The organism is Asticcacaulis aquihabitans, from assembly GCF_032490435.1.
In the GTDB taxonomy this organism is placed as follows: Bacteria; Pseudomonadota; Alphaproteobacteria; order Caulobacterales; family Caulobacteraceae; genus Asticcacaulis.
Window position 1 is genome coordinate 344,671 of record NZ_JAVGWM010000001.1, and the last position, 113,570, is coordinate 458,240.

Sequence of the window (113,570 nt, forward strand, 5' to 3'; positions counted from 1 at the left end):
GGTCTACCCGATATGGGGAGTCGGTGCGCAACTCGACGACATCCCATTTGCCGTTACGGTGCAAAAGGGTCTGCGCTGCCGTCCATGGCACATAGACGTAGGTGGCATCCACCCTGCCCGCATTTGATCGAAAGATGCCGGAAACAATATATGTCGCGCTGCTGGACGTCAGGTCGAGCCCGCTGCCGACAGGGACGGTCACGGAAAGGGTGTCGCCTACCCCAAGCCCCATATTATCGGCCAGATCGCCGCCGATCAATACACCATCGCCGCGTTTGTAAGCCTCAAAGGAACCGGCCACCAGGTAATGATCTATTCCCGCCTTTTGCAAGGCGTCATCCTTGCCGCTACGGACATAGATGTTGGCATTGCCCGCCGTCGCCGCGGCAATGCCCGCCATTTGCACGTAGGGCTCCACACTCGTAACGCCGTCTACACGCAATAGCCGGGCGGCCAAGCCGTCACGCGTTCGATCATCGTTGATGGCCGCGCCGGTAATATCGACATGACTGTTGAAGATCAGGTGATTTCCGAGCAATTGCCCTTGCAGCCCATGAACAACAGACATTATCGCGATAAGCGCCGTCACCGCCAGCGTAACCCCGACGTACGAAATTATGGCGATAACGGTTATGCCGCCATTGGCACGCCGGTTACGCAAATAGCGAACCGCGAGGTCGAATTCCCAGCGCCGGAAGGGCAAATTACCGGATCGCAACCAGTTTGGCGTCGTCTGTCACCACGAACAACTTGTCTCCGACGACAATCGGCGTGATGAAGGCAGCACCGCCCAGCTTGATCGTTTCCTTGCGCTCGCCGCTCTTCGGATCGAAAGCGACTGCTTCGCCTTCCGAATTGACGATCACCAGCCGGTTTGACGCAAGCACAGGACCGGACCACAACGGAATCTTGCCAACCTTCTTTTCGCGCCCCAGGCCGAAGAAGCCCTTCTTGGTCTTCTGTATCCCCTCATTAAGGTCCTTGATCCAATAGACCTGGCCGCTTTCACGGCTGATGCACACCAATTCGCCTTGCAGGCTGATAATGAAGACAACGTCTCCGGCAACCCACGGTGTGTTGATGCTATCGACGTCTACCTTCCATTTGGGATTGCCCGTCCGTACATCCATGGCCTGGAAGACACCGGAATGGCTGGCCGCGAATACGACGCCGCCGGCCAGAACGGGGCGGCCGGATATATCGCGGATCTGCGACATGGCGTTGGTACGCGTGGATTGCGCCAGTGTCTGAGACCACACAGGATCACCGGTCGCGGCGCTTAAGGCCACCAGTTCACCCGAAGAAAACGGCGCATATACGACGTCGTTGGCTACGATGGGCGCCGAGGTTTTCAAAAGACGGGCAGGCTCCGCCATGGCCTGATAGGTCCACACCATTTCACCGGTAGACTTATCGAAAGCGAAAATCTGATTGTCGACATCGCTGGCGAAAACATGCGTTGCGTCAACGGTCGGCGCGGCGTGAAGTTGTGTATCGACAGCCTTTTCCCACAGTTGTGCGCCTGTGGAAGCGTCGAGCGCCTTGATAAAGCGGTAACCGGACGTGACGTAAAGCTTGCCGTCCGACAGGGCGAGGCCGCCGCCGAAACCGGTCTTGTCACGCTTCAGACGCGGGTTGAGATCCACGCTCCAAACCTGGGCGCCGCTGTTCACGTCAAACGCCGAAACACGCGCTTCGCCGTCCATCACATAGATGGTCTTTCCATCGGAAACGGGCTGAGCCAGGACTTCGGTGACGCCCTTGCTGCGCGCCCCAATGCCCTTGCTCCACGCGACGCGGAAGTCACTGGCGGCCGCGGCATTTTCAACCACGACGCCTGGGCCACCGGCCACAGGCCAATTATCGACCGCGGCTGGTGCCGGCAAATAATAGCCAACGCCTTTTAAGCTCTTTGACGGCTGCAACTGCTGATCAAAGGCGACGATGGAAATACGCTTGCCTTGGGACGCCACAGCCGAGTCTTCGGCGTTCTTGCCCTTAAGCGGGTTCAGGCGGCTGACTGTCGAGCAGCCGCTCAGGCTGAGCGCAACCGCTACCCCCAGAACGAGAAGGCTCGGGGCTTTGGATTTAACCTTCGACAAGTTCATAAGCGCGTTTTCCATGACAAGAATTCTGAATTTAGCCGGCGGATTTATTGGGCAGGCATTTGTTGCATTTGCGCGCCCGGCTGCATCTGCGGCATGACAGGCATAGGCGCTTCGGGCAGCTTGACCAGCGCCTGGGCCGTCGTTACGGCGCCCGAATCGATAGCGGCTACGAAGGCCGAGGCGCGTTGCTTGACACCGTCGGGCGTACCGAGCGTCACCGACAGAACCTGCAGATCGGATCGCGCCCCTTTGACGTCACCCTTCTGCAACTTGGCCATGGCCAAGGCTTCCTTTGCGAGCGCTGCATAGGGACGTCCCTCCTTGGTCAGCGGCGTCAGGCGCTTTTCGATATCGGCGTAGGGCGTCGTGTCCATGGCCAGCATGGCGGACTTGAGGGCCGCGCCGTCGCTGATCATAGGAATGCTGGTAGCCTTGGCGGCAAGATCGAGATCCTTGATGGCCTCAGGCGTGTTTTTATCGTCGAGCGCAATACCCGCCAGATGTTGATAAGCCATGGCGGTGTAGGTCTTGTTGCCCGCCTTGGCCGCTTCTTCGAACTTCGTCTTAGCGACAGCCTTGTCGCCCTTGGCCAGCGACTCGATCCCGGCGGCATAGACTTCAGACGCCTTCGCCGACGCATTATTTTGCCATGCGCTATAGCCAGCGATGGCCAGGGTGATCACCAGGGCAGCGACCAGTACACCGATAACCCACGGCAATGCCCGCTTGACGATGGACACCCATTTGTCGGCGCGCAGGTTCTCTTCGGTTTCGTCAAAAATATCGCTCACGGCGAATCCTTATCATCTCGTCTTCGGAGGAAGCGGAAGTGCTTCAATTCGGCGCGAAACTAGCCGTTGGCTATCGTTAACGCAACCGTATACAGCGGCGCAGGATACGCGCTTCCCCCAAAATCAGTTCAAGCCCTACTTATTTAGCAAAATATGTCTCTTCTGGGGCGGGAAAGCTACGATCCCTGACATCTTTCGCATAGGATTCAACGGCAGCGCCGATCTGGGTGCGCAGGTCGGCATAATGACGGACAAACTTTGGCGTCCAGTCGAACAATCCCAGCATATCGTCGGTCACCAGCACCTGGCCGTCGCAGGCATTTGACGCACCTATTCCGATCGTCGGCACCGACACGAGGCGCGTAACCTCCCCCGCCAGATCCGCGGCCACGCCTTCCACAACAATCGCGAAAGCACCAGCATCGGCGCTGTCCTGCGCTTCCTTGATGACCTTGGCGCGCTCATCTTCCGTGCGGCCCTTGGCCTTGAAGCCCCCCTCGACGTTTAGGGCCTGCGGCCGCAAGCCCACATGTCCCATGACGGCGATGCCGCGCAGGGTCAGGTAGCGGATGGTTTCGGCGACGGTCGGACCGCTTTCCAGCTTGACGGCCTGCGCCCCCGTTTCCTTTAACAACCGGACCGCGTTGGTGAACGCCTGCTCAAGGCTGGCCTCATATGAGCCAAAGGGCATGTCAATGACAACAAAGGCGGTTTTGGCCCCGCGCATCACCGCTTGTCCGTGCAGGATCATCATGTCCATGGTCACACCAATCGTGTTGGGCAGACCATGGACCACCATGCCGAGGCTGTCCCCAACCAGCAGGATGTCGCAGTGCGGATCCATGATCTCCGCCATGGGCGTGGTATAGGCGGTCAGCGTAACAAGCGGGATCTGCCCCTTGCGCTTTTGGATTTCAGGCGCCGTCAGGCGTTTGGCGCGCGTCGGCGCGGCTTGGCTACTCAAGTCGGTCTCTCCGTCTGGTGCGATTGCCGAACGGCAGATGCCGACCTCAGATCGCTTCCTCTTGGCTATAGGCGTAATACAGCGCCAAACAGACTAAACATAGGGAAAAACTGACCCAAAAGAAGAACGGCGTTTGCATGAGGTTCAGCGTATGCGCCGACGAATCAAACAGGTTCATCGCTCGCAGGCGGAGCACGTCGAGAAACTCCACGCCGGCGCGCAGCGTTTGGTCCGTTTCGACACGCGCCATGTGTGCCCCGGCCACGGCCCGATCGCCGATCGTCCAGTTCGGCAGACGAACAAATTGTGCCAGTGCGTACAGCCCACCGATAAAGCCCGCCAAAACCACGAAACCTTGGCGCAGCCACAGATTGATCCTCAGCTTGCGCATCACGCGCATCTGAAATGCCGGTGCGTCTTCATAGGACGGCACGCTGCTGAACAGGTCTTTGATATCGTTATCGTTCATGTTCCGGTCTCCATCACTGGATTCGGGTTTGGGTCTGAATTGGGTGACAGGATAACCTTCAGTTGATCCAGCGCCCGTTTGATATGACTTTTGACCGTGCCGAGGGGAATTTTCAACTCGTCGGCGATATCCTGATGAGACAGGTCGCCACTAAAATTCAGCGTCAGGCACAGCCGTTCGGCGGGTTTGAGACGATTAAGAGCGGCATCGAGATTATGAGCGCGGAAATCATCGCTCCCGGTCGCTTCCGGCGCGTACAGCGTCATATCGTCGGTGAGCACGTACTTCTGATTGGCGCGCACTTTTTTTAGATACCGTCGCGACGCAATTCGCTTGATCCATCCCGCAAACGGCCCATCGAAGCGAAATTCCGCCAGATGCTCATAGGCACTAATAAATGCCTCCTGAGCCATGTCGTCGGCATCAGCCCCTTGAGCCCCCATCCGGCGCAGATGTGTGCGTACGCCCGAACTATGCCGGCGCACCAGTTCGGCGAAGGCCGATTTATCGCCGCCCAGACATAGGCGTACGAGATCGACATCCGATTGCCGCGTCAGATCAAGCTTTTCGCTTGTCAGGCCCATCTGCGTTCGTCTCCGGGTTGCCGCAGGCGGGCTTAGTTTTTACGGCTGCCGACGATCCCAAGGATCAGCAGAGCTACGCCAACAAAGCCAGGGATGGCGGCAACACCGGACAAGGTACCAAACGTCCAGCCGTGGCCGGCCGCATCCAGAACAACCAGCCCCGCAGCGACCGCCATAAGAATCAGCCCCGCCCGAAGATCGTTTGCCGGCGTCTTCGGCTTTTTCTGCAATGTCTTCAGACTTTCCAGAAACTCAGGCGGCAGGGTGTCGCTCTTTTCGATCGCCATGCGTAATGTCTTTTGCTTCTCCGCATTGCTGCGGGCCATAAAGAAGAAAATGATGCCGACGATAAATACCGGCATCCCCAAGGCCAAGATGACGGCCACTATACCTGTGATGCTATCCAAATCCATGTGAACTCCTGTGTCGAATTGCCCGACGGTCGATTTACGAGAGCGGTCGCAACCGCACCCTTGCAGATAAGAGGCATCAGACCGGCATTTCGGATGCACGGATTCGGATTAAGTTTTCGTAATGCAAATTATTTATCCGCCCACTTGAAATCGATGCAATTTCGATATATCTAGATCGTACCGAAACCAGGCTGGTTGCAATTCGCACGCATGTCAAATTTCGATATATCTGGTTACACACTAATTATATATGGAGACTCTTATGAGAGGCTTTTTTCATCATCGCGGACAGGGTGCTGGCTCTGACCGCAATTTCAGCCATCGCGACGGCTTTGGTCGCGGCTTCGGAGGTTTCGGCGGCGGGCGCGAGGCTTTTATGGAACGCTTCCGCGGTATGCGCGGCGGCCGCGATGGTCGTGGCTTTGGCCACGGCGGTCTTCGTCTGGTTTTGCTCAAGCTCATCGAAGAAAAGCCAAGCCACGGCTACGAACTGATAAAGGCTGTCGAAGAACGTTTTAACGGCGCCTACAGCCCCTCCCCCGGCGTCATCTATCCGACTCTCAGCTGGCTGGAAGATGAAGGTTTTATCACCATTTCGCCCGGCGAAGATGGCCGCAAGTCGGCCCAAATTACCGATGCGGGCAAGGCCTTCCTGACGGAAAAGGCGGACCAGGTCGCCGAACTGTTTACGATGATGGACGGTCAGAGCGGTGAACACGGCGACTACGCCCCGCTGTACCGCGCTATGGGAAATCTTAAGGCATCGCTCAAGGCGCGGGGCATGAAACCGATGGGTAAGACGGAAATCGAAGCCGTTGTCGACCTGCTCGATGACCTCGCCAAGAAAATCGAAAGGCTCTGACATGGATACGGTGATTGCTAAGGAAGCGGCGGGCCGTTCGATCACGCGTGTACGCTACGAAACCCGATTGCGTGAATTGACGGTGACGGCGGTACAATCCGTCACGCCTCACCTCATCCGCATCACCCTCGGCGGCGATGTCGAAGGGTTTCAAAGCCTGAGTTTCGATGACCACATCAAATTGTTCTTCCCGGATCCCGTGACCGGCGTATTGACCTTGCCGGTGATCGGGTCGCCTTCGCAAGACGGTCCGAAGCCCGTAGCCCGCGACTACACCCCGCGCCGCTTCGACGACAAAAGCCTGGATATCGAGTTTGCGGTTCACGAAGCCGGACCCGCGACACAGTGGGCAATAAATGCGGGCATTGGCGATACACTGCATATCGGCGGGCCGCGGGGTTCAAACCTGATATCGCCCCTATACGACAGCTACGTGCTGATAGGCGACGACACCGCCCTCCCCGCCATCGGGCGTCGCCTGGCCGAACTGCCCGCCGGCAAAAAGGTGTGCGTCCTGGCGGAAGTGGACAGCCAGGATGATCGCCTGACCTTCGAAACCCAGGCGGACGCGACGATCCACTGGGTCTACCGTCAGGCGGCCTATCCAAACTGCCTGAACGACGCTCTGAAGGGCTTGCATCTACGCCAAGGTGATGTCCACGTTTGGGTGGCTTGCGAAAGCGCGCAGGCGAAACTGATACGCCAGCAACTGATCGAGGATCACGGCGTAGCGCCTCATGCCATAAAAGCTTCGGGGTATTGGCGCCGGGGCGACGCGGCCACGCACGACCGCATAGATGCCTAGCGGAGGCGATCGAGCAGAGTCGCATCCGGCTTGAAGCCCGCAACAATCGTGTTGCCGCGTTCGAAAATCGGTCGTTTGATCATCGAAGGCTGGCGGATCATCAGGCTTATGGCCTTGTCTTCGGTCAGGTCCTGTTTATCGCTATCGGGCAAGGCCTTGAAGGTGGCACTGGCCCGGTTCAGCACCTTTTCCCAACCGATTTTGCCCGACCAGCGCTTGAGTGTGTCGGCATCCACAGCGTCTGTTTTGTAATTGTGAAATGTATAGGCAACGCCATTGCCTGCCAGCCAGTCGCGCGCCTTCTTCACCGTGTCACAATTTGGAATACCGTAGAGGGTCAGGGTCATGATTAAGTCTTCGATTTAGGCGAATGGCATTTTTATGGAAGCGGATGTCTAATGGCTGTGGGGCTAAACTTCAAGGAGCATAGACATGCAAAAGGAAACACCCGCCCAGAAGAAAAAGGTCGAAAAAGTCATGCACGAATACAAGTCAGGAGACTTGAAAAGTGGCAGCGGCGATAGGGTTAAGTCACGTCACCAAGCTATAGCGATTGCCATGCATGAAGCGGACATTCCGAAAGAGACTGGTAAGAAAAAAGCCACCAAGACTAAACATTAAGATAAGGCGCCCCGGCGGCGCCTTTTTCTTCGCCTCTTATTTGACGCGGCGATATTTCGACAGGAAGGCCCACATCGCATCGTTATCCACCACCCATTTATGTTCGCCGCCCACCGTAATACGGCCAACGACATCGGCATTGTCCCGGCACACGGAATAGCGCTCTTCATACACCTTCGGTGTAATCCATGTCGTCACAGGCGCCGCCTTGCAGCCGTTCAATGCCGCCCAGCGTTGCTCAGCGGCATCCATGGTATATTGCCAATAGCCCGAGCCGCCGCCCTGGATCGGATTGGTCGTGTCGGCGTCGCCGGCAAATGCGATGACTGGAACCGGTTTAGAAGGGCGGCAGGTGGCCGGGTCTGGTCGTTTGGGATCCGATTTTGACGGATTGCCGGCCCGCAGACCGACCACCGGTGCTATGGCAGCAAAGCGATCGGCGGCAACGCAGCCCAGCCACGAGGTCATACGTCCGCCGCCGGATAAGCCAGACGCATAGACTTGGGCGCGGTCGACGCACCCTTGTTCGGCAAGCCAGTCTATCGACGCCTTGATAAAGGCGACATCGTCCGCATCCTTCGGGCCCGGAATGACGCCCGTCACGGTTGGCACACCTGGAATATTCCACACAAATCCCTTGTCGACGGGAATGCCACCGTCCGGCGCCGCCACGATAAAGCCTTTGCGGTCGGCGGTTTCCGTCAGATGAGAGAGTTCGAGAATTCGCGCGCCGTCGCCACCGCTGCCGTGAAACACAAAGATGACCGGTGCCGGCACCGATGGGTTGAACCCGCTTGGCAAATGCACCAGCATCGTCCGCCCCGTCTGTCCGATCGCGATCCGGCCGGTTGTCCCCGGCGAGGCTATGCCGCAACTCGCCGCCTGAACCGCGGAACTCCATCCCAAAAGCAGGATCAGGCCCAAAAGCAGGATTAGGGAAGCAATCCAAAGCCTTAAACGGTAAAGCGAGCGACTGTCAGTCATGATTATCCGGCCTCATTGATTATTGGAGTTGATTATATCCACCGTACAAAACAAATCACCACCTTAAAGCGGCCGCTTCAGCACTTGGAGGTTCGTCGGGCCCGCATGTCTCGCCCAGTTCAACATAGGTGGAAGAGTTGATTGCCAGCCTTTTTAAAGGTATGCCATTGTCATGAATATAAAGACAAAAGACGCAATGGACACATCCACACAGGAAGCCTCCGCCAAGGCTCATACCTACTCCGCGCCCGCCCTTGAAAAGGGCTTCAACGTTATCGAGCTTCTCGCGGAACATCCTCAGGGCCTGACCATTTCGGAAATAGCCGCCGGGCTTGGGCTTTCCATGAGCGAGATTTTCCGCGTCATTATGGTTATGGAGCGGCGGGGCTGGCTAAAGCGTAAGGCGGGGGACCGTCTGAGAGTCGCCACAAAGGTCCTAAATCTGGCCTTCAAGGCCACGCCGGCGGAAGAATTGATTCAAGCCGCCGCGCCTCTCATGCGTGAACTCGTCCAGCGTGTAGAACAGTCCTGCCATCTCGTCATTGGCAACGGTGATCGAGGTTTGGTGGTTTTCCGACAACAGACGCCGGGGCCGACTGTTTTCGCTGTTCGCGTCGGTGCGGAAATTACGCTCGAAGGCAGTTGTTCCGGCCACGTCCTCCTGGCTTTCAATGCGATTGACCTGGACCCGGATCTGGCTGCTGCCACGCAAAACGGTCCTTTGAGCGCGACACTGCAACGCGTTCGGGCACGCGGCTATGAGATGATGAAAAGCACCCGGACACTGGGCGTCACGGACTTAAGTTATCCCATATTCGACGGTCAGGGTCATGCATTGGCCGCCCTTACCATTCCCTTCTTGCAGCTTGTCGATGGCACGCAAACGGTCGACAGCAAAGAAGCGCGTATTTGCCTTCAGGAAATCGCCTCGCGAATATCCGAAGAACTCAGCGGGGCGCGATAAGGGGGGACCGCTTTGCCGCATGTGGCAAAGAAAGTACACGGCGATAAAGCAACGGATTTCACCAAATTAACTTTGCCGACCGCGTTTTGTCACATGGCGATGATATGGTGGATACATAGTCGCTTTCCAGGTGTCACCGTGACCTTCCCCTCCCCGCAATCCTCACCCTCTTCCCGGGCAGCGAAGCCATTTCGCGTCCTTGTCGTGGACGACAACGTGGATGCGGCAGAAAGTATCAAATCCGTTATTGAGGATTTTGGCTATGTGGTGCAATCCTGCTGGAACGGCCGCGATGCGCTGACCACGGCGCGAACATTTTTGCCGGATGTCTTGTTACTCGATCTATCGATGCCAGGTATGGATGGGTTTGAAGTGGCGCAGGTCCTGCGGCGGGACAAAGCGCTTTCTCGTATGAAAATCATCGCGCAAACCGGTTTTAGTGACGATGACAGCAAACGCCGCACAGCCACATCGGGCTTCGATCTTTGCCTAAGCAAGCCATTGAGCGTCGACCGTCTGGACAATATGCTGATGATGTTGCGCGCGGCCGCGTGATCGAAAGCCAGCCAGTTTATGCCGTTTCGGACAATGACGCCCGTCGTAGCGCTGTCGGCAGGGACAGCTCAAGTTGTCGCTTCCGCTGAACGGCAAGCTCAATAAGCGGACGGATGCCCGGCTTTAAGGCGATTGTTACAGGCGCCAGATCTGCGGTCAGGTAGTAGGCACTGTCGAGCTCATCATTCAGAACGACTGACCAAACGTCGTCCGGTAATCCAAGTACCCGCTTCAACGGCTCCGTAATGTATTTTCTCTCAAACACGAATTCAGGATTGAGGGCCATGTTCGTTTTCCAGTCTGATGAAGAAGACTTCACACTACCAGAAATCTAACAATGCGGCCATCGCAATTCCGAATCAGTCGAAGGCGACCTCATTATGATCGTCCTGTCGCCGCCAAGGCCCCTGGTGCGTAATGGATTTTTGCCGCCGACGATCCGGACCGAAATAGCTCGCGCATTTGATAAATGGACGTGGGCGCATAATGACCGCATTTATTCGTCCCAAAAGCGCCTTTGCTGTCATGGGCTTGGTCACATATTCCGTAATACCAGCGTCACGCGCCCGCTCAATCTGCCCCTTGCTGGAATGTCCTGAAATCATGATAATTGGTACGTACGGATTGCCGCCGGCGGTGTTACGCGTGTGTCGTGTAAACTCAGCGCCGTCAATTGGGGTCATCGCTGCATCGAGAAAGATGATATCGGGCGAAAACGTCTGAAGGATTTCAAACGCCGATGCCCCATCGGGCGCCTCCTTAACGTCACGAAATCCGACACTCTGCACGATCGTCTTGATGATAGTGCGCATGTGATGATTGTCCTCGACGATCAACACCTTAAGTGACGCATAACCAACAGAACCGACCGGACCGGCTGTTGGGGCGAATTGCCGATCAGGCCGCCCCTGACGTGTAAGCGTAGCAAGCATAGGAACTCATTTTACGGGGGAATTTCGCCCCTAATACGCCCTGTGTTGCGCCAAGAAAAATGAATATATATGCGACAAACTATTCACAAGGTGAATAATGAATTGGCGTGCGCAAATGGATAAAGTCTAGTCATTTCCCGCCCCGTACCTGGTAACGGGCGCAGGCGGAAATGCCGCCGATCAAGTAAAAGTCAAGGCAAAACCGCGACGCTTGCGATGATGTCTCTAAGCCATTGGCTGGCCGGGTCTGCGTGGGTCCGTTCGTGCCATATCAGGAGATAGGGGTATTCCGGCATAGGAAACGGCAGTTCAAAAGTCACCAGGTTGAAAAAGGGTGTGATATTCGTCAGCTTTAAGGGGGCTGAAGCAATGATGTCCGTGCCGGACAAGCAGGCGAGGTTGTTGGCAAAGCTTGGCGCGCTTACGATAACTTTGCGTTCGTATCCTAAATCTGCCAGGGCCTGATCCACGGGACCAGGGCCCACATTCATAAAATGAACGCCGGAATGGGGATAGGCGAGATAATCTTCAAGTCTGACAGCGCCCGCCCGGGCCTTATCCGCCAACGGATGTGCCGAGCAGATAACGCCAACAAACCGTTCCATGGCGAGCGTGCGCACATGTAGCTTTGGGCCCGGCGGCGTGATGCCCCAAAAGCCGCAATCCATTTCACCGGTCTCAAGCTTGGCCGGTGCCTCTGCGTCAAGCATTACGAGCTTAAGTCGGACCCCTCCAGCCACGGCGCGAAGTCGCGAAACCAGGGCGGGAATTATCGTGAACAAGGCATAGTCCGTTACACCAATGGTAAAGGATCTTTCGCTGGTCTCGGGGGAAAACGGCGTCGTGGAAAAAATGCCAAGCGCTGCGTCTACGGCAGACCTGACAGGCTCGACCAAGGTTTCTCCGAAAGGCGTTAACTGCATCGCTCCGCGCCCCCGCACGAACAACGGGTCGTGCAGAATGCCACGCAAGCGGTTAAGCGCGTGACTGACCGCGGGCTGGCTCATCGACAGCTCTTGGGCTGCACGCGTTATCGAGCGGTGGGTCGCAACAGCTCTGAACACCTGGAGAAGGTTTAGGTCGTAACGGCTAATATCGGGTCCATGAATCATAGCCGCAATATTTGGTCCATAACGGCGCAAATATCTATTGCGTCATGTCTAATGTGCGAAATTAGTGGACTGAAAAGAGCTGCCTCAGCCAAAACCCAGTTGAATGGGATCCAGCGGATCGTGTCGTAGGTGCTGAGGGAATCGCTATCTTTTTCAAGGCTCGCGTACAATCGCAGGGCCAAATACATACCGAACGCGATAATGTGTGCCCTAAATTTCACATGAAGGCCACACACGCCCTGCGGGCATTAACGTTTTTTTTATTCACAGACGTGCAGGGTCAGTATCCAAATGCAACTATCTTCGCGGCTGGGAACGACAATGAAATTTCAGGACTTTCGCATAAAGACAAAGCTACTACTCCTTATCGCCATGATGAGCTTAGTGACGGCCGGAATAGCCGGGTTTGGTGTCACGAAGATCACCTTTCTCAACCAGAGCCTGAAGACCGTCGATACGGTTGACAGCGCGGCGACCCTTGGCGCCCGCATGAACCAGAATACCATCATTATGAACCGGTCTGAATATCGTGTGGCTGCCGACCCATCTCCCGAAACCATTAAAGCAGCGCGCGAAGTTGCCGACAAAAACATCAAGCAGTTCAAGGAGCGCCTGGCAAAATCCGCCGAAACGGCGGACGCAGATGAAAAGGCGCAATTGGGTAATATTGAAGCTGAGTACACCCGTTATTTGACTGAGCTCAACAAGACCTATCAGTTGGCTGAGCGGGCAAGCGGCCAGGTTTCATTGACAGACGCCCAACGCGCGGTCGTCGATCAGGTGAAAGCCAGCCGAGCACGTGCGGACAAACTGCAGGCCGCGGTTAAGGCTTATGTCGATCATGTTGATGACAGGGGCACGAAAACCGCAAATGATGCAAAGGCGCAAGGCAATGCGGCAATCATGATTATGATCGCGGTAGCCATAAGCGGCATTGTTTTTGGCATCATAACCGGCATGTTGCTGGCCAATTTCGGCATCTCCATCCCGCTGAACCGATCCGTAGACGAGTTGCGCAAACTCGCGGACGGACGTTTGGACACTTTGGTGACCGGTGCCGATCGGGGTGACGAATGCGGAGATATCGCCAAGGGACTGGCCGTATTCAGGGACAACGCCGTGAGGGCCCGTGATCTTGAGGCCGAAGCCGTCAACCAAAAGCAATTGGCCGAGGTCAATCGCAAGAAAATGATGCTGCAGCTAGCTGATGACTTCGAAAAGTCCGTTGGGGCCATTGTCAGCCTCGTCTCCTCAGCAGCCACAGAAATGCAGGCGTCGGCGACCCAACTCAGTGCGACGGCACAGGAAGCTTCCGCGCAGTCGGTCGCCGTTTCAGCCGCTGCTGAGGAAGCCGGCGCGAATGTCACCTCCGTCGCCAGTTCGGCGGAGGAACTCGGGGCATCCGTCTCTGAAATCGGACGCCAGGTCGAACGGTCATCGCAAATATCGAATGAAGCCGTCAAGGAAGCCAGCCGGGTCGCCAGTGTGGTCACCGAATTGAACACAGTTGCCTCCAGCATCGGTAGCGTGGTCGAAATGATCAATACCATTGCCGGTCAGACCAACCTGCTCGCTCTCAACGCGACCATAGAATCGGCCCGGGCAGGTGAAGCCGGCAAGGGGTTCGCCGTCGTGGCCTCGGAGGTCAAGCAACTTGCGGGACAGACCAGCAAGGCGACCACGGACATTTCAGAGAAAATTGCCCTTATCCAGGACGCAACGACACGGGCGGTTAGCGCCATCGAAGGCATCAGCAACACGATTGCCGACATCAACAACACCAGTACGGTTATCGCTTCTGCGGTCGAACAACAGGGAGCTGCCACGCGTGAAATCGTCCAGGCCGTTACCCAGGCGTCGATTGGGACGTCTGAAGTGACATCAAACATCACGGGCGTTGCGCAGGCCGCCGAAGAAACGGGTGATGCCGCTTCACAAGTGCTGAGCGCCTCCAGCGAACTCGCAGGCCAGGCTGAACGGCTACATAGGGAAATGGATAAGTTCCTGACAACCGTCAGAGCAGCGTAATGTCTCGCGCCAAAGGTAAGTCGAAGGCCGACCGTAAGCTGAGCGCCAACCTGACGATACTTCCTCTAGATATGGAGGCCGTACGGAGGCTGGCACTCACCCTTAGCCCTGGGGAGTTAAAGGAAACCCGCCTGACTACCCTCACCGCCTTGATAACGGAGCTTGAACCTCTGCTTATAGAGATCGATAGGATGGAAGCATTGGCTTCCGCAATTGTCTCCCCCCACTCGCCAGATCTCGTTAGACTGATCGTCGGATTGCGGCGAGATGCGGAGCGACTTTACGGCTGTCTGGCAGACAGCTTTAAGTGGGTATGATAAGCCTGCATGCTTAGCTATCACAATGCTGTGAAAGCACAGGGTGCACTCCGCTTCGGTCCAAAAAACGTCGCAGTCTGGTCGCTAGCTTGGTCTACATGACTTAGCTGAAAGCCGCGTGATGCTTCACTTAAAAGGTCTCATCGCATCCACCGTTTGTGCGTCTCTTTGCACAGTGATGGCAACCGGGCCTGCCGCCGCTCGACACACGGCGAGCGCCAGCGACATAGCGGTGGCCAATCGCATCGGCTTCGGTGTGACGCCGTCCGAGATAGCGGACATCAACGAAATAGGCCTGAATACCTGGCTGAGTGAACAGCTTCATCCGGCCAGCGACGATGCCGGTCTTCCGCCCGACATTGCCGCTATAATTGACGCCATGCCCCACCTTAAGAAGTCGGGTGATGACCAGGTCGCTGAGATCGCCTCTCTGCGCAAAAAAGCCGACGACGCCACCAAGGCTTTCAATGCGGCACAGCAAACCAGCGCGGTAGCGTCGACATCAAACACCCCTGCCCCGGCCGGCGGCATGACCCTGACGACAGTTGCCGCGCCCGCTGCCAGCCCCCCGCCCTCCGGAAACCAGGTCTTCAACACCTATCGCGGCGAAACCTTGACCGAGATCCAAGCCCGCCGCGTGCTGCGTGAAATTTATGGCCGCGACCAGCTGCGCGAACAGATGGCCTGGTTCTGGTTCAACCACTTCAATGTCTTATGGGACAAGGGCGACACCAGCTACCGCATCGCCGATTACGAAGACCGAGCCTTACGTCCTCATGCGCTGGGAAAGTTCCGCGACTTGCTTGAAGCCGATCTTCGCCATCCGGCCATGTTGCAGTATCTCGATAACGTCCAAAATGCCTCCGGCCATATTAACGAAAACTATGCCCGAGAGATCATGGAGTTGCACTCCATGGGGGTCGGTTCTGGCTACAGCCAGGCCGATGTCGAAGCCCTGGCCCATATTCTGACCGGTGTCGGTTACGCCCCCGTGAGTCAGACCATCGAGGTTTCCCAAGCTCAGCAGGCACTTCTGATTCGTGACGGGGATTTCGTCTTCAACCCGGCCAAGCATGACTTTAGCGACAAGGTTTTTCTGGGGCATACCATCAAGGGCAGCGGCTACGACGAAGTGAAACAGGCCCTGGACCTTATCTGCCAAAATCCGGCGACCGCCCGATTTATTTCGACCAAGCTTGCGCGGCTGTTTGTTGCCGACGATCCGCCGCCGTCGCTGATTAATGCGATGGCCGACCGTTTCCGGTCGAGCAATGGCGACATCTCTGAGATTCTGTCGGTTATGTTCCATTCAACGGAGTTCCGGCAGTCGCTAAAGACGCCGCTGCTCAAGGATCCGGAGCATTATGTTATCTCCGCCATGCGGATCGCCTATGACGGACGCACGATTATGAATGCCAAGCCGGTGGTTAATTGGATCAGTCAGCTGGGTGAACCGGTCTATGCCCACGTTACGCCCGATGGCTACCCGATGACCCGCACCTTCTGGAATGGACCGGGCCAGATCGAGCAGCGTTTCGAAATCGCCCGTAATATTGGCTACGGCTACAATAGCCTTTTTAAGCCTGACGGGGTTACTGCACCGATAGAGACGACCATGCCGCAGTTGCAAAGCGTGGTTAGCCAGGCGGGCATCGACCAGACCTTGACGCCACCAACCCGGACGGCCCTTGCCCAGGCCAATTCCACCGGCGAATGGAACACATTGTTCCTGGCATCGCCCGACTTTATGGGAAGATAAGCCATGATCTCACGTCGCGCCATGTTGCTGGGGGGCGGCCTGTCGGTCGCGACCCTTAGCGGTCTTCATATTTCGGGCCGCGCCTTGGCGGCGCCCGATACGGGCACAAAGGTCATGGTGGTGTTTCTGCGCGGCGCCTATGACGCTACGTCGATCGTCATTCCGACAAGCAGTGATTTCTATTACCAGTCGCGACCAACCATCGCCATTGCAAGGCCCGATCCGGGCAATGCCAAGGCGGCGCTGCCATTGGACGCCGATTGGAGTTTACACCCAGCTCTGAGCGACAGCCTCTATCCGCTCTGGCAGGCCGGCCAACTGGCCTTCGTCCCCTTCGCCGGTACGGACGATACGAGCCGCAGCCATTTCGAAACCCAAGATAGTATCGAAATGGGCCAGCCCCTGACCGGCGCACGCGATTATAAGTCCGGTTTTCTCGGACGCATTGCAACAGCGCTCGGCAACCATGTTCAGCCCATTGCCTTCAGCCAGGATGTCCCTATCATCTTCCGGGGCGGCGACACGCCCGTCCCCAATCTCGCTGTCAATTCGATCGGCAAACCTGCCTTCGATCAACGCCAGCAAGGTCTGATCGAGGCGATGTACAACACGCCGCAGGCGGCACAAATCGCGCCCTTGGCGGGTGTGCATACCGGATTTTCCGTCCGGCAGCAGGCCTATACGGCGATGCAGCAGGAAATGACGGCGGCCAGTCGCGGTGCCGTGGACGCGACAGGCTTTTCTCTGCAGGCCCAGCGTATCGCGGAGTTGATGCGTAGCGGCTATAACCTTGCCTTCCTCGACGTCGGTGGCTGGGACACGCACGTCAACCAAGGCAATGCGGACGGTCAGCTGGCAGCAAAGATAACAGACCTCGGTCGCGGGCTCGCCAGCTTCGTCAAATCCAGCGGATCTGATTGGGACCACACCACGGTCATCGTCATTTCCGAATTCGGCCGCACCTTCCGCGAAAACGGAGACAAGGGCACGGACCACGGCCACGGCAGCGTATATTGGGTGATGGGTGGTTCGGTGCGTGGCGGGCGAATAGTGGGACCGCAAGTCAAGATTGCCGCCGATACCTTGTTCCAGAAGCGCGATCTGCCGGTCTTGACGGACTACCGCGCCCTAATCGGTGGGATGATACAGCCCCTGTACGGATTCAATGCGACAACAATGGACACCATATTCGCGGGGGTAAAGCCCGTGAATTTAAATCTGTTGTAAACGCCGGATTGGCCTAGTCATGCGGCCGCCTTCGAAATTGGACCATTTCCCGTCTGACGACACGCAAAAACCTAGACACGGTCGATACGTCTGCTTTCAGGTAATGACGGTCCCTTGGTGAAAAACGATCTGCCAAGTCTCACCCGATTTCCGCCAAAGCGTCGTTCTGCGGGTGCGCCGGTCTGGTTGCAACAAAACATAGTTGAGTTGGTAAAGGCCTTCGCTTAGTTGACGGATAGAAAAATCTGAACACGACCAATTATCAGGTTCCGGCGTTTTATATCGCTCCAGCAGAGTTTCGATGACAAAGCTGCGATCGTAACTCTTGCCGCTGGCGCCAATTTCCCAGAAGTCGTCTGCCGTCATGTCGAGAAGAGCTTCGCGACTTATGCCAAACTCCCGACGATGGAAGATCGGCTCGCGAGAACTGAGTTCAGCGAGCACTTGATCAAGGTCGAATTTCAGCATTCGTCCGTCTCACCGTTTGGTTTCAAGATGCTCGCGGTTATTCCCACTCGATGGTGCCGGGCGGCTTGGAGGTCACGTCATAGACGACGCGGTTGACGCCCCTCACCTCATTGACGATTCGGGTGGCGCAGCGGCCAAGGACCGGCCAGGGGAATTCGTAGAAATCGGCCGTCATTCCATCCGAGGATGTCACTGCGCGCAAGGCCAGCACATCTTCGTAGGTGCGCGCATCGCCCATAACGCCGACCGTCTTGACCGGCAGCAGGACAGCGAATGCCTGCCAGATGTCGTTGTACAGGCCTGCCTTGCGGATCTCATCGAGATAGATGGCGTCGGCGTCCTGCAAGGTCTTCACCTTTTCCGGCGTCACTTCGCCGGGAATGCGAATGGCCAGACCTGGCCCTGGGAAGGGATGGCGGCCGACAAATTGCTCGCTGAGCCCCAGTTCGCGGCCAAGTGCACGCACTTCATCCTTGAACAGCTCGCGCAACGGCTCGACCAGTTTCAGCTTCATGTAGTCCGGTAGACCACCGACATTGTGGTGCGACTTGATGACTGTGGACGGTCCGCCATGCGGCGATACGCTTTCGACGACGTCCGGATAAAGCGTCCCTTGGGCCAGGAATTCGGCGCCATCGATCTTGGCGGCTTCTTCGTCAAATACGTCGATGAACAGCTTGCCAATCGTCTTGCGCTTGACCTCCGGGTCAGCGACGCCAGCCAGCGCGCCCAGGAACTTATCCTGAGCCTGAACGTGGACCAGCGGAATATTGTAATGGTCGCGGAACAGGGAGACGACCTGCTCGCCTTCATTCTTGCGCAACAAACCGGTGTCAACGAAGACACAGGTCAGTTGTTCGCCAATGGCTTCATGAATAAGAACGGCCGCAACCGACGAATCGACACCGCCGGACAGGCCGCAAATGACTTTGCCAGTCCCCACCTGCGCCTTGATGCGCGCCACCATCTCCTCGCGGAAGGCGGCCATCGACCAGTCGCCGCTAAAGCCGGCGATTTCGAACAGGAAGTTACGGATCATGTCGGTGCCGCGCCGGGTGTGCACCACTTCCGGGTGGAACTGCACGGCGTAAAACCGACGTTCTTCGTCGGCTATGGCGGCGAACGGCGCGCCTTCGGAGGTGGCGATAACATCGAAGCCGTCCGGAATGGCCGTCACGCGATCGCCGTGGCTCATCCACACGGTTTCCTTGGCTTCCAGCCCCTTAAAGATCGGAGATGCCTTGACGACGTCGATTTCAGCCCGGCCGAATTCCCGGTCGTGGCCGCTTTCGACCTTGCCGCCCAGCAGTTCACACATCAGTTGTTCGCCATAGCAGATGCCGAAGACGGGTATCCCCAACGTGAACAGTTTGGCATCGATGCGCGGACCGGCGTCAATGACGCTGTGCGGCGATCCCGACAGGATAACCGCCTTGGGCCGAAGGCTGTCGATTTTATCGGCGGCCTTCGTGAAGGGATGAATCTCGCAATAGACGCCGCATTCGCGGACGCGGCGGGCGATCAACTGGGTGACCTGCGAGCCGAAATCAATGATCAGGAGCGTTTCGTGGTGCGGCAAAGCCATGTCTTACTGGGTCCGTGTATAGGCGGCGATAAAGAAGCCGTCGGTCTGGGTGGTATGTGGTGTCAGGGAAAGGCGGTGGCCGGTTCGGGCCAGTTTGGTGAGACGCGCGGTGTGATCGATGTATAACCCGCCGTGTTCAAGCAGGGTATGGATCGGCAGGGCATCGAAGAAGGGATGCGCGGCTTCGAAAGCATCGGCCGTGCGGGCATTTTCATCGTCCAGCACCGAGCAGGTGACATAGACCAATCGCCCGCCGATTTTGACGCATTGCGCGGCCCGGTCGAGAATCTGGGTTTGGAGCGTATGCAAGGCAGCGACCTTGTCTTCGCTTAGGCGGTGCGCCTCTTCCGGATGCCGTCGCCAGGTGCCCGAGCCCGAACACGGCGCATCGACCAGGAGCAGGTCGGCCCCTTTCAGAACTTCAAGCTGCGCCGTATCGTCCGGGTCGAAGAAGTGCATAAAATGTGCCGATGCACCCGCCCGCAGCAGGCGCGGCTCAATCGCTTTCAGGCGCTTTTCAACCACGTCGCAGGCATAGATGTCGCCGTTACCGTCCATCATCTGGGCCAAGGCCAGGGTCTTGCCACCGCCGCCGGCGCAAAAGTCGACCACCTTCGCCGCCCCAGGCAGAAGTCCCGCCCCGGCGATAAAGGCCGCCAGTTGCGACCCTTCGTCCTGAATTTCTATCTGGCCGCTTTGATAGATGTCGAGCTTGACCAGATTGGGCGGCGGCTCGGCGCTCAGACGAATGCCATATTTCGAAAACGGCGTCGGTTCCGGCGATAAACCGTCGGCTTCCAGAGCTTCGATCATCGCTTCGCGCGTCGTCTTGTTGCCATTGACGCGCAGGTCTATGGGCGCGCGCGGCATCATCAGGGCTGTCGCTTCCGCCGGCCAATCCGCACCGAACTGGGTTTCGAAACGCGATACGACGAATTGCGGCAAACCGGTCGTCACCCAGGCCGGGGCTTCGCCCTCGCCGCCCTCCAAACGCTCGCGTTCGGCCTGGCTTAAGGCCTTGGGCCCATACCCTTCACCGCTGAACAAGACTTCGATCTCAGGAATGGACAGCCCATCGACCAGCGACAGCGACGCCAGCACAAGCGCGCGTCCTGCTCCGCGCTCATCGGCCTGCATGGCCCATAGCAGACGTTGCTTGCCGCGAAGGCAGCGATAGACGCGATCGGCGATGGCGCGTCGGTCTTTTGATCCCGCGTAACGATTGGCCTGCCCCCATTGCTTAAGCACGGCTTCGGCAGTCGCACGCGTTCCCGACAACTGATCGAGGATCTCAATAGCGGCTTGCAGGCGGGCGGCAGGGGTCAAGTCAGGTCCTTAGGTAAAAAGCGTGTACAGGCACATGAGGATGCCAATCAGGGAAATAATCCAAACCAGCGATCGCACACCGGTTACGCCGAAGGCATAGAGCGGGATATAGACGACACGCGCGGCCAAATACATACGCGCCCCCCACATCGATATGTCGGATGACTTTCCGGCGAACGCCAGGGCGATGACAACAACCGCAAAGAACGCAAAGGTTTCCATGAAATTGCTGAACGCCCGATTGAGGCGTCCGGCCATCGGTCCGGTGTCAAAGGGCGTATCCCGCGGGCCGGCATTCCATTGGGCGTAGCCCTTGCGCGACATGGCCGCTATCGGTGGCAATCCGACCTGAATGATGCCCAGCACAGCGGCAAGGACCAGTATCCAAAGCTCATGAGTCATATCTGTGTCTCCCTTCAGCGACTGGCCCACGCACGCTTTATTGACGGTAATTCGGCGCTTCCCGCGTGATCATGACGTCGTGGACATGGCTTTCACGCAACCCGGCGCCGGTGATCTTGACGAAACGCGCACGCGCTTGGAATTCATCGATCGTATGCGCGCCGACATAGCCCATGGACGCTCGCAAGCCGCCCACCAACTGATGGATAACCGGCGAAATCGGTCCCTTGAACGGCACTTGGCCTTCGATGCCTTCGGGCACCAGCTTCATGGTGTCGCGCACTTCCTTTTGGAAATAGCGGTCCGCCGATCCCGACGCCATGGCGCCGACCGAGCCCATACCACGATAGGATTTGTATGAACGCCCCTGATACAGGATGACTTCGCCCGGCGCTTCTTCAGTCCCGGCAAACATCGACCCTAGCATGGCCGATGAGGCACCGGCCGCGATTGCCTTGGCCAGATCGCCGGACAGCTTGATGCCGCCATCAGCGATGATCGGCACGCCGGTCCCTTCGGCAGCGCGGGCACTGTCGATGATGGCAGTCAATTGCGGCACGCCAACACCGGCGACCATGCGCGTGGTGCAGATGGACCCAGGACCAATGCCGACCTTAACCGCGTCAGCGCCTGCGTCGATCAGGGCACGCGTGGCGTCATAGGTCGCGACATTGCCTGCAATGATCTGAACCTTGTTGGTTTCCTTGCGCAGGCGTGACACAGCCTGAGACACCAGGATCGAATGGCCGTGGGCGGTGTCGATAACCACCACGTCGGCACCGGCCTCAACCAGCGCCATCGAGCGCTCAAAGCCGGCGTCGCCGACCGTCGATGCGCCCCCGACCAGCAGGCGACCTGCGCCGTCCTTGGCCGCCAGCGGGTAGGCCTGGCTCTTTTCCATGTCTTTGACCGTGATCAGGCCGACCGCATGATAGGCCTCATCAACGACAATAATGCGTTCGATCCGGTGCTTGGCCATCAGGCCGCGCGCCTTGTCTTGGTCGATGCCTTCGCGAACGGTGATCAGGTTTTCCGTCGTCATCACTTCGGCGGCGATTTTGGAACCGTCGCTTTCAAAGCGGATGTCACGGTTGGTCAGGATACCGACCAACTTGTTGGTCTCACGCTCGACAACCGGAAAGCCAGAAATATGCTTGCGCGCGATGATATCCCTCACCTCCGCCAGCTTGGTGTCTGGATGGATGACAATCGGATTGATGACCATGCCCGACTCGAAACGCTTGACCGAGCGAATTTCGTCGGCCTGTTCTTCAACCGTCAGATTGCGGTGGACAATACCCATTCCCCCGGCCTGCGCCATGGCGACGGCTAAGCGCGCTTCGGTGACCGTATCCATGGCCGAAGAGACCAGCGGGATATTGAGCGTCAATTCGCGGGTGAATTTGGTTTTCGTATCGACCTGAGTGGGCACCACGTCCGAGGGACCGGGCTCCAGCAAAACGTCGTCGAAGGTTAAGCCTTCGCGTATTTCCATAAGGAACTCTCCATTTTGCGGGTTGTTCCTATGGGAATCGAACGGCTACGTAAAGACCTTCAAGGAAAATATTTGTTTCAAAGGTCACGGCGCGATCACGCAGAACCGCCCGACGTCGCCTTCAAGCCAACAATTGCGCATAAAAGCATGGCAAGAAAAACCACACGCAGTGGCGTGACGGCCTCATGAAACACAAATATGCCGAGGATGGCCGCCCCCAAGGCGCCTATACCGACCCAGATCGCATAGGCGGTACCGATCGGCAGGGTTTCCACAGCCTTGGCGAGCAGAAACATGCTCAGTGCTAAGGTAACGACGGTGAATATGGAGGCTGCGGGCTTGGTAAAGCCCTGGCTGTACTTAAGACCTATAGCCCAGCAGACTTCGAACAGCCCGGCAGTGATAAGGCATACCCATGGCAAGGGAAGAAATGACGACATTGCAATCACGCTCTTTTGTCAAAAACAAACAGGCGTCGTCTTGTCTTAACCGGGTACGGCGCGTCTCGTCCGGGCAGGACCGAAATAACAGGTCCCTATCGTAAAGCCAAGAAGATACCGCCCTGCCACCGCATAGGAGCCGAAAAGCTAAGAAATTTTTTCGGCCTTGGTGATATTCTTATACATGGAAAACACCGGAATCCGGAAACCGTAATAGCTGATGCGGAAACGCCCCGTCTGGATCAGCTTCCCCTGGATATCGGAAGAATTGAACTTCAGGTAAGCCGGGCTGTCGACATTCTTGTAGGTTTCGTCGGTAGTGAAGACGAGATAGACGTCTTTCACCTGCCCGTGGTCCTTCATGACTTTATGATCGACGCCGGTCACTACAACATCCTTAGAGCCATGCGTCCAGTAGGGAACGGTCCAGATCGCCAGAAAAACCAGCACAACGACAATAAAGGCAGCAAGCAGCTTTTTCATGGCCCCTCCAGGTTGGTGGCAATCCTAATCCTGCCGGTACATTGCGACAACCAAATTATCAGCCCCCGAAATTATGAGCCCCCAAAGATTATGAACCTCTGTAATTTTGGGCGACAATATAGATTTCCGTCGAACCGGCGCGGCTAGATTTCGGCTTGAAATGCTTCACCGTGTCGAAGGTGTGCTTTAGCTTAAGAAGCAGTTGCTCGGTTTCGCCCCCCTGAAACGCCTTGGCGACAAACGTGCCGCCAGGTTTCAGATTATCAAGCGCAAAATCCCCGGCCATTTCAAGAAGGCCCATAATCTTCAGGTGGTCGGTCTGCTTATGCCCGACCGTGTTGTGAGCCAGGTCCGACAGGACGACATCCGGCTTCCCCCCCATCATTTCCATCAGACGTGGGCCGATGGCGGGGTCGGTGAAATCCGCTTCGATCATTTCCGCGCCTGCGATCGGGTCAACCGGCAACAGATCGACGCCGACGACATGGGAGGCGCCGCGTTTGATAGCAACCTGCACCCAACCACCCGGCGCACAGCCCAGATCGACCACGCGAACCCCTTTGCGCAGGAAATGGAATCGCTCGTCCAATTCGATCAGCTTGAAGGCAGCGCGCGAACGCCATCCTTCGGCCTTGGCCTTCTGGACGTATGGATCATTCAGTTGCCGCTCCAGCCACTTCGCCGAAGACTGGGTGCGAAAGCGCGCTGTCTTGACCGCCGTGTGCCCCTTGGCTCGGCCAGACAGATTGCCGCCTTCCGGCGGCTTGACCATGCGGCGGCGGGGTTCATCTTGGGTATCGTCATTCATGACCGGCTCTATACTTGGTTTTACCGGATTTGCGGAAACTATTTTTTCCTTACGCGCGTCACTGCTATGAACCGGTGAACAGAAAGGACCTGTCATGCGCAAAGCCATCCTCCTCTCCGCCCTCGCCCTATTGGCCGCCTGTTCCCCACGCGAAAAGCCGGCGGACGTAGCCACCCCGGCGGAGGCCTCGCAGATGAACGAAAAGGCATCCGTCAACGCCGTTGCTATGAGCGCCATCCCGCAGAGATTGGCGCCCGACAGCACCTGCCTAGCTCAAATCGGCAAGGCCGCGGCCGACCACCTCGTCAAACGGTGCATCCAGGTCTCACCGGCCACTCATCCGCCCTGTAATGTTCAAAACCGTTGCGAAATGATCCAGGACGAAATCGACCGGTCCTGCGCCATGTATGGTCCGGGCGAGAAAAAGCCGGACGAATGCGCCGGATAAGTACCGCGCACAACACCAACCAGTTTTATTTTGCAATTCCGCGACCGAGCCCCTATGTCAGGCGCATCCAAACCAAAGGAGACATCCATGTCCGACGATCCCGAAAACACCCTGATCCTGACGCTGGACACCGGTCCGGTCACCATCCGCCTGCGCCCGGACCTGGCGCCGAACCATGTCGCCCGCATCAAGGAATTGGCGCGTGAAGGCTTTTACGACGGCATCGTCTTCCATCGCGTCATCCCGGGCTTCATGGCTCAGGGTGGTGACCCTCAAGGCCAAGGCTTCGGCGGCTCCGGCAAGAAGCTGAAGGCGGAATTCAACAGCGAACCGCACGTCCGCGGTGTCTGCTCGATGGCCCGTTCGCAAAACCCGGACTCCGCCGACAGCCAGTTCTTCATCTGCTTCGATGACGCCCGTTTCCTCGACAACCAATATACCGTCTGGGGACAAGTCACCGACGGCATGGAAAATGTCGATGCCCTGCCCAAGGGCGAGCCGCCCCGCACACCGGGAAAGATCGTTTCGATGAAAGTTGCCGCCGACGCCTAATTCGGTGCGCCTATAAAGCCTTCGTTAAACTCATTTACGCTACGGTCAAATCTATCAGAGGTAGTACCCGCTGTAGCGTAAATGAGTATATCATGAGTACCAGTAGCCGGCCCCATCTTCGCCTGACCGTCGATGTTGATAATCTGATTTTGGTCATACGCCTGTATCGCTGGCGCGAAGAGTGCGATGAAGCGCCCGACTTAATTGGGCACCTGCGCCGGGTACCTCAACCCTGGAACTATAATGTCCTGCTCGACTTTCGTCGCTTCACTGGCGAGATAAACGAGTCGGATATCTCGACCATTCTGGCGCGTTGGCAAAAACTCGACTGTCCTGAAACCCCATATCCGCCCCTGAGCAGGCAGTTGGCCGTGGTTAGCTCCGACCTGTCCTTACGGTCCCTACTGCTGCCGCATGTCGATGCGCTCGCACATCGTCGCATCGGTTTTTTCGATACATTCGACGAAGGTCTAGACTGGCTTAAGGCGCCGCCGCTACCGCTACGTCTGTCGGCCTGAAAACGCCACCCCACCATTGCCGCCACGTCAACTAAACCTTAAGGGGGACTCTGGTAGGTCACGACTGTACAGACGTCTATTAAAGCGTCAGTCTGCTGGGAACTTGCTATGGCCCGCTCACGCGTCACCTTGTCGATAGACAACACGACGAAGATCATGACGATCCGCTACATCGGCGAATTAGGCGGTGAAGACGTAAACAACACCATGATGTTGCAACTCCTCGACATACCGGATGCGTGGACCTACGACAGCATAATTGACATGCGCCGTTTCGACGGCACCATCATGACGACGGAAATTGAAGACCTAGCCACGCGGTGGAACGGACTGGCACAAGGCCGCGATGCCGGCACCTTTACTGCCATTATCAGCGATGATGCGTTGGTTCGCGCCCGTTTATCTATAACGCAGGGCTTGTTTCCAACGCGCACCCTGGCGAATTTCAATACGCTTGACGAAGGGCTGGCGTGGCTTCGTGCCTGCCGTGATGAAGTCGCGCGCACGCCCGATAGCGATTTGACGGTTTAGTTTAAGTATTGACCTGATCGCCATTTCCGCGTTTGAGACGCGGCATGCTAATTTCAGATTTCGATTTCGACCTCCCCGAAGACCGCATAGCCTTGCGGCCGGCTGAACCACGCGAGGCGGCAAAACTGCTTCGCGTCGACGGCAGCCGCCTGACTGACAGTCATGTCGGGGATATTGCCGACTTTTTGCTGCCTGGCGACGTTCTGGTCGTCAATGACACCCGCGTCCTCCCGACCCAGCTTGACGGCGTTCGCCTCCGCGACGACAGCACGGTCAGCATCGAGGCTACCCTCGTCAAATCTACGGGACCGGCGCAGTGGCAGGCTTTCCTGAAACCAGGTCGAAAGGTCAAGCCGGGCGATAACTTGCTTTTCAAAAGCGATGATGCGGAGTTGCGCGCCCTCGTGTCGGCAAAGGACGATAACGGACTATATACGCTCGATTTTTATCATAGTCCGCAGGAACTTTTGGAACGCCTGCACGTCGTCGGCGGCATGCCCCTCCCCCCCTATATCCGTTCCAAGCGGCACGAGGACGAACAGGATAAACGCGACTATCAGACGATATTCGCCACCGACGAAGGGTCGGTCGCGGCGCCTACGGCCGGCCTGCACTTCACACCAGCACTCTTGGAAAAGCTGGATGCCAAGGGCGTGTCCTTCGTCCGTGTAACCCTGCATGTCGGTGCCGGCACCTTTCTGCCGGTAAAGGTCGAGGATACCCGTGACCACGTCATGCATGCCGAGTTTGGCGTTGTGAGCGAAGACGCCGCTACGCGCATCAATGCTGCCCGCGCCGCCGGAAGTCGGATTATCTGCGTTGGCACGACCTCCCTGCGCCTTCTGGAATCGGCTTGCGATGCGCAAGGCACCATTCGCCCATTCAGCGCCGAGACGGCCATATTCATAACGCCCGGCGTTGTTGTTCGATCCTGCGACCTGCTGATCACCAATTTCCACCTGCCCAAATCAACGCTCTTCATGCTTGTTTGCGCCCTTGCCGGCACCGAGAACATGAAAAAAGCCTATCGCCATGCCATCGATACAGGCTACCGCTTCTTTTCCTATGGCGACGCGTCGCTGCTGACCAATATATCCAAATGACCGCTTTTCCGTTTCAAATTATCGCTTCCCAAGGCCAGGCCAGGACGGGTGTGCTTAAGACACCGCGAGGCGATATTCCGACACCGATTTTCATGCCGGTGGGGACCGCCGCCACGGTCAAGGCTCTGACGCTCGATATGGTGAAACAGGCGCATGCCAAGATCATTCTGGGCAACACCTATCATCTGATGCTGCGCCCAACTGCTGAACGCATAGCGCGGCTTGGCGGCCTGCATAAATTCATGGGGTGGGAGGCGCCGATTCTGACCGACAGCGGCGGCTTCCAGGTTATGAGCCTGTCCAAGATATCCAAGGTCAAGGAAGACGCGGTCACATTTGCTTCGCACATAGATGGTTCGAAGCACATTCTGTCGCCGGAACGGTCGATCGAAATCCAGGCAGATTTGCTGGGCTCCGATATCGTCATGCAGCTTGACGAATGCGTATCCTACCCGGCAGATGAAAAGCGCGCGAGAGAAGCGTTACAGTTGTCAGCCCGCTGGGGCCTGCGTTCCAAAACGGCGTTTGGCACGCGCGATGCCCAGGCCCTGTTCGGTATTCAGCAGGGCTCCACCTTTGAGCATCTGCGCCGCGAATCGACGGAGCGCCTGCTCGACATCGGATTCGACGGCTACGCCATCGGCGGATTGGCAGTCGGCGAAGGCCACCAGGCTATGTGCGACACGCTGGATTTTTGCGCACCGATCCTGCCATGGGACCGGCCGCGCTATCTTATGGGCGTTGGCAAGCCAATTGACCTTCTGGAGGGTGTTGCGCGTGGCGTCGACATGTTCGACTGCGTGTTACCGACCCGCTCAGGCCGTCATGGCCAGGTTTGGACCTGGGATGGCCCGCTCAATTTGAAAAACGCGCGTTTCGCCGAAGACGACGCGCCATTAGACGCGACAAGCGACTGCCCCGCCAGTCGGGACTACTCAAAGGCGTATCTGCATCATCTGGTCAAGGCGGAGGAAATCCTCGGCCAAACCCTGCTGAGCTGGCACAACATCGCCTTCTTCCAGGCCCTTATGATTCGCATGCGTGCCGCCATCGCAGACGGCACGTTCGACGCCTTGCGCACCGACCTCCGCAGCCGATGGACGACCGACGCATAATTGCGCTACCCGGGCGAGATGACCTCCCACTCGGCGTCATCTTGCCCCGGTCAATGACATCAATTTACCGACGTGTTTTCTTGCGCGGCTTGTCCGGCACCTTGATGGGCTTGGGTTTTCCCGAATTACCATCCGAATAGGTGTCGGTATAGACGCGCGGCACGAACCATGACGGCGCCGCCGGTGGGGCGCAATTCTTGTTCATGCCCACGCCCTTAAGATAGGCGCGGCGAACCTTGCCCGCCTGAATAGCTGTATCCATTTCCTTCTGGTGACGTTGTGCGCCGGTGACTTGCCGGACCAGGCCACGGAACGGAATAATACTACGGGTCGCATTACGAACAGAACCGCGCGCCGCATCGCCCGCCATGGAGCCGCCTTTTTCTGTCAGGGTGCGCGTGTCAGCCGGCGGCGGCGGCTCGTCGAAATCGGCACCAAGCAGACTGTCCAGCTTAATCACCTCTGCCGCAATCGCATCACAACCGTCCAACCCCGTCAGGTCATAGGGCTTAACCACAGCCCGCGACAAGATTTCAGGAATGTCGCGCTTGCGCAAATTCAGGTCTTCTAGGGGAGCCATAACGGCGTCCCCCCAACTGTCATTTTGATCGTCGGTGCTGGACCTCACCGCCTGCGGATCCTTGGCACGGCCGCGGCTGTCAGGCGCGCTGCTGGTCTCTGGGTACGTACCCGCCGGATTGTAACGTGGCTTGGACGCGCAGCCGGACAAAAGCGCTCCGGCCGCCAACGCGATTACCGCGCAACTTCGGAGACATTTGTCTACCGTTACGCCAGGCTTCATCAAAGTCCCCCTCACCACTTCAAACCACCAATGCCTTTTTGGAGGCATTGACTTACCCCGTTATAGCCTATTCCGCACATAAAAAAACAATACCAAAAAAAAGCGTCTTTTTTCAACGCCTCGCGCTTGCGAAAACAAAAACTCCCCTCTATGAAGAGCGCATGTTTGATCCACTCTTTTTAAAAGCGGGTCAAGCGTGACTTATCTTCATGAGCCCGTAGCTCAGCCGGCTAGAGCATCTGACTTTTAATCAGAGGGTCCTGGGTTCGAGTCCCAGCGGGCTCACCAAGTCTTTCCAAGATTTGCGTGACATTTTCATGGCGATAAACTTACAAGTCCTTATCCTACATATCGGCTGCAGGACATGAACGGGAACTGAACCGTTCGATAGCCAGCTCTTACGAGCGGTAAAGAATTGCTTCCGATTGTGGCTTAAATTGCTTTCCCGAAACAGATACGCTTTAGTTAGCCATACGCTGCTTGGGGAGGTAGCGACCGTTCTCGAACCGTTCGAAAAGAAGTTTGGTTTGCGGATGCTGAAGCGGCTGGCCGGTATCGTCGGGACATAGGTTGCCCTCGGACGCATAAGCCACGTAACAATTCTCACCATTGGTGGCCAGCAAATGATAAAATGGCTGGTTCTTCTGCGGCCGTACGCTTTCCGGAATCGCCAGCCACCATTCGTCCGTATCGGAAAATTCCGGGTCGACATCGAAAACAACGCCGCGGAAGTCAAACAGGCTGTGCTTGACCACCTGACCGATGCCGAATTTTGCTGACCGTTGTTCTGGCATGGAACGATTCGAAACCTCCGCTCTAGTCGCCCCTATCAGACCGTAAAGCGCGCCGTTGCGCACTGGCCTTCCCCACTTGGTTGTCACGCGTCACGCATTTTCATGAACCGCGCTTGTGGTTTGTTTTAAAACCGTGGGAGCTATTGCATTCGACAAAATTATCGGTTGGCATGAACACCACCCCCGCCTAGAGTAAAACTCAAAGGATGGCTGCCACGACAAAAGTTATGGCTTTCAACATGGTGTTGGACCGCCGTCCATCTAATAGCGGGGTATGAGCCATGTATCGGGCTCCCTCAAAAGATCGGCGGCGCGTGACGCCTGCCGGCCAAGGCCGGGCACCGGGCGATGTACCGGCCCGGGGCGGCGATTCCCAAATCATCTATGCGGCCCTCGATCTCGGGACCAATAATTGCCGCCTGATGATAGCCACCCTGCATAACTCCCAATTTCGTATTATCGAAGCGTTTTCCCGTATCGTGCGGCTGGGGGAAGGCCTCGCACACTCTGGCCGTTTGCATGAACGTGCCATGGAGCGCGCCTTGAAAGCGCTGAAAATCTGCGCTGAAAAAATCGAAAAGCGCGGCGCGGCGCGGATACGAGCCGTCGCGACTCAAGCCTGCCGCATAGCTCTCAACGGCCAGGAGTTCATCACGCGCGTCGAGCGTGAAACCGGATTGAAGCTTACCATCATCACGCCAGAGGAAGAAGCCCACCTGTCCGTCGTCGGCTGTGCCTCGCTATTGGACGGGCGTGAGGTCACGCCCCAAGCCCGTGCCGCACTGGTCATGGATGTTGGAGGGGGATCGACAGAGCTGAGCTGGGTTGAATTGGCCGACGATGTGGCCGCTTCATCAACGACAAGCTTGGTCGACGCGCAAACCACGGTCCAGAACAACGCGTTGCGCATGGCCCGGCGATTGCCCAAGCCACGCTACTGGATATCCCTTCCCATAGGCGTCGTGAACCTTGCAGAGCGCTTTCCCGAGCCAAGTAATGGGGATACGCGCCAATGGTTTGAAAGCATGGTCGAAGAGGTCAGCCGTTCGCTGCGCGATTTCGATGCACCTGAGAGCCTGCGCGGTCATTTCGATTGCGGTGAAGCCTACATTGTCGGTACCTCCGGTGCGATTACCTCTCTGGCCGGCATGCACCTGCGCCTGGAGAGATATGATCGTTCCAAGGTCGACGGCCTGTGGATGGGCCACGACAACGTGCAGGCGGTCATTGCACGTCTGATCGAACTTGGTCCTTCCGGGCGCGAACTTGAACCCTGCATCGGTAGGGATCGTGCGGATCTGGTGCTCGCAGGGGCTGCCATCCTCGAAGCCGTCCAGCGCCTTTGGCCTTGCCAGCGCCTGCGCGTGGCGGATCGCGGCTTACGCGAAGGCTTGCTGCTGTCGATGGCGAAGAAGAAAACACGCCGCCGACGCCGCAGAGGCCCCCATCGTCCCGCTCAGGCCACGGCGTAGGCCATTGCAAAAAAAGCGCCGATGAGCACCGGCGCTTTTTTTCGAAACTTAACGTCCAGTCGGCACCGCAGTTGATGCCGGCGTTGCCTTCGCGTCGGCCGCAACGGGCGGCGGGTTTAGCAGTTTGGTTGGAACAGTCACATCACAGGCGGAGAAGTTTTCGCCCTTGTCTTTACGGACCGCGTCCAGAACCGCTTGGAATTGCGGCGATGCTGTATCCATGATTTCGACTTGCGGACGGTCGGCCTCAGGCATATCGGCCAATAGACGCACCGTCGTCATCTTGTCCGGGTTAACCGGCGGCTCACCAATCTTCAGCTTACGCACCACGTCGAGACCGTAGATGACCACACCGACAGGGGTATAGTGCTTTTCAAGATTGGCGTTGGCACCACGCATGAGAAAGAATTGGCTGTTGGCCGAATCCGGGGAATTGTCGCGCGCCATGCCAAGGACGCCTTGGCAATACAGCCCCCACGCCGTTGTCTTGCCGTCAGCGGTAATGGCCGCCAGTTCATTGACCTGGCTTTGTACAGGCATGGCGCCGACAAAACCGATCAGCGAGCCTTTTGGCCGCGTCGCGACCGTCAGCGGCCAGCTTGGATCATGCCGCAGGGTGAACTCGCCCTTCACGTCGGGCAAGGTCGAACCGCCCATGCCGGTACCTTTCGGATCGCCGGTCTGCGCCATGAAATCTTCGATGACGCGGTGAAAGATGATACCATCATAAAAATGCTGGCGCGTAAGGGTTACCAGGCGCTCAGCACTTTGCGGTGCAATATTGGGATAAAGCTCGACGATGACGCGTCCCTTGGTCGTATCAATGACAAGCGTATTATTAGGGTCGGGCGCCCGATAGCCCGGGTCGAGCGCAAAAGCCGATGTCGCCGCCATCAAAGCCGCTATCGCCCCCGCCCAGAGCGCCTTCTTTTTCAAACCCGACATCAAATTTCCCGTCTCTCTACTTGTGCCCCGCCACACCGCAGGACGCGGGCAGCTATGTTTTGACCTTCCCCAGAAGGCGTTCCGCCACACTGGGAGCCACAAACGGCGCGATATTGCCGCCCAATTGGGCTATTTCTTTGACCAAACGCGAGGCAATTGCCTGATGTCGCGGATCAGCCATCAAAAACACCGTTTCCAGATCGCGGTTAAGCTGCTGGTTCATCGCCGTCATCTGGAATTCGTACTCGAAATCTGCCACCGCGCGCAAGCCGCGAATAATGACGCCCGCACCGACCTCTTGCGCGAAGTACATCAAAAGGCTTTCGAACGGCCGCACCTCGACCCTGTCACCCAGATGCGCCACCTGTTCGCGCACCATATCCACGCGTTCATCGATGGTGAACATCGGCCCCTTACCGGCGTTACGCGCTACGCCGATGACCAGTTTATCAACCAGCTTGACCGCGCGGCCGATAATATCGCTATGGCCGTTGGTTATGGGATCAAATGTCCCCGGGTACAGGCCAATTCTCATACAGCGCCCTTTCCGCCTTAGAGGCTGTCCCGACCCAAACCGGCCGGAACAGCCCCCAACATCTAATAGTGCCCGAACTCCCGCAGCACTCAGAATCAGCTTGCGTCGGAGGGCGCAATGACCTCGTCCGGTGAACCGCCCTCATCCTCGCCCGAATCGACAATCCGTTCGACCGAAACAACCTTCTGACCTTCGGAGGTTCGGAAGATGGTGACGCCCTGAGTATTGCGGCTAGCGACGCGAACGGTCGTGACATTGGTACGGATCAGTTGCCCGCCCGATGTCACCAGCAACAAACCGTCACTGAGGTGAATCGGGAACGAAGCGACCAGACGCCCGCCCCGCTTGGACAGATCCATGGCCGTAATGCCCTGACCACCGCGGCCCGTACGGCGATAGTCGTAAGACGACGTACGCTTGCCAAAGCCGTTGTCAGACACCGTCAGAATGAATTCTTCGGCGGCCGCCAGTTCGGCGATACGATCCGGTGTCAGGCTCGCCTCTTCGCTGCCCTCTTCGCCGTCTTCCTCGGCCGGCGCAGGTGCATCCTCGCCCTCCTCGGCATTGGCAGCGGCGCGCTGCTGAGCTGCATATTTCAAATAAGCGGCGCGCTCTGCCGGGCTGGCATTGACACGTTTCAGGATGGCCATGGATATAACCGTGTCGTCGCCCAGAAGGCGAACGCCCCGCACGCCGGTCGAGTCGCGTCCCTTGAAGACACGGACTTCGTCGACCGCAAAGCGGATCGAACGGCCGCCGGAAGTGGACAACAGAACGTCCTGGTCTTCTGTGCAGATGGCGACCCCTACAATGGCGTCTCCGTCTTCCAGCTTCATCGCGATCTTGCCGGCTCGGTTGACGTTTACGAAATCCGACAGCTTGTTGCGTCGGATATCGCCGGCCCGCGTCGCGAAGATAATGTCCTGACGTTCCCAGGCCGCCTCATCTTCCGGCAGCGCCAGAATATTGGTTATGGTCGCGCCAGTATCCAGCGGCAACAGGTTGACGAACGCCTTGCCCTTAGATTGGGGATTGCCTAGCGGCAAACGCCAGACCTTTAGCTTGTACGCCTTGCCAGTGGACGAGAAGAACAGCATCGGCTGGTGAGTCGTTGCGGAATAGACACCCGTTATGGCGTCCTCATCCTTCATCGCCATACCGGAACGGCCCTTGCCGCCACGATGTTGCTCACGATAGGCCGCCAACGCCGTGCGTTTGACATAGCCGGAGTGCGTAACCGTAACGACCATATCCTCACGAGGGATAAGGTCTTCGTCCTCGATATCGCCTTCGCTGTCCAGAATGACCGTACGGCGCGGCACGGCAAAATTCGCGCGAACTTCAAGAAGTTCGTCACGAATGATCGCAACAATGCGTTCCCGTGAGCCCAGAATGGCGAGGTATTCGGCGATGGCGTTGGCCAATTGACGGGCTTCGTTGCCAATTTCATCGCGGCCAAGGCCGGTCAGTCGCGACAGCGTCAATGCCAGGATAGCGCGGGCTTGTTCGTCCGTAAGGCGGACGGACGAATCTTCCAGCACAATCGAACGCGGGTCGGCGATCAGATCGATCAAAGGCGCCATGTCACCCGACGGCCAGGTACGGCTGGACAGGCGTTCGCGCGCTTCCGACGGATCTGCGGATGACCGGATAATATGGATGACTTCGTCGATATTTGCGACGGCTATCGTCAAACCGACCAGCACATGGCCGCGATCACGTGCCTTGTTCAGTTCAAACCGGGTGCGACGAACAACCACCTCTTCGCGGAACTCGAGGAAGATTTCGAGCAGCTTGCGCAGGCCCATCTGCTGCGGACGGCCGTGATTGAGCGCCAGCATATTGACGCCAAACGACGATTGCAGCGCCGTGAACCGATAAAGCTGATTGAGAATCACATCGCCCGAGGCATCGCGCTTTAGCTCAATGACCATGCGCATACCCTGACGGTCGGATTCGTCGCGAATATCGGCAATGCCTTCGATCCGCTTTTCGCGCACCATGTCGGCAATATGTTCTATCAGAGTCGCCTTATTGACCTGATAAGGCAATTCGGTAACGACAATACCTTCGCGATCCTTGCGAAGGGTTTCGACGGTGGCCTTGCCGCGCGTCACAACCGATCCGCGGCCCGTCATAAGGGCTTGGCGGGCGCCGGCGCGACCAAGGATTTCGCCGCCGGTCGGATAGTCCGGTCCGGGAACGATATCAAGTAATTCCTCCAGCGTAACGGCTGGATTATCGAGCATGGCGATACAGGCATCGATCAGTTCGCCCAAATTGTGCGGCGGAATGTTGGTCGCCATGCCGACAGCAATGCCGCCTGCCCCATTGACCAGCAGATTCGGAATGCGTGCCGGCAGAACCGTCGGCTCTTCTTCCTTACCGTCGTAGTTTGGTTGAAGGTCGATCGTGTCCTGTTCGATGTCTTGAAGTAGGGCGACGGCCGACGTCGCCATGCGACATTCGGTATAACGCATCGACGCCGGCTGATCGCCATCGACCGAACCAAAATTGCCCTGGCCGTCGATCAGCATCAACCCCATCGAGAAGGGCTGGGCCATACGTACCAGAGCCATGTACACAGATTGGTCACCGTGCGGGTGGAAACGGCCCAACACGTCGCCAACAACACGGGCGCATTTCGAATAGGATTTGTTGGGCTGCATGCCTAACTGATGCATTGAATACAAGATACGGCGGTGAACAGGTTTCAGCCCGTCCCGTGCGTCAGGCAAGGCACGAGACACGATCACGCTCATCGCATAGTCAAGATATGACCGCTTAAGCTCGTCCTCGATGGAGACGTGACTGATGCCGGGCGGTAACGGGCTCGCTGGCACGTCGCGCGGTTCCTGATCTTCTGGTCCCTGACCTTCGCCGGATGTGGTATCGTTCATATATTCAATATCTTGGTTACATCGTCACGGCCACCTAAGGGCCGCGAAGATTGTTGAAACGCTCTACTGAAAAGGATCCGTTCCCGAAATTTAGAACGGGATTTCGTCGTCAAGATCGAAAGCCTGCGGCGCGCCGGACGGCTGGGCACGCGCGCCAGCCGAAGCAGGCGGACCGCCATAGGAATCTTCGTACTGGTCGTAACCGCCACCGGAAGAGGCAGCCCCGCCGCCTTCGCCACGGCCACCAAGCAGGGTCAGGTTGCCGTTGAAGCGCTGCAGCACGACTTCGGTCGAATACTTTTCAACGCCATTCTGGTCGGTCCATTTGCGGGTTTGCAAGGCGCCCTCGACATAGACGGACGAGCCCTTGCGCAGATATTGCTCCGCAATCTTGGCCAGATTGTCATTGAAGATGACGACCCGGTGCCATTCCGTTTTTTCCTTGCGCTCGCCAGTCGCCTTGTCGCGCCACTGCTCCGAGGTCGCGATTGTCAGATTGGCGATACGGTCACCTGAAGGCATATTGCGAATTTCCGGGTCCTTGCCCAGATTGCCAACCAAAATGACCTTATTGACACTGCCTGCCATCGTAATTTCCTTATCATAAACCCTAGGCGCTTAAACGCGCCCATTTGTTCACATGCATGCCGATTCGCGACACTTTTACGCGCGACTCGAATGGTTAACTTTAGAACCTTACGGCGCACAAGGGAAGGGCCGGAGATGCTTTTGCGCCCCCGGCCCCGCCTCTTCCACAGTTTGTTACTTTTTGCCGTCGGACGGCATTTTGGGCAGGTTGTCCGGCACATCTACGGTCACAGGGCCACTGGGTGGTGCTTCCTGTTGTACGACCGACCCCGGCGCTACCAGACGCCCGTCAGGCGCCTTGACCAGCAGCGGAAAAGCCGGCCCTTCGTAGTTGCGCGAATATCGGACTTCACGACCGCTGGCGAAGAGGAAGGTGCCATTATAAGCGCCGATCGTCTGCTCTCCAGCCGTACGTGTGGCCATCAGATCCATTCGCGCGTTATACACCCGAACGGCGCAATGTTCCAAGTCTGGCTCATTGTCCGACAACTTGTTGAATTTCAAACCGCCACCCGCCGGATACCCGACAAAATAGCAAGCGCCCAGCACATCAGGCGCCTTGACGCGCTTCTGGCATCCGGCCAACGCCAAACCGGCGAGCGCCAGCCCCATTATCAAAACCGTTCTGGAAGACATTACTAAGCCCTTTGCCTATCTGACCATGGGAACCGAGCAGCCCTGACCTTGATCGACCAGCGGGCGGAAGGTGGCGTTGTCGTCCGATTGCTCGACACGCTTCGGAACGAGGCGCAGTGTCTTACTGCCCCATCGGCCGTAAGACGCCTGGCCCGGCGAAACACATCGACCATCATAAAGCAGAATGGCGCATTGGCCGATCGTAATGTTGTCGGCCAGCCTGTTCCAGGAATTGCTGCTGTAGCGCAAACATGCGGCGGTCGGTCCGGCCACGGCCTGAGTACTGGGAACAACCTCCGCCCCCTGGGCTGGATCGGGTTCGGCCGCTGCGGTCGGTGTGCTTGTGGGTGCGCCGGGGACGGGTACGAGTGACGCCGTGGGCGCTGCCACCTGATTGCCATTATCGTCGATGCCGACATCCAGTTGCTGTGCTGCGACACCATTCTTCTTGGCACATTCCGCCAAGGTCACGTCACCGACATAGGCACCATTGACATAGCAGCGCAAAGGCTTCTTGGAATCGAGGGTTGGCGTCGGGTCGGCCACCTTGAAAGTCAGCCCGGTCGGCTGATCGTTCATCTTCGGATCGTCCTTATGACCGTGCGACATACCCATAGCCAGAATGACGCCGATAACGATGGCGACCGTGGCGCCAATCCCAATGGCGATCCAGCGCTTTTGATCCTTCACAGTGGCAAGCTCCCCTCTCGGCAGCCGGACGTTTCCGGCGCACTGTCGTGAAGCTTAACCATAGCCGTGACGCCAAAATAAGGCAAACCCTTCGAAAGCGTCGCCCGACTTTTATGCCGCCTTTTTCTGGCGGTCAGCCGCCCGTCAGACGGTTAAGCGCCGCTTGATAATTGGCAATCTGATCGGTCATGTACTGCGGCACCGTCCCGCCGGTCTTGCCGGCTTTTGTACTGGTGCTGTCCTGGGGGTCACCGTAGCGCAGATAGGAATAGGCCTTCTGCACGTTCTTCATCGTCGTCTTCAACGCCGCCAGCGCCTTGGTGATGCCGGCAGATGAATTCAGATTGATCGATGTATCGAAATCCAGTCCGATGGCCTTTTGCGATGTCAGATAGTTGCTTGATGACGCATCCATTGTCTGTCCAGCCTTGCTGCTGACAAGGCCAGGATCCAGGCCAAGCCCGGCCAAGGCATCCTTGCCAGCCGGACCAGCCACGATCTGCATTTCGGAGCTCTTGTTGCTCGGCTTGATGTCCAACTGGTCAAGTTGCTTGCCAAGCACCTTCGTGACATCCGCCGTCAGTTTGTACCCTGATGCGCGATTGATCTTTTTTGCCAGAGTGGCCATCGTTTCGTTCGCGTCGATGGTAATCGTCTTTTTGATGCCCGTCTTCGAATCGACAAGATAGAACTGGTCGCCGGTCCGCACGCTGGTGCCCGCGGTGATCAGCTTGGAATCCGTCGTTTCGACCTTGCCAAGCGGAAGTCCAAGACGATCCAGCACACTTGAGGAATTCTTCGAAATGGCAATGGCATTCGGCGCCACGGTTCCGTTCGTGCCAGCATACCGGGTCTGATATTCGACCTGACCACTATCGATATTCAGCCGCGCCAGATAGGCGTCCTTGCTGTTGATCTTGGTCGTTCCGGTAATATCCCCGGTCGTCTGGCCGGAAATCCAGGCCTTGCCGTCCGAAAATTGGACCTTGGCATCCTTTTCCGTGCCCGCACCGCCATAAAATGCGACGCGGTCACCACTCGTGACAGTCAGATCCTTATCAACGTGAAGCGCGAAGGCATCATATCCGCCGGAATAGCTGGTCGCGGCATTACTGCCGCCCCCGAGCAGGTCAGCGGAGCCGCTGGATCCGCCGAGATAAACCTGACCATTGTAGATGGAAATACCGCTTATCGCCCCCCCACCGATCCCTCCGAGATTGCGTGCTGCGGTCTGAGTGGCGGAGTACTGTGTGACTTGCGTTGTCGTGGTTACGCCCTGCGCGTTTGTCGACGTCTTATCGACGACCTGCGATCCCATCGCGTAACTTTTTAGGGTGGCCTGCCCCCCCTCTACGCCAGCGACATAAAGCGTGTTACCGTCCGTCGCAACCTGCGAGACCGTATCAGTCTGGGCTGTGCCGGTCTGGATCGTGAACTTGTGGGTACCAGAAGCGGTGAAGCCCATCACATAGCCGTCCCACCCGCCATTCGCCTGACCGGACGCACCTTGCATGAGCCCTTGCGTGCGCCCCCCGACGTAAACGGAACCGTCGTTGCCAAAGGTCACCGAGGTGGCTTCATCCGCGCCCGAACTGCCGCGCCGTTGCGTCCACTGCTCGACGCCCGAAGCGTCATAAACGGTGACGAAGCTGTCGGACGTCGTGTTGTTTGCCCCGTTCAGGCTGGTCGTCGTCGTCGACGTGCTTGTCGCTGTATTGGAACCGGTGCCATAGGTCGTCGTCTTGGTTACGCCGATATCAAGCGCTCCCGTCACGGAGCCCGTAACGGCCACCTTGCCATCAGCCGAAACCGCCAAAGCCAAACCCGATGCCGAATCAGACGCGCCAAGCGTTCGGGTGAAAATGATCTTGCCCGCCGAATCGTATTTGATCAGCGCCACGTCCTGACGCCCTTTGATCGTCTGGTCATCCGTCGTGTTGTTGACATTGGCGAGGACGTAGACCGAACCATCAGGACCGGCAGCCGTTTGCAGGGCGTTAGCTATGGTATCGGCAGAAGTGCCATTGTCATCGATGTTGGCGACGCTGTTCGGCAACGCAGTCTGCCCTGCCTCACCATCTACCCAGTATTTCGCGCCAACCTTGGAAATCGGATCGCCGGGCTGATCGGTCGTGGAAGACTGGTCAGTCTGGAACTTTATCAGTTGCGAGGAAACAGCATTGGTCTTTGTTGTGGTCCCGTCGGCATTCTTCTTGGTAGTGGTGATGGTCGGATCACCGGTTGTCTGAACCACGTAAACCGAATCCGCCGTCGCCGGCGCGCTCATCGTCACGGCTTCGGTAGTCACGCCCTTGATTTGCAGTCCAAAACTATCCTGGCCGGCCGACAATGTTACGGTCTTGCCGTTGACGGTTGTCGTGGTTGGAACCGCAGGCGTACGGTTGACCGTAAACTGGGTCTGGAGCCCCTGCTCTTTCAGCTTGCCATTGATATACGATACAACGTTCGACATGCTGCGGGTCTGGGCGCCCATCTCAGACAAATCTATATTGACCGTGAACGGTGTGGCCGTACCGATCTTCTTGACGGTCATGGAAAACTTGACGTCGCCATCAAAGGCCTTCACCGCAGTGGTCGCCGAACCCGAATGAATAGCCGGCGCTGTGTAGAGCGTGTCGGTCCGCGCCGTTCCAACCGTGCTTTTCAACTCATTGGTCAGCGTACCGGTGCTGAGCGCCATGTGGTCGTAACTGGTATCGGAAATATAGCTGCGCACCTCTTCCATACCGGCCGTAAAGCGGCGTTGTATGGATGCCAGTGTAAGAGCGGAGGTCTTCGAGTCCTGCGCCTTGGTCGCCAGCCCCTCCAGGGCGCTCAGCCCCTGATACAGGGTGAACAGCTTGTTATAATCCGTTGACGCATTGGCGACGTTTGACGTGACCGCATTATAGTTGATAAACCGCTGACCGCCCAGAACCTTGGTGACCAGATCGCTTTCGCTTGCCATCCCGGACGAGCCGGTCCAAGGCGCGCGCGGCGCGTCGGCCTGGCCGGTCGGCGAATTGGTTTTGGTCGAACCTGTCGTGCTCGTCCCAGATGTCGACGAGCCAGAACTATCCGTCTGCGCCGGGATTCCCGCCTTCGCATTATAGTAGTTCACCAACAATGAAGCATCAAACGACACAGTCACAGCGATACTCGGCTAAAGGGTTCAAAGACACATTCTTACCAGTATGCGGCAACAATCCTTAAGAAGCGTAAACTTTTGCTGGCCAGGCCGTGCAGGCTTAGGGCCTGAAAACGCAAAAAGCGGGCCGAAGCCCGCTTTTTTCTTCAAGAGGTTCGCCCTACTTGAATAGGGACAGAATCTGTTGCGGCGACTGGTTGGCGATGGACAGGGCCTGAGTGCCCAGTTGTTGCTGAACTTGCAGAGCCTGGAGGCGTGAGCTTTCCTTAGCCATATCAGCATCGACCAGGTTGCCAATGCCGCCTGTGATGGAGTCCTGAAGCTTCGAAATAAAGCTCAGATGCCCTTGAATCTGCTTGGCTTGCGACCCAAGCGCACCCAGGTTGGCGTTGAGATTGTCGATAGAGCTATCGAGCTGAGCCAAAAGCAGACCGGCGCCGGTTGCGGTCGTCAAGGTCGAATTGGCCGTAAGCGTAATAATGGGGCCGCCAAGCGAAATCGTACGAACGCTGAGTGTGATCACCGAGTTGGCGTCGGCGTTCGCAATAAACTGAATCGCGTTCGGCAGCGAACCATTGATGATGTTTGAGCCGTTGAACGTCGCATTTTCAACGACGTGCGAAATCTGGCCGAGAATTGCCTTATAATCGCTGGACAGAGCCATACGCGACGTCGTGTCGATGGACGTGTCCATGGCGCCGACAACTTTTTCACGCAACTGATTGAGGAGGTCGGAAACCGACTCGCCCGCAGCCAGCGACACGTCGGCGATAGATGAGGCCCGGTTCAGGCTGTCGGTCACCGCCTTCAAACCACCCAGGTCAGCACGTTGTCCTTGTGCAATCGCGTAGACGGAGGCATTGTCCTTCGCCGACGATACAGCTAACCCGGTGCTGATCTTCTGCTGAGCGTCCTCGAGGCCCTTGTTCGTCGCGTTTAAATTCTGCAGCGCTATCATCGCGGATGAGTTCGTATGAACACTCACCGTCATGGCCATATACCTTCTATAAATTGCCGACTCAGCAAAGTCTTAACAAATATGGTAAGCAAAAGGTTAATGGACGCAAACGACTTTTACCGCGCATTTATGAATGCACGGTGGATAATAACAAATTCAGATGTTAACCTTCGGGGTTAAACCTCTGTTTTAATGACCGAACCGGCTGTGTAGCTCGACGACTTTCGCAAGGCCACAAGCTCATTTCGGGGCATCTCACGAACCACTTCACCTGTATTGCGATCTATGGCTTTGTAGACCCACTCCCCAGTCTTGGGATCCTTTTCGACCGTCAGGCGCAATTGATAGGCCGGCGTCGATTGATCTTTTGCCTGCCCTTTGGCCAGATCTGCCCCGGTGTCGTTCTTGGATTGGCTTGACGCACTGCTGCCCGCGACTTCTTTCGGCACATCCGGAACGGGCTTGATCTGGGACAGGTCGGGGTTGATATTCGGGAAGCTTAAAACGTTATTTATCATCTCCATGTCACGCCCGCCGCCGAAGCGCCGGAACGTCCTCCGATAAATAGGACTTCAGAAAAGAGTGGAGGACGGACGCTGGGCCCGCCCTCCATCCGGATTAGCGGAACAAGCTCAGAACCGTCGAGGACGACTGGTTCGCGATGGACAGGGCCTGGATGCCGAGCTGTTGCTTGGTTTGCAACGCTTGCAGTTTGGCGCTTTCCTTAGCCAGGTCAGCATCGACGAGGTTGCCGATACCAGCCGTGATCGAATCCTGCAACTTGCCAACGAAGTCGGCATGGTTGGTCACAGCCTTCGATGACGTACCGAGTTTCGCCAGAGACGCCGACACGTTGTTGATGGACGTGTCGATCGTGGTCAGCAGGTTGCTGGCCGACGTCGCGGTCGAGAACGAAGCCGTTGTACCGAGGGTAACAATCGAACCGCCGAGCGACAGCTTTTGCGCAGCTACAGTGAGCTTGCTCGTGCCGTCTGCGTTGGCCAAGGCCGTGATCGCCGTCTTGCTGCCGTCCAACAGATTGATGCCGTTGAAGGAAGCGTTAGAGATGGTCTTGGTGATTTGGTCGCGGATCGAATTGAAGTCATTCTTCAGAGCGGCGCGGCTCGTGGTATCCAGCGAGGTGTCGGAAGCGGCCAGGGCCTTTTCCTTCAGCTGGGTCAGCATGTCCGAAACGGACGTACCGGCAGAAGACGCAACGTCAATGACCGAAGACGCGCGGGACAGTGAGTCCTTAACGGCATTCAGCGAAGAGACAGTGGAGCGTTGGCTTTGGGCGATAGCGAAAGTAGCACCATCGTCCTTGGCACTACCGACCTTCAGGCCGGTAGAGATACGTTGCTGCGTAGTTTGCAGCTCGTTTTGGGTTGCATTCAGATTTTGCAGGGCAATCATGGCCCCGAAATTCGTATTGACGCTTGCCATTTTAGTTATCCTTTATTCTAGGGATTCCGGTGACATTTTGTCGACCGGCGGCGTTTTGCCTGACACCAAGGCTGCAAGAAGAAGGCCAGAATGCCAGAAAGCAGACAGTGCAAATAAGAAATTGAATAATTTGATATTATACTTGCATTAACTTCATTTTTGCCCGGCACTTTCTACCCACTTGCGGCAATTTTTGCCGAACCCGGCAGCTTTTACCCAGGCAAAATCGCTCCCGATATCCCATCAGGGACAAAGGAAGGGGAGCCGGGGCGGACGACGAATCCGCCCCGGCTAAGGTGTTACTTGAACAGGCTGAGTACCTGCTGTGGCGACTGATTGGCGATGGACAGCGACTGAATCCCCAGCTGTTGCTTTGTTTGCAACGCCTGGAGCTTGGCACTTTCCTTTGCCAGGTCAGCATCCACGAGATTGCCGATACCTGCCGTGATCGAGTCCTGTAACTTCCCAATGAAGTCGCTGTGAGCCGCAACCGCCTTCGACGACGTACCCAGCTTGGCCAGGGCGGCCGATACGTTGTTGATAGACGTATCGATCGTGGTCAAAAGGGCATTGGCCGAAGTTGCCGTAGCAAAGGCGGCAGTGGTCCCAAGCGTAACGACCGAGCCGCCCAAGCTGAGCTTCTGCGACGCGATGGTCAAATGAGACGTGCCGTCGGCGTTGGCCAGAGCTTCCAGACCCGGAATGGAACCGTCCAGCAAGTTGATGCCGTTGAAGCTGGCGTTCTGTATGGTCTTGGTGATTTGGTCACGCAAGGCCTTGAAGTCCGTATTCAACGCAGTCCTGCTGGTGGTGTCCAGGGAGGTGTCCGAAGCCGCGAGCGCTTTCTCCTTCATTTGGGTGAGCATATCCGAAATGCTGGTACCCGCTGACATGGCGACATCAATCGATGAGGTCGCCCTGTTGAGCGAGTCCTTTACGGCATTCAACGATGACACGGTGGAACGCTGGCTTTGAGCGATCGCGAAAGTGGCGCCATCATCTTTTGCCGTGGCAACCTTCAAACCGGTGCTGATCCGGTTTTGAGTCGCCTGCAAACTCGAATTGGTCATGTTAAGGTTCTGCAGCGCAACCATTGCGCCAACATTGGTGTTCACCGAAGCGTTCAACATCGGATTTCCTTTCCATTCTGGTCGGGGAGAAAACGGCTTTTGCCGCATAGCTATTTTAGCTGGGTCTGACAAAGCAATGCCGGTGCCACGCCAAGCCAATGCAAAAATTATATATCAAATTGATTTTATTGAGACTTTTATCATTGCTACCGCAAGAATCGCTCCGATGTCGTCGGATGCTCGGCAAAAGGTTCCGGGACTTTCCGCCGGGCGGCAATTTTAACCGCCCATTCACCATGTTTATGTTCCAGGCAGTAAAAAACCCGGCATCTTACGATACCGGGTTTTGAGCTTAAGGACTCTGCGCGATCAACCGTAGGATTGGCGAACCGCCTCGCCTGCCCCTTCGGCATCCCCTTGGGGCACAAGGCCCTGCATGATTATGCGGTTGACGTCTATGAGCGGTCCTATCTCTTCCTGATTACGCATAACCAGGGAGGTATGTTTACTGACCCAGATCGAAAGGGAAATAATATTGGCGCGTATCTGCTCGGGCAATCCGTTAGTGGACAAAGCGCAGTCGGCGCCCAGCATCGACCAGAGGCGCCGATTCCAATCGAGTGCGTCCATGCGTTCGCGAATCTGGCTGCGGTCAAGTTTTTCCGCCTCCATGAGCGCACGCGTTACTTGTCCGAACAGGCGATATTCTGTTTGACGCGGGTTTTCGGCACGCTGAGCAGTCGTCTGATACGCCTTAAGCGACATTTCCCAATCTTTCGTCTTCGTATTCAATAAGCCGGCGGCAACTCATCAGCGCCTTATAATACTCGCGCGCCATCAGGCTTTTCGAAACGCTTACGCACTCGGCCAAAATGGCGGGATTGGAAATGACCCCCATGAACTCCGACATACGGCGCAGGAATTCATCGTAGTATTTGTCGGCGCCGCTTTCGTCGAGATACATCATCATGACGGGGAAATAGACGTGGCGCGCCGGAGAAGACACATCTTCCTCCTGCATGATGTCCTTTTCCCGCAGCACTGAAGCCTTATTCTGTAGAACCAGTGAACAGCGACGGTCGCCGTTTTGAACGACGGCGCCATTGAGCACAAACTTCTCACCAGGCTTCAAAGACAGTTTTAACGGCATTGTTCTTCCTTCGGGTCTGCAGGAACGCACAAACCCGTGAAGGGTCTATAGCGCATCTCGAGTTAACAGCAGGTTTCTGTAGTATAGGCGCCGGGGTTTTGACGCTCCCGAAAGCGTCGGACCGCCCGTCACTCCCCTGACGCTTTAGGGAGTTTTTAAGCGAATCTCTGTTTACACAATGCCACGTCAGTGCCCTTGGAGCTAGTACATGTCGCTTAAGCTGAGACAGCCAAAAAAACCGGCCGGAACGCCGCGTGGCCCCATTGCGGTGACACCGGCCGATAGCGCACCGCACGCTCTGGCGATAAAGGCCCCGGCTTCGCAGACCGCGGTCTTTGTACCCGACCAAAATTACAATCCGGCAGCTCAAATCCTCGGTGACGCCGGCTCCAGCGAAGCGCTGCGAAACCTGCTCGACGCCACGGAACACGTGAAACGTACGGACACGCTGAAACTGCTGCGCCAGGCGTTGGAACAGTTCAAGGCGGGCGACTGGGCCGGTGGCGGCGACACGGCGCTCAAAGCTTTACATGTCGACGAAAAAAGCGCCGAAGCGTGGCATATTTTGGCCGTGTCGCGTGACAAGTGTAACGATTTCGCCAGCGCCATCACCTGCTACGAAACCGCGCTGCGTATCCAGCCGGAAAATCCGATCATCGCCAACGACCTAGGCCGTCTTGCCTATAAGATGGGGCTCTATGAGCTTTCTGAGAAGTTCTTCCAGTTTTTTCTGGACAAAAACCCAGGCCACGTCGAAGCCATCAATAACCTGGCCAGTTCTCTGCGGGAACTGAATCGCCTGGACGACGCCATAGACCTGTTGCGTAACGCTATCGGCGAGAACCCGACGGATGCCCAACTATGGAATGCTCTGGGCACTGTGGTCAACGCTCAAGGCGACATGGCCAATTCGATCATTTTTTACGAAGAAGCGCTTCGCCACGACCCGATTCACGTGCATGCCCGCTATAACCTAGGCAACGCGAAAGGGGTTCTGGGGCGTACCGAAGAGGCGTTGGCGGATCTCAAAACTGCCCTGCCCTTGTTCCTCGACCCGATGCACGTCCATACCTGTCGCCTGAGCATCGCGTTTTGCTACCTCGTTATGGGGCAGCTTGAGGAAGGCTGGAAATGGTATGAATCCCGCGGCAAGGACGAAACCTCCGAAAAAATACACTACCTGATCCCTAAGCCGCACTGGACGCCTGACATGCCTTTGGCGGGCAAGCGCATCTTCGTCTCCGCAGAACAGGGCCTGGGCGATGAAATTCTGTTTGCCAATGTGATGGATGATCTTTTGCGCGAAATAGGGCCAAACGGGCACCTGACGATCGGGGTTGAGCCCCGCCTCGTCCCCTTGTTTGAAAAGGGTTTCCCCGCCGCCAAAATTGTTCGCCATCACACGACGAAGCATCAGAATCTACCGGTTCGCCTGTTCCCGGACATTACCGATTGGGAGGCCTATGATTGCTGGGCCATTATGGGCGATTTCCTCAGCCGCTACCGCAAGACCGTCGCTGATTTTCCGTCGCCTCATGTCTTCTTCAAACCCGATCCGACCCGCGTCGCCTACTGGAAGTCGGTCCTCGCCGAATTGAACGACAAACCCAAAATCGGCATTCTGTGGAAATCCCTGATCAGGCATTCCCGCCGCGACCGATATTACTCACCATTCCAGCAGTGGGACGATATCCTGCGGCTGGATGGCATCCAGATCGTCAATCTGCAATATGGCGACACCTCGGAAGAACTGGCCTGGGCGGCGGCCAATGGCGTCAACATATGGACACCACCCGGCATTGACCTCAAAAACGACCTCGATGAGCTATCCGCCCTCTGCGTGGCGCTGGACTGTCTGCTTGGCCCAGCCAATGCTACCAGCAATATAGCGGGCGCGGCTGGCGCCACGGTTTGGATGATCACGCCCGAAAATTCGTGGACGAGCCTGGGTACGGACCACATGCCTTGGTACCCGTCAACCCGGGTGTTCTTCTCTGAGTCTCTCCTCGACTGGAGCCCGGTCATGGGCCGCGTCAAAGCCGCCCTGATTGAGACATTTACCAAATGAGTCCTGATAAACTGGTCGCCAAGGCCGCAGAGGCAGAAGCCAATATGAATCTGCCGGCCGCGCTGGCCGCCTATGAAGAGGCGCTTCAACTGGCGCCGGATTCGCTCGATATCGCCCTGCGCCTGGCATCACTTGCCTTTCGCCTGGAACTTTGGGATATGGCCGAAAAGCTGTATGCCCACCTTATTACGCATGGCCTGCATCAGACCCTGATCATATCCAGCTATGCCGCTGCGCTGCGCGAGCAGTCGAAGTACGACGAAGCCGTGGATGTGCTTAAGACCGTACTGAACCAAGCACCGGACCAGTCCGCATTGTGGGAGGGACTAGGTAGCGTCATGTTGGCGCGTAAGGACGCAGACAACGCCCTCATCTTTTTCAATGAAGCCTTGCGATTGGAGCCAGAAAACCTGCACGCCCGCTTCAATCGAGGCTGCGCATTTATGGACAAGGGCGATAAGTCCTCCGCTCTGGAAGACTTTACCGCCTGCGCCAATGCGTTCGATGACCCCGGAAATCATGCATCGGCCCAGATCGCATACGCTCAAACCCTGCTATCGATCGGAAACCTGACGGACGGCTGGAAGGCCTACGAAGGCCGAGAACGGTACGGTACGCCGAAGCAGGTACACTATCATATCTGGTCGCGTCGATGGCGGGAAGATCAGTCACTTGCAGGGCGCAATCTATTAATTTCGGGAGAGCAAGGCCTTGGCGATGAAATCCTTTTCGCCTCTGTCCTGCCCGATGTCATCCGCAATATGGGACCACGGAGTGAGCTTACTCTTGGTGTCGAACCGCGGCTTGTCCCTCTTTTTCAACGCAGTTTCCCTGCGGCCCGTGTGGTTGCGCACAAAACGCAACTGATAGATGGCGCTTTGCAACGCAGTTATCCTGACCTCGGCATGACACAGACGGATGGCTGGGCGCTGATGGGGGACTTCCTGGCGACCTATCGCGGCGGCCTGGCTGATTTTCCCGCGCAAAATGCCTATCTGAAACCCGATCCGGCACGCGTCATTCATTGGCGCGAGCAAATGTCCAGGTTGAGCGCCAAACCAAAGATTGGCATCTTGTGGAAAAGCCTGAAATCCAATGCCGAGCGAGATCGCTACTTCTCTCCGTTTGATGACTGGCGTGAAATTTTATCGCTCGATCAATTCGATTTCTTCAGCCTGCAATATGGCGATTGCCGTGAAGAAATAGCCCAGGCAGCCACGGAAGGTCTCACCCTGCATACGCCGGCAGGTATTGACCTGAAAGACGACCTCGACGACCTCGCCGCCTTGTGCCAGGCCATGGACCTCATCATCGCGCCGTCAAACGCGACCAGCAATATCGCCGCCGCGTGCGGAGTTCCCGTTTGGATGATCCAATATGGCGGCTGGCTGCAACTGGGTCAGACCTACCATCCCTGGTATCCAAGCGTGCGTATATTTTCGCCCCCCTCGCTGTCGGATTGGCGTCCGGCGTTCCAGGCTATCCGCACCGCGCTGCTCGATCACTTCGACGGTCGTCAAGAGGCGTCAAAACCGTTCAATTGACCTCACGTGCCGGTCAGTGGGCCATATAAAGATTGATCGAAGTATTCTGCAGCAGAGCCCGCGTTGTCCCACCAAAAACGAATTCGCGCACCCGCGAACGCCCAAAAGCACCCGCCACCATGTAATCGGCCTGATGACGCTCGGTCGCCTCGGTCAGCAAGGCTACGACATCGCCCTTGGCCAAGGTTTCCACCTCGACAGTAAGCCCGTGACCGGCATAGTAGGCCGCCAGGCGGCTAAGGTCCGCCGGCGCGTCGCCCGTCGGCGCCCCGACAACCACCACTTTCGCGGCCTTTTTTAGCAACGGAACCGCCCGGCGCGCGGCGCGCGAGGAAGGCTCCTTTCCGTCCCATGCGACAAGGGCCGTGCCACCGATATTGAAAGCGCGCCGGGCGATGAAGACCCCTGCTCGCTCTTCCATCATGACCTGCTGGAAGGCTTCCGAAAGCATACCTTGTCCCTTGGCGCTGGCGTCCGAAAACACCATCAGGTCAGACAAACGTGTCTCCAGCGCCAGATCCTGCCATACCGGCGATTCCAGGGCCGTGAATATCTTCGATGGATAAGGAACGGCACCAAACTGCGAACGGGCCGTCAACTCAGATTCGTCAGCCGCCTGTTTCAAGCTTTCCATGGTCGACATCTGGACCGTCCCCATGAACCCTTCACCCAGCCAGGGCGCCAGTTCAGCGGGGTCAGGCGGCGTAAACAGGACATTGAGTTGCGCACCAAACGCCGCGGCGATTTGCCCTGCCAAGTCCAGGGCAAGGATTTCGCTTACCGTGCCACTAACGGGGATACTAATTCTAGACCATGCCTCAGATTTCATGATCGTCTCCTTGTCTGTCTCATTTGGCGGTGTGCGTGCCGCTCCTGCTTGGGCAATATATACCCTTCAACATAAAAACCCGATGTGACAAATTGAACGGCAAGCGCTAAAACACGCCATGCCCGCCATCTACAGACCTGCCGTCAAACCTGCGAAATCCCGCCCCGACAGCGCGCCGCGCGCTTGGCAACGCATGTTGTCCAGCCGCCGCCTTGACCTACTGAACCCTCATGCCGTCGACATCGAAATCGACGATATTGCCCTGGGTTTGTCGCGCGTGGCCCGTTGGAATGGCCAGACCACAGGCGACTACGGGTTCAGCGTCGCGCAACACTGCCTCATTGTCGAAGAGATTTGCGCCCATATTGAACCACGCATTACCCCGACACACCGCCTCATGGCCTTGCTGCACGATGCCCCGGAATATGTGATCGGCGACATGATTTCCCCGTTCAAGGCGGCGCTGGGTTTCGATTACCGGCGGTTCGAAGACCAGTTGGAGCAGGCGATCTTCATCCGCTTCGGCCTGCCCGGGAAAATACCGCCCTATATCAAGTCTTTGATAAAACAAGCCGATCATGCCTGCGCCTTTTTCGAAGCGACGCAACTGGTCGGGTTCACTGACGCCGAAGCGCGGCAGTATTTCGGTGAACCCCCAGCGGGTTACGAACTGATCCTCACCCCGATGTCGGACCGGGAGGCGTGTAGAGCCTTCATTTCGCGTTTCGACGCGCTGATCTCCCTGCTGACACCATGAGCCTCGCCATTGAATTGTCGGCGGTGGTGGTGACGGTAAAGGACAACGAAGCCCTTGTCCTGTGCCTGAACCTGCCCCGAGGCGAAGCGGCCTTTGCTCTGCCGTCAGGTCCGTTCATTCCGGAAAATCACCGTACGTTCGACCTCGCCCTGCGCGCCTTCGTGCGCGAACAGACAGGCTTTGACATTGGCTATGTCGAACAACTCTACAGCTTTGGCGATGATGGCCGCCAGGGCATAGCCGCCAGTGCGCCCGATGGCGATCGGGTCGTCTCCGTTGGCTATCTGGCGCTGACGCCTCAGGCCGTTCAGGCACGCTTCGACGCCGCCTGGGTGCCATTTAACCGTTTCTTTCCGTGGGAAGACTGGCGGCACGGCGATAGCAATCCCGATCTGGAAGCGCTGCGGCCGGCCCTGCGCGACTGGTGCGATACGGCCGCCACCGGTACCGAACACGCCTTGCGTCTGAGGCGCGTCGAAACCCTCTTCCCCGACGACTTCGATAACTGGAATGAGGAACGGGTACTCGACCGCTACGAACTGCTTTACAGCGTAGGCCTGACCGGCGAAGCCCAGCGCACGCGGGATGGCGGACCGGCAGCGCCGTCAAGTGGCGAGTCCATGGCCTCAGATCACCGCCGTATTCTGGCAACCGGCCTGTCGCGCCTGCGCGGAAAACTCAAATACCGCCCGGTGATTTTCGAATTGATGCCGGAACAATTCACTTTGCTGGAGTTGCAAAAATCTCTGGAAGCCCTTTCGGGCCTGCGGCTGCACAAGCAGAATTTCCGCCGTGCCCTCGACCGCACGGGGTTTGTCACGCCTTTGGGGATCATGCGTGAGGATACCGGTGGGCGTCCGGCGGAACTGTACAGCTACAATCGCGATCAGTTTCACTTTTCGCCGTCATTGGGACTTAGTCTGCCGCGTGCCTGAGGCTTACAGCATCCTGGCGAGACGTGCCGCCTGCGACATCCAGTTTTCCCGCACCGCGCGATCCGGCGATAGGATGCGCGTAGATATCCAGGCGACATTTTCCGGCGACCAGCCGGCGACCTGCCAATAGTAATAGATGCCGAGTCCATTCAGTTCGCGCTGTTTGGCGGCATCAATACCGGATATGACCGTCAGGTCGTCGGGCGGGCTTTGCGGAACCCCCAGACGGATCGGCTCAAGGCCCGTACCGGCTTGCTGAACTGCGGCGGCGATGCTGTCTGGCGTCATGGTGGCCAGGCTGGAGGCACGGCGTTGCAGGCTCAGATCTTCACGCCGAATGAGCACATTGCCAGGGGTGGCCGACGCGGCAACCATATCGAGGCGCGGCGCCGGTTGCGGCGGAGCATAAGGCGCCTTGTCCGTCTCAAGACTCTTGGGTTCTGGCTTGAACGGCACAACAACACCTGATGTGAAGGCTTCGGCGGCGGCGTCCAGATAAGACACGGGCTGCACGGCCGGCTTTTCCGCTGGCGTCTCGTCGCCAACTTTCGAGGCAGCCGCTGCGGCGGCAACCGGCGCGTCGTCGAATACAGCGCGCGGCCGTTCGAAAGCGCTATGGTCGCTTTTTGCCCGGCGCGCCAACGTCCAGCCCACCCAGGCCGACACAAGAAACGCACCCAACATAAGCGCCAGGGATTTCAAAATCAGGATCGTCATGGCTTCCCCTAAAGCAATCCGTTCCGAAACAAAGTTCGGCCTAATCAAGCGTTTGGCGCACCTTTCGGATTGAATTGTGCGCCGGAACAAAAAACAGCTTCAGTCCCGATCACATCGATCGGAACATGACGCGCCTTACCTTCTTTGGTTTAGTAACGCGTTTGGCGACAAACCCAGTCACCAGCCCAAGACCGGCGGCGGCGGCAAGCCACAAACGCAATTCGATGATCAGATGCAGCATACGATCTCCCCTAACCGGCATTCACGGTGAAAACGACGCGACGATTTTTTGCGCGGCCTTCCGGCGTAGTGTTATCGGCAACCGGTAAGGCGCCGCCAAACCCGCGGACCTTCACCCGCTCCGCCGACAGCCCCCGTTGCACCAGCGCGTCAGCGGCTGATTGCGCCCGCGCTTGTGAAATGGTCTGGTTGACCATGCCGTCGCCGACATTATCGGTATAGCCCGACACCGTGACCCGTACCTGGGTCGGGCAAGTCGCCACGACATGATAGACATCGTCGATGAGGCGCTGGCTTTCGGCGGTCAGGTCATAGGTTCCGGGCTTGTAAGTGACTTGACGGCTGCCGACGGCTTCGACCAAATCCTGATCGCAGGACCGGGCGGCCGAGGTGCTGGCCTCGAGGGCGGAATCACCGGCCACCCGTGGACCATCCTCGACGATATTGCCCGCCGAAGCGATGGTGGTGGCGCGATCACCATGGATCACCTCCAGGGTATGCGGCTTTTCCGGTGGCGCCACCGCTACGGACGAAGAAGACACCTGAGGATAGGCGGAATAGCTGACCGCCGCCAGTTGCGGCTGGGGCGCGGGAGAGGTTACCACGCGAATGTCACTGATTGGACTGTTGACGAACGCGCCGCCGGGCAGAACCGGTTCACCTGGAACAGTGACATCGGTAAGCGTTTTCCTGGCTTTTTCCAGTTGCGCCTGAGCCTGAGCACTATCGCTGGCGACCGTCAGGGTGACGGTTTGGCCGGACACAGTCGCATCGACATCCTTCAGCCCCTGCACCGTAAGGGCGTGATCGACGCTGGCCTGAAGCTCGTTTTCGATTGTCGGCAATACCTGATAAAGGCCGACCGCAGTCAATGCGGCGAACCCGGAAAGACCCGCGACCCAGACGGCCTTGGCTGACATCGATACCCCCACACATCAATTCGGTCAAACAGCGTTAACTGTTTTATCGCGTGCGCGAACAATAGACAACCAGCCAAAACAACTGCGAGGGGACAAATAAATTGCCCCCTCGCGACTGTGCTTTCAATGTAACGACAAAAGCGGCGAAATTATTCGCCAGATGCAATTGCCGCCTGCGCCGCCGCCAAGCGCGCAACCGGCACGCGGTAAGGCGAACAGGAGACATAGGCCAGGCCAACGCCATGACAGAAGGCGATCGAGGCCGGATCCCCGCCGTGTTCGCCGCACAAGCCAAGCTTGATGTCCGAACGTTGCGCCCTACCCTTTTCAACGGCGATCTTGATCAAGGCGCCAACGCCATCCTGATCCAGGCTGACGAACGGGTCCTTCTCGAAAATACCCTTTTCGATATAGGGGTTGAGGAAGCGTCCTGAATCGTCGCGGCTGATGCCAAACGTCGTCTGCGTCAGGTCGTTGGTGCCGAAGGAGAAGAACTCCGCCGTCTCCGCCAGCCGGTCGGCCAGAAGAGCGGCACGCGGCAGTTCGATCATGGTGCCGACCTTGTAGGCGACCTCACGACCCTTGGCCGCGAAGACCTCCTCGGCGATCCTGTGCGTCATAGCCGCGAGAAACGCCATTTCTTCACGCGTCGCGACAAGCGGGTGCATGATTTCAGGCTGAGGATTACCACCGGCTACCGCCACCTCAACCGCCGCTTCGAAGATGGCGGTCAATTGGCTCTCGTAGATTTCCGGGAAGGTTACGCCCAGCCGGCAACCGCGCCAACCGAGCATAGGATTGGTTTCGCTCAACTCCTTGGTGCGCTTGTACAGCTTTTCCTCACCGACACCCGACATTTCGGCAACGGCTTTGACGTCCTCCGCCGTATGCGGCAGGAATTCGTGCAGCGGCGGGTCAAGCAGGCGGATGGTGACGGGCAGCCCGTCCATGATCTTCAGCAGTTCGGCGAAATCCGACTTCTGCATCGGCTGGATCTTGGCCAATGCCTTGCGGCGGCCGGCTTCGTCATCAGCCAGGATCATTTCCCGCACGGCCGAAATCCGTTCATCATCGAAGAACATATGCTCTGTGCGGCACAGACCGATACCCTGCGCACCGAACCCAACCGCCGTTTTGGCGTCGGCAGGCGTTTCGGCATTGGCGCGGATATCGAGCGTCTTGAACTCGTCAGCCCAGCGCATGATCTGGTGGAAGTCTTCCGAGAAATCGGGTTCGATCATCCGGATCGCGCCCTTCATGATCTCGCCGGTCGAGCCATCGAGCGTAATGATTTCGCCGTGGCGGAAGGTCTGACCGCGCGACACGAACTCGCCCCGCTCGGTATAGATGCTCATTTCACCGGCGCCCGAAACGCACGGACGCCCCATGCCGCGGGCCACGACGGCCGCGTGGCTGGTCATGCCGCCGCGCGCCGTAACAATGGCCTTGGCGGCATGCATGCCGTGAATATCTTCCGGCGACGTCTCGTCACGTACCAGAATAACGTCTTCGCCGGAGGCTGCGAAACGCACAGCGTCATCGGCGGTAAAAACGATCTTGCCCGATGCGGCGCCCGGAGAGGCCGGCAAGCCGCGCGCGATGACGACTTTTTCGGCCTTCGGATCGAGCATCGGATGGAGAAGCTGATCGAGGGCGGAGGCATCAATGCGCATTAGCGCTTCCTGAGGCGTGATCAGGCCTTCCCGCGCCATATCGACGGCGATTTTCAGCGCCGCCTTGGAGGTGCGCTTGGCGTTGCGGGTCTGAAGCATGTACAGCTTGCCCTGCTCGACCGTGAATTCCACGTCCTGGACATCGCGATAGTGGTTTTCCAGCGTATCGACCGTCGTCTTGAACTGATTGAAGACTTCCGGAAGGGATTCTTCCATCGACAAGGCGCGCTCGCCCATATCCTCACGGGCCTTCTTGGTCAGGGCCTGGGGGGTGCGAATGCCGGCGACCACATCTTCGCCTTGCGCATTCAGCAGGAATTCGCCGTACAGCTCTCCGTCGCCCGTAGACGGGTTGCGAGTAAAGGCAACGCCGGTCGCAGAGGTTTCGCCCATATTGCCGAACACCATCGACTGGATATTGACAGCCGTACCCCAGTCTTCAGGGATGTCGTGCATCTTGCGATAAAACTTGGCGCGGTCGTTCATCCAAGACCCGAAGACCGCCTTTACGGCGCCCCAGAGCTGATCCTTCGGCTCCTGCGGGAAGTCATGCCCCAGTTCGGAGCGGACCATGTCCTTGTAGTCCTTGATGATCCGTTCCCAGTCCTTGGCGGCGATATCGGTGTCGACACTGACGCCCAGGCGATCCTTGTGATCGTCCAGAATGTCTTCAAAGCTGTGGTGGCTGACACCCAAGACCACATTCGAATACATGGTGATGAAACGACGGTAGCAATCGAGGGCGAAACGGCGATCCCCGGTCAGGGTCGCCAGGCCTTCGACGGTCTCGTCATTGAGCCCAAGGTTGAGAACCGTGTCCATCATGCCCGGCATCGAGGCGCGAGCGCCGGAGCGAACCGAAACCAGCAGCGGATTCGCCACCTGGCCAAATCCCTTGCCCGTCGATTGTTCCAGTTCGGCCAAGGCGCGCTCCACTTCGTCCACCAGGCCATCCGGCAGGGAGGAGTCGTTTTTGAAATAGTGGACGCAGGCTTCCGTGGTGATCGTGAAACCGGCCGGAACCGGCAGGTTGAGAGCGGACATTTCGGCCAAATTGGCCCCCTTGCCGCCCAGAAGCGCCTTCATTGAGGCGTTGCCATCGGCCTTTCCGGCCTTGAAGGCGTATACCCAGTGCTTCGACATGAACTTTCCCTTTTCATTTTAAAGCATTTACTTGTTATTTTACGCGAGGTGTTTCGGGAAACTCATTGTTTTCCCGTATTATAGTAAAAAAGCGATCAGGCTATTTTGCTGAGATCAGCAATCTCGCCCGATAAATCACACACAGCTCTCAGTATGGCCAAACGGTTGTTGCGGATAGCCGCATCCTCCGCATTAACCAGAACGCCCTCAAGAAACGCATCCACACCTTGCCGCATTGCAGCAATTTCCTGCAAAGCGTCAATATATTTTTCCTGATCCAAGGCAGCGTCGACCGAACGGCGGGTTACGTTAATCTGCTTGATTAGGGCTATTTCGACATCCGGCGCTCCCGGCAAGGCATGCGGTTCGGCCTTCGGCAACGCGCCCTTCTTGGCTTCGGCGGCCAAGATATTCGCCACACGCTTATGGGCCGCCAGCAAATCGTCGCCCTTCGGCGTCTTCAAAACAGTTTCCAGCGCCTCGATCTTACGGGTCAGACGCACAACGTCTCCGTCCTTCAACGCAAATACAGCTTCGATGACATCGAACCGGACACCGTCGTCCTTAAGCTGGACGCGCAGGCGATCGGCCATAAAGTCCTCGAACTCCGCCCCAACCTCGGCATAGCTACGGAATGCCAGAACCGCATCCGTCACTTCAGGCACATTTGGGACATGTTCATACATCAGATCGAGATCATAGTCGCGATCGGTCGGACGGACCCAAACCGGGCTTTCCAGCAAGCCTTGCGAAAACTCCTCGAGATAGGTCTTGTAGACTTCGGTGTGACCTTCGGCCCAGCGCGGCCCCGCCGAACCACGCCAGTTTTCGGTATCGACGTAAACAGACCGGCCCTCACCCGCATAGATCAGCAAGGTGCGATACCAGTTGGCCGCGAGATCAGCCAGGCTAACGCGGACATTGAAATGGCGCAGAATGCGCAGGATGCCAAGGGCCGACCGGCGCAGGGCGAACGGATCCTTCGATCCCGTCGGTTTTTCGTTAATGGCGAAAAAGCCGATGAGGGTGTCCAGTTTGTCCGCCAAGGCGACGGCCGCGCTGACTGCGCTGTCCGGCAGGGAGTCGGACGGTCCCTGCGGCTTGTAATGCTGACGGATCGCATCGGCGATTGCCGGATCGAGCATGGCGGCATCGGCATAATACCCGCCCATCACGCCCTGAAGCTCCGGAAATTCACCGACCATATGAGACGCCAGGTCCGCCTTGGCCAGACGGGCCGCTTCGGCTGCTGTATTCGCATTGGCGCCCAACAATGGCGCCATGTCGTGGGCCAAGGCTACGATACGGGCAACGCGCTGCGCCATCGTGCCGAGCTTAGCGTGGAAGGTAACTCCCTTCAACTTTGTCAACCATTGATCGAAATTGCCGGCGCGATTGTCTTCCTTCCAGAAGAAGACACCATCCGACAGGCGCGCTGACAACACCTTGGCATTGCCGCGCTTGATTTCGGCACCGCCATCGCTGGCCTGCATATTCGCGGTGATGACGAACTTCGCCGCCATCTTGCCACCAGCGTCGCGAACGGCGAAGTACTTCTGGTGCGTGCGCATCGAGGTCTTGATGACTTCAGGCGGCAGGGTCAAAAATTGCGGATCCATGTCACCGAGCAGCGGCACAGGGAACTCGTTGAGGCCTGCGACCTCTTCCAGCAACCCTTGATCCTCAATCAGTTCACAGCCAGCTTCGGCACAGACGGCGCGGGCCTTGTCCAGGATGATCGCCTGACGGTCGGCATGATCGAGAATAACTGAATTGTCGGCCAGGGCACGCTTGTAGCTGTCAAAATCCGTCACCGGCAAAGCTTGCCCAGAACCTAGGAAGCGATGGCCTTCGGTCAGGTTGGCGGCGCGAAGGCCTTCCAACTCAAAGGGAATGACCTGACCGTCAAACAGGAACAGAATGCGCTTCAAGGGACGCACCCAGCGGAAGGTCGAGGTACCGGACCGCATGGATTTGGGCCATGGGAAGGCGAGAATAACGTCGCGCAGCATCTCACCCAGCACATCGGCCGTTTTCACGCCCGGCTTTTCGATGCGCGCCATCCAGATGCCGTTTTCGAGCTTAAGCTTGTCCTGTGTCAGGCCGACCTTGCGCAGGAAGCCTTCCATTGCCTGTGGCGGGGCACTTTCCTTAGGCCCCTTGACGTCTTCGGTGACAGCCGCCGTTTGCGTCGGCAGACCTTCAACGTGAAGCGCCAGTCGGCGCGGACCGACATAGGCCTTGATCGTAGCGAAGCTGAGGCCAGCCGCGGTCAATTTCGCGCCGAACAGGCGTTCGAAATCACGCGCAGCACCCAATTGCATCCGAGCTGGAATTTCCTCGGAGAAAAGTTCGATCAATAGTTGAGCCATTAGCGTGCCTCCTCTTGGCGCGCCCACTCGGTGGCGCAGGCCTTACAGAGGTCGCGAATACGGCCGATATAGGACTGACGTTCGGCAACGGCGATCGCGCCACGCGCATCCATCAGATTGAAGAGATGAGACGCCTTGAGCACATGATCATAGGCCGGTAAAACCAAGGGATAGCCAAGGGAATTCGGTGTTGCCAGAATGCGTTTCACCTGAATTTCCATATCCTCGAACTGACGCTTGAGCGTTGCCACATCCGACGCTTCGAAATTGAAGGCGGAAAACTGGCGCTCCTGCTCCTTGAAGACGTCGCCATACTTAACGCCAGCCTTGTTGAACTTCAAATCGTAGACGTTATCGACGTTCTGGACGTACATGGCCAGGCGTTCCAGACCATAGGTCAGCTCGCCGGATACCACGTCAACCTCGATGCCGCCCACCCCTTGGAAGTAGGTGTACTGCGTCACCTCCATGCCGTCGCACCAGACTTCCCAGCCCAGCCCCCAGGCGCCGACCGTTGGATTTTCCCAGTCGTCTTCGACGAAACGGATATCGTGAAGTTGCGGATCGAGGCCGATGGCCTTCAGCGACCCCAGATACAGAGCCTGGAGATTTTCCGGATTGGGCTTCAGGATGACCTGATACTGATAATAGTGTTGGAGGCGGTTCGGATTTTCACCATAGCGACCGTCGACCGGGCGGCGTGACGGCTGAACATAGGCCGCCTTCCACGGTTTCTTGCCGAGCGCGCGCAGAACCGTCGCTGGATGCAGCGTACCGGCGCCGACTTCAACATCGTAAGGCTGGAGAATCGCGCAGCCCTGTTCGGACCAGTAACTATGAAGGGTAAGAATCAGGTCCTGGAAGGACAGCGGTTCAGAAGACATGACCATCTGCAAATAGCGGAAATTTGGCGCGAACATAGAGGGGACCCCGGTTGGCCGCAAGCCAAAACACCCCGGATTTAAAAAGAAAAACTGTCCGAAAGGGGAAGAATCTGACTTCCTGTCGCAAATGATAGCAGCAGATACCAAACCAACGCTCAAAACGCGTTTGAATGCGCTGATTGCGGCCCTGCGTCAGCCTTCGTCCTGGCTGCTGCTGGCCTTGGGCTTTTCCTGCGCCCTGCCCTTTCTGTTGGTTGGCGGTACCCTAAGTTTCTGGTTAAGGTCTGAGCACATCTCACTGACGTTGATCACCTTTACGGGATGGGTCAGCCTGCTCTACGGTTTCAAGTTCGCCTGGGCGCCCTGGATGGACAAGGTCCACATCCCGCTCCTCTACGGCTGGCTGGGCCAGCGACGCAGCTACATGGTGTTGAGTCAAGCTGGTATAGCGACAGGCCTCGTGGCCATGGCGCTTATCGGTCCGCACCACCTGATCGCCTTCCTGGCGGCGGCCGTGTTCGTCGCCTTCAGCGCCGCCTCCCAGGAAATCGCCGTTGACGCGTGGCGCGTCGAACAGACCCGAAACGACGCCGAGCAGGCCTTGAACCCCAGCCTGTACGCCTACGGCTTCCGCGCCGGCATATTGGTGACCGACTCGCTGATCCTAGTGCTGTCCAAGCGCATCGGCTGGCCACTTTCCTATACCGTGATCGCCTGCCTCCTTGGCATCGGCCTGGTCGCGGCCCTGCTGGCACATCGCACCGAAGCGGAGCAGAAAAGCCACGACGTCCGGTCGTTCCGTGAATTGGTCGTCGATCCGTTCACTAGCTTTTTTCAAGAGCATAAAAATACAGCCGGATTAATCCTCCTGACGCTGGCCCTGTATCGCCTGCCCGACTACCTGACTATTCTGGCCGGCACTATGTACGTCGATACAGGACTGGATCCCGACGCCATAGCGGCTATGCGGGCCGGCATAGGGCTTTGGGCGTCGCTGATCGGTATCGCGGCCGGTGGCGGCTGCCTGCTGATCTTCGGCCTGAAACGCACATTCATCCTCGGCGCCCTGATCGGCCCGGTATCAAATCTCTGCTTTTCATGGATGTCGATCGCGCATGGTGATCTGCGGGTATTTGCCTTTACCCTGCTGGCCGACAATTTTTCCAATGGCATAGCGGAAACGGCTCTGGTCGCCTTCATGACCCGAATGACCGGACGCGACCACACCCTGACCCACTATGCACTGATGTATTCGGTCGCTGCCCTGACTGGCAAATTCCTGAAAGGCTTCACCGGCCTGGCGGTTGACGCCCTCACGCAACATCTGGGCCTTTTCAATGCCTATTCGACCTTCTTCATGGCCACGGCAGCCATCGGGGTTCCGTGCCTTATCCTGTGCTGGATTCTCAGCAAAAAGCGCGTATTCTCAATCCCGCCAGCCGAATGAATTCGTATAGTCTTTTTATGCGATCCGCGGCTAAACCCTTGTCCATAAAGACAAAGTATTGCGGGGTGCCCCATGAAGATTACCAATACATTCATCCGCATTGCCGATGACAGCCAAGCCGTCATGGGCCTAATTCCGAAGATCAAGGACGGCAAGCCCAGCGTGGCCCGTATGCATTATGATCTGTTGAGCGAACACCCTTACGAATACGACCTCGATGCCTTTAATTTCGAAATTTGGTGTCGCCGCAACAACATTCCCGACCAAGACCGCGACCAGCATCGCGACGCCTTTTTCTCGAAGGGGCATCCCTGCATGCGCGCGTCACCATTGACCAAGACGCACGGCTTCGGCGCCCATTATAACGGTTCGGGTAAAATCGCTATTTATCCGGTCGATTCAAAAGCCTATCAAAAACTGCTCAACGATCCGGAAAATAAGGTCGAGATGGCTATGCGCAGCAAGCGGCCGGATGCCTCATCCCAGTCGGCACGACCGCACCCAAGCCGCCGGATACACGTCCCGCAGAATCACGCTTAAAGCCTCCGCTTCGGCCGCCGTTCGACACAGGGCAAAACAGGTCGCCCCAGATCCCGACATGCGGGCAAATAGGGTCTGCGGCTGCGCTTCCAGCACAGTTAACACGTCGGCAATGACCGGCTGTAATTGAATCGCTGGCCGTTGCAGATCGTTGCGCGTCCGTGACAGAGCGGTGACGAGATGATCAATGGTTGATAGTTTACCAAAGCTCCGCATGGCATCGATCTCACCGAACGCGCCCAGCGCATCGTACCCGCCGTAAACACGCGCCGTAGAACATTCTACAAGCGGATTGATCAGCACAGCCGGCACCGAGGGCACATCGACCGGCGTTAACACCTCGCCATAGCCTTCAGCAAAAGACGATCGGCTCCATAGGCACATGATGCCATCGGCACCAATCCCGCCCGCAATGGCCGCCAACGCCGCATCGCTCATATCGGGCGCATAGGTCTTGCGCAAAAGCTGAAGCACAGCGCCCGCATCGGCGCTGCCACCGCCAATTCCGGAAGCGATAGGCAAGGTCTTTGTCAGGTGGATATGCCGGTCGATCATGATGCCGCAAGCCGCTTCGAACCGCCTCACCGCTTTCATGACCAGATTGTCTTCGCCCGCACCGAGGCCTGCGCCAAAGGGGCCGTCTATGTTGAGAGGCGCTTTGAACGGATCAATAGAACCCGTTGAATTGGCGTCCAAAAGTGCAACTTCATCGCCAAAATCGGCGAAAACCACCAAACTCTGCAATGGGTGATACCCACGCGAGTCCGGAGCGGCAACATGCAGATAGAGATTGACCTTGGCGGGCGCCAAGGTCCGGGCAGTGCCTGATCTCACGGCTTTGGCTTATGGTCGTCGTTAAGTGCCGTCTTGGTCGCGACGGGCGCGGGCTTGCCTACCGCGATCTTCTGAGACGCCACGTTGTCATCGATCTTCTTGCGCACGGCTGCCGCCTGCCGGTCCGTGGTTTTCAGCGTCAGCACTCGCTGCCACTCATACCCCGCCTCGGCATTGCGGCCCAAAGCCTTGTACACATCGCCCAGATGTTCATTGATTTCAGGATCGGCCGGTTCCATTTGCACGGCCTGCTCAACAAAATTCAACGCCTGTTCGTATTCACCAAGTTTGTAATACCCCCAACCCAGCGAATCAACGACGGCACCAGACTTCGGGTTGACCTTGATCGCCTCACGAACCAGGTCCATGCCCGCCTGAATATTTATACCGCGGCTGATCCAGCCATAGCCAAGGAAATTGAGGATTTCCGGCTGCTTGCCATTTATCGCCTGGGCCTTTTTAATGGCGGCCTCGGCGTCGGTCCAGCGATTGAGACTGTCATAGACAATGGCCTGCATGTACCAGGCCTGCCAGCCAAAGTCCGTGTCGCCGACCCGCTGTATACGGCCATTCATCAATGCCAGTGCATCGGTGTCTTTTTCCTGGCTATGCAGAATGCCGGTCTTTTCAATGATCAGGCTCAAATTGTCCGGATCGCGAGCCAGGGCTTGATCGACCAGTGCCAGAGCCTGATCCAGTTTATCATCGCCGCGCATGACCCAAACCCGGCGCAAGGTGGCCTCGGTGTAAAACGGAGACGTCACCGGCACACTGGCCCAGGCGGCTTCTGCGGCGTCGTTATCCTTCAACTCCTGCAGAAGTTGGCCGAGAAAAATGCTTTCTCGATCCGAACCGTTGTCCAGATAGCGTGACAGATTCAGGTTTGCCAGCGCGAATTCATTGTCATGTTCGCTGGCAGACAGGGTCGCGGATACAAAAAGCGCGTTGGAGATGCCTTCTTTCAGGTCCGGCAAGGGCGGCGCCTTATAGTCGGGCGAATCGATCCGCTTCAACGCCTTTATCGCCACCACGTCATTGGTCTGGCTGGCGATATTTTGCCAGATTGCCTTTGCCTCATCCTTACGTCCCTGACGTTCCAGGAAACCGGCATAATCCGGGCCGAAGATGAAACTGGCTGCGCCAGGCTGATACAAGGACACGTACAGCGATTCCGCGTCCGCCGGCTTACCCCGGATTTCATTGAGTCGCGCCCGATTTGACTTGACGAGATAGGATAGCAGACGGTCGCGATCGTTACTTTCCAGCGCCGCGTCCTTGGAGCCATCCAGTGCGTCTTTCCACTTGCCGTTCAGGGCCAGGATATATGGGCGCAACAACACGCCGTTACGGTCGCCAGGCTTTAGCTTAAGGAGCGCATCGACATGCTTCAGGGCATCGGCATTCTTGCTCGTCTTGACCGCTGTTACGACGCCAAGCAGATCGATCATCATCTCGCTGGTGTCGCTGGCGGGTTTCATCGTTTTGGCCATTTCGGCCGAACGGTCAACCTCTCCGCCCAATAAACTGATCAGAAACGCTTTTTCGCGCAAATCGGCATCTTGAGGATCCGCCATTGTCGCATCGCTCATAGCCTGAGCGGCCGTGCGGAAATCGCCGCTGGCCATAGCGACACGCCCCACCAGATATCGTGCATAGGGTGACGGATAGGGATGCAGTTCCTGCGTGACATCGGCATAGATAACGCGCGGCTGAGTCGCGACGGGCGCTGTCTTTGCCTTGGCCCATACGGGCCCGGCCATTGCCAGCGACGCGGTCAAGGCCATGAGGCTCAGACCTGAATTCAGCACCAAACTCTTTTTCACGTTACGACCTGCTCGAAGAAACATCTCAATCCCTATAACAAACATATAGGGCTAAAATGCGTAACATAAAAGTTTATGTCACAAATCCGCAGGTTGAAACCTACATGTTCGGATAGTTGGGTCCGCCGCCGCCTTCGGGGGTCACCCAGACGATATTATTGGTCGGGTCCTTGATGTCGCACGTCTTGCAGTGCACGCAGTTCTGGGCGTTAATCTGTAACCGCGGCTTGCCCACGTCCTGTCCGACAATCTCATACACGCCGGCCGGACAATAACGCTGAGCCGGTTCGGCATATTTCGGCAGGTTGATGTCGATGGGGATATGCGGGTCCTTCAACTTAAGGTGAACCGGCTGGTCTTCCTCATGATTAGTGGAAGAGATGAACACCGAGGACAACTTATCGAACGAAATCACACCGTCGGGTTTGGGATAGGCGATGGGCTTGAACTGGGCCGCCGGCTTGAGTGAATGCGCATCGCTCTTTTTGTGGTACATCGTACCGAAAATAGATATGCCGCCCAACATGTTGGTCAGCATCATTTCAACACCGCTGATCAGTGTGCCGAGATTGGTGCCGAACCGTGTCAGGATCGGCTTGACGTTGCGCACGAGCTTCAATTCCTTGGCGACGTCGGAATGTACATAAGCCGATTGATAGCTCTCCAGCACGCGCGGCGCATCGGCCTGGCTCAACGCCTTTACTACGGCGTCAGCAGCCAGGATGGCCGTTTTCATGGCGTTGTGGCTACCTTTGATGCGCGGCACGTTGACGAATCCTGCCGAACATCCAATCAGGGCGCCGCCCGGGAAGACTAGGCGCGGTACGGACTGATAGCCGCCCTCGTTGATGACGCGCGCGCCGTAGGACACACGCTCGCCGCCCTCCAGCATGTCGCGGACCTGCGGATGCTGCTTGAAGCGCTGGAACTCGTCATAGGGCGACAGATAGGGGTTTTCGTAGTTCAGGTGTACCACGAAGCCGACCGACACATAATGATCGCCGAAATGGTACAGGAATGACCCGCCGCCCGTCTTATCGTCCAACGGCCAGCCTAGGGTATGCTGAACAAAGCCCGGCTTGAACTTTTCCGGTTTGATCTTCCACAATTCCTTCAGGCCGATGCCATATTTCTGGACATCGCTTTTCGCGTCGAGTTCATATTTACGTATGACCAGTTGAGACAGCGAGCCCCGCGCGCCCTCGGCGAACAGGGTGTACTTGGCACGCAGTTCAAGACCCGGCTGATAATCGGGCTTGTGGTGCCCGTCGCGGGCAATGCCGAAAACACCGGCCACCACGCCAACAACCGCGTTGTCGTCATCGTACAGCACTTCCGAACACGCCATACCGGGATAGATTTCGACCCCCAGCGCCTCGGCCTGCTCGGACAGCCAGCGGCACAGATTGCCCAGGCTGGCGATATAGCAGCCGTGATTGCTCATATAGCCGGGTTTTGGCAGGACGGAGATATCCATGGCGCCTTGCGGCCCGAGATAAATGAACTTGTCTTCCGTCACGGGGGTTTCCAGCGGTGCTCCCATAGCCTTCCAGTCCGGAAACAGCTTGGCCAGACCAGACGGATCAATCACGGCGCCGGAAAGGATATGCGCGCCGATTTCCGAGCCTTTTTCCAGCAGGGCGACACTGATGTCGCGGCCAGTCGCCTGAGCCTGCTGCTTCAGCCGGATTGCTGCCGACAAGCCAGCCGGACCGCCGCCCACGATGACGACATCGTATTCCATGGCTTCACGTTCGATTACCGCGTCCTGGCTGTCTGCCATCTACACACTCCTTGCATGGACTTGACGTCCATTTTGTTTTTGAACTTTGCCCCCGCTCCCTCTATGAGAGACGGACCCGTTCCGTTTCAGGCCCCTGCCCGTGATCCCTTCAGATGATCTTAGATTGGAAATCGAAAGCTATCTTGGCTTTCTGATCGATCATGATCTGGAAGACGCCTATGAAGCAGAGCCTATTAATCGGACTCTGTCGGAAAATAAACACGCATTTAAGCGTGCCGTTGCGGCACCTGCGCAAATTCCCGTTACACCTGTGCAGGCAGGACACAATGTCAGCCCGCTCAGACCGCAAAGCCTTGCCCATATTGACCTTGGGACAATGCTGCAAGAAGCGCGTCAACGCGCGAGCGCGGCACGTACGCTGGACGAGCTTTATGCCGCACTCGACGCCTTTCAGCACATGCCTTTGCGCCACGAGGGCGGTAAGGGCATAGTGAAGTTTCGTGGAAACCCGACGCCGGACCTTTTGGTCATCGGCGAATGCCCCGATACCGAAGAAGACGCGGCCGGCATCGCCTTCGCTGGCAAGGCGGGCGACATGATGGACAAGGCGCTAAAAGCAGCCGGCGTGTTCGAAAAAAGCCTGTTGAGTGGCTGCGTCTTCTGGCGACCGGCCGGTGGCAGGCCCCTCACCGCCGAAGACGTTAGCCTGAACGCCCCCTTCGTGCAGGCCTTGATACGGCTATCCTCGCCCAAGGCGATTTTGCTTCTCGGCGCCTCCGCCGTGTCGTGCGTCCTCGACATGGATCAGAGCCTGGCCAAGTTGCGCGGCCAAATTCTCAGTTATGGCGACACGCAGAAGATACCGGTCATGGCCAGCTATCCACCGAACTTTCTGCTACGCCAACCGCACGCCAAAGGATTGTTCTGGAAGGACTTGCTGACCCTGGTCATCAAGCCTGGGCTTTGAAATCGCGAACCAAACTCACGCATCAAAACTTTGTTATACCCCAAAAAGGTACCCTCGCTTGCCATATTTCCAGGCCCTGTTCATTGTATGGGTGTAAGGCGGCAAGGGGTTAAGTCTTGCCATAAAATTAATCTTTGATTAGTCTCGTTAACTGTCTTGACGGCAGTCAAGCGAGCCAGGCGCCCTAGACTTCCGGCCTGGTCGCGTCCGTCTTTGTAACCAAGGAAGCCGTTTTGACGCCTACCCGAACCCTGCTTAGCCTGACCGCCCTGGCATTTGCCCTAATGGCGAACACACCGGCAAATGCGACCATGGAACCGGCATCGGCCCATACCAGCACCAAGAAGGCCAGCACCAAGAAGGCCAGCACTAAGACGGCAGCGGCGAAGACAGCCGCCGAGACGCACGCTGGCAAGAAAAGCACCAAGACAACGGATACGGACGACGACGTAAAGTCCGCCAAGAGCAAGAAAAGCGAAGCGGCCGACAGCAAATCATCCAAGGCAAGCAAATCCGCCAAGTCGAAAGAGACGGCAAAGGCGGACGACAGCGACGATGCACCGGTCGCCAAAAAGTCCAAGGCGAAGGAAACCGCCGAAGCGGGCAGCAGCAAAAAAAGCAAAAAGACGGATACAGCCGACGCCGCCTCACCCCACAAGGGCAACAAGAGCGATAGCGAGGACGCACCGGTAAAGACCGGCAAGAAGACAGAACTGGCCGAAGCGAAATCGTCAAAAGCCAAAAAGAAAACCTCCGACGAAGATACCGAAGCGGCGCCCACAAAAAGGGGCAAGAAGACTGAACTGGCCGAAGTGAGGTCATCAAAGGCCAAGAAGAAGACCTCCGACGGGGATGACGAAACGGCGCCCACAAAAAAGGGTAAAAAGACAGAACTGGCCGATAACGTTTCTTCCGAGAAAAAAAGCCGCGGTAAAACGTCTCAAAGATCCACTGAGAAGCCGGTAACTAAGGTTTCGACAGCAAAAGTGGTACCGTCAGTCCCCGTCAGCAAGGTTGCCGTACTCGCAGCAAGCGCCTCGTTTGCCAGCAGCACGACGAGTGTTTCAACGCCAGACGCACAGCCGGTCATGAACGCGGCACCCTTGCCTTACCATCTGGTAGCGGGCCAGGGCACACCGGTCGCGCCGACACCGCTGAACACCATTCTGGCGGCGAATGACGCACAGATTTACCAAGCCGCCTTCACCCTGATCGACCAGGGCGACTATGCCGGCGCCGACGCGCAACTGGCTACGGTCACGGATCGCAGCCTGATGGGCTACGCCCAGTATCATAAGCTTTTCAGCCGCGGCTATAACTCCACCTATGAAGAATTGATGGCTTGGCTGGCGGCCTATGGTGACCACCCGCAGGCGATGAAGGTATGGAACCTGGCCAAGCGCAAGAAGCCCGAAGGTGCGCCGGATCCGGCCTTTCCGCGCTTGGCCGGTGCGCCAGCCGCTTTGGGGACGGGTATTCCCCTCGCCAGCCTGACCACCTTCTCGTCCAGCAGCCCAATTGACAGCCGCGATGACCTGACTCCGGAAGAAGACTCACTGACGCCAAAATCAGCGCGGTCGGCCTATAACAATGGCCAGCTTGATCAGGCCGTCAAACTCGGCCGCAAGATTGGCGATCACTGGGTCGCTGGCCTCGCCAGTTGGCGTCTCAAACACTATGATGACGCCCTGGCTGAGTTCAAGTTTGTCAGCTCAGATCCAAGCGCCAATGCCTGGACACAATCAAGCGGCGCCTATTGGGCGGCCCGATGCGCGCAGAAGCTGGGTCGGACCGATGACGCCCAGACCTTCCTGCAACTGGCGGCCAGCTTCCCGTTCACCTTCTACGGCCTTCTGGCGGAACAACGCCTTGGCGTGACACCCGCCGTACGATTGGCACAAAAAGGCCTGCCCCCCACCTTCAGCCGCGACCAGCGCAGCGCCTTGACCGCCAGTCTGACGAGCGATTTCGCCTGGACCAATGGCAATGTGCGTGCGCAACGCCTCAATGCTCTGGTCCAGGTGGGTCGCACCGAGGATGCCAAGGATGAGTTGCAGGCGGCGATCCAATCGTCGGCTAGCGGCGCGGAACGTGATCAGTGGCTGGCATTTGGCACCCGCACCCACGTACCCTATACGCAGTTGAAACCAACGGACCGCCTGTTCGACGTCACGCTTTACCCCCTCCCCGACATTTCGCCGCGCGGCGGATTCGTCATCGACAAGGCGCTAATCTTTGCAATCGCGCGCAAGGAAAGCAAGTTCAACGCCGAAGCTCATTCCTACGCCGGCGCCTACGGACTCATGCAACTCATGCCGGCCACAGCCGCCCTGATCGAAGGTGACAATAGCTTCAACAGTAAGCCGAAGCAGCTTCTGAAACCGGCCGTCAACCTGCATGTCGGTCAAAACTACATCATGCGCCTGCAAGGGTCTTCGATCATCAGCGGCGATCTGCTGCGAACCATAGCGGCCTATAATGCCGGCGCTCGTCCCGTAAAGGATGCCGTCGACTCGCTGGGCAACGAAGCCGATTCTCTATTGGTGATGGAATCCATTCCGGTGGCGCAGACCCGTCAGTACGTCGAGGAAGTTGTCGCCAACTATTGGATTTACCGCCAGATCATGGGCAAGGACAGCAAGACGCTCGCCTTGGCTGCCAACGATGCGCGTATCGTGGACTTGACGGCGGATTCCCCTGCTCCCGCGTCTGAAGTCGCACTGGCCGACAAATAGCGGCCTGACTTACCCCTTCTTTTTTGTCGGCGGCTTGGGCGGCACCCCCAACAAATAGGCGATAAAGCGGAAGGCCTTTACCATGACTCTCAGAGACCAGCCGCGCGCGTGGAACCGCTTTGCGCTGGTGGTGAGGGACGCCGCCATGGGACGAAGCCGCGCCCGCCCCAGGGCCATGGAGAGTGCGACATCCTCAAAGGCGGCCTGATCCTTGTATCCGCCGGCACTGTCATACAGGGCCCGCGATAACAGCAGGCCGTGGTCCCCACTCGGCATGGCCAGCCAGCGTGCACGCACTGCCAGCATTTCGGCCCAGAAGCCAACCAGCCAGGACGGATCATCAAAACGCAGGTGGAAGTATCCCGCCTGGAGCGGATAATTCTTGATATGGGCCTGCACCTGATCCATCCAGCCTTCGCCCAGATGCGAATCGGCATGCAAAATAAGCAACCAGTCGCCGCGTGCCGCCCGGCACCCCTGCCACAGTTGCAATCCGCGTTCGTGGTCCGTTTTGATAATATGGCAGCCCGTGGAATCGGCAATCTCCAGGGTCGCGTCGTCCGATCCGCCGTCGACGATGACCACTTCCTTGATCAATCCCTCGACCACACCCGGCACCAAGGCGGACAAGGTCCGCGCCAAGTGGTCTTCGTCGTTGAGGGTGGGCATGACAACGGAAATCAACGCGAAAACACCCCTATCAACTCAACATGGCTTGACCACAAGAACTGATCGATTGGCGTTACCCTGTCCAGCGAAAAACCAGCGGCTATCAGGATTTTGGCATCGCGCACAAAGGTGGCCGGATTACAGCTAACGGCGACGACACGCGGCACAGAAGAGCGAGCAATTTCCATGCTTTGCGCCTCGGCTCCGGCACGCGGCGGGTCGAAGACAACAGCATCCAGTTCTTTCATCTCTTCCGCCAAAAGCGGCCTGCGAAACAGGTCACGTGCTTCCGCGGTTATGGTTTTCAGACCCGGTGCCGTGGCGATGGCGGTCTTCAGCGCGGCAACAGCCGGCGCGGCACCATCGGCGGCATACACAACCGCCTGCTCCGCCAACGGAAAGGTGAAGGTGCCCGCCCCACAAAACAGATCGGCGACACGCTTTGCCGAACCGATACCCTCCATGACGAGGCGCACCATGTCAGTTTCCGACGGCTGACTGGCCTGCAAAAACGGGCCTATCGGCAACCCGACCCGCGCCTTGCCGAACCGGACCACAGGGGTGCGCGCCATGTACAGCATGTCGTCTCCCATGGTGACACGGGCGAAGTTGGCTTCAGCCGCATCCATGGCGATATTCATGCGTGCATCGGCCGACAATCCGCCGGACTTGTTGCGCTCAACACCGGAAATATCGATATCGAGCCCGGTTAGGGACGCCGTAATATGAAGGATCGGCGCCGATTTCGGGTGTTCGAAAAGGTAGCCTGCCAATTTTTTCAATTGCGGCAAGGCAGCAACGATTGCCGGGTCGGAAATAGGACATTCACGGATCGCAACCAGATTCCACGACTTGCGCGCCTTGAACCCCAATTCGATCTGCTTGCCAAGCTTACGGGCATGCAGCCCGACACGACGACGACTGGCGGGAGGCGTAGTGAGGATGGGCGCGACGTCCACGTCGAATCCCGCATGTTTCATCGTTGCGACGACGGTCTCTCGCTTCCATTCGCTGTAGGCGGGCAGGCGCCAGTGTTGCAGGGCGCAGCCGCCGCACGCGGTAAAGTGACTACAGGGCGGAACGACACGATCCGGGCTGGCCTCGATTACCTCCACCAGTTCAAGCCGCTCCTTGCCTTGACGCACGGTCACGCGCTCACCAGCCAACGTAAGTGGCACGACGAGCCCACCCGTCGTCAGCCCGTCGCCTTGGAAGCCGACCTTGTTTATAAGCGCTTCGAAATCCGCCATATCCGACCTTTTGAAAGAGACGCCCGCTTAAACGACACCGGCCAAAATGCAAGGTGAAAGACCCATTAGCCGTAAATCAGTCGCTTTTTTACCGATATTTTGCGTAACCTAGCCAAAATCCGCATCAGGACATTTTTTGCTACAGGTGATATAGTTAACATACACACTCGTCTTCGGAGGTTAAGATATGCCACGTTCCTATCCGGCCCCGGTTCAGCAAAATCTTCATCGCTCTGTCCTCCTCGGCATTCTGGCCTTGGGCACACTGATGGTGCTTCCTTGCGCGGCACTGGCTCAAGCTTATGACGACACGAATTACGAGGCGGATAGCTACACTGACAGTTACAATGTGCCGCCCGTCGATGGCGATGATGATGACGCCTATTACAACAGTCCGGACTATATAAACGAGGCCGGGGTTCCGTATGCCGGTCGGGATTTGGGCTATGACTATCTCGACAACGAATATTATCGCTATGACGGCCAACCGGCGCAGGATCGTCGCGCCCGTGAACAGGATGGCTGGCGCGATGGCGTCTTGCATACGCCCCCGAGAGGTTATCGCTGGCGCAGTTGGTACGATCGGGGCTGTGGATGCACGCGCGGGTCCTATTACCGCGTCTACAATTCGTGGGGTGAGCACGAATACCGGCAGATCTATCGCGGGGCCACCTACGATTATAATCGCGGCTATTCCTATGACCGAGCCTATAATCCGCGATACAGCACCTATAGCTATCAACGGTATTGAGGTTTACGCGACGCTTACGCTCGCGGCTTAAAAAGGCATTCAAAATTGCAAGCTTAAACGGTTAATCTTCTGACCTGAACGAAGATGAACGGACCGCTCAAACCCCATTCATCTTGCCGCCTCTATTATACGCGTCACAAACGGTGCAGTTCGCCTTCTCTCCAACTGGCCGTCTCAGTGAAGGAGACTTATTATGATCAAGCTTTCGCATAAGATTATCATGTCCGCCGTCGCCTTGACGGCAACTGCGGCGATCGCCGTTCCGGCCTCTGCGAGCTGCTACCGCGACAGTAATGCGGACGGGGCCATTGTCGGGGCTATCGCCGGCGCAGCCATTGGCAACGCGGCGTCCGGACGCCACGACCGCGGCGGCGGTACAGCCGCTGGCGCCGTTCTGGGGGCTGTCGTTGGCGCCTCGATAGATAACAATAACAATCAATGCTATAATGATGGCCGCTACCGCGACAGCCGTTATCGCAATGACGACTATTATCGCAGTAGTGGATATTACCGCGACGACGGTTATTACCCAGACAACCGGTATTATGATTCCGGATACCGCACGCAAGTCTATGTCGAACCGAGGGAATATTATTACGTGGAGCGCCGCGAATATCGCGACCGTTATTACGACCGCCGAGATTACCACCATTATCGCCACGATCGCTGGTAATATGAGAATATAGAAGACGTAGCCCCTGGTGAAAACCAGGGGCTTTTTTCATTTCACTAACGCCGTTCTTCAGGATGAACGGAGATGAACGAACTTATCAAGTCTCGTTCATATTACGCCCGTTATGGTGGAGACATCAGCAGAGGTGATGACGCCAATGCTCGGGAGACAAAGCACATGACACAGATGTCCAATACGAAGAAAATGATTGTTTCCGCCCTGGTTTCGGCCGCCCTGGTCGGGCTGGCCTTGCCCGGCATCGCGGCCGCCGGGCAATGCAGCGACAAAAAGACGGATGGTGCGGTGCTTGGCGCCGTCGCCGGTGGACTGATCGGCGGTAGCGCGGCGAATACGCGCAACAAGGGCGCTGGTACGGTGCTAGGTGCCGTCGTCGGCGCTGCGGTCGGCTCCTCGATTGCCAAGAACAACAGCAAGGCCTGTGACGGACGCTATGCCTACAATGATCGATACGACAACCGCTATGACGATCGCTGGGATCGCCGTGACGACCGTTGGGACCGTCGTGATGATCGTTGGGATCGCCGGGACGATCGTTGGGACCGTCGCGACGACAGGCATGATCGACGCGATGACCGTCATGATCGCCGTGACGACCGCTATCGCGATGATCGTTGGTAAACCAGCTACCACGATAAGGAAAACGCCCGGGCACTCCCCCTGCCCGGGCGTTTTTGCGTCTCCTATATCGGTGGGCCTGTCAGGCGCCCGGCGCAGGCTTCTTGTTGCGCCACGACAGCAGCGTCGACGCCCAATAGTTCCACACGCTGCTCAACAAAGCGGCCGTGATGCCCGCCACCAAATAATGGATATGCAAATGGTCCTTCATGAAGAGGGATAGCGCCAGACTGATAATCGCTCCGATCGAACAGGCGAAATAAAAGCCAATCAGCCCGGTAATCAGCGCCAGACCTTTCAATCGTTTGTCGCGGAAGGTGATCAGGTTATTGACGAAGAAGTTCCAGGTCATGGAGAGCCAAATGGCCAGGCTATAGCTGATGATATCGTCATACCGGTACTGAAAGCGGTACATGGGCTGCTGAGCCGCGCCATACAAAAGCTTATGGACAATAAAAAGCACCGCGGCATAGACAAAGACACCGGTCACGCCGACGCCCGCGAACAGGACAAATCGCGCGTTCATGACGCCCCCGGTTGCCTTTTCGATCAGCAACGCGCCCAGATCCAGCACGACCCGCACGTCAAGCTTGGATTGGCCGCCCTGACGTTGGCGAAGCGCCGCCTTGACTTCACCAAAGCGCGGCTTGATCGGCGAAGACGCCGCCACGTCGAGCAAAATCTTGAAACCAATGCCGGTCAGCTTCGGGCGCGCAGACATATAATAGTCGCGCGTCATCATGAAACAGCCGCTCATCGGATCGGACAAAGGCACCTTCAGCACCAGGCCGGTCGCCCAGGTCGCGGCCTTGGAGCCTAGATCGCGGAAAAAACTTAAGCCCGTTTCGGTCTGGCCGATATAGCGCGACGCGCAGACCAGATCCTTGTCGCCCTTGAGAATCATTTCGGCCAATTGCCGAATCGCGTCGGGATCATGCTGACCGTCGCCGTCCATGACGCCCAGAAAACGGCCGTGGGCGATGTCCCAACCCTTGATAGCGGCCGAGGATAGGCCGCGTTCATTGACGCGGACGTGCAAACGCACGTTTGGGCGCGTCTTCGCCAGTTCGAGCACTTCAGCCGCCGTATTGTCCGCCGAATTATCATCGACCACGATGATCTCGTGACTGATGTGCTTCAGCGTGTCGGACACTTCCTCGATGACCGAACGAATCGCAGCGCCTTCGTTCAGGGTGCAGATGATCAGGCTGAGTTCGGGCTGGGGGCCAGCACTGGCGGGGACGGGCTCGATATAGGTCAAAAGAAACTCCCAGGGCGCACGCGGCCAGGCCGTCGCCTTGCCGCAAAACCATATCCAGCACCGATGACGGAGGACTTGGTAACGAGGCTAGCAAATATGAGGTGGCCGCCCCGCCGCCGTAAATCAACCCTGAAACATACGGGTCAAACTAACGCCCCCCGGGATCGTTATGCCGGATTCATCACGCTCATTATCCGTTTAGCATACAGAATACAATGGCCAAACTCTGCCTGCCCATCTTCCCAGCTTCGCGTGGGAGCCAGCCAACCGCTTCATTTCACTGGCTGCCGTTTCTTTTCCTTTTGCCACTGATTTTGGGCATAGCCGCCAAGATCTGCCGGTCGAAGTACTGGTTTGGCGATTATCAAGCCGTCGCCTGCGCGGGTTTAAAAGTTATCGAGAAAGCGCCGTTTTATACGCTTGATCTGCAATGCGCAGGCATGCGCCCATCCAGTTTCGTTTACATTCCCGCCGTCGCCCACGCCGCGGCATTTTTCGAAACCCTTCTGACCGAACGTGGATTTTTCTGCCTGTACCTGCTTGTTTATCTCGCCGCCATCGCAACGCTGTTTTTCGTTCCCTTCCTGGCCAGGCGAACACCCGGGGCATGGATGTCCCGTCTGCCATTTGCGGTCTTTATCAGCGGCAGCGCAGTCATGTGGGGGAATATCGCTGTCATCCTGCACGCCGGGGTCTTGGTGGCCGCCCTCGCGTTGGAGATTACCCCCTGGCTTTTCGTCGCCGCGATCGTGGTCGCATCGTGGGTCAAGCCTGTCTTCCTGACCTATCTGGTCGTTATCCTTATCGTCGACCTGCCTGCTCTCCGCCGGCTACGATTGATGGCGATCGGCGTAGGGCTGGGCATCTTACCCATGCTCACCTTCATGCTCACTGGCGGCGACTTGGCGCGGCAGTGGTACGCGCTGCTGTCGCATTTTGTCTACGACGTCACGCCGGGATACGGCTTCTTCGGCTGGGTCGGTCTGATCGGCCTCGATTCGAACGGACCGGGCGCAAAGATAGTCTACATGATTTACGCCGCTACGCTGGCGCTGAGTGGTTTGGCTCTATCCGAACGCCTGCAATTGTCCCGCCAGGAGCGCATATGGCTAGGCCTGAGCCTGGCTGTGCTTCTCATCCCCCGTATCATGAGCCAGGATGTCTTTCTCCTCGGACCGGGCCTTTGGGTGGCGGCACAACGCATGCGCGGCCTGATGACGCCCCTCCACGAACAGGGGGACAGCATACTCCTGGCCCTGTGTAGTGTCGCCCTGGCTGGCGCCTTGACGGGACTGGGGGCATACAGCGTGCCCGTCGCCCTGTTCGGGTTCAGCCTCTACCTGCTTTGGTCGGGCGGCTATTTGGCTGCGCCATTTCTGCTCCGCCTGAAACCTGTATGGCTGCATCCGGCATCACGCAAAGCCAGCCTTCCGGGAGAATAGGATGGACGCCCTCACCTGGTTCCAGCGCTTCACTTCCAAGCCAAGCAATCGCTTGATTTTCGTCCTCTTTTTCCTGATACCCATCCTAGGTAACATCATTAGTCGGCTGGCAAAGCGCCGATTGTGGCTGGGAGACTTCGATGCCCTACTTTGCGCGGCTCACACGATCCGACTAGGGCAATCACCGTACAGCCTCAATCCGACTTGCGCCGGCATACATCCTACCACTTTCGTCTATGCCCCCCAAATCGCGCACGCATTCGCCCCCGTCGAACAGGCTTTAGGCCTGATCGGCACGCGCTGGGTCTTCGCGATCCTATACCTGCCCGTCATCATTTTCCTGGCCTGGTACGCCGTCTGTAAACCCATGACTGCGGCGCCGTGGCATTTTCGCCTGATGCCCCTGGCAGCGATGGTGGGCAGCGTCATCTCGTGCGGGAACATTGGTTTGGTCATGCATGCCATGGCCATACTGGCTGCTTTCCAGATCAAGCGCTCACGTCTGCCGTTCATCGCGGTTGTCATTCTGGGCGGACTCGTAAAGCCGACCTTTCTGACGTATCTGGTCGTACTGCTGCTCGAACACAGGCCGATAGTGGCCAGGGTACGCAGCTTCATGCTCGCCGCTTCCGCTGGCATCGCGGCTCTGGTGGCGCTGCTGTTGATGGCGGGGCCCTTCGGCCCAGACTGGCATCGGACGCTTGACACCATCGTCATTCTTCAACAACCGGGCATAGGCTTCTTCGCAGCAACAACGGCGCTCGGCCTAGATACTGCCTCGCTCGTTGCGCTGGCGGGCTTCGGGGTATTTGCCGTCCTTATGACCTCAGGCGCGCTGGTTCTGGCAGAATGGAGCGGTCTGACGACCGATGAACGCATATTTTTCGGCCTGGGCGCGGCACAACTGCTCAATCCACGCCTCATGGATTACGACATGTTCGCCCTCGCCCCCTTTGCTGCGATGCTTGTGATGGCGGCTAAACCTTTGGGGCCCAGGGTGTTCGCAGCGGTAAGCTGGATAGTTAGCGGTACGGCTGGGGTGTGCGTCATCACCAATATACTGGAAATACGCACCTTCTACCGCGCCCCCGTCACCGTTTGCGTTTACAGCCTCTTGTTGCTAGGCATCGCCGGTTTGACGGTGTGGAGGCAGCGCGAACGCATTCGTGGCTGGTTTCGAAATCCCCTGCCGGTCTGGCAGGATATTCTTGACCAAAGGTTTTAACTGAACACCATGTAAACAAAAAAGCCTCTCACCGGAGAGGCCTTTAGTGCATCCTATAATGCCGCTTTCAACCGCTCAAGGGCGGCCGACAACTTGGCCTTGCCACTCTCGGCTTCCGCCAGGCGCTCACGATTTTCCACGATTACCTCTTCCGGCGCACGCGAGACGAAGTCGGGATTATCCAGCTTGCGCTTCGTGCCCTCGATCGATTTATCGAACACCGAAATTTCTTTCAGGAGACGTGCCTCCTCGGCCTTGATATCGATGAATTCGGCAATCGCCAGATGGGCGGTCGCTTCGCCCGCGACGAACGGAACCGATCCCGCCGCGCCCGTATCGGCGACATCGATGCCCGACAACCGGCCGAGAAACAGAATCAAATCCTTGTGCCGGTTCAAACGCGTACGCGTCACATCTGAGGCGCCCGTCAGGATCAGAGGCGCCCGCGCCGATCCCGGCACATTCATTTCCGACCGGATGGAGCGGATTTCATTGATCATGTCGATCAACCAGTTGATCTCTTCGTCTGCCTCGGCATCGATAGCCGTCGCATCGAATTTCGGCCACGCATGGGTGACCAGCAGGTCGCTGTGCCCCGTCTTCTGCCACAGCTCTTCAGTAATGAACGGCATGACCGGATGCAGCAGGATCATCGCCTGATCCAGCACCCAGGCAGTCATGGCGCGGACTTCCGTCTTGGCCGTTTCATCGTCGCCGTTGAGGATCGGTTTGGCCAGTTCGAGATACCAGTCGCAGAACACGTTCCAGATGAATTTATAGAGGGCATTGGCCGCGTCGTCGAAGGCGCAGCCTTCCAATGCCTGGGTCACGGCCGACACGGTTTTCTGCACCTCGCCGCGTATCCAGCGCGACAGGGTCAGCTTGACGTTGGCCGGATCGAAGCCTTCGACGCGGGCACATTCGTTCATTTGCGTGAACCGCGTGGCGTTCCACAGCTTGGTCGAGAAGTTGCGATAGCCTTCGATGCGCGGCTTGGCCAACTTGATATCGCGCCCTTGGCCCGACATTGCGGTCAGGGTAAACCGCAAAGCATCGGCGCCGAACTCATCTATGAGCACAAGCGGATCCATGACGTTGCCCTTGGACTTCGACATCTTCTGGCCCTTGTCATCGCGGACCAGAGCATTGATGAAGACACGTTTGAACGGCGCCTGACCGGTGAAATGCAGCCCCATCATCATCATCCGGGCCACCCAGAAGAAGATGATATCGAAACCCGTGATCAGCGTATGGGTCGGATAGAACCGCTTCAGATCATCCGTATCTTCCGGCCATCCCATGGTCGAAAACGGCCACAGAGCCGATGAGAACCAGGTATCCAGCACGTCATCATCCTGGCGCAACGGTACCGCCTTGCCATAATGGGCCTTGGCCTGAGCCAGAGCTTCGGCCTCGCTTTCGGCGACAAAGATCATCCCATCTTCGGCATACCACGCCGGAATACGATGCCCCCACCACAGTTGACGCGACACGCACCACGGTTCGATATTACGCATCCACTCGAAATAGGTCTTTTCCCAGTTACGCGGCTCGAACACGGTACGGCCATCCTCGACAGCCTTGATGGCTTCCTTGGCCAGTTCGCCTGCGTTGACGTACCATTGATCCGTCAGCCAAGGCTCAATGACCACACCGGACCGGTCGCCGTGTGGCACCATGTGCTTTGTCTTTTCGACCGCTGTCAGCCAGCCCTCCGCCTCGGCGCGGGCAATAATGGCCTTGCGCGCGGCAAACCGCTCCATACCGCGATACTCTTGCGGGACAGGATCGAACGCCAGCAGGTTGGCCTGTTCGTCCATAATGTTGATCTGTTCCAGATTGTGACGCTTGCCGACCTGGAAGTCGTTGAAATCATGCGCAGGCGTGATCTTGACCGCGCCCGATCCCTTGGTCGGATCGGCATAGTCGTCGCCCACGATGGGAATACGGCGGCCGGTAATCGGCAGGACAACGAACTTGCCGATCAGATCCTTGTAACGCGGGTCTTCCGGATGAACGGCCACGCCGCTGTCGCCCAGCATGGTTTCGGGCCGCGTCGTGGCCACGACGATGTAGTTGCGCGTTTGCGTCGTTTCATTGCCGTCTTCGTCGGTGACCGGATGTTGATAGGACATGCCGTCAGCCAGCGGATAGGCGAAATGCCAGTAATGACCGTCGACTTCCTTCTGCTCGACTTCCAGATCCGAAATGGCCGTCTGGAATTGCGGGTCCCAGTTGACCAGACGTTTGTCGCGGTACATCAAGCCCTGCTTGTGCAGGGTGACAAACACCTTGCGAACCGCGGCAGATAAACCGTCGTCCAGCGTAAACCGTTCGCGCGACCAGTCGCACGAGGCCCCAAGCCGGCGCAACTGCTTGACGATTGTGCCACCCGATTCCGCCTTCCATTCCCAGACCTTGGCAACGAACGCCTCTCGGCCCATGTCACGGCGGCCAACATTGCTTCCAGACGCTGCCAGTTGTCGTTCCACCACCATCTGAGTGGCGATGCCGGCGTGGTCGGTGCCTGGCAGCCACAAGGCCGCCTTGCCGCGCATACGCTCAAAACGTGTCAGAACGTCCTGGAGCGTATTGTTCAGCGCATGTCCGATATGGAGGCTGCCCGTCACATTGGGAGGCGGAATGACGATGGAAAAAGTCTCTCCCGCGTCGTTGGGCGCGAATACACCCGATTTTTCCCACATGTCGTACAGGCGGGGTTCAACGGCGGCGGGGTTGAAGGTTTTTTCCAGCATGGGTCTCGTAAGGGGCTAAAATAGAAAGAGCGGCATCATCCGCTGACGCCGCCCTCTTAACAGGTGATCCGCTTAAAATCTATGTCTTAGCGGTCAATCTCAACGATAGGTCTTCCAACAACGCGCCCGGTCTCACCGGCGCGATTGCCGCGCGATGCGTTCGACTTCCAGGCGAACCTGTTCTTCCACGATCGCGGGTAGATTTTGATCAAGCCACGCCTGAAGCAACGGACGCAGCAATTCCTTGGTGACGTCTTCCAAAGTCCGCTCCGAGTGCGGCACCAGAAGCGAGCTCGTCAGCCCACCAAAAGCCGAAGCAGCGGCCGTTGCGGTGCGTTCGCTCACCAAGCCACCCGCCACAGGCTTAGCCACGGCAGGCGCCGGTGCTGGCTTAGGCGCAGGTGCGGCAGCGGCAACAGGCGGCTCGTAGGCGTCAATGTCACCAATCGACACAGTGGACGGCGCTTCATAAGTTTCGGTCAGTTCGAGCACATCGTCTTCCGGTTCGTCTTCAATTTCCGGTTCGGGCTCGGGTTCCGGCTCGGGAATCGCGGCGACGGGTTCGTCTTCGATTTCAGGTTCCGGTTCAGGCTGAGCCTTCGCTTCTTCCGGCGCGTCATCTTCAGAGATGATACGGCGGATAGAGGCTAGGATTTCCTCCATAGTCGGTTCGTGTGCGGATTGTTCTGCCATGTTTTTTTAACTGCTGCGAATCGGGTTCGGGAACTGAAACCGGTGGTAGGTGACAACGAAACGCCGCGTTTTGCAACTCTTTAGGCGGGTTTGTCCTAGGAATTTCGCCGGATCGACGAATTTCTTGTGGTTAAACGGACGCGCGCCGACCGCCCGCTTCAGCCCGTAAAAAATAAGGGGACAATGAGGATCAATGCCCGGCGACCAAACCATCCAAAGTATGAACGACGGGCTCCAACGGAGTCCAGCCCTTCGACTTGACGGCGTCAAAGTTCTTTTCAGGGTCATAGACCTCGATATTCGGGACGAATGCCTTCGCCGTCAGACCGCCCATGACGGACAGAAGCTGGCTACCGGCAACATATTCGTTACGCTGGGCTTCGATCAATTGGAGTTGCGCCGACTTCAGTTCCTGCTGGGCGTTGAGCACTTCGATGTTGGTACGCAATCCGACCTGTTGTTCAACCTTTACGCCATCGGCCGCGACCTGTGCCGCACGCACCTGCTCCTGATTGGAAACAACGGCGGATCGCGCCGCCAGCATTTGCGACCAGGCCTGGGCCACCGAAGAGGTTACCTGGCGGCGAGATTGCTCAACAACGGCCAGTTGAGCGTTGTAATCCTCTATGGATTGCCTTAGGCGCGAACTGTTCAGACCGGCCGTGAACAACGGAATCGACACGCGAAGGGTTGCCGAGGTGGCATCATTGTCGGTTATCTTGCCGATCCCGATACCCTGCTCTTGCCCGCCGGAAGACGCCTGAAGAGCGACGGTAGGCCCAAACGCCGATCGTTCGGCGCGCACACGCGACTTTGCGGCATCGGCGGCATATTGCGCTGCCTGCAAATCCGGGTTGTTCTTCTGAGCGGCGTCAAGCGCGGCATTAAAATCGGAGGGTAAGCCCGGCAGTGTCGTTTCCGGATCGAGCGCAACGGGCGCCTGACCGACAATGGCGACATAGCTGGCGCGGTCGGTATCCAATTGCGCTTGCGCCGTCGCCAAGGCGGCAGCAGACGCCGACAGACGCGCCTGAGATTGAGCCACGTCGGTTCGTGTCAACTGGCCGGCGTCGAATTGCGCCTGAGTCTGATCCAACTGTTGCTTGAGGATATCGTAATTATCCTGGGAAATCTGAAGCGCCTGCTGGTCGCGACGCACGGCGGTATACACGCTGATAACGTCAAGCAAGACGGAAGACTCGGTCGAGCGCAGGCTCTGCTGGCCGGAGAGAACCCCTGATTTCGCGGCATCGATCTGTGACGATATGCCGCCCGAAGCGAAGATAGTCTGGCTGGCCGACAGACCCGCCGTCGTCGTTGCGCGAGAGCCCCCGACATTCGGTAGGTCGTTATAGGTTGACGACAGGCTCGCGCTCAGATTTGGGCCAAGCTGCGAACGCGCCTGGACATAGGTCTCGTCGTTGGACCGCTGTGTCGCCCGTCCACGCACAAGGGTCGGGTTTTGCGCGTAAGCCATGGCGATGGCGTCGTTCAGGCTTTCAGCATGGACCGCCCCACCGGATAGGCCCAGCGATAGGCAGAGTGCCAAAGCGGAAGCTGTGGCGGCGCCAAGCCTGGCGAACTTAGATGTGGTCATGGAAGACTTCCCCAATAAAAACGGCCCGATAACGCGGCAGGCTGCCGGGCAACCTGTTACCCGTGTGCCGCACCGCATGCGACGCCCCCGGGACACTTCGTGACATATTACACTAAAACCCTACTGCCAGAAGTTTATAGGATTGGCGAGTTAAGGATTTTTCACCTTTGTAATTTTATCGTCACAACCGGCATCACGCGCCGGCGGCAAGCCTTTTATTACTCTATCGGAAATGCCGTTTCAGAATTCGAACGAAGGGGTACGCTCAAAGCCCGGTATGGTTGACGGAGAGGAATCGAATACGTCGCGTTCCGAGAAACCTTGCGCCAGACGCAGGTACAAGCGTGCCCGACCGACCGGGCCATCCTTCAGCACAACCGCCAGGCGACCACCGACCTTGAGTGCGTTCAGCCACGTGGCGGGCACTTCCGCCACCGCCCCTTCGACAATCACAACATCATAATCGGACCCGACCGGTGTTTTTAGGTCCGCTGTTTCGCACTTAACCCCAAGCTCCTTTAGATAGGGCTCAATCACGGCCATGGCGCGCGGATCAGCTTCCTGAGCCGTGACGGTCAGACCTGCGTGCTTGAGAACAGCCGCAGCATAGGGCGCGGCAATGGCAAGGACCGTTTCACCTGGCTTAGGTTCCGTGGTCTGTAGCAGCTTGGAGATATCGCGCGGCTTCATCAGCACACGGCCGGGCGCGATCGCCGCTTCAACCTCGCCATAGGCGCCGAAGCTCTGAGACGGGGCACATAGGCGTTCCCGCTGAACGTGACGCATGGCCAGTTGCAGCCCCATATCGGTGACGTCGTTCACGCGAACCTGGGATTCGACCATATTCTGACGGGCGGCGTGAAAATCCATGATAGCGATCCCTCTGGCGGCAAACTGACTCAAACTGTTGCACCGCTTATAAGCACAACGTCATTTGGCTTCAATCGCGATTTCATCGCGAAAAGCAACCTATGCCCCACAGTTATACAAATTTATTACGAAATTTCGTCTAAAGGGAATTGCGGGCAGTGATACGATCTGATAGCTCACCGCTACGCTCCTGTGAGGCCTGATGGCGGAGCGGTTACGCACCGGATTGCAAATCCGTGAAGCCCGGTTCGACTCCGGGTCAGGCCTCCACAACTTCCCCTCCAGCTCGTATTTTCAAATTCCCGCCGACGAGAAACTCTACTCGCGCGGCGAAGCCTGGCGGCCTATATATAAAAACGCCGGCATATCAGGGACATGCCGGCGCCAATTTCATGAAGAAGATTGGGTATTATGCGGCGCGCATGGTCGCCAGGAAGCGGGATATTTCCATCTTGAGTTGGTCCGACGCGCGGCTCACCGACTTGGCCTCCTCGAACACGACACTGGCCACCTGCCCGGTTTCATTGGCGACATCGCGAACCGCATCGATATCGCTGCCCACGCCGGCAGAGCCTTCCGCAAGAGATTCGACCGTTGAAGCGATCTGGCTGGTCGCCATCTGCTGGGCGGCCACCGAACGTGCGATATCATCGGCGCCCGACCTTAGTTCGGTAATAGTCGACACGATCCCGGCGATGGCGTCCGTCGCTTCGGTGGCGGCAGACTGAATCTGCTGAACCTTGAGCGTAATGTCTCGGGTGGCCTTTTCGGTCTGCTGAGACAGCGTCTTGACCTCGGCGGCAACGACGGCAAACCCAGCGCCATGTTCGCCGGCCCGGGCGGCTTCGATCGTGGCATTAAGCGCCAGAAGATTGGTTTGCTGGGCAATACTGGTGATCATGTCGACAACCGCGCTGATCTCATCGGCACTCCGGCTAAGACGCCCCATCATGGCCGAAGTCGATTCGGCTTCCGATGACGCTCTGGCGGAGACCTGGGTAGACAACTGGGTAGACCCCGCAATCTCGTTCGCGGTCTGCGACAGCTCCTGCACCGTCATAGCGACTTTTTGCGCGCTTTCCGACGTCGACACGGCCACTGAGGCCACCTTGCCCGCACTTTCGGATGCAGCGAACGCAGACTGGCTCATTTGGTCCGATGATGTGATCATGGCTCTTGACGACTGGGTCAGACTTTCAAGCAGGATACCCACCTGCGACTCCAACTTGGCGCCTAATTCGTTCAGCGCCGCCCGACGTTCCGCTGCCAATTGTTCGGCGTGGTGTGAGGCGTCCTCTTCAAGGCCATTCAGCTTCTGGCCATTGGCGCGCAGGATTTCCAGCGCAGACGCCAACCGACCAATTTCATCCGATCGCCCCTGCCCTTCGGCTGCCAGACTGTAGTCACGGTGGGCCAGGCGATCCGTATAACGACTGAGGCGGTCAAGCGCCGAAAAAACTTCGCGATCGAAGTAGACAGCCGCCACAAGGCCGGCGCATCCGATCAGAATGGATGTCACCCAGATCAGGCCGGCAAATCCCTTTTCCAGCGCCTGAGCCCGTATTAGGGCAGCGTTGGCCTCACCCGCCTGGGCTTGAGTTATCAGCGCGCCGACCTCGCCAGTATGATGCAGGGCAAAGACCGTAGCCGTCACCAGGCCGACAAAAAACAGCGCCAAAAGCGCACGGATACGAACCTTGATCGGGGGCAAACGCACAGGTGATTCCTCATCGCTAACTCCGGCCGACCTTCCAACGTCTCTGGTTAAATTGTCATGAAGAAAATAAAGCTCCGATCATTTCGCCCGCCAGGCGTATTTACCCTTCATTAACCAGAATCCAGACATAACAGCGTTGTCTTTTCTTATTAAAGACACCCACCATCACCAAACTTCCAAAGCCCGAAAGCGATTTTCGGGCTTTTTTTCGTTTGCGTGTCGGGCTTTGACACAAAAAAACAGATAGCTGTGCAAAACTTCTGCCTTTAGGCTTGCAAAGCGCCGCCATCCGTTGGTATAGGGGCCGCCTTGCCAAGCTTGTCGTTCCCCGATAGCTCAGTTGGTAGAGCATTCGACTGTTAATCGAATTGTCACAGGTTCGAGCCCTGTTCGGGGAGCCAGCTTGGCAAGTATCCACTGTTTAATGAGGTGGAAAAAATCCCTTAAAATTTGGCTTCTGACTGGCTTACCGGCATCGCTGCGCCTGTCTGAACACAGCCTTGCCCAGGATAGGTTGATTATAAATTCCCTTCCCTTGTGATTTTACAGACAGGAACGTACCGTCGTGCTGCCGGACGTCACACGGACTTTCGGTTTGGGAGTTCGATATAATGGGTGGGCTTACACAATTCGGTCAGGGCTTGATCTTGGCCGCAGGGCTGGCGAGTAGCGCCGTTAACACCCATGCCGAAACCGCGCCGATCGAAGCTCACGCCGTGTTTTCACCGCAGATCGTGTCTGGCAGCGACGCATTACGCCATGTTGCCTACGAACTTGTGCTCGACAATTTTTATGACAGCACCGGCGTACTACAGCTTACCGGGATCGATATTTTTGCGGCCCCATCGACCAAGCCTCTGGCCCACATTGGCGGCTCAGGCCTGGCCGCCGCATTGCCACCGGGCGTCGAACTAAGCGCAGATAACAGCCTGAGCATCAAGGCGGGTGGCCACGCGGTTATCCTCATCTGGCTGGCCCTGCCGCGCGATATAGCCGTGCCACGGGTTCTGTCGCATCGCCTTGAGTTCAAGACACAAACGGGTGCGGTCCAGACAGTCGATGGCGTGCCGGTTCGCATCGATACAACCCCGCCCATTATTATAGGCCCACCCGTACGCGGCGGTCTGTGGTTTGCTGACGAGGGGCCAGGAAATGCTCAATCGCACCATTGGGGCGGCCTCATCGCCGACAATGGCCAACTTACCATCCCGCAACGCTACGCCATCGATCTGTTCGGCCTCGACGCGAAGGGACATGCAGTTGCGGCGCCTATCGATAAGTTGGCGCAGAGCCGGTTGACCGATTGGGCAGGCTTTGACAGCGAGGTCTTGGCTGTTGCTGACGGTGTTGTGCGCGACTTCCAGGACGGCGTGCCAACACATGATCCTTTGGCGCCACAGGCGCCCACCAATGACCTGACGCCGACGTCGCTGTATGGCAATTATGTTATCCTTGAGATCGCGCCTAACATATTCGTTCACTATGCCCATCTGAACACAGGCAGCGTTGCCGTGAAGATCGGCGATCGCGTGAAACGTGGCGAAATCCTTGGGCATTTGGGTGATACAGGCCAAGCCGGAGCGCCGCACCTGCATATTCACCTGTCCAACTCTGTGAATTTTGCCGGCTCCGAAGGGCTTCCTTTCCAGATCGACGCCTTTAACTTAGTTGGGCGCGGCACGGAAGGCGAAGCTCTGAATGCCGAATCCGATATGCATCTGTCACCCGGCAAGGGGAAGCCTGTTCACGACGCCATGCCGCTGAACGGCGACATTCTGGAATTTTAGCGCCTCAAAGGATTCGGTCCGATCTTTTTGGACCAGAGTTGTGTTCGTTTCCGCCAATCAGCGACTTACATTTCAAAACCAAACAATGCGCTTGACTCTAAATCTATATAGGTAGATTTATCTAGCATGAAACGAAATCGCACACTCTCGGCCCAAGCCCTCACCGTGCTTGCTGCACTCCTTGCGGCGGGCAACAACTGGTGCCATGGCTATGAACTGGCCAAACAGGCCAATATCAAATCCGGTACACTGTACCCGCTTCTCATTCGCCTCGAATCCCAGGGTTATCTTGAGGCCGTCTGGCAAGAGGCGACCGAAACCGGCCGCCCTCCAAGGCACGCCTACCGCCTCACCGCCTCAGGCAAGCAACTTGCCCGCCACACCTTGGGTGAAGCGGGTGCGGTATCTGTAAAAGATGGTGGGGGAGCAATCGCATGACATTTGGGATCAGACGCCAAATCGCGCGTGCGGCCTGTCATATGATGAAATGCCTGCTTCCAGACGCGCAAAAGCCTTGGGCCAGCGCGATCGAAACCGAAACGGGATTGATCGAGGATGATGCCGACGCATTGGCTTTCGCACTCGGAAGCCTGTCAGGCTTGCTGCCCTGGATTTTGTCTCATCAGCTGATGCATCCTTTCCTGGCCCCAACAACCGCCGGTATGGCGATCCGACCGCGCGCCGTTGGGTTCGCCTGCGCCACGCGGGCGACCTTGCTCGGTATCGCCTATATGGGCATTTCCGGCGCACCCTTGCGCTATCTGATCAGCAATCTGGCTGCCCTTCTGTTAGGCGGCTTGGCCCTCGCGGCCTTCGGCGTCGGTGTGTCCAATACCACGCGGTGGCGGGGAATGCTCAATCTGGCAATGGGTTGCGGCCTTCTCTTGACCGCCTTGTTCGGATACAGAATGGACGATGTCGCGCGTTGGATCAACCTGGGCCCTCTCCTGCTCCAGCCTAGCTTCATTTTCCTGCCTGTGCTCATCCTAAGCTTTACCCAAACATCTGGCGGACTGTCGCTTGCCGGAGTCGTGATTGCAGCTACAGCCCTGGCCATCCAGCCCGACCGGGCAATGGCTTGTATGCTCGGCGCAGGCCTGACTGTGCGTTTGGTTATCCGCACGGATCGCTATGCGGTATTGGCCTTTGTCGCGAGCCTGACCGCATTCATTGCCACACTCATCCAGCCAGATACCCTCCCCGCCATCCCGTATGTGGAGAAGGTTCTCTTTGCGGCGTTCAACCTTCACCCCTTGTCCGGTTTGGCCATCCTCGGCGGTTTCGCCCTGTTAGTGGTTCCCGCCGCCGTGGGGAGCCTTTACGATAAAGCCAATAGCGATATCTACCTGGCATTCGGCGCGTTGTGGCTTACCGCCCTTATAGCATCCGTTCTCGGTAACTACCCTACACCGGTTGTTGGCTACGGCGGCAGTGCGATCCTTGGCTATGTCCTGAGCCTCTGGTTTTTCCCAAAGGCACCGGCGAAGGACATTGAGATACAAGTCCAGCCCCCGCCGCGAATAAAGAACGCGCCGCCGCCTGACAGATATCTCAACGGCGAGGATAGTCGCATCTCCACTGTTCGCGCCGTGCAATAAGACTCTTAAGCGCTTAACGCCCCATCACCTTACGCACCTCAACCGAAAGTCCCGGCCCCGCGCCGGAGGGCGAAGCCTTGCCTTGCGAAAGCACCAACTTCCGGCTCCACCAAATATCAGGAGAACCCCAAATGCGCCTACCCAAACGGTGGCTACGATATTGGCCCATTCCCCTCTGCCTTGCCCTCATCGGATCAGGTTATTTCGCCTGGGGAGAACTGACCCGAACACGTGGCAACCAGACGATCTCTTTCGTGCCGGCAAAGGCAAGCTGCAATACCGAAGGCTCACTCCAATACTGCGCGTATCGCGCCGCTGCCGGGACCAATGGCGACATCGTGTACTATCTGCATGGCCGCAAACTCGACGCGCACATTTGGAACGACACCACCTATTACACGGCCATGATCCAGGCGCAGTGGCAAAAGACCGGCGCCTTACCGCCGACCGTGGTTGCGGTATCCTACGGTGGGACCTGGCTTTTGACCCCGAAAGGTGCCCGGTCAGACAGCGGATTGCTTGACGATTTTATGCAGCGCCTGCCAGCCATAGAGGCCAAGCTTGGCAAACCAAAGCGACGCATATTGCTAGGTGAATCCATGGGCGGGCTGAATGTGCTTATCGCCGGACTAAATCATCCCTCCGCCTTCACAAAGGTCGCCGCGCTTTGCCCGGGGGTCTATGCGGTCTCCCCTTTCTCAAAAATATCGGAGATCAGGTCGAGCATGGAACGGACGGGCGCCAATCCAAAAATCATTTTCGGGATCTGGCTAATGGCCAGGCAGTACGTCGCTAACGACGCGGAATGGCAGACTGTATCACCGCTTAAGCTCATCGATCGGGCAGGTCCAGACTATCCGGTGCTCTACCTATCAAATGGATTATATGATGCCTATGGCAATTTCGAAGGGACCGAACGATTGGCCCGCACGGCAACGGCTCATGGTGTGCAGGTAGAGTGGCATCCCCTTTTATGGCGGCCACTGCGCCATCGATGTGCCATCCTTGTCTGCTTTCCTCATGAGCAAAACATAGGCGAATCCTGAGCAGGCAAAATGTCCCTATCTCACCACAAGCCGAGTTGAACACAGCTAAGCTCACTATCCCTCAGGACGATATCGTGGACGTCATTTTTCACGGCGCAGCTCTCGAAAAACTTCATCTCTCCACTCTTTAAAATCTGCGACCCCATAAATAAGCTGGCCGTCAGGTTCCTTCATGCTAGCTAGTCCAATCGTAGCAAGCGCAGCAGCGTATCCATCCGGAAGATTGGCCTTCTTACCTTCATGGATAATCAGAGTCGCCCAATCCGAAGCTTCCTCAGGTGACAATGCCCCCGCAATTAATCGGTCAAACACGACAAAAATCTGATCGAAGAGGCTCTCTGCGTGCGTCATCAATATCGTCCTTGAAAATGTCCATCCGGATCAAGCAAGCCGTTTAGCTTTTTCAAACTGCCAGCCGAAACAATAGGCGAAACTGTATGGGCAGTCGGTCCATTACAATCTCTCCCCCGAATACGAAGAAGCTCGACGAAAAAGGCGACCAAAATTTGTCGATCTGTTCAACGCCCAAGTAATGAACCGTCAGGAGACATGACTCACGTCACGTGCTCGCTCGACGTCTCGCGCATTTTCCGCTACCTCCGCCCGATAGTAGGGAGAACGCGATGGCTCAGGCCGCAACGAGCGATGGAGTAACCCGGGTCGGCGCCATAGATGTCTTGCGGGCGTTGACCATGGTTTTGATGATCTTCGTTAATGACCTGGGGTCGCTGACGAATATCCCAACCTGGCTGGACCACGTCGAACGCAATGTCGATGGCATGGGATTGGCCGATATCGTGTTTCCGGCCTTCCTGTTCATTGTTGGCATGTCCCTCCCCTTCGCCACGGACAGCCGGCGAGCCCGCGGCGAAACAGACCTCACGCTGATCTGGCATGTCATTCTGCGCTCAATAGCCCTGCTCGTATTGGGCGTTTTCCTGGTCAATGGCGAAACCATCGACCCGGCCGCCAGCGGCATAACCCAGATAATGTGGAATTTTCTCGTATCTCTGTGCGCCATTCTTATCTGGAATGTGTATCCTAAATCCGTGTCGGTGTGGATACAGCGGCTGCTCAAGGCCTGCGGGATTGTCGGACTGATCATAATGGCGGTCGTCTATCGCGGCGATGGCGGCGTGCTGTTCGCAACTCAGTGGTGGGGCATATTAGGTTTGATCGGATGGTCCTATCTAGTGGCGGGGTTTGTCACCGTATTGTCCAAGGGCCGGCTATGGGTTTTGGTTGTCGCCTGGCTGCTTCTCGTCTGCCTAAGCTTTGTCTGGGCTTCGGGTCAGGTGCATGGCCCGTTGCGCATCCTGCCTGAGGCTCTGATCGATGGCACGATGGGCGCCCTCACACTGGGCGGTGTTGTCATGGGCACGCTGTTTAAGATGTACCAGGCCAAGGCCGACAACCGAAAAATGACGGTCGTCTTTCTTATTCTGGCACTCGGACTGATTGGCCTGGGCATATATACCCGCCAGTTCTGGGGCATCTCAAAGCTTCGCGCCACGCCAGCCTGGCTATTCATATGCAGCGCGATCACGATAATAGCCTTCACAGCCGTCTACTGGATGAACACAAAAAAGCCGATGGCCAAGGCGTTCACACTTATCAAGCCCGCGGGTACGGATACTCTACTCTGCTATCTGACGCCATCTATACTGGCCGCAGCGACGGTAAGCTTGCCGCAACTCGCGGACATCCTGATGACTGGCGGAATCGGACTGATAAAATCCCTTATGCTCGCTTTTGTCTGTGTGGGATTGACGGCTTGTCTGACGCGGATCGGTATTCGGCTGAAGCTTTAATCATTGCGCCCGCCACGAAGTCTTAACAAGACGTAAAAGCACCATAAACCGTTTTACATTTCCCGTTTTTACAATTGGTGACTTTGGCGCCTATATTTTCCTTACCCGCGACAAGCGAAACTGGCGCTGTAGGTTGTTCACAGCGAGTTTTCCCATGTTAAGCGCCACGCTTCTTGATACCGCCACGCCCTCGCAGGTCCGCGATAACGGCCGCGAGCACGTCATTTTCGAAACCATCGTGGCGCTGCTGGCGCTTATGCTGATAATCACCGGCTTCACCCTCTATGTCAGCCAGTCCTTTGCGCATGAAACGCATATCGGCAGCGCCCGGATTGTAGATCAGGCACATGAACCGGCCTATTCTCTGGCGGAGATGTGACCATGCCAACGCGTTACGCTCCAGGCGTGTTTGTGCCGACTCCATATATTTTGGCGGCGTTCTTCGCACTCGTGATTATAGCGCTTGTGGGCGCGCGGGCATTTTCCCAGGAACAGGCTGTCCATGCCGCGCAGGCAGCAGCGGCTGACGCCTACGTCCCCGACGACGAAAACGGTCCGGTTACAGACGCCGTGCCAGAAAAGTCTTAACGCGCATAACCGGTGGGAATGGATTGTCCATCCTTCAGCGTTTCCATCGAAATATATGCGGATACGTCAAAGAGCTCTATGCGACTAACGAGGCGCTTATAGATGGCATCATAATGCGCGATGTCCGTCACCACCATCTTGATTATATAGTCAAGATTGCCGGCCAGGCGATGGACCTCAACGATTTCCGGAATGTCCATGACGCTGGTTCTGAACCGGTCAAGCCAGTCAGCGGTATGATGCGCCGTCTTGATCATGACATAGACTGTGGCCCCGACATTCATGCGGTTGCGGTCAAGAACAGCGACATTGCGCAGAATATAGCCGTCGTCCTTCAACCGGGCGATTCGGCGCGAACAGGCCGATGCGGACAAATGGACGCGGTCCGCCAACTCAGTAAGACCGATGTCAGCGTTTTGCTGCAATAGATCCAGAAGTTTGTGGTCACGATCATCTAGCATGAAGTCATATTGCGCCATTTCTCACTAATGCGCAATTAAGTTGCGCTTCATACGCAAAACAAAAACAAATACGCGCGCCATTTGCCCAAGCCGCGCCCTATGATTAGGGCATGAATCGGGAGAGTCATATGCGCAAGATCGGTCTGCTGGGCGGAATGAGCTGGGAAAGCACCGCAACCTACTACAAGCTCATAAACGAAGGCATTCGTCAGTCGCTTGGCGGGCTCTCGTCTGCTGACATTCTTATGCGCTCGCTGGACTTTCAAACCGTGGTCGCCCTGCAAAAGGCCGATCGCTGGGCGGACGCCGCGCGTCTGCTCGGCGACGCCGCTCAAGGGCTGGAAGCGGCCGGTGCAGACTGTATATTGATCTGCACCAATACCATGCATCTGGTTGCCGATCAGGTCGCGGCAAGCTGCGACGTCCCCCTTATCCATATTATCGGCGAAACGGCCAAGACGATTACGGGCGCCGGCTATCGTCGTCCGCTGCTTCTTGCTACCCGCTACACCATGGAAAACGGCTTTTACGCCGAACACATGCGGCGTTATGGGCTCGACGTCGTCATCCCAAACGAGGCAGACCGTATGATCTGTCACAATGCCATTTTCGATGAACTGTGCCAGGGTGTCGTCAGCGATGCGGCACACCAGGCTCTGATCGACATGACCGCGCGTGGCCGGGATCAAGGTGCGGATTGCGTCATCCTTGGATGCACGGAACTGGGACTGAGTGTCGATGCGGGCTGCCTGCCCCTGCCCTGTTTCGACTCGACCCATATCCATGCCCGTGCTGCGGTCGATTTCGCCCTGGCCGTGCCAAACCAGGCCGCCATGCTTCACTTCGTCACGGATGGCGCCTATATCTAGCCTCAATACTTGTGCTATAAATCCGGCACACTATTGAGGTTTTCCATGCTGCGTTATGAGTCCATCGCCGCCACGCCGGCTTCCGATTATCCTTTCCGCAATCTGATCGGTGCTGACATTCTGCCGCCCGAACAGGAAGCCGCCATTGCCCGGGACTTCCCGCAAATTGACAAGACTGGCTTCATGCGTCCGGAAGATTTTCCAATGGGCCCCGCTTTCAAGGCCCTGCTGGCGGAAGTGCGCGGCGAGGCGTTCGCCCGGGCCATTGGCGAAAAGCTGGGCATCAACCTGCTCGGCAAACCAACATGGGTCACCGTCCGTAAGTGGTCGGCGCTGAAGGATGGACGCCCGCATACAGATGGCGCGGACAAACTGGCGTCTGCCCTGATCTATCTCAATTCTGACGGGACGTCAGGCGGCAATCTGCGCTTCCTGGAAGGTCCCGATCAGGACGGTCCCGGTACCCAGGAGGTCAATCCGGGTTATGGTCACTTCATCGCCTTTCCACGTTTGGACAATAGCTGGCATGGCCATACACCGTTCGAAGGTGAGCGCCGCGTTGTCCAGATCGCCTGGCTGGTCAGCGAAGACGCCGTCGCCCGCAAGGCCAAGCGCCACGGGGTCACCGAATTCCTGAAGAAGCTATTCTCAAAGACCCGGCAAGATGAAATGATGTAGGCGCGAGGCGTCTCAGGAGATTGGCGCGCCTCAGAAGACCAGGGTGGTTTGAATGCCGCCGCCGGGCAAAACCCAGTCAACACGCCACCCTTGTGGAATGGCAGTAATCCGGTCACCTTCACCTGTGGCGCTGGTGACGGAAATTGTCCGCGTCCAACTTGTTTCGCCAACCTGAACTGAGACATCGGCCACAACGGCGCCCTGTGTCGGACTGGGGATTTGCATGATGGCGCTGAAATAGCCGGTATCGTCGCTCATCTGACGCACCCGAACGCCATCGACCACCAGGTTGACGGCCGTTTTGGGCGTCACGCGTCCAGCCAGGGCAAAGGCGCCGGCCGAATCATAGTCGGCGACAAGCAGTTGTGATGCGTGCGGAACGACCGGCAGGCTTGGCGCACCGGGCCGCATAAGGATGGCCTTTTGCGGCATGCCCGGAGGGATGAACAATCTGCCGTCTGCATGCATCAAGCGGCCGACGTCGCCTGCCGACAAATCATAAATTCCGCCCTGAGCCCCGATCGGCAGTTCCGCGCGAAAATGTCCCTTGGAATCCGCCGTCACGCCGATGGCGCGCTGGTTGCCGTAGGCAAAGCGGACACGGGCATTGGGCAGCGTGTCCCCCGTCACCACCACCATGTCTGAGCCTGCCGGTTCTATCCCGGTAATAACGGGCGCGCGGGCATAACCAGCCGCGCGCATGGCCGCGTCCGGATCAGTAACCGTCGGCTTGTCCTGGCACCCGGTCAGCGCCAGAGCTAGCGCCAGACCCGTGACCGTTTGCAGCCAAAAAGGGGCGATTATCTTTTTCACGACCCAAGCAATATCCGCTTTTCATCAATACGAATAGAGGCTTAGATAGATGGTAACAAGGTTTATGTAGTATGCCGTGAGTCGCCAGATGGCGCGATCCGGCTTTGAGGTTTGATAGTCTATGCCACATTCCAAAAGTGAAGTGCGCTCCGTCTGCGTCTATTGCGGTTCGTCCTTCGGCGATAATGCGGCCTATAAACAGGCGGCTCACGATCTGGGCCAGGTGCTGGCCGGTGCTGGTATTCGCCTGGTCTACGGCGGTGGTGGGGTTGGCCTGATGGGCGAAACCGCCCGCGCCGTACACGAAGCTAACGGCAGCGTCCTCGGGATCATGCCGCAATTCCTGCGGTCACGCGAAATTCTGTTCGATGACGTCGAAACACGCGTGGTCACCAACATGCATGAACGCAAGATGATGATGTTCGAAGAATCGGATGCCTTCGTGGTCATGCCGGGCGGTGTCGGCACATTGGAGGAAGTGGTGGAACTGCTGTCGTGGCGACGACTGGACCTCCACAAAAAGCCGATCATCTTCTTGAACATAAATGGGTTCTGGGAGCCCTTCTTCGTGTTGATACGACACATGCTGAAGGCGCAGTTCACACCTGAAAACTTCATGCAGACCTATGTCAGCGTCAATTCGGTCGAAGAGGTTCTGCCGGCTATCGCCCGCGTGGCAGCCAACGATATTCAAATAGATACACGCAGCGTCATTTGACGCCAAACAAACGCCACACCAGACAGACGCCTTGCCGTGTAACACGACAAGGCGCGTCTAATGGTTACCCCTTCAAGCGCTGAGCAATCTTTTCACGGCCGATGAGAAAGCTTAACGCCCCCATGTCGGGACCGTGATCCATCCCGGTCAACGCCTGGCGCAGCGGCATGAACAACGCCTTGCCCTTGGCGCCTGTGGCTTCCTTGATGGCTCCCGACCACGCTTGCCAGCTATCACGACCATAGTCGGCCGGCAGCAGTTCCAACGCCTTGGCGGCGAAAGCCGGATCTTCGATACGGGGCGTAATGTCGCCTGAAATGATCTGGGCCCACGCCTTGACCTCGGCGAACCGGTGCAGATTCATCTTCACCGTATCCCAGAACAGCTCACCCAGATCGGCATCGATCGCCGCCAGCCTCGGCTTGGCATCAGTATAGCTCATGGCTTGCAGAACGCCGGCATTCAGACGCATCAGGTCGTCGAAATCATACCGCGCGGGCGCCCGCCCCATCTTGCTGAAATCCTGCCCATCGGCCAGTGCGACCAGTGACGGCGCAGCCTCCAGAGGGTCGGACGTGCCGATCTTGGCGAGGTGAGACGTGATCGCAAGCGGCTCAAGGCCGTCCTCACGCATCTGGGAAATCGACATCGAGCCGAGACGCTTGGACAGCCCCTCTCCGTCCGCGCCGACCAGCAACGGCATGTGCGCGAAGACCGGCAATCCGACCGGGAAAAGGCCTTGCAAGGCTTCGAAGATTTCGAGCTGCGTGCCGGTATTGGCGACGTGATCCTCGCCGCGGATAACGTGCGTGATCTTCATGTCCATGTCATCGACCACCGACGGCAGCGTATACAGGAAGGCGCCGTCTTCGCGGATCAAGACCGGATCGGACATAGAGGTCGTATCGACTTCACAATGGCCACGCACCAGGTCTTCCCAGGACACGCGCTTGCCATCGAGCTTGAAGCGCCAATGAGGCTTGCGGCCTTCTGCCTCGAAAGCGGCTTTTTCCGCATCGGTCAGGGCAAGCCCGGCACGGTCGTATACGGGCGGCAAACCGCGCGACAATTGCACCTTGCGGCGGCGATCGAGTTCTTCGGCGGTTTCATAACAGGCATATAGGCGTCCCGCCGCCTTCAGGGCATCGGCGGCGGCTTGATAGATATCGAACCGCTTCGACTGATTGTAGCGTTCCTGCCATTCGAGACCGAGCCACTTCAGGTCCGTTTCAATGAGGTCTTCGTTTTCCTTGGTCGAGCGCTCCAGGTCAGTATCGTCGATACGTAGCACGAAGACACCCTGGTTCTTGTGCGCGAACAGCCAGTTGATAAGGGCGGCGCGGACATTGCCGGCATGAATGCGGCCAGTGGGCGAAGGTGCAAAGCGAACCTTGACGGTCATATTGGGTCTCAATCTGTAAAACGGAGACCTCCCATACGCCTCCACACCCGATTTGAAAAGGCCTGCGACAGGGTAAACGGCCACTTAGGGACCATGACGCTTGGGTCAATCTTTTATGACATCAAGCGCTGATTAATGTCTTGAACCTAGGTGTTTGCATAGAACGCAAAAATTGCGTTTCAGTGTACCGCTCAGACGTCAGGCGTAGCTTATGCAAAAAACCGTTCCATGCATTGCCGATATTACCGACCGCATCGATCCGTTTCCGCCCCACTGCCAGAATTCCACGCTCTACGAAGCCTTTCGCGACGACACAGAACTGATGGTCGCCGCCGTCGTCGATCAGGCCGGCCGCGTGCTGGGCTTGATAGAGCGCCACGCATTCAACCTGACCATGGCGGCCGAATATGGCCGCGCGCTGTACGGCAACAAGCCGGTTACCACCATGATGGACAGTTCGCCCCTGATGGTCGATATCGCTACCCCTTTGCATGATTTTACGCATAAGACGCTGAGCGAACGCCCTTCGGAACTGATGCGCGGCTTCATCGCCACCTCTGACGGCCGCTATGCTGGCGTCGGCACGTCGCTGTCGGTGCTCAGAGCCATCAGCGGAGACCTCCAGCGGTCACTTGTCCGCCAGCGGGAAATGACAAGCGACCTGATCCGGCTCAGCAGCGAAAGCCAGCGTCACCAGACCTTCCTGAACATGGTGATACAGAATATCCCAGCCATGGTACTGGTAAAGAACGCCTCCGACCAACGGATCATCCTTATCAACGAAGCCGGCGAAGACATGCTGGGCGTCACACAAGACGGCGTCGTCGGACGCCAGAGCAGCGAGATCATGTCGACCGAACGCGCGGCCCTTTACAACAGTTACGACCAGGTCGCCCTGCAAAGCCAAGGCACGGTCATGCTGAAGGAAGAGCAGATCACGGATTCCCAGGGCCGCCTGCGCACGATTCAGCTTAAAAAGACCGTGCTTCGCACGCCGTCCGGCGAGGCTGACAGTATCCTGACGCTGGGGATTGACCTCACCGAGCAGAAGCAGGCGGAAGCCCGCATCGCCCACCTGGCCCATTTCGATCCGCTGACCGGCCTGGCCAACCGCGCCTTGTTCGCCAAGGACATGGACTCATCCCTCAGCCGCGTTCAGCGCCTGGGTCACAAGGTCGCCTTATTATGCCTGGATCTCGATCGCTTCAAAGCCGTCAACGACTCTTACGGCCATATCATGGGCGACCGTCTCCTGATCGAGGTGGCCGAGCGGCTGCGTGCCTGCGTGCGCAAGAGCGACGTCATCGCCCGCATGGGAGGGGATGAATTTGCAGTCATTCAGGACATAGACGGGCTTGAGGACACGCAATGCCTGGCCAAGCGCATTGTCGAGGCCATGAAGCAGCCGATGGTCATAGAGGGCGTCCATCTCGAGATCGGCGTCAGTATTGGCGTCGCCTTGGCACCGGAAGACGGCATGGACACAAAGAACCTATTGTCGCGCGCGGACCTGGCCATGTACAGCGCCAAGGCGGCGGGCCGTAACGGCTGGCGCCTCTACAGCTCGGAAATGGATGCACAACTTCAGGGCCGCATTGAGATGGAGCAGGATCTGAAGAGCGCCCTCAGCGAAGGACAGTTCCAGCTCTATTATCAGCCGCTGCTCAATCTGAATGACAACGAGATTGTGTCGTTCGAGGCGCTTATCCGCTGGCGCCATCCTATAAGAGGCATGGTTTCGCCGGCGGAGTTCATTCCCCTGGCCGAGGAGTGCGGCCTGATCGGTCAGATTGGAGAATGGGTGCTCGAAGACGCAACCCGCACCGCGGCCCAGTGGCCCCAGAACTGGCGGGTGGCCGTCAACATCTCCCCCTTGCAGTTCCGTCACAAATCGCTGGTCAACCTGGTCGAGCGAGCGCTGACAACGTCAGGCCTGCCACCGGCGCGATTGGAATTGGAAATTACAGAGAGCGTCATACTGGAAGATGAAACCCACAATCTGGGCATTCTCAACGACATCCGCGCCCTGGGCGTCCGTATCGCCATGGACGATTTCGGCACAGGCTACTCATCCCTGAGCTACCTGCGCACCTTCCCGTTTGACAAAATCAAGATTGACCAATCCTTCGTCAGGGATCTGCCGCATGACAAGGATGCCCTGTCCATCGTCCGCGCCATTACCGAGATGGCGCAGTCGCTCGGTGTGCTGATTACCGCCGAAGGCGTCGAAACCCAGGCACAAATGGACGCCTTGAGGCAATTGAATTGCGGAGAAGCGCAAGGCTATCTGATCGGTCGTCCCGCGCCGGATATATCCGCCTATTGCCAGACGGAAAAGCGCTACGGTACCTAAGAAGATAGGCAGCAAAAAAGCGCCGAACACGCCGGCGCTTTGACTTTAGTCATCCCTGTGAACGCGTTCGGACCGTTCGTGCCGTTCCTGGGCTTCAATGGACAGTGTCGCCGTCGGTCGGGCTTCGAGACGGCCCAGACCGATCGGTTCGCCGGTTTCTTCGCAATAACCGTATGACCCGTCGTCTATGCGTTGCAGAGCTTCGTCGATCTTGCTGATCAGCTTGCGCTGGCGATCGCGGGTCCGCAGTTCGAGCGCGCGATCAGATTCGGACGACGCCCGATCAACCAGATCCGGATGATTCTCCGTCTCTTTCTGCATGATGTTGACGGTTTCCTTCGCACCCTTAAGGATTTCATCCTTCCAGGCGTTCAGCTTGCCGCGGAAATAGTTTAACTGGCGCGCGTTCATATATTCTTCGTCGTCGCTGGGACGATATTGATCCGGCACTTGTACTTCAGACATGCGTTATAACACCCCTCGTGGACGACGCTAGATCCGGATGTCCCAACGCAGTACGCGCCGGACGTCCGGTCACTCAACAGCAAAAATGGTACCAGTCGCGAACAGCCCTTGCCCCGGTCAGGGCGACGCGATTGCGCGGCTTATAGTGCGCAATGATTAACCTGTGAAGCGATATTCCACGGCTTGCGATACGAAATTAGGGGGTTTTCGAAACCTACATCAGCCGGCGCTTGGCCAGTTCGACACAGGCCCGGGTTTCGATTTCGTTCAAGACCCCTTGAAGGCGGTCGTCTTCGATCTCTTCGCGATGCTCGGCGATGCGAGCCTGAAGGCGCAACAGGGCTTCATCATCGATGTCGCCGGACAGGACGCTGACCTTCAGGTCGTCGAGTGCATCGAGAATGTCCTGGGAGCGCTTGACCTGACGCCGGCGACGGCCGGTCAGCACGTCTTCTTCCCCTTGCAGGGCCATCAACGCGTCGATGCCCATCATTCCGAACGCGGCCGATGCTTGTGCGGGCGCGGCGGACTTAGCTGCGCTTTCGCTGCTCGACAGCGAAAATCCAGCCCCGTTCTTCTTTACAGTCCCGGACGGACTGCTGATGGGCGCGCCTGTCGCCGAATTGATCCTGAACGTCATGCTTGACCTTTGGGGAAAACCCCAACACCCTATTGAATTCTCTACAGAAGCTGTCGTTCAGTTTCTTCTCGTCCGCCGGCGCCTCAGAACGGCCCAACGAAAACCGGCTTTTGCCAGCGGTAACGACAGGGTCATTATTGCCGCCCACGGGTAAGCGAAGCCTTAACGTCTCGGCATAATTTTCCCGTTGACATCTCCGCCCCGAAAAATTCCAGTCAAATCATTGATATATATCAGAAATATTATCCACGATTCGTGGCACATATTTCGCAAACAGATGGCCAGTTATGGTTAATGGGTGACCCGATGCTGATCAATGGACTGAAAGCCGCTTTGTGCGCCACTGGGCTTGCCGCCGTCATGATGTGCGGACACGCCGACGCTGGCTCACGCATCAAGGATATCGTCGATGTCGAAGGCGTACGCGGCAACCAGTTGGTCGGTTATGGCATCGTGGTGGGCCTGCCCGGCACAGGCGACACGGTCCGCAACTCTCCCATGCTGAAGCAGAGCTTGGAAGCCATGATGGAGCGCATGGGCGTCAATGTCCGCGACGCCCAGCTCAACACCAAGAACGCCGCCGCCGTCATGGTGACGGCAGAATTGCCCCCCTTCTCGGCAGCCGGTTCACGCCTTGATGTCACCGTCTCGGCCATGGGCGACGCCAAAAGCCTTCTCGGTGGCACACTCCTCGTCACACCGCTGCTTGGCGCTGACGGCGAAGCCTATGCTGTGGCGCAAGGCTCGGTCCAGACCGGATCGGTATCGGCCGGAGGCGCATCGGGGTCGTCGGTGAGCAAGGGCGTACCCACCGCGGGCCGAATTGCCTCCGGCGGCACAATCGAGCGCGAAACGAACTTCAATTTCAACGCCATGCCGTTCCTGCGCCTGACCCTGCACAATCCTGACTTCGCCACGTCGCGCCGCATCGCCGACGCCATCGTCAAGCAGTATCCCGGCACGGCTATTGCCGAAAATCCATCTATCGTAGCCATCAAGCCGCCCGCCGGCATGACCATGATGGACTTTGTCACCCTCGTCGAACCGATGAGCGTCGATGTCGATACGCCAGCCAAGGTCGTGATCGATGAAGTCAATGGCGTCATTGTCATCGGAGAAAATGTCCGCCTCAGCCGTGTCGCCATCGCTCAGGGCAATCTGACGATACGCGTCGACGAACGGCCCGACGTCAGCCAGCCAGCCCCCTTCAGCCAGGGCCAGACGGCCGCCGTCCCTTCATCCACCGTCAGCGTCGATGAAGAAAAAGGCAAGAAGTTGATTCAGCTGGGTGGCGGCTCCACACTGTCCGACCTGGTTGCCGGCCTCAACGCGCTGGGCGTCACGCCACGCGACATGATTGCCATTCTGCAATCCGTCAAGGCCGCCGGCGCGCTTCAGGCCGATATTGAAGTGATGTAACGGGAGATATAATATCATGGATAGCGCTTCCATTCTCACCCTTCAGGCCGCACAATCGCAGGTCCAGACGCAGCAGCAGGCCAAGATGACGACTGCGAAAGGGTCAAACGCCAAGTTGGGCCTGGATTTCGAAACCATGTGTCTGTCCAACCTGTTGGCACCGATGTTCGAGGGCCTGAAGACCGACGGCCCCTTCGGCGGCGGTCAGGGCGAAGAGGCCATGCGCTCATTCTATGTCGGCGCCATGGCCAAGCAAATGGCCCTGCGCGGCGGTGTCGGCATCTCGCACATGATGCAGGCGCAATTAATCAAGATGCAGGAAATGGGAGCCGCCTGATATGGCCTTATCCGCCGCCAACGCCTCAGAACGCGCCGCCCAGATGCTGGCCCTGACCATTCGACTCGGTGAACGCCTGGTCCGTGAAACCGAATGCCTGGAAGCGCATCGTCCGCAGGATATGTATGACGGCATAGAGGAAACTCGCAACCTGTCGAACCTCTACCGCCATGAAACCATGCGCATAAAAGCCGACCCTACCTTACTGGAAGGCCTGACTCCGACTGAAAAAACGAAGCTTCGCGAAGCGACCGAAGTGTTCCAGGCTCGCTTACGGCGCTATGAATTGGCGGTTACCGCTGCCAAGACCGTCACCGAAGGCATTATCAGTGCCATCGCCGAAGACTTGAGCAGCCGCCGCACGCAAAACGCCCCCTACGGCGCAAAGGGTAAGACGGTCGACAGCGGTCCCCAATCGCTGAACTACGGCAAGAACGCATAAGGCGTTTCCGCGAAGCACGGTGACCTATTTGTCGCTCTCGCCCTTAGGATCTGCCGTTCCGCCACCATTCCCCATAATTCGCTGATCGTGCACATTGGAGTAAGCCCCCTTCTTAGGCTCGTCGTCCATGTGGCGATCGTTCGGCGTAGGCGCACGGTTGACGCGTTGCCAGTATTCCGCATTTCCGGGCGAGCTCTTGTAGCGCAGTCGAGCATCTTTTTCGCGGACCGCTGCCTGTAGGTCGGCATCGGGACGCGGACCAAGCGGAGGCTGGTGCGCCAGATCCACCATATTGCAATCAGCCGGAATAGGCTTGCCTGCCTGGCGCGCGGCTTCGCAATAGCCGTGGTTCTGCAAAGCCTGGCTGACCTGTCCACGCCCCCCCTTGAGCACGCCCGTCCCCGAAGGCAAACCGGCCGGCGCCCCGATGCTGCCCAGACGCCCCCCCGCCGGCGGCGCGCCTTCAAGCCCAGATGGCTTAACCGCCTGCAAGGCCGGCAGATTGACGTTTGCGGCGTCGTGCAGATTCAAATCGGACATCTGGGTCACGGCTTCCTGCCGCTTGCCGCTCAATTCGTCCTGCGTCTTCTTCTTTACCCGCGCGGCCATGTTGGCGGGGGCCGGTACATCGGGAACGGCCGCCGGGGCCGCAACATCCAACGGCTTTTCCTGCGGTATATTGATGGTGATCGACGGCGCGACCGGCTGCGGCACCGGCTGAGGCGGCGCGGTCTGGGCCGTCTGGGTTTGGGATGCCTGGGTCTGTTGCGGCATCTCGCGCGGCGCGTCCTGCTGCGCTGGCTGCGGGACATCGCGGGGTTGAGGCACAACCTCGCGCGGCATGATCACCGGCTGGACCTTAGGTTCGGGAGGTGTCTGCATTTGCCACAACTCAACCAGAACCGGCGGCTCTTCGACCATGTCGTGATCCAATAGCCAGGCTTTCGGGTGCGTGACGATCAGGCTCCACAGAAGCAACCCATGCAGGACGAGTACGACCGCCGTCGTCCCCGCAAGACGCGTCCGCGGCGTGGTTGTGGCGGTCAGGCGGGCAGCCAAACCTTCCAGATTGTCGCCAACGCGGTCCCGCAAGCGGATTATATTGGCGTACATTCAGCCTTGCCCTCTCTCGTAGCGCCCCTGCTGCCCCAACCTTCACGGTAGATTCAGGCGGTACTTTGTTCTCTTTGTGAGCCGGTGTCAAAAAACCATCAAATCAGGGTGCTGACATTTCCTGCCAGCCAGACCGTCTATGTCAAAATCTGATATGCAATAGGGTGCCGATTGACAAATGTTGCCAAATTGTTCTTGCGAACCTCTGGCAAATCCAGCAAGACAGGCTATATACTCCCCGTGTTTGAAGATGAGGATATGCGCGTATGGTGAAGCATCAGGTCGACCAGGATTTCATCAAGGTGCGCGGCGCGCGCGAGCATAACCTCAAAGGTGTCGACGTCGATATTCCGCGTGGCGAACTGGTCGTGCTGACCGGCCTGTCCGGGTCGGGCAAATCCTCGCTGGCCTTTGACACCATCTATGCCGAAGGGCAGCGGCGCTACGTCGAATCCCTATCGGCCTATGCGCGTCAGTTTCTCGAACTGATGTCCAAGCCGGATGTTGATCTCATCGAAGGCCTGTCGCCGGCCATTTCGATCGAGCAGAAGACGACCTCGAAAAATCCGCGTTCGACGGTCGGCACCGTCACCGAAATCCACGACTATATGCGCCTGCTATGGGCGCGGGTCGGCGTTCCGTATTCGCCCGCCACCGGCCTGCCGATCGAAAGCCAGACTGTGTCCCAGATGGTCGACAAGATCGTGGCCCTGCCAGAAGGGACGCGTCTGTTGTTGCTGGCGCCGTTCGTGCGTGGCCGAAAGGGCGAGTACAAGAAGGAAATTGCCGACCTGCAACGCCAGGGCTTTCAGCGCCTGAAAATCAATGGCGAATACTATCCCATTGAAGACGCGCCGAAACTGGACAAGAAGTTCAAGCATGACATCGACGTTGTCATTGACCGCGTGGTGGTAAAGCCCGGCATAATGGCGCGCCTCGCCGACAGCCTGGAAACGGCTCTGCGACTGGCCGATGGCTTGGCGATCGCTGAACACGCCGACCTGGAAGACGGGGAAACCGAACCCCGGCGCATCATCTTCTCCGAAAAGTTTGCCTGCCCGGTATCCGGTTTCACAATTACCGAGATCGAGCCGCGCCTGTTTTCCTTCAACAATCCCTTCGGAGCCTGTCCGACCTGTGACGGCTTGGGGGTCAAGCTGTCGTTTGACCAGGATCTGGTCGTCGCCGACCCGAAACTGTCCCTGACCGATGGCGCTATCGCGCCCTGGTCGAAAGGCCCGTCACCGCTTTACACCCAGACCTTGCAGGCGCTTAGCTTGCATTACGGGTTCAAGATGGACACGGCATGGAACAAGCTTAGCGACCAGGTCCGCAATGTCATTCTGCATGGATCGGGTGGCGACAAGATCAAGTTTACCTATCAGGACGGATCGCGCCGCTACGACGTCACCAAGGTCTTCGAAGGTGTCATACCGAACATGGATCGCCGTTGGCGCGAAACCGATTCGTCGTGGGTGCGCGAGGATCTTGCGCGTTATCAGTCGGAAACACCATGTGAGGCGTGTCACGGCAAACGCCTCAAGCCTGAAGCCTTGGCCGTCAAGATCGACGCTAAGGATATTGCCGAAATTTCAAATCTTTCGATCCGCAAGGCGCACGACTGGTTCGGTGGTCTCGAAGCCAAGCTGAGCGAAAAGCAGATGGATATCGCACGGCGAATCCTGAAAGAAATCAAGGATCGCCTGCGGTTTCTTAATGATGTGGGTCTGGACTACCTCAACCTGTCGCGCAATTCCGGCACCTTGTCGGGCGGCGAAAGCCAGCGGATCAGGCTCGCGTCCCAGATTGGTTCCGGTCTCACCGGCGTCCTGTACGTGCTGGATGAACCGTCCATCGGCCTGCACCAGCGCGACAACGACCGCCTGCTGATCTCGCTGAAAGGCCTGCGTGATCTCGGCAATTCGGTTCTGGTGGTTGAACACGACGAAGACGCCATTCTGCAAGCTGACTATGTCATCGATATGGGGCCTGCCGCTGGTATCCATGGCGGGGAAATCATCGCCCAGGGCCCTCCGGCAGCCATCAAGGCCAACCCCAAGTCCCTGACCGGCCAGTACCTGACGGGCAAACGCGAGATTCCTCTGTTCTATTCAAAGGACACGGACGAAGAGCGCCGCCCCATCAACAAAAAGAAGATGTTGAAGGTTATCGGCGCCCGCGGCAACAACCTGAAAAACGTCACTGGCGAAATTCCTGTCGGTGTCATGACCTGCATCACCGGCGTGTCCGGCGGCGGCAAGTCAACCTTTACGTTGGAAACCCTGTACAAGGCCGCCGCCCGCCGCCTTAATAACGCATCGGCACATCCCGCGCCCCATGACAAGATTGAGGGCCTGGAACACTTCGACAAGATTGTCGAGATCGACCAGAGCCCGATCGGCCGCACGCCGCGTTCTAACCCGGCGACCTATACCGGCGCGTTCGGACCGATTCGCGACTGGTATTGCAGCCTGCCGGAATCAAAGGCACGCGGCTATGGGCCCGGCCGCTTTTCCTTCAACGTCAAGGGCGGGCGTTGCGAAGCCTGTCAGGGCGACGGCGTTATCAAGATCGAAATGCACTTCCTGCCGGATGTGTACGTCACGTGTGACGTATGCAAGGGCAAGCGGTATAATCGCGAAACTCTGGAAATCGTCTTCAAGGGATATTCCATCGCGGACGTGCTCGACATGACCGTGGAAGAAGGCGCTGAAGTATTCAAGGCCGTGCCGACCATTCGCGACAAGCTGAAAACCCTTGAGCGCGTCGGTCTGGGCTACATCAAGATCGGTCAACAGGCGACCACCTTGTCCGGTGGTGAAGCCCAGCGCGTCAAACTGTCCAAAGAATTGTCGAAGCGTGCCACAGGCAAGACCCTGTACATACTGGATGAGCCGACGACCGGCTTGCATTTCGAAGACACGCGCAAGCTGTTGGAAGTGCTGCATGAATTGACCGATCACGGCAACACGACGGTCGTCATCGAACACAATCTCGATGTCATCAAGACCGCCGACTGGCTGCTCGACTTCGGACCGGAAGGCGGCGATGGCGGCGGCGAGATCGTGGCCGTCGGCACGCCGGAACAGGTGGCCGAAAATCCCAAAAGCTGGACAGGCAAGTACCTCAAGGACATGCTGGCCAAGCATCGGAAACGGCATCTGGAACCTGCGGAATAGTTTCGCCTGAACGGCGAAAGACGCTTAATCTCCGTTAACCATTTTCGGCGAAGGTGGCGACATGACCTTCATGACTCGCACCCTTCCCGGCTGGTCCCGACGCACTGCCACAGCTGGCCTTATGGTTCTGTCGCTGGCCGCCTGTTCAAAAAAAGCGGACGAACATGCGCCGGATGCCGCCCATGGAGCCCCTGCGGCGCACGGTGGCGATTCGGTGCAGCATTGGACCTATGACGGCGCGGGCGGTCCCCAGCATTGGGGCGAGATGGGTGGCGACAACGCAATTTGCGCTACGGGTCAGCGTCAGTCCCCTATCGATATTTCCGGACCGCCGCGCAATCTGTCGTCGCGCCTGGTCATGCAGTACAAATCGTCGCTGGCCACTATCCAGAATAATAGTCACACCATCGTGGTGACCCCTAGTGACGGCGGCGGCATAGTGCTTGACGGCGTGATGTATACGCTCAAGCAGTTTCAATTTCATTCCCCGAGCGAGCACGCCATCAATGGACGCTCCACGGCGCTGGAAACGCAGTTCGTGCACCAGAACGCCAAGGGGGAAACCTTGATCATCGCCGTTCTGTCGGATATCGGCAACGCTGACCCTGTCCTGGGCTCCTTGTGGACATATCTGCCCACCGACCCGGGCAAGCCGGTTCCCCTGCCCGACCTTCTGGTCAATGCCCAGGATCATATGCCGGGAACCGAAGATTTCTATGTCTATTCGGGGTCTTTGACGACACCGCCCTGCACCGAGTCCGTGACATGGATGGTCTATTCATCGCCGCTGAGCGTCAGTTCGGAACAGGCCGACGCGTTCCAGCGCATCATTGGCCCGAACGCCCGGCCGCTACAACCGCGTCACGACCGCGATATCCTTCACCTGTCCGGAAGCTAAAGCGCACGTCGAAACGCGGCGCATTGTGCAGCTTACATTCTATAAAACAGAAACTTATAGCCGTTACCTAATCCAGCAAGATAAGCAATCTAGCTGACCTTTTGCTCTGTTTTTAAGGCTTCGCCTTTTTCGCGCAGTACCCTATAGGCGGCGACCGGCGCCCCTAATGTGATGGCCGCCATGAGCGGCGTCACGATTCCGAAGGTCAGGAACAGCAGGATAATCGAGTGCGGTACCAGGAAGGTGCTCATATTGCTCATGTCCGGCGGCACAATATCACCCGTCACCTTCAGGCCCAGGCTCAGCACCTGGATCGCCTCAATAACCTTGTCGCACAGAAACTGCACGACAAGCGCCAGGGCGCCAGCCGTCGCGTAACCGGTAAATAAGGACCAGAAACGTTCACGGGTCAGGTTGAAGCTGCCGAAGAGATTAAAACGCCCAGTATCGAAGGTTTGCGGGCCGTTCAGCGACAGGCGTATCCCGAGCCACACGGCTATACCGCCTGCGACCAGGAAGCCTAGCGTCGTCATACCTTGCGCCGCCTGCGCATTACCCGACACCGCAACGATTTGGCCGAGCAGTCCGCCTGCAAGCAGAATGCCGATAAGCCCTAACGCCATTACCGACCGCAGGGCGATCATGCGAAGTTCAGGAAGTCCAAAGGACAGGAATCCCAGTCGATCGTCCGTTTCCCCCAGAGAGGCCCGACAAATGGCACACGCCAGAACCGATGACATCAAGATATATACCGGTACGGACATCACCATGGCCGGCATGATTATCTGCAACTGCGCTTCGATGGCAGCCGGGTCGAACGCACCGGTCGTGGACGCGTCGGTCATCAATTGGCCAAACCGGGTAATGGCCGGACCGGCCATCTGCACGAGGATGAGCGATATCACACCATGGCCAAAGAGGGTTATGGCGCCCCACAACGCAATCAACTTGGGCCGCTGACGAATCAGCCGAAAGCCTTCGAAGGCGAAATCGAATGTCAGGTTCATGCACGGGTTCCGGCCGCCCGCACGTTTACGGGCAGTCTATCTAAACCTGTTAGTCACGATCTGCCTATAGGCCGACGCGAAAAATCCGACAATCAGCGGCAAAAGCACAAACACATTGAGTCCAATCAGGACCAAATGCACGATGCGGCGACCGTTGGACGGCGCAAACGCAGCAAGCATTGCCACCAACACGAACGGCAGAAGGATGATAGTTACGCCAATAAACAGCTTACCGACATTCCCGCTTGTCAGACCTAGAGCGTTGAGCGTCACCAAACGGCGCTGGCCTATATTTGCCGCCGACGCCAACGAAAATTTAACAGCGACGAAAATCAAAAACAGACCGGCGGCGATCAGGTAGAGTATAAATACGACGTCGGCGCCGGCATGCCGGTGAATAATCGCCTGAACAGCGGCCAAAGAACTGCCATACCCCTGCGACAAGCCGGATAGGCTAAGCGCAATGGCAAAAACGATGAACAGGGTCGCAGCGATCATCACAAAGAACACCGCAATAGCCACGGACGCCAGGAAAAGGCGGCGTTCGGGACGACCGATTTGCACGCCGCCAAACCCCAGCCCCTCATCTTTCGCCGACGGCCCGAACAGAGCGATACGATAGAGCGACCCATGTGCCACGTATTTGAGCACCAAAATAACCGCGATCAATGCAACGCAGACCAAGGGTGGCGACGGGAGGTGATGCATTGTCAGCCAAGCCCCGCCGACGATGGCAAACAGGAGCCCGAGCGCCAGCCAGGCACCACTCCAGGCTCGGGGCAGGAAGCCAGCCGAATCCCTTAGGGCCTTCGTCACCGAAAACGCCGATTTCACGCTCATTATACCCCCGACTAAGGCCCGCGATCGCATTTCAGGCCAAACGTGATTTAGAAACAAATCCATTCGCTTTAAAAGCATATTTCGTTAACCTAATCACATTTCCATGACGAACTTGCTATCAGGTCACAGTTGCGCCCCCAGATTCGATGACGTCATTCGCGTCTTCCCATCGCGATCCGCTTGGGATAGAGCCACGTCATGACATATTCATCTTCCCCCACCGCCCCCCCGTCTCCCGTTCACGTCATAGGCGGCGGCCTCGCCGGCTCCGAAGCGACGTGGCAACTCGTATGCGCCGGCGTTCCGGTCGTCCTCCACGAAATGCGTGGCGTGCGCAAAACCGACGCGCATCAGACCGACGGGCTGGCCGAACTGGTGTGTTCCAATTCGTTCCGCTCTGACGACTGGCAATTCAATGCCGTAGGCCTTTTGCACGAAGAGATGCGCCGCGCGGGCTCATTGATCCTGGCCTGCGCCGACAAGCATCAGGTGCCCGCAGGTGGCGCGCTGGCTGTCGATCGCGACGGTTTTTCGCAAGCTGTAACCGATACTCTGGCCAATCACCCGCTGGTCACCATCGTGCGCGAGGAAGTGACGAGTCTGGCCGACAAGGATTGGCCCAATGTCATTGTGGCGACCGGCCCGCTGACCTCCGAGGCCCTGTCTCAGTTCGTGCTTGACGTTTCCGGCGAAGGGCAATTGTCCTTCTTCGACGCCATTGCGCCGATCATTCATGCCGAAAGCATCGACATGAGCAAGGCCTGGAAGCAATCGCGCTACGACAAGGAAGGTCCGGGTGGCGACGCGGCGGCCTATATCAACTGCCCGATGGACAAGGACCAATACGAGGCCTTCATCGACGCCCTGCTTGACGGGCCGAAAGCCGAGTTCAAGGACTGGGAACATGTCCCCTATTTCGATGGCTGCCTGCCCATTGAAGTGATGGCGGAACGCGGTCGTGAGACCTTGCGTTACGGCCCTATGAAGCCGGTCGGCCTGACCAATCCGCACAATCCGACCGTGAAGGCGCACGCTATTATTCAGTTGCGCCAGGACAACGCCCTGGGCACGCTGTACAATATGGTCGGCTTCCAAACCAAATTGAAGCATGGGGCCCAGGCCGATGTCTTCCGTATGATTCCGGGGCTGGAAAATGCCCAGTTCGCGCGCCTGGGCGGCCTGCACCGCAACACCTTCATCCAGTCGCCGAAAATTCTCGATCGTCAGTTGAAGTTGAAGGCGATGTCTCCTGACAAATCCGTCCGTTTTGCCGGTCAGATCACGGGGGTTGAAGGCTATGTCGAAAGCGCCGCCATAGGCCTTCTGGCCGGCCGGTTCGCCGCGGCGCAGGCTCTGGGTCAAGCGCTGGACGCCCCGCCGGAAACGACCGCGCTGGGCGCCTTGATCAATCACATTACGGTCGGCCACCTGGATGGCGGCGCTTTCCAGCCCATGAATATCAACTACGGCCTGTTGCCGCCGCTCGATGCGCCAAAGGTCGACGAAGATGGCAAGAAAATCCCTTTGAAGGAGCGCGGGCGGGCCAAAAAACGTCTGATGTCGTTGCGCGCCCTGAACGATCTGTCGGCCTGGCTAAATATAGCCAAAATTCCAACCTAAAAGCGGCCGTCCGGGATGTGTATGTGTGTGGGGATACCCGTTTGCGTGTTTTGAAATTGCTGCCTTTAGCCCTGCTGGCAATTGTCGCGGGCTGCGCCACGGCGCCAACCAAGGAAACGGTGTACGTGCCGGTTATAGCGCCGACACCGCCCAGTTCGTTGACGCCACAACCGATCATGCTGTTCAACCAGCTCAAGAACGGCCGCAAGCTCTTCACCCTAAATGCGGAATTTCCGTACTGTGATCCGGGGACGGGCCGCGTGATCGTGGTGCCGAAATGGTATGTCACCGACTTCGCCAGCGTGCCTTGGTACGGCCAAAGCTTTATCGACCCGCAAGGCCCGACCGCACGCGCGGCCATCGTTCACGACTGGCTTTATACCATAGGTGAACCGGGCAAGCGCGAGGAAGCCGACGCCATTTTTTATCGCGCAATGATCAAATATGGCGTGCCGGAATATCAGGCGCGCATCGCCTACAACGCCGTACGCGCCGGGGGGCAAAATGGCTATGGGCTGGCCAGTGACTGGGCCTTCGTTGACCCGACACGCCAGGACCTGCGCCAACCAGCACCGTTCGCCAAACCGAGAACAGGTACTGTGCGCGTCATGCCCAAATGCGCCGGCTTCAACGAACTGATCCAAACCGGCTGGCGTGCCTATCCGGAAAAGCCCATCATCGTCAGCGTACCGCCACCGGTGATCGAAAAGCCGGATTCGAGCAATTGGATCAGCGACAGTCTGTTCAAGAAAAAGAAGAAGACCTGAAGCGCCGAGCCTGAATTGCCAGGCGCGCCGCCGCCTTAAATCTTTCCAGTGATGAAGGCCCACAGCAGCCGCACCCGCTTCGACAGCGGGCCTGGGGTTCGCCCTTGCCAGTAATCAGCCGCCAACACAGCCGGCAGAGCCAGCGGCATAATGTCCGCCGAAAGCCCCTGCGTCTTCATGGCTTCTCGCCGCAGATGGGCCAGTTCCATATCGCCGCCATCGCTTAAACCCCGCGAAGCCTTGATCTGAGCCATGCCATACAGGCGGGCCACGTCCGTCAGGTCGGTCGGCTTTCCAAGCACTTCGCACGCCAGACGCAAGACAGCCCCCTCGCCGCGATCAACCACGCTCAATGCGTCAGCCACGGTCAGTTGCCCTTTGTCAAGCAAGGGCATCTGCCCCTCGATCAGGTCGTAAAAGGCCTTGGGCGCCAAGCCGTAAGCATCAACCAGTCGGTTGAGGACTTCGGTCAGCGGATGATAGCGCACAGCCCGGCCCTGCTCTATTTCTTCGATCGCTTCATACCACCAGCGCAGGCGGATTTCGCCCATCAATGGATCCGACACACGCTCAGGGATGTCACGCAAGGTTTCCAGGAAAGCAAACAAAGCCAGGATGTCGGCGCGCTTGTCCGCATCGGCGATGAAGGCACAGGCGAGACGAACGTCCTCGGACTTGGGTACTATTTCTGAGGACGTCACAGCTTATCCAAAAATGGTCTGGTACATGGCCATGGAGGCCAGCATCGGGAGGGAAAGCAGCGTGTTGATGCGCGAGAAGACCATAGCTTTCTTGGCGGCGGCTGCCTTTTGTTCGGCGGTAAAGCCGTCACGAATGCCCAACGCGATCTTCTGAGCAGGCCAAATCATGTGCCAGACGTTGAAGAACATGATCAGAGCCAGCCACATACCGACACCGATGAAGATAAAACCCGAATTGGCGCTGTCATAGCCGAAAACGTAGCCGCCGGCCGACGGCGTTGCAAAGCCGAAGCTCAAGGCTTGGGCGATGTATCCGCGCACCCAGGCCAGAGCCAGGCCAAACACGACAGTGAACAGGGCCGCATAGCGGAACCAAAAAAGGGCTTCGGGCGCAATATACTTGCTG

Annotated in this window: 112 protein-coding genes, 3 tRNA genes and 1 riboswitch (2 of these 116 only partly in view); of the genes, 51 read left to right on the forward strand and 64 right to left on the reverse strand. The window is 57.6% G+C overall.

Annotation, left to right across the window (positions count from 1 at the left end; translation table 11 throughout):
• The 7 genes from RCJ00_RS01630 to RCJ00_RS01660 form a co-directional block, all read right to left on the reverse strand.
• On the reverse strand, positions 1-661 hold the 5' portion of the coding sequence (locus RCJ00_RS01630) for an ABC transporter permease (RefSeq protein ID WP_316219853.1). 530 nt of this gene lie to the left of the window's left edge; the window shows 661 of its 1,191 coding nt (coding positions 1-661); it begins with the start codon at positions 659-661; its stop codon lies off the left edge, out of view.
• A 43-nt stretch (positions 662-704) separates the two neighbouring features.
• Complete coding sequence (locus RCJ00_RS01635; RefSeq protein ID WP_316219855.1) at positions 705-2,123, reverse strand: BamB-related PQQ repeat family beta-propellar protein; 1,419 nt, start codon at positions 2,121-2,123, stop codon at positions 705-707.
• Between the two features lie 29 nt (positions 2,124-2,152).
• Positions 2,153-2,899, reverse strand: coding sequence for a tetratricopeptide repeat protein (locus tag RCJ00_RS01640; protein WP_316219856.1), 747 nt, complete (start codon positions 2,897-2,899; stop codon positions 2,153-2,155).
• 139 nt (positions 2,900-3,038) lie between these two features.
• Positions 3,039-3,863: a 3-methyl-2-oxobutanoate hydroxymethyltransferase gene (gene panB, locus RCJ00_RS01645; RefSeq protein ID WP_316219858.1), complete on the reverse strand. Its 825-nt coding sequence runs from the start codon at positions 3,861-3,863 to the stop codon at positions 3,039-3,041.
• Between the two features lie 46 nt (positions 3,864-3,909).
• Complete coding sequence (locus RCJ00_RS01650) at positions 3,910-4,332, reverse strand: hypothetical protein (protein WP_316219859.1); 423 nt, start codon at positions 4,330-4,332, stop codon at positions 3,910-3,912.
• On the reverse strand, positions 4,329-4,916 hold the full coding sequence (locus RCJ00_RS01655) for an RNA polymerase sigma factor (RefSeq protein ID WP_316219860.1): 588 nt from the start codon (positions 4,914-4,916) through the stop codon (positions 4,329-4,331). Before RCJ00_RS01655 ends, RCJ00_RS01650 begins: the two co-directional genes overlap by 4 nt.
• A 32-nt stretch (positions 4,917-4,948) precedes the next feature.
• Positions 4,949-5,329, reverse strand: a complete 381-nt coding sequence (locus RCJ00_RS01660; RefSeq protein ID WP_316219862.1) for a DUF6249 domain-containing protein — start codon at positions 5,327-5,329, stop codon at positions 4,949-4,951.
• Positions 5,330-5,591: 262 nt separating this feature from the next.
• On the opposite strand from RCJ00_RS01660, the gene RCJ00_RS01665 reads away from it, so the two are divergent.
• Positions 5,592-6,191 (forward strand): PadR family transcriptional regulator, encoded by a 600-nt coding sequence (locus RCJ00_RS01665; RefSeq protein ID WP_316219863.1) that lies wholly within the window; start codon positions 5,592-5,594, stop codon positions 6,189-6,191.
• 1 nt (position 6,192) lies between these two features.
• On the forward strand, positions 6,193-6,996 hold the full coding sequence (locus tag RCJ00_RS01670) for a siderophore-interacting protein (RefSeq protein WP_316219864.1): 804 nt from the start codon (positions 6,193-6,195) through the stop codon (positions 6,994-6,996).
• On the opposite strand, the gene RCJ00_RS01675 is transcribed toward RCJ00_RS01670, so the two are convergent.
• Positions 6,993-7,343: an arsenate reductase gene (locus RCJ00_RS01675; RefSeq protein WP_316219865.1), complete on the reverse strand. Its 351-nt coding sequence runs from the start codon at positions 7,341-7,343 to the stop codon at positions 6,993-6,995. The two genes, RCJ00_RS01670 and RCJ00_RS01675, sit on opposite strands and share 4 nt — an antisense overlap.
• A gap of 85 nt (positions 7,344-7,428) precedes the next feature.
• Between RCJ00_RS01675 and RCJ00_RS01680 the strand changes: the two genes are divergently transcribed.
• On the forward strand, positions 7,429-7,617 hold the full coding sequence (locus RCJ00_RS01680; protein ID WP_316219866.1) for a DUF6496 domain-containing protein: 189 nt from the start codon (positions 7,429-7,431) through the stop codon (positions 7,615-7,617).
• Positions 7,618-7,653: 36 nt separating this feature from the next.
• On the opposite strand, the gene RCJ00_RS01685 is transcribed toward RCJ00_RS01680, so the two are convergent.
• Positions 7,654-8,601, reverse strand: coding sequence for a CE1 family esterase (locus RCJ00_RS01685; protein WP_316219867.1), 948 nt, complete (start codon positions 8,599-8,601; stop codon positions 7,654-7,656).
• A gap of 196 nt (positions 8,602-8,797) precedes the next feature.
• Between RCJ00_RS01685 and RCJ00_RS01690 the strand changes: the two genes are divergently transcribed.
• Both RCJ00_RS01690 and RCJ00_RS01695 read left to right on the forward strand, forming a co-directional pair.
• Complete coding sequence (locus RCJ00_RS01690) at positions 8,798-9,565, forward strand: IclR family transcriptional regulator (protein WP_316219868.1); 768 nt, start codon at positions 8,798-8,800, stop codon at positions 9,563-9,565.
• A gap of 21 nt (positions 9,566-9,586) precedes the next feature.
• Positions 9,587-10,120: a response regulator gene (locus tag RCJ00_RS01695; protein WP_316221073.1), complete on the forward strand. Its 534-nt coding sequence runs from the start codon at positions 9,587-9,589 to the stop codon at positions 10,118-10,120.
• Positions 10,121-10,136: 16 nt separating this feature from the next.
• On the opposite strand, the gene RCJ00_RS01700 is transcribed toward RCJ00_RS01695, so the two are convergent.
• The 3 genes from RCJ00_RS01700 to RCJ00_RS01710 form a co-directional block, all read right to left on the reverse strand.
• A complete protein-coding gene (locus tag RCJ00_RS01700; RefSeq protein WP_316219869.1) occupies positions 10,137-10,406 on the reverse strand; it encodes a hypothetical protein in 270 nt (89 codons plus the stop codon).
• Positions 10,407-10,479: 73 nt separating this feature from the next.
• Positions 10,480-11,052 (reverse strand): response regulator, encoded by a 573-nt coding sequence (locus RCJ00_RS01705; RefSeq protein ID WP_316219871.1) that lies wholly within the window; start codon positions 11,050-11,052, stop codon positions 10,480-10,482.
• Positions 11,053-11,243: 191 nt separating this feature from the next.
• On the reverse strand, positions 11,244-12,164 hold the full coding sequence (locus RCJ00_RS01710) for a LysR family transcriptional regulator (RefSeq protein WP_316219872.1): 921 nt from the start codon (positions 12,162-12,164) through the stop codon (positions 11,244-11,246).
• 321 nt (positions 12,165-12,485) lie between these two features.
• On the opposite strand from RCJ00_RS01710, the gene RCJ00_RS01715 reads away from it, so the two are divergent.
• The 3 genes from RCJ00_RS01715 to RCJ00_RS01725 all read left to right on the forward strand — a co-directional run bounded on the left by RCJ00_RS01715 (position 12,486) and on the right by RCJ00_RS01725 (position 17,495).
• A complete protein-coding gene (locus RCJ00_RS01715; RefSeq protein ID WP_316219874.1) occupies positions 12,486-14,192 on the forward strand; it encodes a methyl-accepting chemotaxis protein in 1,707 nt (568 codons plus the stop codon).
• A gap of 495 nt (positions 14,193-14,687) precedes the next feature.
• On the forward strand, positions 14,688-16,268 hold the full coding sequence (locus RCJ00_RS01720; protein ID WP_316219875.1) for a DUF1800 domain-containing protein: 1,581 nt from the start codon (positions 14,688-14,690) through the stop codon (positions 16,266-16,268).
• A gap of 3 nt (positions 16,269-16,271) precedes the next feature.
• Entirely contained in the window at positions 16,272-17,495 is a 1,224-nt protein-coding gene (locus RCJ00_RS01725; protein ID WP_316219876.1) for a DUF1501 domain-containing protein, read from the forward strand.
• Between the two features lie 96 nt (positions 17,496-17,591).
• Here the strand turns inward: RCJ00_RS01725 and RCJ00_RS01730 are convergent, their stop codons facing one another.
• From RCJ00_RS01730 to RCJ00_RS01765, 8 genes are all read right to left on the reverse strand, one after another.
• The gene (locus tag RCJ00_RS01730; protein ID WP_316219877.1) at positions 17,592-17,963 is read right to left on the reverse strand and encodes a nuclear transport factor 2 family protein; all 372 of its coding nucleotides are present in this window, start codon (positions 17,961-17,963) and stop codon (positions 17,592-17,594) included.
• A 37-nt stretch (positions 17,964-18,000) separates the two neighbouring features.
• Positions 18,001-19,548 carry a glutamine-hydrolyzing GMP synthase gene (gene guaA, locus RCJ00_RS01735; RefSeq protein ID WP_316219878.1) on the reverse strand — a complete coding sequence of 516 codons (1,548 nt, stop codon included), beginning with the start codon at positions 19,546-19,548 and terminating at the stop codon, positions 18,001-18,003.
• Between the two features lie 3 nt (positions 19,549-19,551).
• A complete protein-coding gene (locus RCJ00_RS01740; RefSeq protein ID WP_316219880.1) occupies positions 19,552-20,874 on the reverse strand; it encodes an RsmB/NOP family class I SAM-dependent RNA methyltransferase in 1,323 nt (440 codons plus the stop codon).
• 9 nt (positions 20,875-20,883) lie between these two features.
• Positions 20,884-21,276 carry an MAPEG family protein gene (locus RCJ00_RS01745; protein WP_316219881.1) on the reverse strand — a complete coding sequence of 131 codons (393 nt, stop codon included), beginning with the start codon at positions 21,274-21,276 and terminating at the stop codon, positions 20,884-20,886.
• Positions 21,277-21,313: 37 nt separating this feature from the next.
• Positions 21,314-22,771, reverse strand: a complete 1,458-nt coding sequence (gene guaB / locus RCJ00_RS01750) for an IMP dehydrogenase (RefSeq protein WP_316219882.1) — start codon at positions 22,769-22,771, stop codon at positions 21,314-21,316.
• 95 nt (positions 22,772-22,866) lie between these two features.
• Positions 22,867-23,211, reverse strand: coding sequence for an SMR family transporter (locus tag RCJ00_RS01755; RefSeq protein ID WP_316219883.1), 345 nt, complete (start codon positions 23,209-23,211; stop codon positions 22,867-22,869).
• 30 nt (positions 23,212-23,241) lie between these two features.
• Positions 23,242-23,310: riboswitch (guanidine-III (ykkC-III) riboswitch) on the reverse strand.
• A 48-nt stretch (positions 23,311-23,358) separates the two neighbouring features.
• Positions 23,359-23,694 carry a DUF1523 family protein gene (locus RCJ00_RS01760; protein WP_316219884.1) on the reverse strand — a complete coding sequence of 112 codons (336 nt, stop codon included), beginning with the start codon at positions 23,692-23,694 and terminating at the stop codon, positions 23,359-23,361.
• 88 nt (positions 23,695-23,782) lie between these two features.
• Positions 23,783-24,502 (reverse strand): RlmE family RNA methyltransferase, encoded by a 720-nt coding sequence (locus RCJ00_RS01765; RefSeq protein WP_316219885.1) that lies wholly within the window; start codon positions 24,500-24,502, stop codon positions 23,783-23,785.
• Between the two features lie 94 nt (positions 24,503-24,596).
• Between RCJ00_RS01765 and RCJ00_RS01770 the strand changes: the two genes are divergently transcribed.
• The 6 genes from RCJ00_RS01770 to tgt all read left to right on the forward strand — a co-directional run bounded on the left by RCJ00_RS01770 (position 24,597) and on the right by tgt (position 28,769).
• Positions 24,597-24,950 carry a hypothetical protein gene (locus RCJ00_RS01770; protein WP_316219887.1) on the forward strand — a complete coding sequence of 118 codons (354 nt, stop codon included), beginning with the start codon at positions 24,597-24,599 and terminating at the stop codon, positions 24,948-24,950.
• A gap of 87 nt (positions 24,951-25,037) precedes the next feature.
• Positions 25,038-25,502: a peptidylprolyl isomerase gene (locus RCJ00_RS01775; RefSeq protein ID WP_316219888.1), complete on the forward strand. Its 465-nt coding sequence runs from the start codon at positions 25,038-25,040 to the stop codon at positions 25,500-25,502.
• Positions 25,503-25,594: 92 nt separating this feature from the next.
• Positions 25,595-26,020 (forward strand): hypothetical protein, encoded by a 426-nt coding sequence (locus RCJ00_RS01780; protein WP_316219890.1) that lies wholly within the window; start codon positions 25,595-25,597, stop codon positions 26,018-26,020.
• 108 nt (positions 26,021-26,128) lie between these two features.
• A complete protein-coding gene (locus RCJ00_RS01785) occupies positions 26,129-26,551 on the forward strand; it encodes a hypothetical protein (RefSeq protein ID WP_316219891.1) in 423 nt (140 codons plus the stop codon).
• 44 nt (positions 26,552-26,595) lie between these two features.
• Complete coding sequence (gene queA, locus RCJ00_RS01790) at positions 26,596-27,654, forward strand: tRNA preQ1(34) S-adenosylmethionine ribosyltransferase-isomerase QueA (RefSeq protein WP_316219892.1); 1,059 nt, start codon at positions 26,596-26,598, stop codon at positions 27,652-27,654.
• Positions 27,651-28,769 carry a tRNA guanosine(34) transglycosylase Tgt gene (gene tgt, locus RCJ00_RS01795; protein WP_316219893.1) on the forward strand — a complete coding sequence of 373 codons (1,119 nt, stop codon included), beginning with the start codon at positions 27,651-27,653 and terminating at the stop codon, positions 28,767-28,769. The genes queA and tgt overlap by 4 nt, the downstream gene beginning before the upstream one ends.
• Positions 28,770-28,833: 64 nt before the next feature.
• On the opposite strand, the gene RCJ00_RS01800 is transcribed toward tgt, so the two are convergent.
• Complete coding sequence (locus tag RCJ00_RS01800) at positions 28,834-29,349, reverse strand: hypothetical protein (RefSeq protein ID WP_316219894.1); 516 nt, start codon at positions 29,347-29,349, stop codon at positions 28,834-28,836.
• A 433-nt stretch (positions 29,350-29,782) separates the two neighbouring features.
• Between RCJ00_RS01800 and RCJ00_RS01805 the strand changes: the two genes are divergently transcribed.
• Positions 29,783-29,859 (forward strand) — tRNA-Lys (locus tag RCJ00_RS01805).
• A 173-nt stretch (positions 29,860-30,032) separates the two neighbouring features.
• Here the strand turns inward: RCJ00_RS01805 and hspQ are convergent.
• Positions 30,033-30,365, reverse strand: a complete 333-nt coding sequence (hspQ, locus tag RCJ00_RS01810; protein WP_316219895.1) for a heat shock protein HspQ — start codon at positions 30,363-30,365, stop codon at positions 30,033-30,035.
• Between the two features lie 281 nt (positions 30,366-30,646).
• Here hspQ and RCJ00_RS01815 point away from each other — a divergent pair, with 281 nt between their 5' ends.
• Positions 30,647-31,837 (forward strand): Ppx/GppA phosphatase family protein, encoded by a 1,191-nt coding sequence (locus tag RCJ00_RS01815; protein ID WP_411267515.1) that lies wholly within the window; start codon positions 30,647-30,649, stop codon positions 31,835-31,837.
• Positions 31,838-31,885: 48 nt separating this feature from the next.
• Here the strand turns inward: RCJ00_RS01815 and RCJ00_RS01820 are convergent, their stop codons facing one another.
• The 11 genes from RCJ00_RS01820 to RCJ00_RS01870 form a co-directional block, all read right to left on the reverse strand.
• Positions 31,886-32,782 (reverse strand): peptidylprolyl isomerase, encoded by an 897-nt coding sequence (locus RCJ00_RS01820; protein WP_316219897.1) that lies wholly within the window; start codon positions 32,780-32,782, stop codon positions 31,886-31,888.
• A gap of 52 nt (positions 32,783-32,834) precedes the next feature.
• A complete protein-coding gene (gene coaD / locus RCJ00_RS01825) occupies positions 32,835-33,317 on the reverse strand; it encodes a pantetheine-phosphate adenylyltransferase (RefSeq protein WP_316219898.1) in 483 nt (160 codons plus the stop codon).
• 95 nt (positions 33,318-33,412) lie between these two features.
• A complete protein-coding gene (gene gyrA, locus RCJ00_RS01830) occupies positions 33,413-36,217 on the reverse strand; it encodes a DNA gyrase subunit A (RefSeq protein ID WP_316219899.1) in 2,805 nt (934 codons plus the stop codon).
• Between the two features lie 90 nt (positions 36,218-36,307).
• Complete coding sequence (ssb, locus tag RCJ00_RS01835; RefSeq protein ID WP_023457782.1) at positions 36,308-36,805, reverse strand: single-stranded DNA-binding protein; 498 nt, start codon at positions 36,803-36,805, stop codon at positions 36,308-36,310.
• 174 nt (positions 36,806-36,979) lie between these two features.
• On the reverse strand, positions 36,980-37,441 hold the full coding sequence (locus RCJ00_RS01840; protein ID WP_316219900.1) for a hypothetical protein: 462 nt from the start codon (positions 37,439-37,441) through the stop codon (positions 36,980-36,982).
• 15 nt (positions 37,442-37,456) lie between these two features.
• On the reverse strand, positions 37,457-38,131 hold the full coding sequence (locus RCJ00_RS01845) for a hypothetical protein (protein WP_316219901.1): 675 nt from the start codon (positions 38,129-38,131) through the stop codon (positions 37,457-37,459).
• A 133-nt stretch (positions 38,132-38,264) separates the two neighbouring features.
• Positions 38,265-41,282 (reverse strand): transcriptional regulator, encoded by a 3,018-nt coding sequence (locus tag RCJ00_RS01850; RefSeq protein WP_316219902.1) that lies wholly within the window; start codon positions 41,280-41,282, stop codon positions 38,265-38,267.
• A 157-nt stretch (positions 41,283-41,439) separates the two neighbouring features.
• Positions 41,440-42,270: a flagellin gene (locus RCJ00_RS01855; protein ID WP_316219903.1), complete on the reverse strand. Its 831-nt coding sequence runs from the start codon at positions 42,268-42,270 to the stop codon at positions 41,440-41,442.
• A gap of 143 nt (positions 42,271-42,413) precedes the next feature.
• Complete coding sequence (locus RCJ00_RS01860; protein WP_316219904.1) at positions 42,414-42,755, reverse strand: flagellar protein FlaG; 342 nt, start codon at positions 42,753-42,755, stop codon at positions 42,414-42,416.
• Positions 42,756-42,855: 100 nt separating this feature from the next.
• A complete protein-coding gene (locus tag RCJ00_RS01865) occupies positions 42,856-43,680 on the reverse strand; it encodes a flagellin (RefSeq protein WP_316219905.1) in 825 nt (274 codons plus the stop codon).
• 299 nt (positions 43,681-43,979) lie between these two features.
• Complete coding sequence (locus RCJ00_RS01870; RefSeq protein ID WP_316219907.1) at positions 43,980-44,810, reverse strand: flagellin; 831 nt, start codon at positions 44,808-44,810, stop codon at positions 43,980-43,982.
• On the opposite strand from RCJ00_RS01870, the gene RCJ00_RS01875 reads away from it, so the two are divergent.
• Entirely contained in the window at positions 44,749-45,033 is a 285-nt protein-coding gene (locus RCJ00_RS01875) for a hypothetical protein (RefSeq protein ID WP_316221093.1), read from the forward strand. The genes RCJ00_RS01870 and RCJ00_RS01875 overlap by 62 nt on opposite strands.
• Before the next feature lie 86 nt (positions 45,034-45,119).
• Here RCJ00_RS01875 and flaF read toward each other — a convergent pair whose 3' ends face one another.
• Together flaF and flbT are read right to left on the reverse strand one after the other, a co-directional pair.
• On the reverse strand, positions 45,120-45,515 hold the full coding sequence (flaF, locus tag RCJ00_RS01880) for a flagellar biosynthesis regulator FlaF (RefSeq protein ID WP_316219908.1): 396 nt from the start codon (positions 45,513-45,515) through the stop codon (positions 45,120-45,122).
• Positions 45,505-45,900 (reverse strand): flagellar biosynthesis repressor FlbT, encoded by a 396-nt coding sequence (gene flbT, locus RCJ00_RS01885; protein ID WP_316219909.1) that lies wholly within the window; start codon positions 45,898-45,900, stop codon positions 45,505-45,507. The genes flaF and flbT overlap by 11 nt, the downstream gene beginning before the upstream one ends.
• Before the next feature lie 208 nt (positions 45,901-46,108).
• Between flbT and RCJ00_RS01890 the strand changes: the two genes are divergently transcribed.
• Together RCJ00_RS01890 and RCJ00_RS01895 are read left to right on the forward strand one after the other, a co-directional pair.
• Positions 46,109-47,968, forward strand: a complete 1,860-nt coding sequence (locus tag RCJ00_RS01890; RefSeq protein ID WP_316219910.1) for a tetratricopeptide repeat protein — start codon at positions 46,109-46,111, stop codon at positions 47,966-47,968.
• Positions 47,965-49,512 carry a tetratricopeptide repeat protein gene (locus RCJ00_RS01895; RefSeq protein WP_316219911.1) on the forward strand — a complete coding sequence of 516 codons (1,548 nt, stop codon included), beginning with the start codon at positions 47,965-47,967 and terminating at the stop codon, positions 49,510-49,512. Before RCJ00_RS01890 ends, RCJ00_RS01895 begins: the two co-directional genes overlap by 4 nt.
• Positions 49,513-49,525: 13 nt before the next feature.
• Here RCJ00_RS01895 and RCJ00_RS01900 read toward each other — a convergent pair whose 3' ends face one another.
• The gene (locus RCJ00_RS01900; protein WP_316219912.1) at positions 49,526-50,341 is read right to left on the reverse strand and encodes a universal stress protein; all 816 of its coding nucleotides are present in this window, start codon (positions 50,339-50,341) and stop codon (positions 49,526-49,528) included.
• 193 nt (positions 50,342-50,534) lie between these two features.
• On the opposite strand from RCJ00_RS01900, the gene RCJ00_RS01905 reads away from it, so the two are divergent.
• Positions 50,535-51,098, forward strand: coding sequence for an HD domain-containing protein (locus RCJ00_RS01905; protein WP_316221074.1), 564 nt, complete (start codon positions 50,535-50,537; stop codon positions 51,096-51,098).
• Entirely contained in the window at positions 51,095-52,033 is a 939-nt protein-coding gene (locus tag RCJ00_RS01910) for an NUDIX hydrolase (protein WP_316219913.1), read from the forward strand. Before RCJ00_RS01905 ends, RCJ00_RS01910 begins: the two co-directional genes overlap by 4 nt.
• A gap of 3 nt (positions 52,034-52,036) precedes the next feature.
• On the opposite strand, the gene RCJ00_RS01915 is transcribed toward RCJ00_RS01910, so the two are convergent.
• The 6 genes from RCJ00_RS01915 to RCJ00_RS01940 all read right to left on the reverse strand — a co-directional run bounded on the left by RCJ00_RS01915 (position 52,037) and on the right by RCJ00_RS01940 (position 59,982).
• Positions 52,037-52,750, reverse strand: coding sequence for a helix-hairpin-helix domain-containing protein (locus RCJ00_RS01915; RefSeq protein WP_316219914.1), 714 nt, complete (start codon positions 52,748-52,750; stop codon positions 52,037-52,039).
• A 109-nt stretch (positions 52,751-52,859) separates the two neighbouring features.
• A complete protein-coding gene (locus RCJ00_RS01920) occupies positions 52,860-52,991 on the reverse strand; it encodes a hypothetical protein (RefSeq protein ID WP_316219915.1) in 132 nt (43 codons plus the stop codon).
• A 10-nt stretch (positions 52,992-53,001) separates the two neighbouring features.
• On the reverse strand, positions 53,002-53,910 hold the full coding sequence (locus RCJ00_RS01925; protein ID WP_316219916.1) for an OmpA family protein: 909 nt from the start codon (positions 53,908-53,910) through the stop codon (positions 53,002-53,004).
• A gap of 149 nt (positions 53,911-54,059) precedes the next feature.
• Positions 54,060-56,726, reverse strand: coding sequence for a pyruvate, phosphate dikinase (ppdK, locus tag RCJ00_RS01930; RefSeq protein ID WP_316219917.1), 2,667 nt, complete (start codon positions 56,724-56,726; stop codon positions 54,060-54,062).
• A gap of 95 nt (positions 56,727-56,821) precedes the next feature.
• On the reverse strand, positions 56,822-59,098 hold the full coding sequence (glyS, locus tag RCJ00_RS01935; RefSeq protein ID WP_316219919.1) for a glycine--tRNA ligase subunit beta: 2,277 nt from the start codon (positions 59,096-59,098) through the stop codon (positions 56,822-56,824).
• Positions 59,098-59,982, reverse strand: a complete 885-nt coding sequence (locus RCJ00_RS01940; protein WP_031238537.1) for a glycine--tRNA ligase subunit alpha — start codon at positions 59,980-59,982, stop codon at positions 59,098-59,100. The genes glyS and RCJ00_RS01940 overlap by 1 nt, the downstream gene beginning before the upstream one ends.
• A 127-nt stretch (positions 59,983-60,109) precedes the next feature.
• Here RCJ00_RS01940 and RCJ00_RS01945 point away from each other — a divergent pair, with 127 nt between their 5' ends.
• The gene (locus tag RCJ00_RS01945) at positions 60,110-61,429 is read left to right on the forward strand and encodes an AmpG family muropeptide MFS transporter (protein ID WP_316219920.1); all 1,320 of its coding nucleotides are present in this window, start codon (positions 60,110-60,112) and stop codon (positions 61,427-61,429) included.
• Between the two features lie 72 nt (positions 61,430-61,501).
• Positions 61,502-61,969, forward strand: a complete 468-nt coding sequence (locus tag RCJ00_RS01950) for a DUF6157 family protein (RefSeq protein ID WP_316219921.1) — start codon at positions 61,502-61,504, stop codon at positions 61,967-61,969.
• Here RCJ00_RS01950 and RCJ00_RS01955 read toward each other — a convergent pair.
• The 3 genes from RCJ00_RS01955 to RCJ00_RS01965 form a co-directional block, all read right to left on the reverse strand.
• Positions 61,907-62,803, reverse strand: coding sequence for a 4-(cytidine 5'-diphospho)-2-C-methyl-D-erythritol kinase (locus RCJ00_RS01955; protein ID WP_316219922.1), 897 nt, complete (start codon positions 62,801-62,803; stop codon positions 61,907-61,909). The two genes, RCJ00_RS01950 and RCJ00_RS01955, sit on opposite strands and share 63 nt — an antisense overlap.
• Positions 62,800-64,626, reverse strand: coding sequence for a tetratricopeptide repeat protein (locus RCJ00_RS01960; RefSeq protein ID WP_316219924.1), 1,827 nt, complete (start codon positions 64,624-64,626; stop codon positions 62,800-62,802). The genes RCJ00_RS01955 and RCJ00_RS01960 overlap by 4 nt, the downstream gene beginning before the upstream one ends.
• Positions 64,627-64,726: 100 nt before the next feature.
• Positions 64,727-66,409: an electron transfer flavoprotein-ubiquinone oxidoreductase gene (locus RCJ00_RS01965; protein ID WP_316219925.1), complete on the reverse strand. Its 1,683-nt coding sequence runs from the start codon at positions 66,407-66,409 to the stop codon at positions 64,727-64,729.
• A 100-nt stretch (positions 66,410-66,509) separates the two neighbouring features.
• Here RCJ00_RS01965 and RCJ00_RS01970 point away from each other — a divergent pair, with 100 nt between their 5' ends.
• Together RCJ00_RS01970 and RCJ00_RS01975 are read left to right on the forward strand one after the other, a co-directional pair.
• Positions 66,510-67,337 (forward strand): uracil-DNA glycosylase, encoded by an 828-nt coding sequence (locus RCJ00_RS01970; protein ID WP_316219926.1) that lies wholly within the window; start codon positions 66,510-66,512, stop codon positions 67,335-67,337.
• A 233-nt stretch (positions 67,338-67,570) separates the two neighbouring features.
• A complete protein-coding gene (locus RCJ00_RS01975) occupies positions 67,571-70,072 on the forward strand; it encodes a lytic transglycosylase domain-containing protein (RefSeq protein WP_316219927.1) in 2,502 nt (833 codons plus the stop codon).
• A 9-nt stretch (positions 70,073-70,081) separates the two neighbouring features.
• On the opposite strand, the gene RCJ00_RS01980 is transcribed toward RCJ00_RS01975, so the two are convergent.
• Both RCJ00_RS01980 and RCJ00_RS01985 read right to left on the reverse strand, forming a co-directional pair.
• A complete protein-coding gene (locus RCJ00_RS01980) occupies positions 70,082-70,741 on the reverse strand; it encodes a glycosyltransferase (protein ID WP_316219930.1) in 660 nt (219 codons plus the stop codon).
• 11 nt (positions 70,742-70,752) lie between these two features.
• On the reverse strand, positions 70,753-71,991 hold the full coding sequence (locus tag RCJ00_RS01985; protein WP_316219931.1) for a class I SAM-dependent RNA methyltransferase: 1,239 nt from the start codon (positions 71,989-71,991) through the stop codon (positions 70,753-70,755).
• Between the two features lie 187 nt (positions 71,992-72,178).
• Here RCJ00_RS01985 and RCJ00_RS01990 point away from each other — a divergent pair, with 187 nt between their 5' ends.
• The 3 genes from RCJ00_RS01990 (at position 72,179) to RCJ00_RS02000 (ending at position 74,054) form a co-directional block, all read left to right on the forward strand.
• Positions 72,179-72,742, forward strand: coding sequence for a hypothetical protein (locus RCJ00_RS01990; RefSeq protein ID WP_316219933.1), 564 nt, complete (start codon positions 72,179-72,181; stop codon positions 72,740-72,742).
• A 193-nt stretch (positions 72,743-72,935) separates the two neighbouring features.
• Positions 72,936-73,415: a YMGG-like glycine zipper-containing protein gene (locus RCJ00_RS01995; protein ID WP_316219934.1), complete on the forward strand. Its 480-nt coding sequence runs from the start codon at positions 72,936-72,938 to the stop codon at positions 73,413-73,415.
• A gap of 177 nt (positions 73,416-73,592) precedes the next feature.
• The gene (locus tag RCJ00_RS02000; RefSeq protein WP_316219935.1) at positions 73,593-74,054 is read left to right on the forward strand and encodes a glycine zipper 2TM domain-containing protein; all 462 of its coding nucleotides are present in this window, start codon (positions 73,593-73,595) and stop codon (positions 74,052-74,054) included.
• 79 nt (positions 74,055-74,133) lie between these two features.
• On the opposite strand, the gene RCJ00_RS02005 is transcribed toward RCJ00_RS02000, so the two are convergent.
• Positions 74,134-75,312, reverse strand: a complete 1,179-nt coding sequence (locus tag RCJ00_RS02005; protein WP_316219936.1) for a glycosyltransferase — start codon at positions 75,310-75,312, stop codon at positions 74,134-74,136.
• 215 nt (positions 75,313-75,527) lie between these two features.
• Here RCJ00_RS02005 and RCJ00_RS02010 point away from each other — a divergent pair, with 215 nt between their 5' ends.
• Both RCJ00_RS02010 and RCJ00_RS02015 read left to right on the forward strand, forming a co-directional pair.
• A complete protein-coding gene (locus RCJ00_RS02010) occupies positions 75,528-76,754 on the forward strand; it encodes a hypothetical protein (RefSeq protein ID WP_316219937.1) in 1,227 nt (408 codons plus the stop codon).
• Between the two features lies 1 nt (position 76,755).
• Positions 76,756-77,979 (forward strand): hypothetical protein, encoded by a 1,224-nt coding sequence (locus tag RCJ00_RS02015; protein WP_316219938.1) that lies wholly within the window; start codon positions 76,756-76,758, stop codon positions 77,977-77,979.
• 53 nt (positions 77,980-78,032) lie between these two features.
• Here RCJ00_RS02015 and RCJ00_RS02020 read toward each other — a convergent pair whose 3' ends face one another.
• The 4 genes from RCJ00_RS02020 to RCJ00_RS02035 all read right to left on the reverse strand — a co-directional run bounded on the left by RCJ00_RS02020 (position 78,033) and on the right by RCJ00_RS02035 (position 83,895).
• Positions 78,033-80,735: a valine--tRNA ligase gene (locus RCJ00_RS02020; protein ID WP_316219939.1), complete on the reverse strand. Its 2,703-nt coding sequence runs from the start codon at positions 80,733-80,735 to the stop codon at positions 78,033-78,035.
• 132 nt (positions 80,736-80,867) lie between these two features.
• On the reverse strand, positions 80,868-81,428 hold the full coding sequence (locus tag RCJ00_RS02025; protein ID WP_316219940.1) for a DUF2497 domain-containing protein: 561 nt from the start codon (positions 81,426-81,428) through the stop codon (positions 80,868-80,870).
• 190 nt (positions 81,429-81,618) lie between these two features.
• Complete coding sequence (locus RCJ00_RS02030; protein ID WP_316219941.1) at positions 81,619-83,025, reverse strand: TolC family outer membrane protein; 1,407 nt, start codon at positions 83,023-83,025, stop codon at positions 81,619-81,621.
• A 240-nt stretch (positions 83,026-83,265) separates the two neighbouring features.
• A complete protein-coding gene (locus RCJ00_RS02035; protein WP_316219942.1) occupies positions 83,266-83,895 on the reverse strand; it encodes a protein-L-isoaspartate O-methyltransferase family protein in 630 nt (209 codons plus the stop codon).
• Between the two features lie 196 nt (positions 83,896-84,091).
• Here RCJ00_RS02035 and RCJ00_RS02040 point away from each other — a divergent pair.
• Positions 84,092-84,165: transfer RNA gene (locus RCJ00_RS02040), tRNA-Cys, on the forward strand.
• Positions 84,166-84,304: 139 nt separating this feature from the next.
• Here the strand turns inward: RCJ00_RS02040 and RCJ00_RS02045 are convergent.
• A complete protein-coding gene (locus RCJ00_RS02045; RefSeq protein WP_316219943.1) occupies positions 84,305-85,612 on the reverse strand; it encodes a methyl-accepting chemotaxis protein in 1,308 nt (435 codons plus the stop codon).
• Positions 85,613-85,937: 325 nt separating this feature from the next.
• On the opposite strand from RCJ00_RS02045, the gene RCJ00_RS02050 reads away from it, so the two are divergent.
• From RCJ00_RS02050 to RCJ00_RS02070, 5 genes are all read left to right on the forward strand, one after another.
• Positions 85,938-86,013 (forward strand) — tRNA-Asn (locus RCJ00_RS02050).
• Positions 86,014-86,223: 210 nt separating this feature from the next.
• Entirely contained in the window at positions 86,224-87,399 is a 1,176-nt protein-coding gene (locus RCJ00_RS02055; RefSeq protein ID WP_316219944.1) for a M23 family metallopeptidase, read from the forward strand.
• Between the two features lie 126 nt (positions 87,400-87,525).
• Positions 87,526-87,837, forward strand: coding sequence for a PadR family transcriptional regulator (locus RCJ00_RS02060; RefSeq protein ID WP_316219945.1), 312 nt, complete (start codon positions 87,526-87,528; stop codon positions 87,835-87,837).
• 41 nt (positions 87,838-87,878) lie between these two features.
• Positions 87,879-88,997 (forward strand): hypothetical protein, encoded by a 1,119-nt coding sequence (locus RCJ00_RS02065; protein WP_316219946.1) that lies wholly within the window; start codon positions 87,879-87,881, stop codon positions 88,995-88,997.
• Between the two features lie 131 nt (positions 88,998-89,128).
• Positions 89,129-90,043 (forward strand): alpha/beta hydrolase-fold protein, encoded by a 915-nt coding sequence (locus tag RCJ00_RS02070; RefSeq protein WP_316219947.1) that lies wholly within the window; start codon positions 89,129-89,131, stop codon positions 90,041-90,043.
• An 81-nt stretch (positions 90,044-90,124) separates the two neighbouring features.
• Here the strand turns inward: RCJ00_RS02070 and RCJ00_RS02075 are convergent, their stop codons facing one another.
• Positions 90,125-90,394: a hypothetical protein gene (locus RCJ00_RS02075; protein ID WP_316219948.1), complete on the reverse strand. Its 270-nt coding sequence runs from the start codon at positions 90,392-90,394 to the stop codon at positions 90,125-90,127.
• Positions 90,395-90,666: 272 nt separating this feature from the next.
• Between RCJ00_RS02075 and RCJ00_RS02080 the strand changes: the two genes are divergently transcribed.
• From RCJ00_RS02080 to RCJ00_RS02090, 3 genes are all read left to right on the forward strand, one after another.
• On the forward strand, positions 90,667-91,854 hold the full coding sequence (locus RCJ00_RS02080) for a DUF5009 domain-containing protein (RefSeq protein WP_316219950.1): 1,188 nt from the start codon (positions 90,667-90,669) through the stop codon (positions 91,852-91,854).
• A gap of 154 nt (positions 91,855-92,008) precedes the next feature.
• Positions 92,009-92,233, forward strand: a complete 225-nt coding sequence (locus RCJ00_RS02085; protein ID WP_316219951.1) for a hypothetical protein — start codon at positions 92,009-92,011, stop codon at positions 92,231-92,233.
• A 2-nt stretch (positions 92,234-92,235) separates the two neighbouring features.
• A complete protein-coding gene (locus tag RCJ00_RS02090) occupies positions 92,236-92,442 on the forward strand; it encodes a hypothetical protein (RefSeq protein WP_316219953.1) in 207 nt (68 codons plus the stop codon).
• Here the strand turns inward: RCJ00_RS02090 and RCJ00_RS02095 are convergent.
• Positions 92,439-92,903 (reverse strand): Lrp/AsnC family transcriptional regulator, encoded by a 465-nt coding sequence (locus RCJ00_RS02095; protein WP_316219954.1) that lies wholly within the window; start codon positions 92,901-92,903, stop codon positions 92,439-92,441. The genes RCJ00_RS02090 and RCJ00_RS02095 overlap by 4 nt on opposite strands.
• Positions 92,904-93,031: 128 nt before the next feature.
• On the opposite strand from RCJ00_RS02095, the gene RCJ00_RS02100 reads away from it, so the two are divergent.
• The gene (locus RCJ00_RS02100) at positions 93,032-93,772 is read left to right on the forward strand and encodes an aspartate/glutamate racemase family protein (RefSeq protein WP_316219956.1); all 741 of its coding nucleotides are present in this window, start codon (positions 93,032-93,034) and stop codon (positions 93,770-93,772) included.
• A gap of 45 nt (positions 93,773-93,817) precedes the next feature.
• Positions 93,818-94,450 carry a 2OG-Fe(II) oxygenase gene (locus tag RCJ00_RS02105; RefSeq protein WP_316219958.1) on the forward strand — a complete coding sequence of 211 codons (633 nt, stop codon included), beginning with the start codon at positions 93,818-93,820 and terminating at the stop codon, positions 94,448-94,450.
• Positions 94,451-94,480: 30 nt separating this feature from the next.
• Here the strand turns inward: RCJ00_RS02105 and RCJ00_RS02110 are convergent, their stop codons facing one another.
• Entirely contained in the window at positions 94,481-95,263 is a 783-nt protein-coding gene (locus RCJ00_RS02110) for a hypothetical protein (RefSeq protein ID WP_316219959.1), read from the reverse strand.
• A 121-nt stretch (positions 95,264-95,384) separates the two neighbouring features.
• Between RCJ00_RS02110 and RCJ00_RS02115 the strand changes: the two genes are divergently transcribed.
• A complete protein-coding gene (locus RCJ00_RS02115; protein ID WP_316219960.1) occupies positions 95,385-95,981 on the forward strand; it encodes an LOG family protein in 597 nt (198 codons plus the stop codon).
• Between the two features lie 64 nt (positions 95,982-96,045).
• On the opposite strand, the gene gltX is transcribed toward RCJ00_RS02115, so the two are convergent.
• Positions 96,046-97,383, reverse strand: a complete 1,338-nt coding sequence (gene gltX, locus RCJ00_RS02120) for a glutamate--tRNA ligase (RefSeq protein ID WP_316219961.1) — start codon at positions 97,381-97,383, stop codon at positions 96,046-96,048.
• A 211-nt stretch (positions 97,384-97,594) separates the two neighbouring features.
• Between gltX and RCJ00_RS02125 the strand changes: the two genes are divergently transcribed.
• Positions 97,595-99,736 (forward strand): putative bifunctional diguanylate cyclase/phosphodiesterase, encoded by a 2,142-nt coding sequence (locus RCJ00_RS02125; RefSeq protein ID WP_316219962.1) that lies wholly within the window; start codon positions 97,595-97,597, stop codon positions 99,734-99,736.
• Positions 99,737-99,781: 45 nt separating this feature from the next.
• Here the strand turns inward: RCJ00_RS02125 and dksA are convergent, their stop codons facing one another.
• Together dksA and RCJ00_RS02135 are read right to left on the reverse strand one after the other, a co-directional pair.
• Positions 99,782-100,201, reverse strand: coding sequence for an RNA polymerase-binding protein DksA (gene dksA / locus RCJ00_RS02130; protein WP_023457838.1), 420 nt, complete (start codon positions 100,199-100,201; stop codon positions 99,782-99,784).
• A 214-nt stretch (positions 100,202-100,415) separates the two neighbouring features.
• A complete protein-coding gene (locus RCJ00_RS02135; RefSeq protein WP_316221075.1) occupies positions 100,416-100,757 on the reverse strand; it encodes a flagellar assembly protein FliX in 342 nt (113 codons plus the stop codon).
• On the opposite strand from RCJ00_RS02135, the gene RCJ00_RS02140 reads away from it, so the two are divergent.
• From RCJ00_RS02140 to RCJ00_RS02155, 4 genes are all read left to right on the forward strand, one after another.
• Positions 100,684-100,995: a hypothetical protein gene (locus RCJ00_RS02140; RefSeq protein ID WP_316221094.1), complete on the forward strand. Its 312-nt coding sequence runs from the start codon at positions 100,684-100,686 to the stop codon at positions 100,993-100,995. The genes RCJ00_RS02135 and RCJ00_RS02140 overlap by 74 nt on opposite strands.
• 206 nt (positions 100,996-101,201) lie before the next feature.
• Complete coding sequence (locus tag RCJ00_RS02145) at positions 101,202-102,260, forward strand: flagellar basal body P-ring protein FlgI (RefSeq protein WP_411267524.1); 1,059 nt, start codon at positions 101,202-101,204, stop codon at positions 102,258-102,260.
• Between the two features lie 16 nt (positions 102,261-102,276).
• Positions 102,277-102,597 carry a rod-binding protein gene (locus RCJ00_RS02150; RefSeq protein WP_316219965.1) on the forward strand — a complete coding sequence of 107 codons (321 nt, stop codon included), beginning with the start codon at positions 102,277-102,279 and terminating at the stop codon, positions 102,595-102,597.
• A gap of 1 nt (position 102,598) precedes the next feature.
• Positions 102,599-103,039 carry a flagellar basal-body protein FlbY gene (locus tag RCJ00_RS02155; RefSeq protein ID WP_316219966.1) on the forward strand — a complete coding sequence of 147 codons (441 nt, stop codon included), beginning with the start codon at positions 102,599-102,601 and terminating at the stop codon, positions 103,037-103,039.
• 24 nt (positions 103,040-103,063) lie between these two features.
• On the opposite strand, the gene RCJ00_RS02160 is transcribed toward RCJ00_RS02155, so the two are convergent.
• Positions 103,064-104,152 carry a hypothetical protein gene (locus RCJ00_RS02160; protein WP_316219967.1) on the reverse strand — a complete coding sequence of 363 codons (1,089 nt, stop codon included), beginning with the start codon at positions 104,150-104,152 and terminating at the stop codon, positions 103,064-103,066.
• A 266-nt stretch (positions 104,153-104,418) separates the two neighbouring features.
• On the opposite strand from RCJ00_RS02160, the gene uvrA reads away from it, so the two are divergent.
• Together uvrA and RCJ00_RS02170 are read left to right on the forward strand one after the other, a co-directional pair.
• Positions 104,419-107,331 (forward strand): excinuclease ABC subunit UvrA, encoded by a 2,913-nt coding sequence (uvrA, locus tag RCJ00_RS02165; RefSeq protein ID WP_316219969.1) that lies wholly within the window; start codon positions 104,419-104,421, stop codon positions 107,329-107,331.
• A 61-nt stretch (positions 107,332-107,392) separates the two neighbouring features.
• On the forward strand, positions 107,393-108,229 hold the full coding sequence (locus RCJ00_RS02170; protein ID WP_316219970.1) for a carbonic anhydrase: 837 nt from the start codon (positions 107,393-107,395) through the stop codon (positions 108,227-108,229).
• 89 nt (positions 108,230-108,318) lie between these two features.
• Here the strand turns inward: RCJ00_RS02170 and RCJ00_RS02175 are convergent, their stop codons facing one another.
• Together RCJ00_RS02175 and RCJ00_RS02180 are read right to left on the reverse strand one after the other, a co-directional pair.
• Positions 108,319-109,236 (reverse strand): hypothetical protein, encoded by a 918-nt coding sequence (locus RCJ00_RS02175; RefSeq protein WP_316219971.1) that lies wholly within the window; start codon positions 109,234-109,236, stop codon positions 108,319-108,321.
• A 36-nt stretch (positions 109,237-109,272) separates the two neighbouring features.
• On the reverse strand, positions 109,273-110,076 hold the full coding sequence (locus RCJ00_RS02180; protein ID WP_316219972.1) for a hypothetical protein: 804 nt from the start codon (positions 110,074-110,076) through the stop codon (positions 109,273-109,275).
• A gap of 198 nt (positions 110,077-110,274) precedes the next feature.
• Here RCJ00_RS02180 and trmFO point away from each other — a divergent pair, with 198 nt between their 5' ends.
• Positions 110,275-111,696: a methylenetetrahydrofolate--tRNA-(uracil(54)-C(5))-methyltransferase (FADH(2)-oxidizing) TrmFO gene (gene trmFO, locus RCJ00_RS02185; protein WP_316219973.1), complete on the forward strand. Its 1,422-nt coding sequence runs from the start codon at positions 110,275-110,277 to the stop codon at positions 111,694-111,696.
• Between the two features lie 41 nt (positions 111,697-111,737).
• Entirely contained in the window at positions 111,738-112,463 is a 726-nt protein-coding gene (locus RCJ00_RS02190) for a DUF1353 domain-containing protein (protein WP_411267516.1), read from the forward strand.
• 35 nt (positions 112,464-112,498) lie between these two features.
• On the opposite strand, the gene RCJ00_RS02195 is transcribed toward RCJ00_RS02190, so the two are convergent.
• Together RCJ00_RS02195 and RCJ00_RS02200 are read right to left on the reverse strand one after the other, a co-directional pair.
• Entirely contained in the window at positions 112,499-113,164 is a 666-nt protein-coding gene (locus RCJ00_RS02195) for a squalene/phytoene synthase family protein (protein WP_316219974.1), read from the reverse strand.
• A gap of 3 nt (positions 113,165-113,167) precedes the next feature.
• Positions 113,168-113,570: the 3' portion of a hypothetical protein gene (locus RCJ00_RS02200; RefSeq protein ID WP_316219975.1), read on the reverse strand. 239 nt of this gene lie beyond the right edge of the window; only the last 403 of its 642 coding nucleotides appear in the window; its start codon lies beyond the right edge, outside the window — the gene reads right to left on this strand; the stop codon is at positions 113,168-113,170.

Bases quoted from the DNA above. Each gene is read 5' to 3' on its own strand.
- RCJ00_RS01755 (WP_316219883.1), bottom strand. From the start codon at position 23,211: ATGTCGTCATTTCTTCCCTTGCCATGGGTATGCCTTATCACTGCCGGG.
- RCJ00_RS01860 (WP_316219904.1), bottom strand. From the start codon at position 42,755: ATGATAAATAACGTTTTAAGCTTCCCGAATATCAACCCCGACCTGTCC.
- RCJ00_RS01820 (WP_316219897.1), bottom strand. From the start codon at position 32,782: ATGTCGGGTTTGAAAAAGAAGGCGCTCTGGGCGGGGGCGATAGCGGCT.
- RCJ00_RS01965 (WP_316219925.1), bottom strand. From the start codon at position 66,409: ATGGCAGACAGCCAGGACGCGGTAATCGAACGTGAAGCCATGGAATAC.
- RCJ00_RS01840 (WP_316219900.1), bottom strand. From the start codon at position 37,441: ATGTCTTCCAGAACGGTTTTGATAATGGGGCTGGCGCTCGCCGGTTTG.
- RCJ00_RS01920 (WP_316219915.1), bottom strand. From the start codon at position 52,991: ATGCTGCATCTGATCATCGAATTGCGTTTGTGGCTTGCCGCCGCCGCC.
- RCJ00_RS02080 (WP_316219950.1), top strand. From the start codon at position 90,667: ATGGCTCAGGCCGCAACGAGCGATGGAGTAACCCGGGTCGGCGCCATA.
- RCJ00_RS01875 (WP_316221093.1), top strand. From the start codon at position 44,749: ATGTTAAGGTTCTGCAGCGCAACCATTGCGCCAACATTGGTGTTCACC.
- guaB (WP_316219882.1), bottom strand. From the start codon at position 22,771: ATGGAAATACGCGAAGGCTTAACCTTCGACGACGTTTTGCTGGAGCCC.
- RCJ00_RS02125 (WP_316219962.1), top strand. From the start codon at position 97,595: ATGCAAAAAACCGTTCCATGCATTGCCGATATTACCGACCGCATCGAT.
- RCJ00_RS01720 (WP_316219875.1), top strand. From the start codon at position 14,688: ATGGCAACCGGGCCTGCCGCCGCTCGACACACGGCGAGCGCCAGCGAC.
- RCJ00_RS02085 (WP_316219951.1), top strand. From the start codon at position 92,009: ATGTTAAGCGCCACGCTTCTTGATACCGCCACGCCCTCGCAGGTCCGC.
- RCJ00_RS01865 (WP_316219905.1), bottom strand. From the start codon at position 43,680: ATGGCAAGCGTCAATACGAATTTCGGGGCCATGATTGCCCTGCAAAAT.
- RCJ00_RS01905 (WP_316221074.1), top strand. From the start codon at position 50,535: ATGTTGTCCAGCCGCCGCCTTGACCTACTGAACCCTCATGCCGTCGAC.
- RCJ00_RS01780 (WP_316219890.1), top strand. From the start codon at position 25,595: ATGAGTACCAGTAGCCGGCCCCATCTTCGCCTGACCGTCGATGTTGAT.
- RCJ00_RS01635 (WP_316219855.1), bottom strand. From the start codon at position 2,123: ATGGAAAACGCGCTTATGAACTTGTCGAAGGTTAAATCCAAAGCCCCG.
- RCJ00_RS02060 (WP_316219945.1), top strand. From the start codon at position 87,526: ATGAAACGAAATCGCACACTCTCGGCCCAAGCCCTCACCGTGCTTGCT.
- RCJ00_RS01715 (WP_316219874.1), top strand. From the start codon at position 12,486: ATGAAATTTCAGGACTTTCGCATAAAGACAAAGCTACTACTCCTTATC.
- RCJ00_RS02150 (WP_316219965.1), top strand. From the start codon at position 102,277: ATGGATAGCGCTTCCATTCTCACCCTTCAGGCCGCACAATCGCAGGTC.
- RCJ00_RS01940 (WP_031238537.1), bottom strand. From the start codon at position 59,982: ATGTCTTCTGAACCGCTGTCCTTCCAGGACCTGATTCTTACCCTTCAT.
- RCJ00_RS02035 (WP_316219942.1), bottom strand. From the start codon at position 83,895: ATGGATTTTCACGCCGCCCGTCAGAATATGGTCGAATCCCAGGTTCGC.
- RCJ00_RS01710 (WP_316219872.1), bottom strand. From the start codon at position 12,164: ATGATTCATGGACCCGATATTAGCCGTTACGACCTAAACCTTCTCCAG.
- RCJ00_RS02160 (WP_316219967.1), bottom strand. From the start codon at position 104,152: ATGTACGCCAATATAATCCGCTTGCGGGACCGCGTTGGCGACAATCTG.
- flbT (WP_316219909.1), bottom strand. From the start codon at position 45,900: ATGCCGTTAAAACTGTCTTTGAAGCCTGGTGAGAAGTTTGTGCTCAAT.
- RCJ00_RS01675 (WP_316219865.1), bottom strand. From the start codon at position 7,343: ATGACCCTGACCCTCTACGGTATTCCAAATTGTGACACGGTGAAGAAG.
- RCJ00_RS01855 (WP_316219903.1), bottom strand. From the start codon at position 42,270: ATGACGGTGAGTGTTCATACGAACTCATCCGCGATGATAGCGCTGCAG.
- RCJ00_RS02065 (WP_316219946.1), top strand. From the start codon at position 87,879: ATGATGAAATGCCTGCTTCCAGACGCGCAAAAGCCTTGGGCCAGCGCG.
- gltX (WP_316219961.1), bottom strand. From the start codon at position 97,383: ATGACCGTCAAGGTTCGCTTTGCACCTTCGCCCACTGGCCGCATTCAT.
- RCJ00_RS01995 (WP_316219934.1), top strand. From the start codon at position 72,936: ATGATCAAGCTTTCGCATAAGATTATCATGTCCGCCGTCGCCTTGACG.
- RCJ00_RS02145 (WP_411267524.1), top strand. From the start codon at position 101,202: ATGATGTGCGGACACGCCGACGCTGGCTCACGCATCAAGGATATCGTC.
- RCJ00_RS01690 (WP_316219868.1), top strand. From the start codon at position 8,798: ATGGACACATCCACACAGGAAGCCTCCGCCAAGGCTCATACCTACTCC.
- RCJ00_RS01770 (WP_316219887.1), top strand. From the start codon at position 24,597: ATGCGCAAAGCCATCCTCCTCTCCGCCCTCGCCCTATTGGCCGCCTGT.
- RCJ00_RS01945 (WP_316219920.1), top strand. From the start codon at position 60,110: ATGATAGCAGCAGATACCAAACCAACGCTCAAAACGCGTTTGAATGCG.
- RCJ00_RS02070 (WP_316219947.1), top strand. From the start codon at position 89,129: ATGCGCCTACCCAAACGGTGGCTACGATATTGGCCCATTCCCCTCTGC.
- ppdK (WP_316219917.1), bottom strand. From the start codon at position 56,726: ATGTCGAAGCACTGGGTATACGCCTTCAAGGCCGGAAAGGCCGATGGC.
- RCJ00_RS01665 (WP_316219863.1), top strand. From the start codon at position 5,592: ATGAGAGGCTTTTTTCATCATCGCGGACAGGGTGCTGGCTCTGACCGC.
- uvrA (WP_316219969.1), top strand. From the start codon at position 104,419: ATGGTGAAGCATCAGGTCGACCAGGATTTCATCAAGGTGCGCGGCGCG.
- RCJ00_RS02020 (WP_316219939.1), bottom strand. From the start codon at position 80,735: ATGCTGGAAAAAACCTTCAACCCCGCCGCCGTTGAACCCCGCCTGTAC.
- RCJ00_RS02180 (WP_316219972.1), bottom strand. From the start codon at position 110,076: ATGAGCGTGAAATCGGCGTTTTCGGTGACGAAGGCCCTAAGGGATTCG.
- RCJ00_RS01895 (WP_316219911.1), top strand. From the start codon at position 47,965: ATGAGTCCTGATAAACTGGTCGCCAAGGCCGCAGAGGCAGAAGCCAAT.
- RCJ00_RS02055 (WP_316219944.1), top strand. From the start codon at position 86,224: ATGGGTGGGCTTACACAATTCGGTCAGGGCTTGATCTTGGCCGCAGGG.
- ssb (WP_023457782.1), bottom strand. From the start codon at position 36,805: ATGGCAGGCAGTGTCAATAAGGTCATTTTGGTTGGCAATCTGGGCAAG.
- RCJ00_RS02075 (WP_316219948.1), bottom strand. From the start codon at position 90,394: ATGACGCACGCAGAGAGCCTCTTCGATCAGATTTTTGTCGTGTTTGAC.
- RCJ00_RS02140 (WP_316221094.1), top strand. From the start codon at position 100,684: ATGCCCATCATTCCGAACGCGGCCGATGCTTGTGCGGGCGCGGCGGAC.
- RCJ00_RS01685 (WP_316219867.1), bottom strand. From the start codon at position 8,601: ATGACTGACAGTCGCTCGCTTTACCGTTTAAGGCTTTGGATTGCTTCC.
- RCJ00_RS02015 (WP_316219938.1), top strand. From the start codon at position 76,756: ATGGACGCCCTCACCTGGTTCCAGCGCTTCACTTCCAAGCCAAGCAAT.
- RCJ00_RS01990 (WP_316219933.1), top strand. From the start codon at position 72,179: ATGCCACGTTCCTATCCGGCCCCGGTTCAGCAAAATCTTCATCGCTCT.
- RCJ00_RS01655 (WP_316219860.1), bottom strand. From the start codon at position 4,916: ATGGGCCTGACAAGCGAAAAGCTTGATCTGACGCGGCAATCGGATGTC.
- RCJ00_RS01725 (WP_316219876.1), top strand. From the start codon at position 16,272: ATGATCTCACGTCGCGCCATGTTGCTGGGGGGCGGCCTGTCGGTCGCG.
- hspQ (WP_316219895.1), bottom strand. From the start codon at position 30,365: ATGCCAGAACAACGGTCAGCAAAATTCGGCATCGGTCAGGTGGTCAAG.
- gyrA (WP_316219899.1), bottom strand. From the start codon at position 36,217: ATGAACGATACCACATCCGGCGAAGGTCAGGGACCAGAAGATCAGGAA.
- RCJ00_RS01775 (WP_316219888.1), top strand. From the start codon at position 25,038: ATGTCCGACGATCCCGAAAACACCCTGATCCTGACGCTGGACACCGGT.
- RCJ00_RS02025 (WP_316219940.1), bottom strand. From the start codon at position 81,428: ATGGCAGAACAATCCGCACACGAACCGACTATGGAGGAAATCCTAGCC.
- RCJ00_RS01900 (WP_316219912.1), bottom strand. From the start codon at position 50,341: ATGAAATCTGAGGCATGGTCTAGAATTAGTATCCCCGTTAGTGGCACG.
- RCJ00_RS01870 (WP_316219907.1), bottom strand. From the start codon at position 44,810: ATGTTGAACGCTTCGGTGAACACCAATGTTGGCGCAATGGTTGCGCTG.
- RCJ00_RS02000 (WP_316219935.1), top strand. From the start codon at position 73,593: ATGACACAGATGTCCAATACGAAGAAAATGATTGTTTCCGCCCTGGTT.
- RCJ00_RS01925 (WP_316219916.1), bottom strand. From the start codon at position 53,910: ATGTCAGCCAAGGCCGTCTGGGTCGCGGGTCTTTCCGGGTTCGCCGCA.
- flaF (WP_316219908.1), bottom strand. From the start codon at position 45,515: ATGTCGCTTAAGGCGTATCAGACGACTGCTCAGCGTGCCGAAAACCCG.
- RCJ00_RS01890 (WP_316219910.1), top strand. From the start codon at position 46,109: ATGTCGCTTAAGCTGAGACAGCCAAAAAAACCGGCCGGAACGCCGCGT.
- RCJ00_RS01700 (WP_316219869.1), bottom strand. From the start codon at position 10,406: ATGGCCCTCAATCCTGAATTCGTGTTTGAGAGAAAATACATTACGGAG.
- RCJ00_RS01745 (WP_316219881.1), bottom strand. From the start codon at position 21,276: ATGACTCATGAGCTTTGGATACTGGTCCTTGCCGCTGTGCTGGGCATC.
- RCJ00_RS02090 (WP_316219953.1), top strand. From the start codon at position 92,236: ATGCCAACGCGTTACGCTCCAGGCGTGTTTGTGCCGACTCCATATATT.
- RCJ00_RS02100 (WP_316219956.1), top strand. From the start codon at position 93,032: ATGCGCAAGATCGGTCTGCTGGGCGGAATGAGCTGGGAAAGCACCGCA.
- RCJ00_RS01815 (WP_411267515.1), top strand. From the start codon at position 30,647: ATGTATCGGGCTCCCTCAAAAGATCGGCGGCGCGTGACGCCTGCCGGC.
- RCJ00_RS01915 (WP_316219914.1), bottom strand. From the start codon at position 52,750: ATGACGATCCTGATTTTGAAATCCCTGGCGCTTATGTTGGGTGCGTTT.
- glyS (WP_316219919.1), bottom strand. From the start codon at position 59,098: ATGGCTCAACTATTGATCGAACTTTTCTCCGAGGAAATTCCAGCTCGG.
- RCJ00_RS02115 (WP_316219960.1), top strand. From the start codon at position 95,385: ATGCCACATTCCAAAAGTGAAGTGCGCTCCGTCTGCGTCTATTGCGGT.
- RCJ00_RS01670 (WP_316219864.1), top strand. From the start codon at position 6,193: ATGGATACGGTGATTGCTAAGGAAGCGGCGGGCCGTTCGATCACGCGT.
- RCJ00_RS01985 (WP_316219931.1), bottom strand. From the start codon at position 71,991: ATGGCGGATTTCGAAGCGCTTATAAACAAGGTCGGCTTCCAAGGCGAC.
- queA (WP_316219892.1), top strand. From the start codon at position 26,596: ATGCTAATTTCAGATTTCGATTTCGACCTCCCCGAAGACCGCATAGCC.
- RCJ00_RS01980 (WP_316219930.1), bottom strand. From the start codon at position 70,741: ATGCCCACCCTCAACGACGAAGACCACTTGGCGCGGACCTTGTCCGCC.
- RCJ00_RS01765 (WP_316219885.1), bottom strand. From the start codon at position 24,502: ATGAATGACGATACCCAAGATGAACCCCGCCGCCGCATGGTCAAGCCG.
- dksA (WP_023457838.1), bottom strand. From the start codon at position 100,201: ATGTCTGAAGTACAAGTGCCGGATCAATATCGTCCCAGCGACGACGAA.
- RCJ00_RS01680 (WP_316219866.1), top strand. From the start codon at position 7,429: ATGCAAAAGGAAACACCCGCCCAGAAGAAAAAGGTCGAAAAAGTCATG.
- RCJ00_RS02030 (WP_316219941.1), bottom strand. From the start codon at position 83,025: ATGACCACATCTAAGTTCGCCAGGCTTGGCGCCGCCACAGCTTCCGCT.
- RCJ00_RS01730 (WP_316219877.1), bottom strand. From the start codon at position 17,963: ATGCTGAAATTCGACCTTGATCAAGTGCTCGCTGAACTCAGTTCTCGC.
- coaD (WP_316219898.1), bottom strand. From the start codon at position 33,317: ATGAGAATTGGCCTGTACCCGGGGACATTTGATCCCATAACCAACGGC.
- RCJ00_RS01800 (WP_316219894.1), bottom strand. From the start codon at position 29,349: ATGGCTCCCCTAGAAGACCTGAATTTGCGCAAGCGCGACATTCCTGAA.
- RCJ00_RS02170 (WP_316219970.1), top strand. From the start codon at position 107,393: ATGACCTTCATGACTCGCACCCTTCCCGGCTGGTCCCGACGCACTGCC.
- RCJ00_RS02095 (WP_316219954.1), bottom strand. From the start codon at position 92,903: ATGCTAGATGATCGTGACCACAAACTTCTGGATCTATTGCAGCAAAAC.
- RCJ00_RS01785 (WP_316219891.1), top strand. From the start codon at position 26,129: ATGGCCCGCTCACGCGTCACCTTGTCGATAGACAACACGACGAAGATC.
- RCJ00_RS01660 (WP_316219862.1), bottom strand. From the start codon at position 5,329: ATGGATTTGGATAGCATCACAGGTATAGTGGCCGTCATCTTGGCCTTG.
- RCJ00_RS02155 (WP_316219966.1), top strand. From the start codon at position 102,599: ATGGCCTTATCCGCCGCCAACGCCTCAGAACGCGCCGCCCAGATGCTG.
- guaA (WP_316219878.1), bottom strand. From the start codon at position 19,548: ATGGCTTTGCCGCACCACGAAACGCTCCTGATCATTGATTTCGGCTCG.
- RCJ00_RS01910 (WP_316219913.1), top strand. From the start codon at position 51,095: ATGAGCCTCGCCATTGAATTGTCGGCGGTGGTGGTGACGGTAAAGGAC.
- RCJ00_RS02010 (WP_316219937.1), top strand. From the start codon at position 75,528: ATGGCCAAACTCTGCCTGCCCATCTTCCCAGCTTCGCGTGGGAGCCAG.
- trmFO (WP_316219973.1), top strand. From the start codon at position 110,275: ATGACATATTCATCTTCCCCCACCGCCCCCCCGTCTCCCGTTCACGTC.
- RCJ00_RS01760 (WP_316219884.1), bottom strand. From the start codon at position 23,694: ATGAAAAAGCTGCTTGCTGCCTTTATTGTCGTTGTGCTGGTTTTTCTG.
- RCJ00_RS02105 (WP_316219958.1), top strand. From the start codon at position 93,818: ATGCTGCGTTATGAGTCCATCGCCGCCACGCCGGCTTCCGATTATCCT.
- RCJ00_RS02175 (WP_316219971.1), bottom strand. From the start codon at position 109,236: ATGAACCTGACATTCGATTTCGCCTTCGAAGGCTTTCGGCTGATTCGT.
- RCJ00_RS01650 (WP_316219859.1), bottom strand. From the start codon at position 4,332: ATGAACGATAACGATATCAAAGACCTGTTCAGCAGCGTGCCGTCCTAT.
- tgt (WP_316219893.1), top strand. From the start codon at position 27,651: ATGACCGCTTTTCCGTTTCAAATTATCGCTTCCCAAGGCCAGGCCAGG.
- RCJ00_RS01705 (WP_316219871.1), bottom strand. From the start codon at position 11,052: ATGCTTGCTACGCTTACACGTCAGGGGCGGCCTGATCGGCAATTCGCC.
- RCJ00_RS01950 (WP_316219921.1), top strand. From the start codon at position 61,502: ATGAAGATTACCAATACATTCATCCGCATTGCCGATGACAGCCAAGCC.